101 protein-coding genes and 1 riboswitch are annotated in these 115,343 nt (G+C 68.0%); of the genes, 60 read left to right on the top strand and 41 right to left on the bottom strand.

The annotated features are described in order from the left end of the window. Positions 1–98: 98 nt before the first annotated feature. The 3 genes from O9271_RS00500 to O9271_RS00490 all read right to left on the bottom strand — a co-directional run bounded on the left by O9271_RS00500 (position 99) and on the right by O9271_RS00490 (position 3,026). On the bottom strand, positions 99–1,820 hold the full coding sequence (locus O9271_RS00500; protein WP_298265117.1) for a hypothetical protein: 1,722 nt from the start codon (positions 1,818–1,820) through the stop codon (positions 99–101). 49 nt (positions 1,821–1,869) lie between these two features. Next, positions 1,870–2,457, bottom strand: coding sequence for a DUF305 domain-containing protein (locus tag O9271_RS00495; RefSeq protein WP_298265115.1), 588 nt, complete (start codon positions 2,455–2,457; stop codon positions 1,870–1,872). A gap of 77 nt (positions 2,458–2,534) precedes the next feature. Beyond that, positions 2,535–3,026, bottom strand: coding sequence for a TonB-dependent receptor plug domain-containing protein (locus O9271_RS00490; protein ID WP_298265113.1), 492 nt, complete (start codon positions 3,024–3,026; stop codon positions 2,535–2,537). Between the two features lie 175 nt (positions 3,027–3,201). Here O9271_RS00490 and O9271_RS00485 point away from each other — a divergent pair, with 175 nt between their 5' ends. The 4 genes from O9271_RS00485 to O9271_RS00470 are packed head-to-tail and all read left to right on the top strand — an operon-like array spanning position 3,202 to position 7,280. Further along, positions 3,202–4,125 carry a VOC family protein gene (locus tag O9271_RS00485; RefSeq protein ID WP_298265110.1) on the top strand — a complete coding sequence of 308 codons (924 nt, stop codon included), beginning with the start codon at positions 3,202–3,204 and terminating at the stop codon, positions 4,123–4,125. A 58-nt stretch (positions 4,126–4,183) separates the two neighbouring features. After that, positions 4,184–4,393, top strand: coding sequence for a cation transporter (locus O9271_RS00480; RefSeq protein WP_298265108.1), 210 nt, complete (start codon positions 4,184–4,186; stop codon positions 4,391–4,393). Between the two features lie 43 nt (positions 4,394–4,436). After that, positions 4,437–6,818 carry a heavy metal translocating P-type ATPase gene (locus O9271_RS00475; protein WP_298265106.1) on the top strand — a complete coding sequence of 794 codons (2,382 nt, stop codon included), beginning with the start codon at positions 4,437–4,439 and terminating at the stop codon, positions 6,816–6,818. A gap of 21 nt (positions 6,819–6,839) precedes the next feature. Then, positions 6,840–7,280, top strand: coding sequence for a metal-sensitive transcriptional regulator (locus O9271_RS00470; protein ID WP_298265104.1), 441 nt, complete (start codon positions 6,840–6,842; stop codon positions 7,278–7,280). Between the two features lie 36 nt (positions 7,281–7,316). Here the strand turns inward: O9271_RS00470 and O9271_RS00465 are convergent, their stop codons facing one another. After that, positions 7,317–7,931, bottom strand: coding sequence for an ATP-binding protein (locus tag O9271_RS00465; protein ID WP_298265102.1), 615 nt, complete (start codon positions 7,929–7,931; stop codon positions 7,317–7,319). A 122-nt stretch (positions 7,932–8,053) separates the two neighbouring features. Between O9271_RS00465 and O9271_RS00460 the strand changes: the two genes are divergently transcribed. The 12 genes from O9271_RS00460 (at position 8,054) to O9271_RS00405 (ending at position 29,664) form a co-directional block, all read left to right on the top strand. Continuing rightward, on the top strand, positions 8,054–9,190 hold the full coding sequence (locus O9271_RS00460; protein WP_298265100.1) for a zinc-dependent alcohol dehydrogenase family protein: 1,137 nt from the start codon (positions 8,054–8,056) through the stop codon (positions 9,188–9,190). Between the two features lie 19 nt (positions 9,191–9,209). Next, the gene (locus O9271_RS00455) at positions 9,210–10,649 is read left to right on the top strand and encodes an NAD-dependent succinate-semialdehyde dehydrogenase (protein WP_298265098.1); all 1,440 of its coding nucleotides are present in this window, start codon (positions 9,210–9,212) and stop codon (positions 10,647–10,649) included. Continuing rightward, the gene (locus O9271_RS00450) at positions 10,650–11,879 is read left to right on the top strand and encodes a cytochrome P450 (protein WP_298265096.1); all 1,230 of its coding nucleotides are present in this window, start codon (positions 10,650–10,652) and stop codon (positions 11,877–11,879) included. Then, positions 11,876–13,111, top strand: coding sequence for a hypothetical protein (locus tag O9271_RS00445; protein WP_298265094.1), 1,236 nt, complete (start codon positions 11,876–11,878; stop codon positions 13,109–13,111). Before O9271_RS00450 ends, O9271_RS00445 begins: the two co-directional genes overlap by 4 nt. 139 nt (positions 13,112–13,250) lie before the next feature. Next, on the top strand, positions 13,251–15,767 hold the full coding sequence (locus tag O9271_RS00440) for an ATP-binding protein (RefSeq protein WP_298265092.1): 2,517 nt from the start codon (positions 13,251–13,253) through the stop codon (positions 15,765–15,767). After that, positions 15,736–17,154 (top strand): sigma-54 dependent transcriptional regulator, encoded by a 1,419-nt coding sequence (locus O9271_RS00435; RefSeq protein ID WP_298265090.1) that lies wholly within the window; start codon positions 15,736–15,738, stop codon positions 17,152–17,154. The genes O9271_RS00440 and O9271_RS00435 overlap by 32 nt, the downstream gene beginning before the upstream one ends. Before the next feature lie 239 nt (positions 17,155–17,393). Next, positions 17,394–19,391, top strand: a complete 1,998-nt coding sequence (locus O9271_RS00430; RefSeq protein WP_298265088.1) for a S9 family peptidase — start codon at positions 17,394–17,396, stop codon at positions 19,389–19,391. Positions 19,392–19,396: 5 nt separating this feature from the next. Next, positions 19,397–21,211, top strand: a complete 1,815-nt coding sequence (locus O9271_RS00425) for an alpha/beta hydrolase-fold protein (RefSeq protein ID WP_298265086.1) — start codon at positions 19,397–19,399, stop codon at positions 21,209–21,211. Between the two features lie 100 nt (positions 21,212–21,311). Next, complete coding sequence (locus O9271_RS00420) at positions 21,312–24,299, top strand: SusC/RagA family TonB-linked outer membrane protein (protein WP_298265084.1); 2,988 nt, start codon at positions 21,312–21,314, stop codon at positions 24,297–24,299. Between the two features lie 2 nt (positions 24,300–24,301). After that, the gene (locus O9271_RS00415; protein WP_298265082.1) at positions 24,302–25,693 is read left to right on the top strand and encodes a RagB/SusD family nutrient uptake outer membrane protein; all 1,392 of its coding nucleotides are present in this window, start codon (positions 24,302–24,304) and stop codon (positions 25,691–25,693) included. Between the two features lie 78 nt (positions 25,694–25,771). After that, complete coding sequence (locus O9271_RS00410; RefSeq protein WP_298265080.1) at positions 25,772–27,712, top strand: S9 family peptidase; 1,941 nt, start codon at positions 25,772–25,774, stop codon at positions 27,710–27,712. Beyond that, complete coding sequence (locus O9271_RS00405) at positions 27,709–29,664, top strand: S9 family peptidase (RefSeq protein ID WP_298265078.1); 1,956 nt, start codon at positions 27,709–27,711, stop codon at positions 29,662–29,664. The genes O9271_RS00410 and O9271_RS00405 overlap by 4 nt, the downstream gene beginning before the upstream one ends. A 67-nt stretch (positions 29,665–29,731) precedes the next feature. Here the strand turns inward: O9271_RS00405 and queG are convergent, their stop codons facing one another. Next, a complete protein-coding gene (gene queG, locus O9271_RS00400; protein WP_298265076.1) occupies positions 29,732–30,781 on the bottom strand; it encodes a tRNA epoxyqueuosine(34) reductase QueG in 1,050 nt (349 codons plus the stop codon). An 8-nt stretch (positions 30,782–30,789) separates the two neighbouring features. After that, positions 30,790–31,038: a hypothetical protein gene (locus tag O9271_RS00395; protein WP_298265074.1), complete on the bottom strand. Its 249-nt coding sequence runs from the start codon at positions 31,036–31,038 to the stop codon at positions 30,790–30,792. A 111-nt stretch (positions 31,039–31,149) separates the two neighbouring features. Between O9271_RS00395 and O9271_RS00390 the strand changes: the two genes are divergently transcribed. After that, a complete protein-coding gene (locus O9271_RS00390) occupies positions 31,150–31,476 on the top strand; it encodes a nucleoside triphosphate pyrophosphohydrolase family protein (protein ID WP_298265072.1) in 327 nt (108 codons plus the stop codon). A gap of 98 nt (positions 31,477–31,574) precedes the next feature. Here O9271_RS00390 and O9271_RS00385 read toward each other — a convergent pair whose 3' ends face one another. Next, the gene (locus O9271_RS00385; RefSeq protein WP_298265070.1) at positions 31,575–33,014 is read right to left on the bottom strand and encodes an alkaline phosphatase family protein; all 1,440 of its coding nucleotides are present in this window, start codon (positions 33,012–33,014) and stop codon (positions 31,575–31,577) included. A gap of 320 nt (positions 33,015–33,334) precedes the next feature. On the opposite strand from O9271_RS00385, the gene O9271_RS00380 reads away from it, so the two are divergent. The 3 genes from O9271_RS00380 to O9271_RS00370 all read left to right on the top strand — a co-directional run bounded on the left by O9271_RS00380 (position 33,335) and on the right by O9271_RS00370 (position 35,646). Then, positions 33,335–34,045, top strand: coding sequence for a TIGR00730 family Rossman fold protein (locus tag O9271_RS00380; protein ID WP_343213855.1), 711 nt, complete (start codon positions 33,335–33,337; stop codon positions 34,043–34,045). Between the two features lie 111 nt (positions 34,046–34,156). Next, a complete protein-coding gene (locus O9271_RS00375; RefSeq protein ID WP_298265066.1) occupies positions 34,157–34,642 on the top strand; it encodes a GreA/GreB family elongation factor in 486 nt (161 codons plus the stop codon). A gap of 23 nt (positions 34,643–34,665) precedes the next feature. Next, positions 34,666–35,646, top strand: a complete 981-nt coding sequence (locus tag O9271_RS00370; RefSeq protein ID WP_298265064.1) for a zinc-dependent alcohol dehydrogenase family protein — start codon at positions 34,666–34,668, stop codon at positions 35,644–35,646. Between the two features lie 5 nt (positions 35,647–35,651). Here O9271_RS00370 and O9271_RS00365 read toward each other — a convergent pair whose 3' ends face one another. After that, the gene (locus O9271_RS00365) at positions 35,652–37,322 is read right to left on the bottom strand and encodes a glycerol-3-phosphate dehydrogenase/oxidase (protein ID WP_298265062.1); all 1,671 of its coding nucleotides are present in this window, start codon (positions 37,320–37,322) and stop codon (positions 35,652–35,654) included. Positions 37,323–37,399: 77 nt separating this feature from the next. Between O9271_RS00365 and fadI the strand changes: the two genes are divergently transcribed. The 8 genes from fadI to O9271_RS00325 all read left to right on the top strand — a co-directional run bounded on the left by fadI (position 37,400) and on the right by O9271_RS00325 (position 46,241). Next, positions 37,400–38,695, top strand: a complete 1,296-nt coding sequence (fadI, locus tag O9271_RS00360; RefSeq protein ID WP_298265060.1) for an acetyl-CoA C-acyltransferase FadI — start codon at positions 37,400–37,402, stop codon at positions 38,693–38,695. After that, positions 38,695–40,878, top strand: a complete 2,184-nt coding sequence (gene fadJ, locus O9271_RS00355; protein WP_298265059.1) for a fatty acid oxidation complex subunit alpha FadJ — start codon at positions 38,695–38,697, stop codon at positions 40,876–40,878. Before fadI ends, fadJ begins: the two co-directional genes overlap by 1 nt. Positions 40,879–40,889: 11 nt before the next feature. Next, the gene (locus O9271_RS00350; protein WP_298265056.1) at positions 40,890–41,426 is read left to right on the top strand and encodes a DinB family protein; all 537 of its coding nucleotides are present in this window, start codon (positions 40,890–40,892) and stop codon (positions 41,424–41,426) included. 3 nt (positions 41,427–41,429) lie between these two features. Beyond that, positions 41,430–43,118 (top strand): M14 family zinc carboxypeptidase, encoded by a 1,689-nt coding sequence (locus tag O9271_RS00345; protein ID WP_298265054.1) that lies wholly within the window; start codon positions 41,430–41,432, stop codon positions 43,116–43,118. A 9-nt stretch (positions 43,119–43,127) separates the two neighbouring features. Next, positions 43,128–44,057, top strand: a complete 930-nt coding sequence (locus O9271_RS00340) for a proline dehydrogenase family protein (protein ID WP_298265052.1) — start codon at positions 43,128–43,130, stop codon at positions 44,055–44,057. Next, positions 44,047–44,430, top strand: a complete 384-nt coding sequence (locus tag O9271_RS00335; protein ID WP_298265050.1) for a hypothetical protein — start codon at positions 44,047–44,049, stop codon at positions 44,428–44,430. The genes O9271_RS00340 and O9271_RS00335 overlap by 11 nt, the downstream gene beginning before the upstream one ends. After that, positions 44,427–45,392 carry a ribosome small subunit-dependent GTPase A gene (rsgA, locus tag O9271_RS00330; protein WP_298265046.1) on the top strand — a complete coding sequence of 322 codons (966 nt, stop codon included), beginning with the start codon at positions 44,427–44,429 and terminating at the stop codon, positions 45,390–45,392. Before O9271_RS00335 ends, rsgA begins: the two co-directional genes overlap by 4 nt. Positions 45,393–45,497: 105 nt before the next feature. Beyond that, a complete protein-coding gene (locus tag O9271_RS00325) occupies positions 45,498–46,241 on the top strand; it encodes an SDR family oxidoreductase (protein ID WP_298265043.1) in 744 nt (247 codons plus the stop codon). 27 nt (positions 46,242–46,268) lie between these two features. Here O9271_RS00325 and O9271_RS00320 read toward each other — a convergent pair whose 3' ends face one another. The 11 genes from O9271_RS00320 to O9271_RS00270 all read right to left on the bottom strand — a co-directional run bounded on the left by O9271_RS00320 (position 46,269) and on the right by O9271_RS00270 (position 55,442). Further along, on the bottom strand, positions 46,269–47,165 hold the full coding sequence (locus O9271_RS00320; protein ID WP_298265040.1) for a hypothetical protein: 897 nt from the start codon (positions 47,163–47,165) through the stop codon (positions 46,269–46,271). A gap of 135 nt (positions 47,166–47,300) precedes the next feature. Beyond that, complete coding sequence (locus O9271_RS00315; RefSeq protein ID WP_298265037.1) at positions 47,301–48,245, bottom strand: phosphodiester glycosidase family protein; 945 nt, start codon at positions 48,243–48,245, stop codon at positions 47,301–47,303. 23 nt (positions 48,246–48,268) lie between these two features. Beyond that, the gene (gene pdxH / locus O9271_RS00310; protein WP_298265035.1) at positions 48,269–48,904 is read right to left on the bottom strand and encodes a pyridoxamine 5'-phosphate oxidase; all 636 of its coding nucleotides are present in this window, start codon (positions 48,902–48,904) and stop codon (positions 48,269–48,271) included. A 338-nt stretch (positions 48,905–49,242) separates the two neighbouring features. Continuing rightward, the gene (gene bioB, locus O9271_RS00305; RefSeq protein ID WP_298265033.1) at positions 49,243–50,307 is read right to left on the bottom strand and encodes a biotin synthase BioB; all 1,065 of its coding nucleotides are present in this window, start codon (positions 50,305–50,307) and stop codon (positions 49,243–49,245) included. A gap of 45 nt (positions 50,308–50,352) precedes the next feature. Next, complete coding sequence (bioD, locus tag O9271_RS00300; protein WP_298265030.1) at positions 50,353–51,105, bottom strand: dethiobiotin synthase; 753 nt, start codon at positions 51,103–51,105, stop codon at positions 50,353–50,355. Next, entirely contained in the window at positions 51,098–52,387 is a 1,290-nt protein-coding gene (locus tag O9271_RS00295; RefSeq protein ID WP_343213854.1) for an adenosylmethionine--8-amino-7-oxononanoate transaminase, read from the bottom strand. The genes bioD and O9271_RS00295 overlap by 8 nt, the downstream gene beginning before the upstream one ends. 55 nt (positions 52,388–52,442) lie before the next feature. Beyond that, complete coding sequence (gene bioF, locus O9271_RS00290; RefSeq protein WP_298265024.1) at positions 52,443–53,654, bottom strand: 8-amino-7-oxononanoate synthase; 1,212 nt, start codon at positions 53,652–53,654, stop codon at positions 52,443–52,445. Positions 53,655–53,661: 7 nt separating this feature from the next. After that, positions 53,662–54,012, bottom strand: coding sequence for a hypothetical protein (locus O9271_RS00285; protein WP_298265021.1), 351 nt, complete (start codon positions 54,010–54,012; stop codon positions 53,662–53,664). Positions 54,013–54,022: 10 nt separating this feature from the next. Further along, positions 54,023–54,514: a copper chaperone PCu(A)C gene (locus tag O9271_RS00280; protein WP_298265018.1), complete on the bottom strand. Its 492-nt coding sequence runs from the start codon at positions 54,512–54,514 to the stop codon at positions 54,023–54,025. Continuing rightward, complete coding sequence (locus O9271_RS00275; RefSeq protein ID WP_298265015.1) at positions 54,514–55,083, bottom strand: SCO family protein; 570 nt, start codon at positions 55,081–55,083, stop codon at positions 54,514–54,516. The genes O9271_RS00280 and O9271_RS00275 overlap by 1 nt, the downstream gene beginning before the upstream one ends. Further along, a complete protein-coding gene (locus O9271_RS00270; protein ID WP_291262815.1) occupies positions 55,071–55,442 on the bottom strand; it encodes a transcriptional repressor in 372 nt (123 codons plus the stop codon). The genes O9271_RS00275 and O9271_RS00270 overlap by 13 nt, the downstream gene beginning before the upstream one ends. Positions 55,443–55,542: 100 nt before the next feature. Here O9271_RS00270 and O9271_RS00265 point away from each other — a divergent pair, with 100 nt between their 5' ends. Continuing rightward, the gene (locus O9271_RS00265) at positions 55,543–56,193 is read left to right on the top strand and encodes a phosphatase PAP2 family protein (protein ID WP_298265010.1); all 651 of its coding nucleotides are present in this window, start codon (positions 55,543–55,545) and stop codon (positions 56,191–56,193) included. Between the two features lie 213 nt (positions 56,194–56,406). Here the strand turns inward: O9271_RS00265 and O9271_RS00260 are convergent, their stop codons facing one another. Next, on the bottom strand, positions 56,407–57,060 hold the full coding sequence (locus O9271_RS00260; RefSeq protein WP_298265008.1) for a hypothetical protein: 654 nt from the start codon (positions 57,058–57,060) through the stop codon (positions 56,407–56,409). Between the two features lie 54 nt (positions 57,061–57,114). Here O9271_RS00260 and rpmG point away from each other — a divergent pair, with 54 nt between their 5' ends. From rpmG to O9271_RS00245, 3 genes are read left to right on the top strand one after another with little or no spacing between them, the layout of a single operon-like run. Next, complete coding sequence (gene rpmG, locus O9271_RS00255) at positions 57,115–57,273, top strand: 50S ribosomal protein L33 (RefSeq protein WP_291268779.1); 159 nt, start codon at positions 57,115–57,117, stop codon at positions 57,271–57,273. Beyond that, the gene (gene zigA, locus O9271_RS00250; protein ID WP_298265006.1) at positions 57,270–58,514 is read left to right on the top strand and encodes a zinc metallochaperone GTPase ZigA; all 1,245 of its coding nucleotides are present in this window, start codon (positions 57,270–57,272) and stop codon (positions 58,512–58,514) included. The genes rpmG and zigA overlap by 4 nt, the downstream gene beginning before the upstream one ends. A gap of 60 nt (positions 58,515–58,574) precedes the next feature. Further along, positions 58,575–60,428 (top strand): permease, encoded by a 1,854-nt coding sequence (locus tag O9271_RS00245; protein WP_298265004.1) that lies wholly within the window; start codon positions 58,575–58,577, stop codon positions 60,426–60,428. 52 nt (positions 60,429–60,480) lie between these two features. Here the strand turns inward: O9271_RS00245 and O9271_RS00240 are convergent, their stop codons facing one another. Further along, complete coding sequence (locus tag O9271_RS00240; protein WP_298265002.1) at positions 60,481–60,966, bottom strand: DUF2796 domain-containing protein; 486 nt, start codon at positions 60,964–60,966, stop codon at positions 60,481–60,483. 17 nt (positions 60,967–60,983) lie between these two features. Next, a complete protein-coding gene (locus O9271_RS00235; protein WP_298264999.1) occupies positions 60,984–61,475 on the bottom strand; it encodes a DUF3299 domain-containing protein in 492 nt (163 codons plus the stop codon). 99 nt (positions 61,476–61,574) lie between these two features. On the opposite strand from O9271_RS00235, the gene O9271_RS00230 reads away from it, so the two are divergent. After that, the gene (locus tag O9271_RS00230) at positions 61,575–62,540 is read left to right on the top strand and encodes a GTP-binding protein (RefSeq protein WP_298264997.1); all 966 of its coding nucleotides are present in this window, start codon (positions 61,575–61,577) and stop codon (positions 62,538–62,540) included. On the opposite strand, the gene O9271_RS00225 is transcribed toward O9271_RS00230, so the two are convergent. Further along, positions 62,494–63,381 (bottom strand): hypothetical protein, encoded by an 888-nt coding sequence (locus O9271_RS00225; protein WP_298264994.1) that lies wholly within the window; start codon positions 63,379–63,381, stop codon positions 62,494–62,496. The two genes, O9271_RS00230 and O9271_RS00225, sit on opposite strands and share 47 nt — an antisense overlap. A gap of 82 nt (positions 63,382–63,463) precedes the next feature. Here O9271_RS00225 and O9271_RS00220 point away from each other — a divergent pair, with 82 nt between their 5' ends. From O9271_RS00220 to O9271_RS00210, 3 genes are read left to right on the top strand one after another with little or no spacing between them, the layout of a single operon-like run. After that, on the top strand, positions 63,464–64,234 hold the full coding sequence (locus tag O9271_RS00220) for an ABC transporter ATP-binding protein (RefSeq protein WP_298264992.1): 771 nt from the start codon (positions 63,464–63,466) through the stop codon (positions 64,232–64,234). 10 nt (positions 64,235–64,244) lie between these two features. After that, a complete protein-coding gene (locus O9271_RS00215) occupies positions 64,245–65,663 on the top strand; it encodes a DUF3526 domain-containing protein (protein ID WP_298264990.1) in 1,419 nt (472 codons plus the stop codon). Beyond that, positions 65,663–67,087, top strand: coding sequence for a DUF3526 domain-containing protein (locus tag O9271_RS00210; RefSeq protein ID WP_298264986.1), 1,425 nt, complete (start codon positions 65,663–65,665; stop codon positions 67,085–67,087). The genes O9271_RS00215 and O9271_RS00210 overlap by 1 nt, the downstream gene beginning before the upstream one ends. A gap of 29 nt (positions 67,088–67,116) precedes the next feature. Here O9271_RS00210 and O9271_RS00205 read toward each other — a convergent pair whose 3' ends face one another. The 5 genes from O9271_RS00205 to O9271_RS00185 form a co-directional block, all read right to left on the bottom strand. Beyond that, positions 67,117–67,986: a DJ-1/PfpI family protein gene (locus O9271_RS00205; RefSeq protein WP_298264983.1), complete on the bottom strand. Its 870-nt coding sequence runs from the start codon at positions 67,984–67,986 to the stop codon at positions 67,117–67,119. Positions 67,987–68,008: 22 nt separating this feature from the next. Next, on the bottom strand, positions 68,009–68,602 hold the full coding sequence (locus tag O9271_RS00200; RefSeq protein ID WP_298264981.1) for a hypothetical protein: 594 nt from the start codon (positions 68,600–68,602) through the stop codon (positions 68,009–68,011). Beyond that, positions 68,602–69,126, bottom strand: coding sequence for a cytochrome c (locus O9271_RS00195; protein ID WP_298264978.1), 525 nt, complete (start codon positions 69,124–69,126; stop codon positions 68,602–68,604). Before O9271_RS00195 ends, O9271_RS00200 begins: the two co-directional genes overlap by 1 nt. Positions 69,127–69,535: 409 nt before the next feature. Beyond that, positions 69,536–70,024, bottom strand: a complete 489-nt coding sequence (locus O9271_RS00190) for a hypothetical protein (protein WP_298264975.1) — start codon at positions 70,022–70,024, stop codon at positions 69,536–69,538. A 53-nt stretch (positions 70,025–70,077) separates the two neighbouring features. Beyond that, a complete protein-coding gene (locus O9271_RS00185; RefSeq protein ID WP_298264973.1) occupies positions 70,078–70,425 on the bottom strand; it encodes a cytochrome c-type biogenesis protein CcmH in 348 nt (115 codons plus the stop codon). A gap of 791 nt (positions 70,426–71,216) precedes the next feature. Between O9271_RS00185 and O9271_RS00180 the strand changes: the two genes are divergently transcribed. From O9271_RS00180 to O9271_RS00160, 5 genes are all read left to right on the top strand, one after another. Next, entirely contained in the window at positions 71,217–72,107 is an 891-nt protein-coding gene (locus O9271_RS00180) for an MbnP family copper-binding protein (RefSeq protein WP_298264971.1), read from the top strand. Between the two features lies 1 nt (position 72,108). Further along, a complete protein-coding gene (locus O9271_RS00175) occupies positions 72,109–73,278 on the top strand; it encodes a methanobactin export MATE transporter MbnM (RefSeq protein ID WP_298264969.1) in 1,170 nt (389 codons plus the stop codon). Then, on the top strand, positions 73,275–73,661 hold the full coding sequence (locus O9271_RS00170) for a copper resistance CopC family protein (protein ID WP_298264967.1): 387 nt from the start codon (positions 73,275–73,277) through the stop codon (positions 73,659–73,661). Before O9271_RS00175 ends, O9271_RS00170 begins: the two co-directional genes overlap by 4 nt. A gap of 11 nt (positions 73,662–73,672) precedes the next feature. Beyond that, the gene (locus O9271_RS00165) at positions 73,673–74,518 is read left to right on the top strand and encodes a CopD family protein (RefSeq protein WP_298264964.1); all 846 of its coding nucleotides are present in this window, start codon (positions 73,673–73,675) and stop codon (positions 74,516–74,518) included. A 132-nt stretch (positions 74,519–74,650) separates the two neighbouring features. Beyond that, positions 74,651–75,346 carry a fatty acid desaturase CarF family protein gene (locus O9271_RS00160; RefSeq protein ID WP_298264962.1) on the top strand — a complete coding sequence of 232 codons (696 nt, stop codon included), beginning with the start codon at positions 74,651–74,653 and terminating at the stop codon, positions 75,344–75,346. Between the two features lie 54 nt (positions 75,347–75,400). Here O9271_RS00160 and O9271_RS00155 read toward each other — a convergent pair whose 3' ends face one another. Next, positions 75,401–75,646, bottom strand: a complete 246-nt coding sequence (locus tag O9271_RS00155; RefSeq protein ID WP_291268415.1) for a type B 50S ribosomal protein L31 — start codon at positions 75,644–75,646, stop codon at positions 75,401–75,403. A gap of 198 nt (positions 75,647–75,844) precedes the next feature. Here O9271_RS00155 and O9271_RS00150 point away from each other — a divergent pair, with 198 nt between their 5' ends. The 7 genes from O9271_RS00150 (at position 75,845) to O9271_RS00120 (ending at position 85,596) form a co-directional block, all read left to right on the top strand. Beyond that, on the top strand, positions 75,845–76,267 hold the full coding sequence (locus O9271_RS00150) for a MerC domain-containing protein (protein ID WP_298264959.1): 423 nt from the start codon (positions 75,845–75,847) through the stop codon (positions 76,265–76,267). 12 nt (positions 76,268–76,279) lie between these two features. Next, positions 76,280–77,083, top strand: a complete 804-nt coding sequence (locus O9271_RS00145) for a hypothetical protein (protein WP_291262835.1) — start codon at positions 76,280–76,282, stop codon at positions 77,081–77,083. Positions 77,084–77,633: 550 nt separating this feature from the next. After that, complete coding sequence (locus O9271_RS00140; RefSeq protein WP_298264956.1) at positions 77,634–78,260, top strand: sigma-70 family RNA polymerase sigma factor; 627 nt, start codon at positions 77,634–77,636, stop codon at positions 78,258–78,260. After that, positions 78,257–78,994 carry a hypothetical protein gene (locus O9271_RS00135; RefSeq protein ID WP_298264953.1) on the top strand — a complete coding sequence of 246 codons (738 nt, stop codon included), beginning with the start codon at positions 78,257–78,259 and terminating at the stop codon, positions 78,992–78,994. Before O9271_RS00140 ends, O9271_RS00135 begins: the two co-directional genes overlap by 4 nt. After that, entirely contained in the window at positions 78,994–80,838 is a 1,845-nt protein-coding gene (locus tag O9271_RS00130) for a HEAT repeat domain-containing protein (RefSeq protein ID WP_298264950.1), read from the top strand. The genes O9271_RS00135 and O9271_RS00130 overlap by 1 nt, the downstream gene beginning before the upstream one ends. 225 nt (positions 80,839–81,063) lie before the next feature. Continuing rightward, positions 81,064–82,377 (top strand): M24 family metallopeptidase, encoded by a 1,314-nt coding sequence (locus O9271_RS00125; RefSeq protein ID WP_298264947.1) that lies wholly within the window; start codon positions 81,064–81,066, stop codon positions 82,375–82,377. 249 nt (positions 82,378–82,626) lie between these two features. Then, positions 82,627–85,596 carry an SUMF1/EgtB/PvdO family nonheme iron enzyme gene (locus O9271_RS00120; RefSeq protein ID WP_298264944.1) on the top strand — a complete coding sequence of 990 codons (2,970 nt, stop codon included), beginning with the start codon at positions 82,627–82,629 and terminating at the stop codon, positions 85,594–85,596. 105 nt (positions 85,597–85,701) lie between these two features. Here the strand turns inward: O9271_RS00120 and O9271_RS00115 are convergent, their stop codons facing one another. After that, positions 85,702–86,163, bottom strand: a complete 462-nt coding sequence (locus O9271_RS00115) for an OsmC family protein (protein WP_298264941.1) — start codon at positions 86,161–86,163, stop codon at positions 85,702–85,704. Beyond that, positions 86,160–87,065 (bottom strand): sulfurtransferase, encoded by a 906-nt coding sequence (locus O9271_RS00110; RefSeq protein ID WP_298264938.1) that lies wholly within the window; start codon positions 87,063–87,065, stop codon positions 86,160–86,162. The genes O9271_RS00115 and O9271_RS00110 overlap by 4 nt, the downstream gene beginning before the upstream one ends. Before the next feature lie 204 nt (positions 87,066–87,269). On the opposite strand from O9271_RS00110, the gene O9271_RS00105 reads away from it, so the two are divergent. From O9271_RS00105 to O9271_RS00095, 3 genes are all read left to right on the top strand, one after another. Beyond that, positions 87,270–88,397: a hypothetical protein gene (locus O9271_RS00105; protein ID WP_298264936.1), complete on the top strand. Its 1,128-nt coding sequence runs from the start codon at positions 87,270–87,272 to the stop codon at positions 88,395–88,397. 193 nt (positions 88,398–88,590) lie between these two features. Continuing rightward, positions 88,591–88,938, top strand: coding sequence for a hypothetical protein (locus O9271_RS00100; RefSeq protein WP_298264934.1), 348 nt, complete (start codon positions 88,591–88,593; stop codon positions 88,936–88,938). Positions 88,939–88,992: 54 nt separating this feature from the next. Further along, positions 88,993–89,391, top strand: coding sequence for a (2Fe-2S) ferredoxin domain-containing protein (locus tag O9271_RS00095; RefSeq protein ID WP_298264931.1), 399 nt, complete (start codon positions 88,993–88,995; stop codon positions 89,389–89,391). Positions 89,392–89,563: 172 nt separating this feature from the next. Here the strand turns inward: O9271_RS00095 and O9271_RS00090 are convergent, their stop codons facing one another. Both O9271_RS00090 and O9271_RS18420 read right to left on the bottom strand, forming a co-directional pair. After that, the gene (locus O9271_RS00090; RefSeq protein WP_298264929.1) at positions 89,564–90,409 is read right to left on the bottom strand and encodes a zinc metalloprotease HtpX; all 846 of its coding nucleotides are present in this window, start codon (positions 90,407–90,409) and stop codon (positions 89,564–89,566) included. Between the two features lie 234 nt (positions 90,410–90,643). Further along, complete coding sequence (locus O9271_RS18420; protein WP_343213851.1) at positions 90,644–91,060, bottom strand: HNH endonuclease signature motif containing protein; 417 nt, start codon at positions 91,058–91,060, stop codon at positions 90,644–90,646. 22 nt (positions 91,061–91,082) lie between these two features. Here O9271_RS18420 and O9271_RS00085 point away from each other — a divergent pair, with 22 nt between their 5' ends. Both O9271_RS00085 and O9271_RS00080 read left to right on the top strand, forming a co-directional pair. Next, positions 91,083–91,394 carry a hypothetical protein gene (locus tag O9271_RS00085; RefSeq protein WP_298264927.1) on the top strand — a complete coding sequence of 104 codons (312 nt, stop codon included), beginning with the start codon at positions 91,083–91,085 and terminating at the stop codon, positions 91,392–91,394. After that, positions 91,395–92,105, top strand: a complete 711-nt coding sequence (locus tag O9271_RS00080; RefSeq protein WP_298264924.1) for a GNAT family protein — start codon at positions 91,395–91,397, stop codon at positions 92,103–92,105. 18 nt (positions 92,106–92,123) lie between these two features. Here O9271_RS00080 and O9271_RS00075 read toward each other — a convergent pair whose 3' ends face one another. The 3 genes from O9271_RS00075 to O9271_RS00065 are packed head-to-tail and all read right to left on the bottom strand — an operon-like array spanning position 92,124 to position 96,207. After that, positions 92,124–93,848: an amidase family protein gene (locus tag O9271_RS00075; protein ID WP_298264921.1), complete on the bottom strand. Its 1,725-nt coding sequence runs from the start codon at positions 93,846–93,848 to the stop codon at positions 92,124–92,126. A 2-nt stretch (positions 93,849–93,850) separates the two neighbouring features. Continuing rightward, the gene (locus tag O9271_RS00070) at positions 93,851–94,885 is read right to left on the bottom strand and encodes a hypothetical protein (protein ID WP_298264919.1); all 1,035 of its coding nucleotides are present in this window, start codon (positions 94,883–94,885) and stop codon (positions 93,851–93,853) included. Then, positions 94,882–96,207: a Type 1 glutamine amidotransferase-like domain-containing protein gene (locus tag O9271_RS00065; protein WP_298264916.1), complete on the bottom strand. Its 1,326-nt coding sequence runs from the start codon at positions 96,205–96,207 to the stop codon at positions 94,882–94,884. Before O9271_RS00065 ends, O9271_RS00070 begins: the two co-directional genes overlap by 4 nt. A gap of 1,111 nt (positions 96,208–97,318) precedes the next feature. Between O9271_RS00065 and O9271_RS00060 the strand changes: the two genes are divergently transcribed. Further along, positions 97,319–97,762 (top strand): four helix bundle protein, encoded by a 444-nt coding sequence (locus tag O9271_RS00060; RefSeq protein WP_298264913.1) that lies wholly within the window; start codon positions 97,319–97,321, stop codon positions 97,760–97,762. A 182-nt stretch (positions 97,763–97,944) separates the two neighbouring features. Here O9271_RS00060 and O9271_RS00055 read toward each other — a convergent pair whose 3' ends face one another. Both O9271_RS00055 and O9271_RS00050 read right to left on the bottom strand, forming a co-directional pair. Further along, positions 97,945–98,670: a TVP38/TMEM64 family protein gene (locus tag O9271_RS00055; protein WP_298264911.1), complete on the bottom strand. Its 726-nt coding sequence runs from the start codon at positions 98,668–98,670 to the stop codon at positions 97,945–97,947. Positions 98,671–98,806: 136 nt separating this feature from the next. Further along, positions 98,807–101,587: a M14 metallopeptidase family protein gene (locus O9271_RS00050; protein ID WP_298264908.1), complete on the bottom strand. Its 2,781-nt coding sequence runs from the start codon at positions 101,585–101,587 to the stop codon at positions 98,807–98,809. 285 nt (positions 101,588–101,872) lie between these two features. Between O9271_RS00050 and O9271_RS00045 the strand changes: the two genes are divergently transcribed. After that, on the top strand, positions 101,873–102,355 hold the full coding sequence (locus O9271_RS00045; protein ID WP_298264906.1) for a hypothetical protein: 483 nt from the start codon (positions 101,873–101,875) through the stop codon (positions 102,353–102,355). A 111-nt stretch (positions 102,356–102,466) separates the two neighbouring features. Here O9271_RS00045 and O9271_RS00040 read toward each other — a convergent pair whose 3' ends face one another. Beyond that, complete coding sequence (locus tag O9271_RS00040) at positions 102,467–104,899, bottom strand: ATP cone domain-containing protein (RefSeq protein ID WP_298264903.1); 2,433 nt, start codon at positions 104,897–104,899, stop codon at positions 102,467–102,469. A gap of 205 nt (positions 104,900–105,104) precedes the next feature. Further along, positions 105,105–105,305, bottom strand: a riboswitch (cobalamin riboswitch). A 295-nt stretch (positions 105,306–105,600) separates the two neighbouring features. Here O9271_RS00040 and O9271_RS00035 point away from each other — a divergent pair. Next, the gene (locus O9271_RS00035) at positions 105,601–106,086 is read left to right on the top strand and encodes a hypothetical protein (protein WP_298264901.1); all 486 of its coding nucleotides are present in this window, start codon (positions 105,601–105,603) and stop codon (positions 106,084–106,086) included. Between the two features lie 18 nt (positions 106,087–106,104). Here O9271_RS00035 and O9271_RS00030 read toward each other — a convergent pair whose 3' ends face one another. Beyond that, positions 106,105–109,041, bottom strand: a complete 2,937-nt coding sequence (locus O9271_RS00030; RefSeq protein ID WP_298264898.1) for a prolyl oligopeptidase family serine peptidase — start codon at positions 109,039–109,041, stop codon at positions 106,105–106,107. Between the two features lie 186 nt (positions 109,042–109,227). Here O9271_RS00030 and O9271_RS00025 point away from each other — a divergent pair, with 186 nt between their 5' ends. Continuing rightward, a complete protein-coding gene (locus O9271_RS00025; protein WP_298264896.1) occupies positions 109,228–110,244 on the top strand; it encodes a hypothetical protein in 1,017 nt (338 codons plus the stop codon). Positions 110,245–110,353: 109 nt separating this feature from the next. On the opposite strand, the gene O9271_RS00020 is transcribed toward O9271_RS00025, so the two are convergent. Further along, positions 110,354–112,519: a dehydrogenase E1 component subunit alpha/beta gene (locus O9271_RS00020; protein ID WP_298264894.1), complete on the bottom strand. Its 2,166-nt coding sequence runs from the start codon at positions 112,517–112,519 to the stop codon at positions 110,354–110,356. Positions 112,520–112,781: 262 nt separating this feature from the next. On the opposite strand from O9271_RS00020, the gene O9271_RS00015 reads away from it, so the two are divergent. The 3 genes from O9271_RS00015 to O9271_RS00005 all read left to right on the top strand — a co-directional run bounded on the left by O9271_RS00015 (position 112,782) and on the right by O9271_RS00005 (position 115,145). Next, positions 112,782–113,246, top strand: a complete 465-nt coding sequence (locus O9271_RS00015; RefSeq protein WP_298264892.1) for an HIT family protein — start codon at positions 112,782–112,784, stop codon at positions 113,244–113,246. Positions 113,247–113,606: 360 nt separating this feature from the next. Beyond that, positions 113,607–114,068, top strand: coding sequence for an HNH endonuclease (locus tag O9271_RS00010; RefSeq protein ID WP_298264890.1), 462 nt, complete (start codon positions 113,607–113,609; stop codon positions 114,066–114,068). Between the two features lie 210 nt (positions 114,069–114,278). Then, entirely contained in the window at positions 114,279–115,145 is an 867-nt protein-coding gene (locus O9271_RS00005; RefSeq protein WP_298264888.1) for a neutral zinc metallopeptidase, read from the top strand. The last annotated feature ends 198 nt before the right edge of the window (positions 115,146–115,343 follow it).

Below are 115,343 nucleotides of genomic sequence, written 5' to 3'. Positions count from 1 at the left end.
CACGTGTTCCGTTCAATATGACGAGCCATGCAACAAGGCGACGCGCCGCCACCGGCAACCGGTGGCGGCGCGTCGTGTACCACGGAATGGGGAGCGATTTACTTGGCGAGCTGCCGCACGACGTCCTGCAACAGGCGGACTTTCGCGGCGTCACGCGACTGCGCCGCGTCCCCGGCGAGCTGCGATCCGAGCAGCGCGAGCGCCTGGCGCCGCGCTGCCGGCGTGGCCTTTTCGGCGGCGTCGAGCGCACGGGAGACCGCTGCGAGGCGGGCCGCTGGCAACCCGTTGGAACGCTGCAGCTGGTCGACATAGGCGCGGGCGACGGGAAAGGCCGCCGGCCACGTGATACGCGTCTGCAACTGTGGGTTGAGCTCGTCGGTGCGCACCAGCTTGGCCGCTTCGATCTCGTTCTTCGTGAGGAACTCACTGGGCTGCAATTCGAAGAGGTCGAGGCCACGACCGATTTCCGACCCCACGATGTAGCCGTTGTACCAGTACGTGCTCCAGAAGCCGGCCAGCGTCAGCTGATCGGCAATGGGCCCGCGATCGAAGAAGGCAATCTCCACCGGCTTGGCGGGATTGCTGAAGTCGAACACCGACAGGCCGCCCTGATACCACGCCTGCGCCATGATGTCGCGACCGGGCACGGGAATGAGCGAGCCGTTGTGGGCCACGCAATTCTCGTTGGCGCCCTGTGCGGCGGGGATCTTGAAGTATCCGGCGTGCTGCAGCGTGCGGTCGCCGCCAAGGGAGAAGAGCGCATTGGCGCCCCACGTTGGACGATCGGTCGCGCGGCAGCGCGGGGCGGTGCCGCCGCCCCACTCGTCGGTGAAGAGCACCGTCGTACCGGCGTTGTTGAACGTGGCCGAGTGCCAGTACGCGAAGTTCGGATCGATTACCTCGTCGATGCGCTTCGGCTTGGCCGGATCGCTGATGTCGAGCAGGATGCCGTTCCCCGAGCACGCGCCCGCGGCCAGACCGAGTTCAGGATAGGCGGTGATGTCGTGGCACTGGTCGGTGGTGCCGGTGTTCTGCGTCCCCTCGCCGTGGCTGCCGCCCTTCCACAGGCCGGCGATGTTGCCCTTGTCGTCGGCGAAGATGCGCGGGGCGTTCACCACGCGCGCGTCCTGCGGTGCCGCGAGTGGCACCTTGATCACTTCGATACGGAACAGCGCCGACGCCGTGTCCTGCGCGGAGCGCACGCACCCCGCCAATTCGTTGGGCGAACGCACCGGGCTCGTGCCCTGCACATACACGTACACGTTGGCCTTGTCGTTCCTGTCGGTGACCAGCGTGTGCGTGTGCGAGCCACGGCACGTCTGCACCGCCGCCACCTGCTTTGGGTTGTCGAGGTCGCTGATGTCGAAGATGCGCACACCGCGGAAGCGCTCGCTGCTTACCGTATCCCGGATGCCCTGCGTGCCGCAGTCCACGCGTCCCACGAAGTCCTCGACCGACATGAACAGCAGCGTCCCATGCACGGAGAGGTCCCCCTGGCCGCCCTGGCAGACGAACGCCTTGCGAAGTCGCGGGGCCTTGGGGTTGCTGATGTCCCAGGCCTGCCAGCCGTGCCAACCGCCCTGGAAGACGAGGTTTTTCTGGAAGGCGAGATCGGAGTTCGCGTAGTCGAAGCTGCCAATGTTCTTCGGGTCGAACCACCCGTCCGGCTTGGGGGTGTGCGACACGTGGGTGAGGTGGCGAATGGCTTCGCCGGCGTCGCGAAAGCCGGTCTTGAGCCCCACGCGGGGATCCTGGGCACCGACGGCAGTCGCCGTGCAGAGCAGGGCAGCGGCACCGAGCGCCCCAGCCAAGGCGCGCACGGACGGAAACGAAGGGAACGTCATTGTGGCGGGAAGGAGGAAGGAGGGATTACAGCGTGGTGAGCAGCGCGCGCATGCGGCGGATCTCGGCGCGCTGGTCGGTGTCCACATCGGAGGCGAACTGGAAGAGCATCGGGTCGCGCGCCGCGTTGGCCGCGGCGAGCAGCTGCGCCACCATGACCAGGGCGCCCTCGTGATGCTGGATCATGTACTGCAGGAACAGCCGGTCGAACGATGCGCCGCGCGCGCGCGACAGCGTGTCCATCTGGGCCGGCGACAGCATGCCGGGCATGGCATGCGCATGCTGGAGATGCTCCCCATGACCGTCCGGCGCCGACAGCCCGCGCTCTTCCAGCCACCGGCGCATGATGCCGATCTCGTCCTGCTGTGACACGGCGATGCGTTCGGCGAGCATGGCCACCTGGGGATGCGACGAGCGTTCCGTGACCAGGGTGCACATCACCAGCGCCTGGGCATGGTGGCCGATCATCCCCTGCATGAACGCCACATCGGCCGCCGTGTGGCGCGCGGGCGGCGGCGCGGCGGTCACGCTCTGCTGGGCGGCAACCGGTGCCGGCAACGCGACCAGCGTGACAGCGAGCAGGGGACGAACACGACGAAACGCAGTGCGAGACACGGTACGAAAGATGGTACGAAACACGGCAGCTCCTCCAAGTGTCCCGAAAGATATTCGCGACCCTCGTGGCGCGGCGATCAGTCGGGGCGCTTGGTGGTGATCTTGATGACGCCGTTGCTGCCGCGCACGCCGAATTCGGCGGTGGAAACCGCGTCCTTCAGCACTTCGATTTTTCGGATGTCCCGCGGATTCAGGCCAATCAACCCGCCCGATCCCGGCGTGAGCTGCTGCCCGTCCACGAGAATGAGCGGTTCGGTGTTGGCGTTGATCGAGGAAGCGCTCCGAATGCGCACCTGCACCTGACCATTCACGTTGTACACCTGCACTCCGGGAAAGCGCCCCACGAACAGCTCTTCCACGCGGTTGACCGGCTGTTGTCCGAACTGCGACTCGTCGAGCGTGTTGGCCGACTCCATGGTGGCGGCGGTGCGCACGGAATCCTTGCGGCCCCCCGCGGGGGCCGCGGCCGCCACCGGGCGGGAGCGCGCACAGGCCGACAAGACGGCAACGGCCAGCAGGGCGACGGGCAGAATGGTGAAGCGACGGCGGCTCGAGCTGGTATGGCGCATGGTTCCCCCGGTGTGATCGTGGGCTTCACCGCAAGAGTACTGCCGACCAACACCTGCCGTGGGTGCCGGGTGTCCGCCGCCGGCCGGGATTCATGAACACCTAATGCACGCTCCGACCGCTGGAATGGAAAGTGCTTAGCTTGCAAATGATCGTCAAAACATATAAAATGCAGACATGAGCGTTTCCACTCACGACATCTTCGGCCGTGCGCCCGTGGCACAGGCCGCATTGCCGGGCTCCTATGGGGCGCCCCCGCCGGGCTACCGCCTCCCGGCCAGTACCCGACTGGGCGCGGTGCGGCTGCAGGTGAGTCACCTCGACCGGTCGCTTGCCTGGTATCAGGAGGTGCTCGGCATGGAACTGCTCGACGCGCAGGGGGACGCGCGCAGCCTCGGCGTCCGCGGGGCTATCGAGCCGCTGGTCGAGCTCGAGTATCGCCCTGGCACGCGTCCGGTCCGTTCCGGTTCGCGCCTCGGGCTGTATCACGTGGCCATCCTGCTCCCCGATCGCCCGGCGCTGGGGCGCTTCGTGCAGCATCTCGTGCAGCGCGGCGTCCGTGCCGGCGCCAGCGACCACCTGGTGAGCGAAGCGCTGTATCTGCACGATCCCGACGGGTTGGGGATCGAGGTGTACCGCGACCGCCCCCGCTCCGAGTGGCAGCGCGTTGGCGCCGAACTCATGATGGCCACCGACCCGTTCGACGCAGCTGGTGTGGCAGAGGCAGCGGCCGACGCTCCGTGGCAGGGCATGCCCAGCGGCACGGTCGTGGGCCACGTGCACCTGAACGTCGGCAACCTTGCCCGTGCCTCCGCCTTCTACAGCGAGGCCGTGGGCTTCGACCGCATGGTATGGCGCTACCCGGGGGCCCTCTTCCTGGGCGCCGGTGGCTATCACCATCACCTCGGGGTCAACAGCTGGGCGCAGGGTGCTCCCGCCCCACACGCCGACGACGCGCGCCTGCTGGAATGGCGTCTCGTGGTCGACGAGCCCGCACGGGCGCTCGAGTCCGCAGGGGCTGCCGGGTTCGAGGTGAGCGGGGCACTCGCCGTCGATCCCTGGGGCACGGCGGTCCGGATCACCGCCACCGGGAACGGCTGACTTGATACCGGGAGGGGGTATCTGCTAACATACCCCCGCACCCTATCAGGAGCAGCCCATGCAGAAGGCCATATTCGAGATCGCGGGCATGTCCTGCGGCCATTGCGTCAAGGCGGTCGACCGGGCCCTGCAGCAGACGGCCGGCGTCACGGTGGAGCAGGTGGCCGTGGGGTCCGCCACGGTCGTATTCGACGAACAGCAGACGAGCGCGCCGGCCATCGCGCAGGCAATCGACGACGCGGGGTACCAGGTGCTCGCCACGCGCTGACGGCACGCCAGCCGCGTCGCCGGCCTGCCCCGGAGTTCACGTCATGAGTGCGCCGTCAGTCGACCACCCGCTCGCCACGCTGCGCATCCCAGTCACGGGGATGACCTGCGCCGCCTGTTCCTCCCGCGTGCAGCGCATGCTGCAGCGCGCACCGGGGGTGAGTGAGGCCGCGGTGAATCTCATGATGAAAAGCGCGACCGTCACCTTCGATCCGCAGGCCACGTCGCCACAGGCGCTGCTCACGGTCATCCACGAGACGGGCTACGGCGCGACGCTGGCGGACACCGGGGAGACGGCATTTCAGGAGCAGGAGGCGCGCGATCGCGCGCAAGTGGCCGAGTACCACGACCTACGCACGAAAGCCTGGGTAAGCGGCATCGTTGGCGTGGTGGCCATGGTCGTGAGCATGCCGCTCATGAGCATGCTCCCCGTGGGCGCGGATGGTGCGCATGCGCATGGCGTGGTCGCTGACCCGTTCATGCGCTGGAGCATGACGGCGCTCGACCCGCTGCTGCGCGGCGCACTGCCGCTGCTGTACGAGCTGCCGCCGCGCTTGCTCACCAGTGGCCTGCTGGCGGCGACGCTGCTGGTCATGGTGTGGGCCGGTCGGCACTTCTACACGCGCGCCTGGGCGGCGCTGCGTCACGGCACTGCCGACATGAACACGCTGGTGAGTGCTGGCACCCTCGCGGCCTTCGGCTACTCGCTGCTGGCCACGCTCGTGCCGGCGTTCTTCACCGCCCGCGGGGTGATGCCCGACGTGTACTACGAGGCGGTCATCATCATCATCGCCCTCATTCTCACCGGCAACGCCTTCGAGGCGCGTGCCAAGATGCGCACGTCGGTGGCGCTGCGCGCACTGGTGGCGCTGCAGCCCACCACAGCGCGCGTCGTGCGTTTCGGCGAGGAGGTGGACGCGCCCGTCGATACGGTGGAGCCCGATGAGATCATCGTCGTGCGTCCGGGCGAGCGCGTGCCGACCGATGGGGAGCTCGTCGAGGGCGCGAGTGCCGTGGACGAGAGCATGCTCACCGGCGAATCGCTGCCGGTGGAGAAGCAGGCGGGCGATCGCGTCATTGGTGGCACCATCAATCGCACGGGCGCCTTCCGCTATCGTGCCACGTCTCTGGGTGCCGCCAGCGTGCTCGCGCAGATCGTGCGGCTCATGCGCGATGCCCAGGGAAGTCGCGCGCCCATCCAGCACCTGGCCGACCGCATCAGCGCCGTGTTCGTGCCGGTGGTCATGGCGCTGGCCGTGCTCACCTTTGCGGTCTGGTATGTCGCCGCGAACGAGGCACCGCTGGTGCGCGCCTTTGCCGCCGCCGTGGCCGTGCTCATCATTGCCTGTCCGTGTGCCATGGGGCTGGCGGTACCCACCGCGGTCATGGTGGCCAGTGGCAAGGGCGCCGAGATGGGGATCCTCATCAAGGGCGGCGACATCCTGCAGCGGGCGGGTGACATTGGTACGGTGGTGCTGGACAAGACCGGTACCATCACCGAGGGGCGCCCGGCGGTGACCGATGTGCGGCTCCCCGCCGCGGTCGTGCTCGACGAGGCCACACTGCTGCAACGCGTCGCCAGCCTCGAGCGGCTCAGCGAGCATCCGCTGGCTGAGGCCATCGTACGGGAGGCGGCGGCGCGCGGTCTGGTACTCGTGACGCCCGATGCCTTTCAGTCCGTCACCGGGCGCGGCGCCCACGGCGTGGTGCAGGACACGGCGCTGGTGGTGGGGAATGCGGCGCTCCTCGCCGACTGGGGGGTCAGCACACACCCACTCGACGAGGCGGCTGCCGAGTTGGCGGCGGCCGGCAAGACGCCCATGTTCGTGGCCGCCAACGGTACGCTGGCCGGCATCATCGCCGTGGCCGATCCCATTCGTGACTCCTCGCGCGACGCCATCGCACAACTTCATGCCATGGGGCTGCGCGTGGTCATGCTGACCGGCGACAACGAACGTACCGCGCAAGCGATTGCTCGTGCCGCGGGCGTGGACGCCGTGGTGGCCGGCGTGCTTCCGGAGGGCAAGGTGGCCGAGGTCCAGCGCCTGCAGCAGACCGGTCAGGTGGTGGCCATGGTAGGTGACGGCATCAACGATGCGCCAGCGCTGGCGCAGGCCGATGTGGGCATGGCCATAGGGTCGGGCACCGATGTCGCCGTGGATGCGGGAGACATCGTGCTGATGCGCGGGGATCTGCACGGCGTGGTGCGCGCGATCGCGCTGTCGCGGCGCACCATGCGCACGATGAAGCAGAATCTCTTCTGGGCGTTCATCTACAACGTCATTGGCATTCCCGTCGCGGCGGGAGCGCTGTACCCCGCCTTCGGTTTGCAATTGAGTCCCATCCTGGCCAGCGCGGCCATGGCGTTCAGTTCCGTGAGCGTGGTGGCAAACTCGCTACGGCTGCGTCGCGCACGCTTCGACTGATCCCCCTTCCTCCCGTCGATCATGTCCAACGTCTCGTCGAAGCGCCGGTCTGCGCGCGGCACCACGCCTGTGCCGGACACGGTTTCCGTGGCGGTCTCGCTCGCGGTACCACCGGACGAACCGCTGGCCGGCTGTGGATGTGCCGCGTCGAACGCCGCGTCCGATGGCGCGCCCCGCAAGGCGGTGGCAGTGGATGCCGGGGCCAAGGAACGCAATCGCAAGCGCCTGCGGCGCATCGAGGGGCAGGTGCGCGGGCTGCAGAAGATGGTGGATGACGACCGGTACTGCGCCGACATTCTCACCCAGATCGCCAGTGTGCACGAAGCGCTGCGCGCCGTGGGGCGTGAGCTCATGCGCAATCACCTCAAGCACTGCGCCACTGCCGCCATCCGGCAGGGACCGAAAGAAGCGGAAGGGATGTACGACGAGCTGGTGGAGATGATCTATCGGACAGCGCGATAGCCCGCCGGACTGCCGCGCCGTGAGTCCTGATGCGCGTCAGTTCGTGCCGCGGAACAGATCGATCTGGGGCGGGGTGAGCGGCAACCGCAGCGCGCGCAGCGCCGCATTCGTCCAGTCGGCGCGGGCCTCGGGATCGAGCCGCACCGCCTCGATTCCGAACCGGTGCAGCAGCTCCTCGATGATCTCGTCGATCTGTCGCTGAAAGGCCGGGCTCACCGCCCGCTTACCATCGAACGTGGGTGCGGCGGTCACGGGGACCTTGAAGAGCGTGTGATAGCTCCGCACCCACTGCAGCACCAGCGGCTCCAGCTCCGGCTGCCGACCGGCGCGTGCCACGAGATATGCGTAGTTGTCGAGCACCGATCGGTCACACACCACCACCTCGTACTGCGCGACCGCTTCGATCTCCTCGGCGATCTGCGTGTGGAGAATCCACGCCTGGGCATCGAAGGTGGTGTCCTCGTTGATGGGCAACGGACACCGACGCGCCACTTCCTTCACGATGTCCACACCCAGGTCGAGCCGCTTGAGTTGCGCCGCCAGATCGAAGCAGAGCGTCGTCTTGCCCACGCCGTGGGTACCCACGAACGCGACCTTGAGCCGATGACGCCCGAGGGCGTCGGCAGGGAGCAGGAGGGCGGCACCGGTCATGTCTGCATCGTAACGGCACAGCGCGCCCGCGGGCATCCCTTGCCAATCGTGCGCCCGCTGCGCATTTGAGAGGCGTGGCCAACCCGCATCCCGTCGGTTTGCCGTTTCCCCTGGCGTCCACGATGAGCCGTCTGCACACCACCGGAGCCGTCCTGCGCAGCCGCGCGCCGGCACGCCCGTACGATGTGACCCGCCCGCTCGTGCTCGAGCGCCTCACGCTGGCCGCACCCGAGCCCGGCGAGGTGCTGGTGCGCGTCACGGCGGCGGGGTTGTGCCATTCCGACCTGTCGGTGATCGACGGCACCCGCGCGCGCCCGCTCCCCATGCTGCTGGGGCACGAGGCGGTGGGCGAGGTGCTCGAGCTGGGCAGCGCCGTCCGCGATCTCGCGGTGGGCGACCAGGTGGTCTGCACCTTCGTGCCCTCATGTGGCAGCTGCCTGTCCTGCGCCGTGGGGCGGCCGGCGCTGTGCGAGCAGGCCGCTGCCGCCAATGGCGCGGGCGAACTGCCCGAAGGTGGAAGCCGCTTGCGCGACGGCAACGGCGCACCCGTTCATCATCATCTCGGTGTCTCGGCGTTCAGCGAGTATGCCGTGGTCTCGCGACGGTCGCTGGTGCGCATCGACCACGCCGTCTCGCCGCAGATCGCCGCCCTCTTCGGCTGCGCCGTGATGACCGGGGTGGGCGCCATCGCCAATACCGCTGCGCTGCGTCTCGGCGAGACCGTGCTGGTGACGGGACTGGGCGGAATCGGTTTCGCCGCCGTGCTTGGCGCGCTGGCCGGCGGGGCCAGCACCGTGATCGCTGCCGATGTGAGCGAGGGCAAGCTGGCGCTCGCCCGCACGCTCGGTGCGCAGCACACGGTCAACGTCGCCAATCCGCAGGCAGTCGAGCATGTCCGTGACCTGACCCACGGCGGCGTGGACATTGGGCTCGAGGCGGCAGGCGCCGTGGCGGCGCTCGAGTTCACGTACCGGTGCACCCGACGTGGCGGGCGTACGGTCACCGCCGGGTTGCCCCACCCGGAGCAGCAGCTGGGGTTGGCCCCGGTGCAGCTGGTGGCCGAGGAGCGCACCCTGCGGGGAAGCTATCTGGGCGGCTGTGTCCCGCTGCGCGACATTCCGGCGTACATCCGCCTGTACCAGCGTGGCCGGCTTCCGGTGGATCGGCTGCTCACGCACGAGATGCCACTCGCGGACATCAATACCGGCTTCGAGCGCCTCGCGGCGGGTGAAGCCATACGACAGGTCGTGCGTTGCTGACGCCGGCGGGAGAGTGAAGATGACCGTGGCCCTGTGGCGCGAGCAGGCGTATGTGAACGGCGCGTGGATCGACGCCGCCACGTCGCGCACCTTTGGCGTGCACAATCCGTCCAGCGGCGAGCAGATCGCGCGGGTGGTTGATGCGGGGACGGCGGAGACCGAGCAGGCCATTGCCGCGGCGCACGCGGCTTGGCCCGCGTGGCGCGACCGCACCGCCAAGGAGCGCGCCGCGGTGTTGCGCCGGTGGCACGATCTCATGCTGGCGCATCAGGACGAGCTGGCCACGCTCATGTCCAGGGAGAGCGGTAAGGTCATTACGGAAAGCCGTGGCGAGGTGGCGTACGGCGCGGCGTTCGTGGAGTGGTTTGCCGAAGAGGGGAAGCGCGCCTACGGTGATGTGTTGCCGTCGTCGGCTCGCGATCGCCGTCTCGTGGTCATCAAGCAGGGCATCGGGGTCTCCGCCGCCATCACGCCGTGGAACTTCCCGTTGGCCATGATCACGCGCAAAGTGGCGCCGGCGCTGGCCGCGGGGTGTCCGGTGGTCATCAAGCCCGCGGCGGAAACACCGCTCACGGCGCTCGCGCTGGCGGCCCTGGCCGAGGCCGCGGGTTTTCCCGCCGGGGTGTACAACACGGTGCCCACGACCGAAAGCGACGCGGTGGGCAAGGTGCTGTGCGCGCATCCCCTGGTGCGGAAGCTGTCGTTCACCGGGTCCACCGCGGTAGGCCGGCAACTCATGGCACAGTGTGCGCCCACGCTCAAGAAGCTCTCACTCGAGCTGGGAGGAAACGCGCCGTTCATCGTGTTCGATGATGCCGACGTGGAGGCGGCGGTGCGTGGGGCCCTGCTCTCCAAGTACCGGCACAACGGGCAAACCTGCGTGTGCGTAAACCGCATTCTCGTGCAGCGTGGCGTGTACGATCAGTTCGTCGCCCGTTTCAGTGAGGCGGTCGCCGGGCTGCGCAGCGGTGATGTTTTCGATCCGGCGGTGCAGGTGGGGCCGCTCATCAGTGATCGTGCGGTTGCCAAGGTCAGCGCGTTCGTGGCCGATGCCATTGCGCACGGGGCACGGGTGGTGTGCGGCGGGCGCGTTCGCGGCGGGCGCTTCTTCGAGCCCACGGTGCTTGCCGATGCCACCCCCGCCATGCGCATCGCGCGCGAGGAGGTGTTCGGTCCCGTCGCGCCCATCTTTGCCTTCGATACGGAGGCCGATGCGGTGGCGATGGCCAACGACACGGCGTACGGACTCGCTGCCTACTTCTACAGCCGGGATGTGGGGCGTTGCTGGCGCGTGGCCGAAGCGCTGGAGTACGGCATGGTGGGCATCAACGAAGGGCTCATTTCCACCGAGCTTGCCCCGTTCGGCGGCGTGAAGGAATCGGGCATGGGACGCGAAGGATCGAAGTACGGGCTCGATGCCTACCTCGAGATCAAGTACCTCTGCTTTGGCGGCATCTGAATGACGGTCCGCTTCGATGCGAGTACGCGGCGGCTGTCGCTCGACCCGCGCAGTTCGGCGTTCTACAGCAATCCCTATGCGGCCTACGCGGAGATCCTCGCGCAGACACCGGTGGCCTTCTGGGAAGAGCTGGGGATGTGGTGCTTCTTCGGCTACGAGGAGGTGAACCGGCTGCTGCGTGATCGCCGCTTCGGCCGGGAGATCCTGCACGTGACCACGCGCGAAGCGCTCGGCTGGCCACCGCCCGCCGCTCACACGCGCGATTTCGACGCCATCGACGCCCACAGTCTGCTCGAGCGTGAGCCGCCGGCCCATACGCGACTGCGCGCCCTGGTGAGTCGCGCGTTCGTATCGCGGCGCGTGGAGTCGCTGCGCCCCATCATCGAAGGCATGGCGCACGAACTGGTGGACGGTTTCCCCGACGACCCGTTCGACCTCATCGCCCACTACGCCACCCCCATTCCGGTCCGCATCATTGCGCGCATGCTGGGGGTGCCCGAGTCCATGGCGCCGCAGCTGCTCAGCTGGTCGCACGACATGGTGGCGATGTACGGCGTGGGACGAAGCCACGCGGTCGAGGTGCAGGCCAACACGGCGGCGGCCGATTTCGCGGCCTTCGTGCGCGAGCTGGTCGCGGCGCGCCGTCACGCTCCGGGCGACGATCTGCTGTCGGTCCTCATTGCGGCCGAGGAAGACGGCGCGCGTCTGTCGGAGGCGGAGCTGGTGAGCACGGTGGTGCTGCTGCTCAACGCCGGGCACGAGGCCACGGTGCACGCGCTGGGGAACGCGGTGCGGGTCCTGCTCGAGCACGCGCCGCAACTCGTGGGCGCCATACGGGACGACGCGCTGGTGGCCCGCGTAGTGGAGGAGTCCCTGCGCTTCGCGCCGCCGCTGCATCTCTTCAAGCGCTTTGTGCTGCACGACACGCAGGAAAGCGAGATCACGTTGCGGCGCGGTGAGCAGATCGCGCTGGTGCTGGGCGCGACGGGGCGCGATCCGCGTCTCCAGGCGCACCCCAACGCGTATCGGCCCGGGCAGGCGGAGGCACGGCATACCAGCTTTGGCGCCGGCAACCATTTCTGTGTGGGCGCCCCGCTGGCGCGACTGGAACTGCAGTGCGCGTTGCAGGTGCTGTTTACCCGGTGCCCATCGCTGCGGCTGGTGGAGACACCGGTGGTGAAGGACAGTTGGCACTTTCACGGTCATGAGGCGCTCGTGGTGCGCAAATGAGACACAGCTCCCTTCGAATCCTGCTCACGGGCGGCCTCCTCATGCTGGCCGCGTGCGGCCGCGAGGTGCCACCCCCCTTCGTGCCGCCGCTGCTGACCCTCGTGGAGGCACCGGAGCTGCGCATTGTCAGCCCGGTTGGCAGCGACTGCAATCGCCCCTCGTTCTGGATTGGTGACCGCTTCTACCAGATCGTGAGCAACCAGCATGCGTGGCGCAGCAACGGCGCGGCCGACGCCGCCGGCGCGCAGCAGTTCACCCTCTCCCGCTTCGCCGACGACGATCCGGCGTTCGCGTGGGACGAGGCGAAACGCTGGTACGTGCACGACATCAACAGCGAGGTGGCACCCACGCGCACGCCCATGCGCTGGATCGAATCGGTGTACCGGCGCCCGGGCGATGGCGTGCTCTTCGGTCTCTATCACATGGAGGAGGGGCCGTACGTGCGCTGTGGTGCCCCCTTCGAACGGCCCTACCTCTCGGTGCCGCACATCGGCCTGGCCCGTTCCACCGACGACGGACAGAGCTGGAGCAATCTGGGGCTCATCCTCAGCGACGGCACGTTCCCCATCTCCTGCGATCTGCCCATCCGCTTCTTCGCCGGTGGCGTGGGCGACCCGAGCATGGCGGTGGGCCCGGACAGCGCGCACCTGTACATCGTCTTCACCGACTACTCGGGAGCCGACCCCCGCACGCAGGGAATCCAGCTGGCGCGTCTGGCCATGGAGCATCTGGATGCGCCGCTGGCCCCCGACGGGACCAGCCGGGCGTTCCGCTGGTTCAACGGCGGGTGGACCGGTCCTGGCCTGCAGGGAACGAGTGGCGAACGGGTGGGGCAGCAGTGGCCGTCGGGGCCGATCGGGCTGGCCACGCCGCTGCTGCCACCCACACGCTCCTGGCAGGACCCCGAGGGAGGCGGCTTCTGGGGGCCGTCGCTGTCGTGGAACACGCATCTGGGCGCCTTCGTGCTGCTGCTCAACAACGTGTCGGGGGCGCGCGCCTTCGACGCCGAGGGGAACTACATCACGTACATCCCCGACATCACTTCGCCGACGCCAACCCCGCGCGTGCCGCAGCGGTTGCAGGATCTCCCCGGTGCGCCGGCAGCCGGCTGGTATGTGCAGGGGCTTGGTGATCCCGCCATGCGCGGCACCAGCGCACTCACGGGGCAGGATGCGCGCCTGTTCGTGGGCGATCGGTCGACGCGGGTGCTGCACTTTGCGCCGAAGCGGTGAGGCGGGCGCGATAAGCCACACGCACAGTGGACGCCCCAAAACGCGCGTGACCCGACCCGTCGACTCTTGACGATACTCCCCGCGCGGCGCAAGCTCTGCCGCAGGACCTGCAGACCCTTCCTCGCCCGGAGAGGTACCGATGCCGCTGTCGCAGACCTCCTTGACGACGTGGTCGGTCTCAGCCGAACGCTGGAGTACGCTGGGCACGATTGCGGCCGAACATCGGCTGGTGCGCGTGCTGCTGCTGGTGCTCGGCCTGCTGGGTCCACTGAACCTGCCGTTTTCCGTCCCGCCGCTTGGCCGGGACGCAAGCCCGGGGTGGTTCGCCACCTCCGCCATGCCGAGTGCACACGCGTCGGAACTGGCGGCGGGGGCGAGTACGTCCCTGCGCATCACGCGTGTGTCCCGCCGCGCCCGCCAGGCCGGCGTGCTTCCTGGCGACGTGCTCGTGGCCGTCAATGGTGTGCCCGTCACGCTGGCCACACTCGCCGAACACCGAGCGCGCGCCGTCGGCAAGCTCGTCGCGCTCGATCTCCAGCGGCGCGGCGACAGCGTGCGCGTGCAGGTGCAGGTGGATGCCGCCACGATTGGTTACCGGGTCTATACGACGTATGTGCTCCTGCTTACCTGCCTCAGCTGGTTGGTCGGCATGGCGCTCATTGCTTCGCGAGGCTCCACCGCCTTTGGGTTGCTGACGGGGGCGGCGCTCCTCCTGATCCCGCCGATAGCATTCTCGAACGGCGTGCCCGGTACTGGGCTTCTGCTGACGTCCGTCCGCTGGTTGTGGCACATGGAGGCATCCGCCTTTCGCCTGTTTGTGCCTGCGCTGCTCCTGCACGCCTTGGCCATTGCCATACGCCGCCCGACCTGGCGTTCGCCTCGGCTGTGGCTGGGCGTGTACACGCTACTAGGTGCTCTGCTGTTGCTCGTGACGGATCTCGGGCGGGATCCTCTGGCGTGGGCCCGGCCGGGTCTCCTCCGGGAACTCCGCATGCTGGTGGGGTTCCTGCTGGAAACCGTGACGGCGCTCAGCGCCATATACATGCTTCTGCGGCCGGAGGTGTCGCAGGGGGTCACGATACGCATCGTGTATGGCGCCATTGCCGCCGTGATGCTCTCGGCATCGGTCTTTTCCTCCACGACGCTGGTGCTCGGCTCATGGTCGGGGGAAGAGTTCGTCTCGGGGGTCAATTCGGTCGCAACCCTGTTCTTGCCGCTGGCGCTCGCCCTCCATTTCTTTTCGCCCGAGCGCCTCGATGACCGCGTGCGGAACGCGCCTGCCCTTGCGACGTGGAGCTTTGCCATCATCCTGTCGGCCGTGCATGGCCTGGTCATTTTTGCGTCCGTTGCCGTCGTACTGAATGGCTCCGGCCAAGATCTTGGCGGCAATGAATGGTTGCTGTTCTCGACCGTGGTCGCCGCCACCCTGCTCCCGGCCCCAGCGTTCCGATGGCTTCGCGCCACTGTCGACCGGCGGCTGATGTCGCGCTGGGTCCGGGCCGAGTCCAATGCGCAGGAGTTCGTGTACGAACTCAGCCAGGAACTCGATTCCACGCGCATCGCCCGGCGCATCGCCGCGGAGATTCCCGCACTGCTCGATGTCTCGTCGGCCGAGCTGTTCCTGGTCGGCGAACCGGTTCATTCCGCCTCCGCGAGCGGGGCCATCGGCGCCGCGACCGACGTTCGCTTCGTTTCCGCCACCGAACTCGAAGCAATGCGTGCGGCCGACACCCAGGAGGGCGTCACGGTGTTCCCGGTCTGGGGGTTGGACGGCGTGCCGATCGCCGTTCTGCGCATTGGCGCCCGAACGGACGGCCGCCCCATCGATCTTCCGGCACGAGTGCTCATTACCACCATTCGTCAGGGGGTAGGCGCTGCCCTGGCGGCTGCCAAGGCGCATATCGATTTGCGTCGCGCGGGGCAGGAGCTCGCGACGGCTGAACGCATCGCCGCCGTCGGTTCGCTTTCAGGTGGCCTCGCGCACGAAATCAAGAATCCGCTGGCGGGTCTCAAGATGGGCGTGTACGTGCTGCGTCGGGACGGTGTCGATCCCGTGAAGCTGCAGCGGCTCGAACGTGACGTGGGTCGCATCGATGACCTCGTCTCCGGCCTACTGCGTTTCACCAGTGACCGGGCCGATCAGGCGGACGAGGTCCGACTTGTCGATCTGCGCCTGGTGGCCGCGGCATGTGTCCGTGACCTGCGGATCGGTGCCGAGGACCGCGGCATCGAGATCGTGGAGGAGTACCCCAACGACGTCGTGCTCCAGCGGGGATCGCTCCTGCAGTTCCGCTTGATCCTCACCAATCTTGTGTCCAACGCCGTTGAGAGCATCGGGGGGGCTGGCCGCGTGGTACTGACCCTTCGCGATACGTATGATCGCATAACGCTGACCGTGGGTGATACGGGAGCAGGCATTCCGCCGGACATTGTGCCGCGCGTGTTCGACCTGCATTTCACCACGAAGCAGAGCGGCACAGGCATTGGCCTGGCGCTCGTGCGCCGCGAGGTGGAACGGCTCGGTGGATACATCGAGGTTGTCGAGACATCCACCCGCGGAACGATGATGTGCGTTTCACTGCCTCGCTGTCCGGAGGCGCTGGTCTACGAGGAAACGGTTCCCCATGACGAAGCCGCTGTTCCTGATCATCGATGATGAGCGCAACTTCAGTGAATTCCTGAGGGAGGCGCTCGAAGGGGAAGGGTACGAGGTGGCGCTGGCTGGCACGGCCCGGGCGGGCCTGGAGCTGGCGCGGAAATCCCTCCCTCGTGTCGTGCTGCTCGACCAGAACCTCCCGGATCAGCAGGGGTTGGCGCTGTTGCCCGAGCTCCAGCGTCTGGCGTCCGTTCCGGTCGTGATCGTGATTACGGCGCATGCGGAGGTCGGCTATGCCGTGAGTGCGCTCAAGGCTGGCGCATTTCATTATCTGCCGAAGCCGTTCGCTTTCGATGATCTGCTGGCCGTGCTGGCGCAGGCCGCGATCACGAACGACCTGCAGGCGTCGACCCCGAGCAGTGCGGCCATGCAGTCGATCATCGGCACATCGACTGCTGTGCACGAACTCCGGCGCCAGCTGGCGCGCATTGCGGCCAGCCCCGTTCCCGCGGTCCTGCTCCAGGGCGAATCCGGCACGGGCAAGGAGTTGGCCGCGCGGGCCATCCACGATGCCAGTGCGCGTCGGAGCGCGCCCTTCGTGGCGGTCAACTGCGCGGCACTTTCCGAAACGTTGCTCATGAGCGAGCTGTTCGGGCACGAGCGCGGGTCGTTCACGGACGCCCGCCAGCAAAAGAAGGGCGTCTTCGAGCTTGCCCACGGCGGGACGCTACTCCTCGACGAGGTGAGCGAGATGGGCGTGCGTGCGCAGGCGGCGCTGCTGCGCGCGCTGGAGCAGCGCTGCTTCACGCGCGTGGGCGGGCAAAGTGAGATCAAGGTCGATGTGCGGGTCATCGCCGCTTCCAATCGCGACATGCAGCAATTGGTCTCCACGGGGCTATTCCGCATCGACCTGTATCATCGCCTGAACGTGGTGCGCGTGGTGCTACCGTCGCTCCGTGAGCGTGCGGGGGACATCTCGTCAATCGGGGAGCATCTCTCGCGTTCCATTGCGCTGCATTACGGCGAAGCGGTTCGTCCGGTCACCCCCGCTGCCGTCGCTGCCCTCGAGAGCTACGACTGGCCGGGAAACATCCGGGAGCTTCGCAATGTGATCGAGCGCGCCTACGTCATCGGCGGTGGTCCGCAGGTGGAGCTGCAGGACTTGCCGGACGAAGTGCGCCGTGCGTGCGCTGTCATCACGACCGGCGATGTGCCCCTACGCAGCGCGGAGCCGGGGCGCTTTCAGGACGCCAAGCGCGAGGTTGTGGAGCACTTCGAACGCGGCTACCTGCTCGAGGCACTGCGGAATGCTGGCGGGAACGTGACGATTGCCGCCGAGCGCGCCGGGGTACTCCGTCAGGTCTTCCAGCGCATGTTGCTGCGGCATGGCATTACCTCCACGGATTTCCGCGACTCCGCAGTCACGCGCGCGCGTCACTCACAGTGACCTCGCACCACTGCATCCAAAAAGGTGCGGTGACTGGCGCACATAAGGTGCGATCCGCGCCGATACATGATGGGTAGCGCCGGAGGCCAGCCAGCCCGCCGGGCACCATCAACTCTCGGCGGATCAACGGCTTGAGCGGCTGACACGCAGGAGGCGTGAGCGGCGGACGGGACTGGCACGTCATGTGCCATGGAGGCTTGTGCACGCTTCTGCCAACCGCCATCCCCGCGAGGTTCCCCGTGCGACTCCTGCGCGCGTTCGCTGCAACCCTGTGCCTGACGGTCTGGCAGGCCAGGCCCACGCTCGGTGCGCAGGAACCGGGGCGCGCCGCCGCGACACGTACGCCGTTGACGGCGGATCAGATCCTCTCGGTCACCTCCATGATCGGCGGTCGCGACGCGCCGGTGTGGCACCCCGACGGAACGCGACTGGCGTTCCTCGGCAGCATGGGCGGGCCGATCGGCCTCTGGGAGGTGGATCGCGACGGGGGGCTGCCACGTCAGCTCATCCCCGACCTGTCGCTCACCGGCGTCGGGTCGACGGCCTCGCAGAATCCGCGCTGGTCACCCGCGGGTGACGCCGTGGCGTACGTCTCGAGCAAGGGTGGGGCACCGGAGATCTGGCTCTGGTCGGCACAGAGCCGTCGGGACCTCCCGCTGACGTCGCTCGGCGGTCGGATCAACTCGATGAACTGGTCGCCGGATGGACGCCGAATTGCGTTCGCTGCGGATCGCTATGGTAGCGAGGACATCTACGTCGTGGAGATCACATCGGGTGCCGTCACGCGCCTGACGAGTCATCCTGGGTACGAGGTGTTTCCCACCTGGACGCCCGACGGACGCTTCGTGCTGTTCGATCGTCTGGACGATCGCTGGCTCGATCACGACGTCATGGCCGTGCCGGTGGATGGTTCCTCGGCACCCCGGGTGGTCGTTCGCGACACGGGCTTCTTCGACTATCGGGGCGGAGTGGCGTTCGGATACGCCGAGGTGGCTCCGGACGGCAAGCGGGTCCTGTTTCGGTCGCAGCGCAGTGGTTGGCTGAACTACTGGACGGTTCCGCTGGCGGGAGGCACGCCGACGCCGATTGCCCCCGAGCAGGCCGAGCAGAGCGACGCGGCCTGGTCTCCCGATGGGCGCCAGATCGCCTTCGTGTCCAACAGAAACGGCACGCTGCACTTGTTCGTGGTGGGCAGCGACGGCGGCCCTTCGCGCGCATTGGTGTCGCCCAAGGATGGAGTGGTGTCGAAGCCCGTGTGGTCGCCCGACGGCGCCCGCATCAGTTACACGATGGGAACCACGACCGCAGCGGCCGATCTCTACATCGTCGATGTGGCATCGGGGCGGAGCACCCAAGTCACCCAGTCGATGCCGGCAGCGATTCCTCAAGGCGCGCTGATCACGCCGCGCAAGATCACGTATCCGAGCAGCGACGGATTCACCATCAGCGCGTACCTCTACGAACCGCGCGGGGTGCGTCCAGGCGAGCGCGTCCCCGCAATCGTGTGGGTGCATGGTGGACCCACGTCGCAGTTCATGGACACGTTCCAGGCGCAGGTGCAGTTCTTCGCACAACGCGGGTACGCCGTTCTTCTTCCCAATATCCGGGGAAGTTCGGGATACGGACGGGCTTTCGAGGATGCCAACAACGGCTGCTGGGGGCACTGTGACTTGAAGGATATCGCGGCGGGCGCCGAGTATCTCAAGTCGCTGCCGTATGTGAACGGCGCCAAGCTTGGCATTCATGGCGTCAGCTACGGTGGATGCATGACCATGTCGGCCATCGTGAACGCGCCGGGCCTGTTCCAGGCGGCGATTCCGGAGTCCGGCTATGGCGACTGGGTGAAGTTCCATGAGTGGAACGACGAGCTGCAGCACACCAAGCTGCTGGCATACGAGTTTGGCGCGTTTCCCGACAGCGCCGCGGTGTACCGACGCAACTCGCCCATCTACAACGTGAAGCGGGTGACCACGCCCGCGTTCCTCGTACACGGTGAGGGGGCACGTACGCCTTGGCGGCCAGGGCAGGCCAGCGTGCCAGCCTCACTGGACTTCGCGCGTGCACTCGACGCGGAGTACAAGATCTTCCGCTACAAGGCGTACGCCGGAGAGACGTACTACGTCACGTCTCGGGCCAATGTGCGAGAGAAGCTGGGCGACATGCTCGGCTTCTTCGATCAGTTCCTCAAGGACCGCGTCTCTGACGCGCCATCGGCGTCTTCACGCTCACGGGAGTGACAGGAATGCACACCATCAGTACAGCTGACCTGGCACGGCGGCGGCCAGTGCAGACGCCGCGCCGAGTCGTGCTGGGGGTGCTTGCGGCCCTCATGACGGTGACGAGCGTGACGCCGGAGGTGGTAAAGGCCCAGGTCCAAGGGCGCTTCGCCGTGCGCTTCCCCGCGTCACTCAACGCGTCCCCCATTACGGGTCGTCTGTTCGTGGCGCTCTATCAGCGAAACGACGTCGAGCCTCGCATCGCGGCCTATCAGTCTGCACGTACGCGTATCGGCCGTGTTCCGTTCTTCGCCGTCGATGTGGAACAGCAAGCGCCAGGTACGTGGGCCATGCTGAACGAGAATGCCGCGGGATACCCGTACGGGAGCATCCGCGACATTCCGCCCGGCGAGTATTACGCACAGGCGGTCCTCAACGTCTACACGCGGTTTGCGCGTGCCGACGGACACACCATTTGGGCGCATCAGGATCAGTGGGAAGGACAGCGGTGGGCCTTCTCCCCGGGGAACCTCATCAGCACACCGGTGAAGGTGCGCGTGGATCCGGCGCGCGGTTTCCTCATCCGCCTCGACCTCGACCGGAAGATCCCCCCGATCGAAGTCGAACCGGACACCCGCTGGGTGAAGCGCATCAAGTTCGAGAGCCCGCTACTCACCAAGTGGTGGGGGCATCCGCAGTACCTCGGCGCCACCGTGCTGCTTCCGCGGGACTACGACCAACACCCGGAGACGCGCTACCCCGTGGTGTTCGTGCAGGACCACTTCACCCTGGCCGCACCGTTCAACTTCACGACCGCGGACACCCCGGCGACTCCGGGGCTCAATCTGGCCGCGCCCGGGATGTGGTCTGCCGCGGATATTGGAAGGCCGGTCGGCGGCGCCGGCAAGCGGGAGTCCGGGTTCGAGTTCTACACGCAGTGGATCCGCGACGACATGCCGCGAATGATCGTCGTCAAGTTTCAGCACCCGACGCCCTTCTTCGACGATTCGTACGCTGTCAACTCGGCCAACAATGGGCCGTACGGTGACGCCATCCTGAAGGAGCTGATCCCTGAGCTGGAGAAGCGCTTTCGCATGATCGCGCAGCCCTACGCCCGGGTGCTCACCGGCGGTTCGACCGGCGGATGGGAATCGCTGGCTCTGCAGGTGTACCACCCCGACTTTTTCGGCGGGACGTGGACCATGTATCCCGACCCCGTCGATTTCCGGCGCTATCAGCTGGTGGACATTTATCGCGACACGAGTGCCTTCCTCGTGCCGAACGCCGCGCCAGGCGCCCCCGAGCGCATGATGCAGATGAGCCCCGAGGGACAGCCTGTGGCCACCATGCGGCAAATCTCCCAGATGGAACTCGCGTCGGGAACGCGTGGCCGCTCTGCCGCGCAGATCGACATCTGGAACGCCACCTACGGCCCGGTGGGGTCGGATGGGTACCCGCGCCAGCTCTGGGACCTGCGCACCGGCAAGATCGATCACGAGGTGGCCAACTACATGCGGGAGCACGGATACGACCTGCGCCACTACCTGGAGACCAACTGGTCGCGCATCGGGCCATCACTCGTGGGGAAGCTGCACCTGCTCACGGGTGACATGGACGATTTCTATCTGGGACCTGCGGTCTACCTCCTGGAAGACTTTCTGGAATCCACCAAGACCCCGTACTACGGCGGGAGCTTCCGCTACGGTCGTCCCATGAAGGGCCATGGCTGGCAACCCATGACCAACGCCGACCTGCTGCGCGAGATGGCCGCCCACATCGCCCGCAACGCACCGGCTGGGGCGCCGGTGCAAAGCTGGCGCGATCCACGCCCCACCCCCTGAGCGAACGCCCATGCTGCCGCCCTCGTGCGCGGCACGACGACCGCGGGCGCACTGAAGATGTACACGCCGGACGACCTCTCCATTCACATTTGAGGACCCCATGGACCTCCCCTGGCTGGCTCGAGCAGCCGTCATCGTGCTCCTGGCACATGCGGTGCCATTCACCCCCTCCCACGCACAGGACGCGCGAGCAACCCGCCCGCTCAGCGGTCGCGTCACTGAGGAGGGGTCCGGTGCGCCGGCAACCCAAGTGCAGATCGTCCTTGGCGCCGTCGCCCTCGGTACCACCCGCGACGACGGGACGTACAGCGTTCGTATACCGACGGGAGCGGTGACCGTCACGTTCCGGCGTATCGGGTTCGCCCGCAGCGACCAGGCCGTCGGCGCGAACGTATCGACGCTCGACGTGATCCTCCGCCGCGACCTGTTGCGACTCAGTGAAATGGTGGTGACCGGCCAGGCCACCGGCATCGAGCGACGCAACGCCGCCACGGCCATTGCGTCGGTAAGCGCCGCGGAACTCAATCGCGTCCCGGCACCAAGCGTGGAAACCATGCTTTCGGGGCGCGTGCCCGGTGCCGAGATATCGAGCAACTCCGGCGCCCCTGGCGGCGGCAATCAGGTGCGATTGCGCGGCATCTCGACCGTGATCGGCGCGGCGACTCCCCTGTATGTGGTGGATGGTGTCATCATCAGCGATGCCACCATCGCGCCGGGCGTCTTTGCGGTGACGGGTTCGTCGGCCAATCCCGTCGTCGGCGGTCGACAGGACAACGCCTCGAATCGTGTAGCGGACCTCGATCCGAACAGTATCGAACGCATCGAAGTCCTCAAAGGCGCCACAGCCGCATCGATCTACGGCTCCCGTGCCAACAATGGGGTCGTGCTGATCACCACCAAGCGCGGTCTCCTTGGAAAGCCGGCATACACCTTTACGCAGCGCGTCGGGCGCCCGGAGGTCGCACGCACCATCGGGCTGCGTCGCTTCAACTCCCAGGCGGATGCCATTGCCACCTTCGGCCCAGCCGTGGGTGCCCTATGGAAGGAAGGGGCGTTCTTCGATCATGAGCGCGAGGTGTACGGGGAGACGCCCACCTCCTGGGAAAGCATCATGAGCGTCAGTGGCGGCAGCAACGACACGCGCTACTTCGCTTCAGGCCTGCTCAAGGAGGACGGTGGCATCATCGCGAACACGGGATACCGCAAGCAGTCTCTCACGGTTGGTCTCGATCAGAACATCAGCAGCAAGCTGACGGCGCGCGTCACCACCAATCTGCTCGGCACAAAGACCGGTCGAGGACTGACCAACAACGACAACCGTGGCGTCGCGTTGGGCCAGGCGCTGGCGCGGAGTCCGTCCTTCATCGACCTCCGGCGCAATCCCGACGGATCGTTCCCGCGCAACCCCGCGGCTCAGAGCAACCCCCTGCAGACCGCCGCCCTCAGCAAGAATGACGAAGTCGTATACCGCGCCATCACCTCGGGCAACCTGACCTACAACGCCTTCACACGATCCCGACAGGATCTGCGGTTCATCGCCAGTGGCGGTGTCGACTTCTTCAATCAGCGGAGCAACATCCTCACGCCCCCGGATCTGCAGTTCGAGCCCCTCGATGGACTCCCGGGAACGGCGGTACGCTCCAACGCGCAAAGCCTCAACATGAACCTCAATGTAAGTGCGGTGCACACCTACCGCTCTTCGGGGGGAGGGCTGCAGGCGACGACCTCGATCGGTCATCAGTACGAGCAGCGGGGATTGAGCAATTCACGGGTGGTGGCCCAGAACCTGATCGGTGGGCTCAACAATATCGGTCGGGCCACGGCGGTAAGTGTGGCCGAGGATGACTCGCGCACGAACGATATCGGCATCAATGCCCAGGAAGAGCTGCTGCTGTTCGATCAGAAGCTGTTCCTCGCTGCCGGATTCCGTGCCGACCGAAGCTCGAACAACAGCGACGCGAGCAAGTACTATTTCTTCCCGCGCGCGCAGGCCTCGTATCGCTTCGTGTCCCTGCCGTCGATCTTCGACGAACTCAAGGTCCGCCTCGCCACGGGACGTTCGGGCAATCAGCCCCAGTTCGGACAGAAGTTCACGGAGTTCTTCGGCGGGAACATCGCGGGATTGCCCACGATCGAGATCGGCAGCGGTGCACAGACTGCCGATGCGAACCTCCGTCCGGAGATTCAGCGGGAAGTCGAAACCGGCATCGATCTCTCGATGCTGAAAGGACGCGCCGCCCTGGAATTCTCGTATTTCGACAAGCAAACCGATGATCTGCTCGTCACGGCGACGCTGCCGAACTCGACCGGGTACGGACTGCGGATCTTCAACGGGGGATCCATCCAGACGCGCGGGTACGAGGCGGCGCTGAAGGGCTTCCCCATCGTGACCAAGTCGTTCGAATGGAACTCCACCACAACGTTCTCCACCATCAACGCGCGCGTACGCTCGCTCCCGGTACCGCCGTTCCAGGCGCCAGGCTTCGGCACTACGTTCGGTGTCTTCCAGGTCGAAGCGGGCAAGTCGCTCACGCAGATCGTCGGGAATGACTCGCTCCCGAACGGGCAGGGGATCGTAACGCAGGTCGGCGATGCCAATCCCGATTTCCGGATGGGCTTCAGCAACTCGTTGCGGATGGGCGCCTTCAGCGTCACGTCGCTGTTCGATTGGCAAAAGGGCGGCGAGGTCATCAACCTGACACGCTACCTCTGGGATGCATCGCGAAACGGCGCCGATTGCAACGATATCGCCCCATTGCCCAACGCCACTAACGAAACGATCTGTGCGCGGCGTCTCCGGACCTTCCCGCGCCAGACACGCAACTACATCGAGGACGCGAGCTTCATCAAACTGCGCGAGGTAACGCTCACGTACGAGATGCCCTCCAAGCTGGTCCGCCGCGCCATGAGCCGGGCCGAGTCGGCGCGCCTGACCTTGTCGGGCCGGAACCTGCTGATCATCACGGACTACACCGGCCTCGATCCCGAGGTCTCAAACTTCGGCACGCAGGCGGTGTCCCGCGGCTTCGATGTGTCGCCCTATCCGCCAAGTCGCAGCTTCTGGCTCTCCATCGACGTGAGGTTCTGACCATGACCATTCTCCGGCACTCCCGTCGTGGTCGGCTGTCGACTGCGCTCGCCATATCGCTCGTGCTCGTCTCCCTCGGCTGTGGAGACATCGATGTTGCGAACCCGAACAATCCGAGTGTGGATGGGCTGGTGCAGTCGCCGACCGCCACCAGCGCGTCGGCACTCGCCACCGGCTTGCTGCGCGGTACCCGCGCCAACGTGGCCGAGGGGATACGCTGGCTGGGCGCATTCGGGCGCGAAGGATATCCCATGTCCGTCACCGGTGCCTCGTTGCCAGGTAGCGTGCGTGATCCACTCAACGGCAATGGGTTCCCCGGCAACGTGCTCTATGCCGATCCGTACCGGAACATCCGTTCCGCCAACCTGCTGCTGGCTGCGATCAATGACGTGACCGCGTGGAGCGACGCTCAGAAGGAAGCGGCACGGGGTTTCGCCAAAACGATCCAGGCCTATGACTTCCTCCAAGTCATCGTGACCCGCGATGTGTACGGGGCGCCGCTCGATGTCGGGATCGATCCGACGGCACCGCCGGCGCCGATCGCCACGAAAGCGCAGGTCTACGCGCGCATCGCTACGCTGCTCGACGAGGCCCGGGTCCATCTGCTGGCGGGGGGCACGGCGTTCCCGTTTCCCCTTACCACCGGATTCACGGGCTTCAACACCCCCGCCACGTTCCTGCGGGTCAACCGGGCGCTTCGTGCGCGCGCGGCCGTCTACACGGACAACTGGCAGGTGGCCCTCACGGCCCTTGGTGAATCGTTCATCAGCACCACGGCGCCCTTCAGCCTCGGGGCGTACCACGTCTTCTCGACGAACTCCGGCGACATCACGAACCCCAACTTCCGTCCGGACCTCCTGTTCGCTCACCCACGACTGCGAACGGAAGCCAAGCTCCGGGCCGATGGCTCGCTCGACCTGCGCGCGCAGACCAAGCTCGTGACCGTACCGACGTTCACCGTGCAGGGCATCAGCTCCAACGTGCAGTTCACGATGTACAACTCGGCCACCGCCTCCATCCCGCTGATTCGCAACGAGGAACTGCTGCTCCTTCGTGCTGAGGCCAATCTCGGGCTGGGGAACACGGCACTGGCCATTCAGGATATCAACCTGGTGCGCACAACGGCTGGCGGTCTACCGCCGCTCCCCAGCAGCTTCTCCGGTGATCTCCTGACCGAGCTGTTGTATGACAAGCGGTACTCGCTCGTCTGGGAGGGAGGCCATACGTGGATCGATATGCGGCACTATGGCCGCCTCGCGCAGATCCCCGTGCGGGCGGCGGATCCCCGCCTCTTCCCGGCGATGCCCATTCCCGTGGCCGAGTGCCAGCCGCGTACGCCGCAGCCAACGGGATGTGGAATCGTCGACGGCATCACTCCTCCCCCGCAGCCGTAAGTCCGGGACGCGCCGGCCACGCCCGTGAGGGGTGGCCGGCGCGCTTCACCGTTCCCCATCGATACGAGGCGCATCAGGATGCGACACCCCCTAGCTTCGCTCGCCGCCCTTGTCGTTCTGCTGAGTCCTCACCTGAACGCCGGGATCGGCGCGCAGGGACAACCGTTGAGCGCCAGTGACGTCACATCGGTCCGCTCCATTGTCGGGGGTGTTGCACCGCAGTGGTCGCCAGACGGCACGCGTCTGCTCATTGGCGGTGCCCTGGGAGGTTCGGATCTGTGGACCATCCCGGCGGCTGGCGGTCTGCCAGCCTCGCTCGATATCCAACTCGGAGAGATCGCCTTTCTGCAGTCGCATCAACCCAAGTACGCGCCGAATGGTCAATGGCTGTCGTACATCTCGAATCGCAACGGACCGGCCGAGCTCTTCGTGCGCTCGCTGCGCGATGGGACGGAGCTCCAGCTCACGAACCTCGGCGGACGGATCAATTCCTATTCGTGGTCGCCGGATGGCAATTCCATCGCGTTTGCCGGGGACAAGTTCGGACACTTCGATGTCTTCACCGTGTCGGTGCCCGGCAAGGCGGTTGTCCGACTGACCAACGATACCCGGTACGAGGTCTTCCCCACCTGGACCCCTGACGGGAAGCGGGTGGTGTACGCCCGAATGGATGATCGCTGGTTGGAGCACGAGGTGCTCGAACTGTCCGCCGTTGGCGACGGACAACCGCGAACGATCGTGAAGGATGTCGACTTCTTCGATTATCAGGCCGGAGGCAACTTCGGCTATTCGCTGGTTTCGCCGGATGGCAGCACGTTGCTCTTTCGCTCGCACCGCAGCGGCTGGATCAACTATTGGGTCGTACCTATGGCCGGCGGCGTCCCGCGACCGATCGCCGCTGAGGCGGCCAACCAGTCCGGAGCCCGATGGTCACCCGATGGCAAGTCGATCCTGTATCAGGCGCTGTGGAATGGGACGCAGGATCTGCGGGTCGTCGCCGCAACCGGCGGAGCGCCTCGCGTGCTGGCCAAGCCCGATGGCATGGGGGTGATCAGCAACGCGGAATGGTCACCCGATGGACGGCAGGTCAGCTTCACCAGCGAAAGCCCGACTGAAGCGGCCGACCTGTTCGTCGTGAACGCCGCGGGCGGGGCTCCCCGTCGACTCACGACGTCGTCCACCGCCACTCACGTCGCGAGCCGCCTCATCACGCCGAAGAAAGTGTCGTACAAGTCCCCGGACGGCCTGACGATCCAGGCGTACCTCTACGAACCCACGCTGGCGCCCGGCGGCAAGGCGCCAGGCATCCTGTTCATTCACGGTGGGCCGACCTCGTCATTCAACGATACGTATCAGGCGCAGGTGCAGTACCTGACCATGCGAGGGTACGCCGTCCTCCTGCCGAACATTCGCGGCAGTTCCGGATACGGCAAGGTTTTCGAAGACGCCAACAACGGTTGTTGGGGTCGCTGCGACCTGCTCGATGTCACCGCCGGCGTGGAGTTCCTGAAGACGCTGCCATACATCGAGCCAACGCGGATGGGCATCACCGGCACAAGCTACGGGGGATGCATGAGCCTTGCGGCTGCGGCGTTTGCCCCCGGTGTCTTTCAGGCGGCAATCGCCGCGTCCGGCTACGGTGACTGGCTGCACTTCCACGCGGAGCAGGAGCTCCGCCACGTGAAGCTCGTGGAGTACGAGTTCGGCGACTTGCCGCAGGCCACGGACAAGTACCGCATGGCCTCACCGATCTTCTTCATGAAGGACATCCAGACGCCAATCATGCTCATTCACGGCGTGGGGGCGCAGCTGCCGCGCTCGGTGGCCTCCGCACTCTTTGCCGATCGCCTGGAGATGAACTACAAGCCCTTCACCTACAAGACCTATCCGAACGAGAACTACTACATTCGGCGACGTGACAACATTCAAGTCATGCTCGGGGACATGGTCGCCTACTTCGATCAGCACCTCAAGGATGGCATGAGGGAGCCCGCCCGCGCCCGCGGTGGCGCCCGATGAGTCGAGCCACCGTGCGCCTGCTGATCGCCGGCGCGCCGTTCGGCATGCTGCTGGGTGCGCCGCTCGGCACGTCACTCGGTGCACAGTCGGCAGCACCGCGCGCGCTGTCGGCGCGTGAACTCACGGCAATTCGGTCTGCAGTCTCGAGCGAGCCGCAGTGGTCCCCCGATGGCACCATGCTCATGTTCACTTCGCCGCTGGGTGAGGGGGGGGTGTGGGCGGTCCCCTCCAGCGGCGGTTTCCCCAGGTCTCTCAACGTGAGGACCGGGGGCACCACCTTTCTGGGGTCGGCGCAGCCGGAATGGTCACCAGACGGCAAGTGGCTCTCGTATGTGTCGACGAAATCCGGAAGCCCGGAGCTGTGGCTCAGTTCCGTGGTCGATGGCCAGGACCGTCAGCTGACGCACCTTGGTGGGCGCATCGGTTCGTACGCGTGGGCGCCCGATGGATCTGCCATCGCCTTCTCGGACGACAAGCTGGGCAACCACGACATCTGGACCGTCCGGATCGCCGATGGGCAGTTGCGGCGCCTGACGACTGGGCCGCTCCTCGAGGTTTCCCCTGGCTGGACACCAGACGGGCGTCAGGTGGTCTACGTCCGACTCGACTCCACGTGGCGCCACCATGACGTCATGACGATGGCGCCCGATGGGAGCGGCTCGCGCGTCATCGTGAAGGACACCGGCCTTTTCGACTACCAGGCGGGAGGGGCCTTCGGCCCGGCGCTGGTCTCCCCCGATGGCACGCACCTGCTCTTTCGTTCGCAGCGATCGGGGTGGATGAACTACTGGGTGGCGCCGATGAAGGGCGGCGAGGCACGGCAGATCGCCGCGGAGCCAGCCAATCAGAGTGGCGCCCGCTGGTCGCCTGATGGCCGCCACATTCTGTATCTCTCGTTGCAGAATGGCACGCAGCACGTGCGGGCGGTGGCCCTGTCCGGCGGCGCATCGCGCTCATTGGCTTCGCCGTCCGGAATGGGGATGGTGTCGGCGGCCAACTGGTCACCCGATGGACGTCGGGTGAGCTATGTCCTCGCCTCACCGACGACCCCAGGCGATCTCTACGTCGTCCCGTTCGCTGGGGGGCAGGCCACGCGGCTGACGAATTCGGACCCTCCGGCGCACGTGGCGCAATCGCTCATCGTGCCGGAGAAGCTCACTTACCGATCGGAGGACGGCCTCGAGATTTCCGCGTATCTGTACCGGCCACGCGGGCTCGCCATCAACGAGAAGGCACCAGGGTTGCTGTGGATTCATGGAGGACCCACGGCGCAGTTCAGCGATGCGCTGCAGCGCGACGTGCAGTTCTTCGCGATGCGTGGATATGCCGTCCTGCTGCCGAATATTCGCGGCAGCTCAGGCTATGGCCGTGCCTTCGAGGAAGCCAACAACGGCTGCTGGGGGCGCTGCGATCTGCTGGATGTTCTGGCGGGAGTCGCCGTGCTGAAGAAGCTGCCCGAGGTGCGCCAGGACAGGATGGGGATTACCGGCACGAGCTACGGCGGGTACATGAGCATGGCGGCGCCCGTCTTTGCGCCCTCGGTGTTCCAGGCCGCCATTGCCGCGTCCGGCTACGGCGACTGGGTGCACACGGTGGCCGAGCAGGAAACGCGACACGTGAAGCTGCTGGAACACGAGTTCGGTCCGCTCAAAGACAATTTGGAGAAGTATCGCCGCAGTTCACCGATCTACGAGCTGGACAAGCTCCAGACGCCGATCATGGTGGTGCACGGCGCTGCCACCGCCATTCCGCGATCCGATGCATCGCGGTTGTTCGCCGACCGCCTCGAGATGCTCTACAAGCCGTTCGTCTATCGCACGTATCCCAACGAGAACTATTACATCTCAAGCCGGGAGAACACGGTCGCCCTGCTCCACGACATGCTGGGGTTCTTTCACCAGCATCTGAAAGACGGTGCGGTGCACGGTGAAGAGCGCGCCCCTCCGCGCTAGGGGCGCGCTCCGCTGCTGAGCGGCACCGCCGGGGTCACTGCTCTGTGTGAACGCCGGTGGGCACTGATTACGACCCGTACTCCCTATGGGCGAGACGTTCGATGCTCCACGCCGCCTGCTCCCGCACCACCTCGTGCTCGTGCTCGCGCATCCCCTCCAGCACCGCCAGATCCTCGTCGGTGCCCACGTTCCCCAGCACCACGCACGCGTTGCGCTGCAGCATCCACAGCTTGGCCCGCTTGATCGCACTCCCCTTGAACGCCGCGGCATAATCGGCCGCATCCATCATGCAGATCGAGCGCGCCAACGCGCGCGTGCCGTCGCGATCGTGTGACTCCGCGAACAGCGCTCGCGGTGCGAACTCGGGCGCCATCGCCTCCCGCGCGAACTTCACGGTCCATGGACACACGTCATTGCAGATGTCGCAGCCGTACAGCAGCCCACCCACACCCTCGCGCAGTGCCGGCGGGATCGGCCCGCGGTGCTCGATGGTGAGGTAGCTGATGCAGCGGGTCGCGTCGAGCACCCGCGGCGACGGGAGCGCCCCCGTGGGACAGGCGTCCAGGCAGCGGGTGCACGTGCCGCAACGATCGGCCTCGAACGGTGCATCCTCCTCGAGCGCCACATCCACGAACAGCGACGCCAGGAACAGGTGTGAGCCGGCCCCCGGCACGATGAGCATGGTGTTCTTCCCCACCCACCCGAGCCCCGCGCGCTGCGCCAGATCCCGCTCGAGAATGGGGCCGCTGTCCACGTACGGGCGCGCGTTCACCGGGCGCCCCACTTCGCGCTCCAGCCAGCCGTGCAGCTCCCGCACCCGCTCGCGCAGCACCACGTGGTAGTCGTCGCCGCGTGCGTAGCGCGCCACCGGCCCCGCCGGTGCCCGCCCGCCATACGAAGCCGCCACGACCAGCGCGTGGGTGGCACCGGGGTGGGGCAGGCGGCTGTCGCGCCGCAACGCCGCCCCCTCCCCCTCCAGATACGCCATGGAGCCCTGATGCCCGGCCGCCAGCCAGGCCTCGAAGGCCGCGCGCGTGGCCGGTTCGCCAAGCCGCGCCACGCCAGCCGCATCAAAGCCGAGCCCGTACGCCTCGGCCTTGAGCCGCTCGGTCAGCAAGCGAGCCGTCAGGGCTGCCGCCCCACCCACCGGGCAAAGGCAATCACGTCGTCGGCCGGCGGAATCGCGTCCTCGTCACCGTACGCCGTGTACATGCGCCAGCGCACGTACGTCGTGGCCGGCAGTGGCAGGAACGGGAAGCGCCGGTACCAGTGACGGTGCCGGAACCGCCACGCCACGCGCAGCAGGTCCACCGCCAGCGTTGGGGCCAGCAGGGCGCGCCAGGTGAGCTGCAGGGAGAGGGTCAACCACGCCATCCCCCAAAGTAGCGGAATCTGTCGCCCTGAACGATGGCCATGATCGGGAACAGGCGGGCGGCTGTTCCACCCGGCACCAGGGTTATGCCGCCGGCATTAGATTGCCCGGTCATGACGTTCGATGACTATCAGCAGCTGGCGGCCCGCACACTGGGACGCGATCGCACCTACGAGCAGCAGCTCGCCAACGCGGCGCTCGGGCTTACCGGTGAAGCGGGCGAGACCGCCGAGATCATCAAGAAGCATCTCTTCCATGCCACGCCACTGGATCGCGATGCGCTGGTGAAGGAGCTCGGTGATTGCCTCTGGTATATCGGCGCATTCGCGAGCGTGCTGGATATCCCACTCGAGGAAATCGCCCAGCGCAACATCGACAAGTTGCGAAGGCGCTATCCGGACGGCTTTGATCCCGAGCGCAGTCGCACGCGAGCCGAGTAGCGGCCTGGGGTGCAGCGCGGCGGCGGCTCACACCGCTTGGAGCCGGGCGGCGCCGCGATACGGACCACGACACCGCGTTGACAGGGGGCAGCGGCGTACTACCGCAGGAAGGATCGCCCATCGAATTCGGCATGGGCGCGAATCGCCAGCAAATCCAACGCCGACGGTACGATGTCGGCCGTGCGTTGCGGCACACGCGTAGTGGCACAATCCACAATGAGCGGTACCAGCATCTGCTCGCGCAGCAGGGCGCCGTGGGTGGAAACGTGCGGCACCGGTTCGAAGCGCGCGCGCAGATCCCACCCGCTGGCCGCCGACACGATCACGTCCCCCGACCGTGAGGAGGCGCCAAGCCACGACAGCTGCACCAGGGCATCCGGGTAGGCCGAGGCCTGCGTGGCGTGCCAGGCCGCATCGGCGTCGAGGTCCCGCAGGGTTCCCCCGAGCCCCAGCGGGTCGCCGTCGTTGCACACGTACGACCAGCGCGACCCCTGCGGGCCATCGTGGCGCCGCACTTCGGCCGCGCCGTGGGCGGCGTGGCGCACCTGCACCGTGTGCGCATCACGGTTCACGGCGAGCAGGTCGATGGCCGGGCGTTCCACCAGCCTGTCGAGCAGGCGATTCCAGGTGGCGGCGTGGGCGTGCCACCAGCGCCGCTCCCGTTCTCCCGGGGCAAAATAGAGATGCGCCATGGCATTCCCGCCCACCATGAGCACGACGTCGGGATTGCTCACGCGCAATTGCGGGTGCGCCCGCACGCGCAACCCTTCGCCCTGCAGCCAGCCGTGGAGGTCCTCGTGGTTGGTCACCTCGTCGTGGCCATGGTCCCCCGTGACCCACACGTGGAGCGACTCACGCCAGCCGTCGCGACTGGCGATAGCCAGCGCCTGAGCCACGGCGGCATCGACATCGGCAATGGCGGTGCGCACCACCGCGGAGCGTGCGCCATGCTTGTGGGCGAACTTGTCGGCACTCAGGATGGCCAGCACGGCCATCCGGGGGCGCACCGTCCTGAAGCGGGAGAGAAAGGCCGCCGTGGCCTGTCGCTCCACCCGTCGCCACCCCTGGAGATCGCCCCGAAAGTGCGCCGGCGCGGCCCGCAGCATCCATCCCACGCCGCGGCCGATGCGCCCGTGCGTGGCACCGCGACCAATCATGCTCATGGCGGCGAGCGACGGCTGCGCGTACTCGAGCAGCGTGGGTACGTGCGCGGCGACATCGCCGTCCACATGCCAGATGTCGATGCCCGCGTAACTGCGCGACTGCCCCGGCGCCCAGCGCAGCGTGCGGCTGCGATCGTACCAGCGGAGGCCGGGCAGTCCCACGCGGGCCGGATGCTGTCCCATGAGGAACGGCACGTACGCCGGCCCGGTGACGGACGGGAACGACGTGGTGACCGTGTGCGCGCTCCCGCGCGCCCGCAACGCCGCCAAGGTGGGCGCGCGCCCGGCGTCCATCTCCTCGGCGAGCACATCGGGGCGCACGCCGTCGGCCACCACAAGGAGCAAGCGCCGTGCCGCGGTGGTATCATGCGTCACGGCGGCCCGACTCGTACCATGCGGTTTGGTCGTGCGTCTTCGCAATGGTGTTCTGTCACCGACCCACTGTCTCCACTCCTGTGCCCATGGCGAAATCCCGGCGTTCGTCTCCCCGTACCGCAACCGGCAAGCAGGCGTCCCCCGTCACGCGTGCCACGGCGGAACAGCAGTCCGTGGCGGCCTATCGGGAGCGTACGGAGGCCGGCCACCGCGCCGCCGGCCGAGAGCCCGCCGGCCTGGCGAACCTGGTATCCAAGGGCGCACGCGCCGTGCGACGCGCCGATCCGCGCCTCGTGGATCAGTCGTTGCGTGACCGGCCAATGCTTACGGAGGACGAAAAGTTGCTGCAGGCGCCACGGGAGGAGGCGACGGCCTTCACCCGCTCCGACCCGTGGCGCGTCATGCGTATCACGTCCGAGTTCGTCGAGGGGTTCGACGCGCTCTCCGACGTGCAGAAGGGCGTGACGATTTTCGGGTCTGCCCGTACCGGTCCGGACGACCCCATGTACGAGGCGGCGCGGGAAACGGCGCGGCTCCTCGCGAGTCAGGGGTTCTCCATCCTCACCGGCGCCGGACCAGGCATCATGGAGGCGGCCAATCGCGGGGCCAAGGACGTGGATGGGCACTCGGTAGGATGCAACATCGAGCTCCCGTTCGAACAGGGTGCCAACCCCTACGTCGATACGCTGGTGAACTTTCGTTACTTCTTCGTGCGCAAGACGATGTTCATCAAGTACTCCAATGCCTTCATCATTTTCCCGGGCGGCTTCGGGACGCTCGATGAACTGTTCGAGGCGCTCACGCTCATCCAGACGGGGAAGATCTATCAGTTCCCCGTGGTCCTCTTCGGCACACACTACTGGGCGGGGCTCGTCCGCTGGATCACCTCGCGCATGGCTGCCGAAGGCAAGATCTCGCCGGGGGATCTCGATCTGCTGCTCCTGACCGATGACCCGCGGGAAGCGGCGCAGGCAGTCATCGACGCGCATGATGCGCAAACGGCCGGCCGTCTGCGAAAGGACGAGGGTTGAACGCCCCGAGACTTGAACCATTCGCCGGACACCGCATATTTCGGCACTTCCCGTGCGCCCGGCCACCATGGTCGGGCGCTCGCCTTTTATCCGGCCCCAGCTGGCACGCGCATGTTCCAGGAACTGATCGCCCAGATGGCACGCGAAGTCGAGAAGCTGCAGTTCGAGCTGAACGTCACGCTGCCCGCGGAAATTCGCAAAGCCGTCGAACTCGGCGACCTCAAGGAAAACAGCGAGTACAAGGCGGCGCTGGAGCGGCAGCAATTCGTGCAGGCGCGACTGGGGCAGCTCACGCAGCGCGTAACCAAGCTGGCCAACATCGACATCACGCAGATTCCCGCCGACAAGGTGGGGCTCGGGTCGAAGGTGGTCGTGACCGACGAAGTCACGACACAGCTGGAGACCTATGAGCTCGTCTTCGGCGATGCCGGCGAGCTGCACGACGGCCATGTGACCATGGGCTCTCCCATTGGCCGCGCGCTGCAGGGCAAGGCCGTCGGCGATATGTGCATTCTCAAGCTGCCCACCAAGGTGCGACGGCTGCTCATTGTCGAGCTGTACACGATTCACGATCGCAACGCCGCCGACCTCGTCTGATTTCCGCCCCAACCGGAGCGCTCATGTGGCAGGCCATCTACGATACGCGTGGTGACGCTCCGCACTCCCGGATCCGGTGTGTGGAGCGCGAGACGCCAACGCCCGGGGCCGGTGAGGTGCTGCTGGAAATGCTCGCGGCGCCCATCAACCCGTCCGATGTTCTCACCATCACCGGACAGTACGGCGCGCTGCCGCCGCTGCCGGCGGTAGGCGGCAACGAGGGTGTTGCGCGCGTCGCACAACTGGGAGCCGATGTTCAGCGGCTGGCCGTCGGTGATCTGGTCCTCATGCCGGTGGGCGCCGGGAGCTGGAGCACGCATGCCGTCGCCAGGGCCGACACGCTGCTGCCACTCCCTGCCGGCGGCGATCTGCTCCAGCTGGCCATGCTCACGGTCAACCCGCCCACCGCGTCGCTCCTGCTGTCGGAATTCGTCACCCTCGCTCCCGGCGACTGGGTCGTGCAGAACGCGGCGAACAGCGCCGTGGGCGAGTATCTCATTCAGCTGGCGCGTGCGCGCGGCCTTCGCACCGTGAGTGTGGTGCGCCGCGACGCCATGGTGCCCGTGCTGGAAGCGCTCGGTGGCGACGTTGTGCTGGTTGACGGTCCCGATCTGCCCGAGCGGGTGGCGGCTGCCACCCAGGGCGCCAAGGTGCGCGTTGCCTTCGATGCCGTGGGGGGCACCGCCACCGATCGGCTGGCGCGCTCCGTGGCCATTGGCGGCACCGTGGTGAATTACGGCGCCATGAGCGGCGACGCCTGCAAGGTGGCCCCCGGGTCGTTCGTCTTTCGCGACGTCACACTGCGCGGTTTCTGGCTGGCCTTCTGGTTCCGGCGTGCCACGGGCGAGCAGCAGCGCGCCCTGTATGGGGAGCTCGCGCAACGTGTCGCCGAGGGGACGCTGGCGGCGCGCGTCGATCGCACCTTCCGGCTGGCGCAGATCCAGGATGCCGTGGCCTATGCTGCCGCCGGCGGACGCAACGGCAAGGTGCTGCTGGTGCCCTGAGCCGGCTACACGGCATCCACCGCGAACAGCCGCGTCACCTCGGCGTCGTACGCTGCCAGCGCTGCCGCGGTGGTGGTTTCGTTCCACTGGAGCGCGGCGGCCATGTGCGGTGCAATGTGTCGTGCCGCCGCGCGACCGTGATCGCGCGTTTCGAAGGCAATGTGCGTGCGACGCACCAGGACATCCGCAAGCGTGCACGCCAGCTCGTGTGTCACCGCATGCGGCACCTCGGCCAGCACATACGGCAGCTGCTCCACGATGCGCGTACCAAGCAGCGCGTCGGCCTCCGCGTACTGCCAGACCCGCCGCCAGTGGGCGCCGTACGACTGCGCCAGCTGCTCGCCCACCGCGGCGTCCCGTGTCGTCGCGCGCGCTTCGGCCAGCAGGGTTTCGCGGTGCGGGAACGCGCCGCCGGGCAGTGGGGTGCTGGCACTGTCCTGCGGGGGACGACGCGAGACGAGGCCGGCACCGGTGGCCGCCACCCCGCGGGTGGCATGGGACAGCACATCGGCGGCCATGGCGCGGTAGGTGGTGAGCTTGCCCCCGGTCACACTGACCAGCCCATCGGCACGGTGTATCACGGCATGTTCGCGTGACGCCGATCCCGCGTTCCCGGTGCCGGCCCGCGCCGCGGCCAGAGGGCGAATACCGCACCACGCGCTGATCACGTCGTCGCGCGACAGGCGGGCATCGCCGAACTGTCCGTTGACGCTCTGGAGCAGGTAGGTGATCTCGGCTTCCGTGGCGCGGATCTCGTCGGGGCCGCTGCGCGCGGCCCGCTCGGTGGTGCCAATGATGGTGTGCGCCCCCGCCGGCAGCACGAACATGACGCGCCCGTCGAGCGGCGAGACCATCGTCACCGCCTCGTGGTTCCCCACGCGGTTCCGCGGCACGGCAATGTGCGAGCCCGCAGAACCGAGCAGTTGCGTGCCCTGGCTCTCGCCGGTGAGTGCCGCGGTGGCATCGCTCCATGGCCCGGTGGCGTTCACCACCACATGCGCCTGCACCGACAGCTGCTGATTACCGAGCCGATCGTGCACGAGCACCCCGGCAAGCCGGCCGCCGCTGCGCACGCCACCCACCACGGCCGCATGGTTCACGATCACCGCCCCGGCGTCATGCGCGGCCAGGGCCGTGGCCAGCGTGAGGCGCGTGTCATTGGTTGCCGCGTCCCAGTACCGGGCGCCCCCCTTGAGCCCATGCGTGGTGAGTGCAGGCTCCTGCGCATGCACCTCGGCCGCCGAGAGTCCCTGGTGCGGGTGCACGTTGCGAAAGAGCGACAGGGCATCGTACAGCGCCAGTCCGGCGCGCACCTTCCAGAGCGGCACCCGCGCCCCTTCGTAGACGGGCCACGTGAAGGCCAGCGGGCGCACCAGATGCGGCGCGAGCTGCAGGAGCAGCCGACGTTCGCGGCTCGACTCGAAGACGAGCCCGAGATGTCCATGCTCGAGGTAGCGCACCCCGCCGTGCACCAGCCGCGAGGAACGACTGGAGGTGCCGGCCGCAAAATCGTCACGCTCGAGCAGTGCGGTGCGGTACCCGGCAAGCGCCGCCTCGCGCGCCACGCCGGCGCCCGTAATGCCGCCGCCGATCACGACCAGATCGAAGGGCTCACTGCCAAGCGCGGCCAGTGCCGCGGTGCGGTGCGGTGGCGATGGTGGTGCGCTGCTCCCCATGCCGCATCATCGCGACCGGACCGGCACCCGGCAAGCGCAGGCCGTCGGCCCCGTGGCACACCGGTTATCTTTGCCCCATGCCCACCTTTGGTAACGGCCGACGTATCGCCATCATCGCCGGCGTCCGCACGCCGTTTGCGCGCTCCGGCACAGCGCTCAAGGACCTCACCGCCATCGACCTCGGTCGCGCCGCCGTCGGGGAGCTGGTGCAGCGCACCAGCCTCGACACCGGCACGGTGGACCTGCTGGTGTACGGGACGGTCATCCCGTCGGTCATCGCCCCCAACATCGCGCGCGAACTCGCGCTCATGCCGCACTTTCCGCGTACCGTGCAGGCCTACACCGTGGGACGCGCCTGCGCGTCGTCCAATCAGGCCATCACCGACGCGGCCGACCAGATTGCGCTGGGGCACGCCGACGTGGCCATCGCCGGGGGAAGCGAGAGTCTCACGCAGGTCCCCATTCTGCATTCCCGCGGCATGAGCGACATCCTCGTGGCCGCCTCGAAGGCCAAGAGCATGAGCCAGCGCGTGGCCACACTCGCGCGCGTGCGACCGAGCGACTTCGTGCCCATCACGCCGGCCATCGCGGAGCCCAGCACCGGCGAGACCATGGGGCAGAGCGCCGACAAGATGGCCAAGCTGAACGGCATCAGTCGCGAGGCGCAGGATCGTTTCGCCGTGCGCTCCCATGAGCTGGCGGCGCGCGGCCTCGACGACGGCCGGCTTGCAGCCGAGATCGTCCCCCTGCCCGTGCCCCCCGCCTACGACAGCATGCTCACCACCGACAACGGGGTGCGGCGCGACAGCCGCTACGAGCAGCTGGCGCAGCTCAAGCCCGTGTTCGATCGGCAGTACGGCACCGTCACGGCAGGCAATGCCTCGCCGCTCACCGACGGCGCGAGTGCCGTGCTCCTCATGAGCGAGGAGCGAGCACGGAGTCTGGGCTACACCCCGTTGGCGTTCATTCGGTCATATGCCTACGCGGCCGTGGATCCGGGGGAGCAGCTGCTCCAGGCGCCGGTGCTGGCCGCGCCCCTCGCGCTCCAGCGCGCCGGCCTGTCGCTGGCCGACATCGATCTCGTGGAAATGCACGAAGCCTTCGCGGCGCAGGTGTTGAGCAACCTGCAGGGGCTCGCGTCGAAAGCATGGGCGGCCCGCGCCGGACTGGCCGCCCCCGTGGGCGAGGTGAACCCCGACCGGCTCAACGTCATGGGTGGCTCACTCTCCATTGGCCACCCCTTCGGGGCGACCGGCGCGCGCGTACTCACCACGCTGTGCAACGAACTGCAGCGGCGCGGCGGGCAGTTCGGCCTGTTGACCGTGTGTGCCGCCGGCGGACTCGGCCACGCGATGATCGTGGAGCGCGCGTGATGCCCGCATCGCAGAGCAGCGGAGTCGAGGAGGGTCTCGTGGCCGACGCGGAGACGGGGGTGACGTGCACGGTGGAGCAGGGCGTGGCCGTGATCTGCTACGACCAGCCGGGCTCGCCGGTGAACACGCTCAACTCCCGGGTGGCGCCGGTGTTCGACGGCCTCTTCCGGCGTATCGCGGAGGACGAGGCGATCGTGGGTGCCGTCCTGCTGAGCGGGAAGCCCGACAGCTGGATTGCCGGTGCCGATATCGACGAGCTCACGCGCATCGACACGGCGGCAGAGGCCGAGGCGCTCTCGCGCGCCGGTCAGGCGGTGCTCGATCGACTGGCGGCCATGCGCAAGCCGGTGGTGGCGGCGGTGCATGGCGCGGCGCTGGGCGGCGGGCTGGAAGTGGCGCTGGCGTGCCGGCATCGTGTGGCCACGGACCACGCCAAGACGGTACTTGCCCTCCCCGAGGTGCAGCTGGGGCTCATTCCCGGCGCCGGCGGAACCCAGCGCCTGCCGCGCACGGTGGGGTTGCAGGCCGCGCTCGACATGATCCTGACCGGGCGCAACATCAGGGCCCGCAAGGCGTGGCAGATGGGGTTGGTGCACGAGCTGGTGCATCCCGCCATCCTGCGCGAGGTGGCGGTGCGTCGTGTGCACGACCTCGCCGCAGGGCGCCCCACTCCGACGCGCCGTCGCGCCAGCGGCGCCGCAGCGGTGCTGCTCGAAGACAATGCGTTGGGGCGCATGATCGTCTTCCGCAAGGCGCGCGAAGGGGTGATGGCCAAGACACGGGGCAAATACCCCGCGCCGCTCGCCGCCATCGACGTGATCCAGCAGGGGTACGCGGAAGGCATGGAAGCCGGGCTGAAGGAAGAGGCGCGACGGTTCGGGGAGCTCGCCATGTCACCGGTGTGCCGACAGCTCACGTATCTCTTCTTTGCCACCACGGCGCTCAAGAAGGACAGCGGGCTGCCCGACGGCGTGGAGGCCACGCCCGCCGCGGTGCGCAAGGTGGGGGTGCTCGGGGCCGGCTTCATGGGTGCCGGCATCGCCGGCGTGGCCGTGCAGGCGGGCACGCAGGTGCGGCTCAAGGATGCGTCGGTGGAGCGATTGGCCACGGGATGGCGCGCGGTGCGCGACGTGCTGCGTGAACGGCTGCGCAAGAAGCAGCTGACCCGCACGCAGTTCGACGACACGCTGGCGCTGGTTGGCAGCACCACCGATTACCGTGGCTTTGCCAACGCCGACCTCGTGATCGAAGCGGTCTTCGAGGATCTTGCGGTGAAGCATCAGGTGCTGCGCGAAACGCAGGAGGCGGCGCCCCGTGCCATCTTCGCCTCGAACACCAGCACGATTCCCATTCGCGACATTGCCGAGGCGTCGGCGCGTCCCGAGCAGGTGGTGGGGATGCACTTCTTCTCGCCGGTGCACAAGATGCCGCTGCTCGAAGTGATCGTGACGCCACGCACGAGTGCCGCCACGACCGCCACGGCCGTGCACTACGGCCGGCAGCTGGGCAAGACGGTCATCGTGGTGCAGGATGGCGCGGGGTTCTACGTCAATCGCATCCTCGCGCCCTATCTCAACGAGGCGGGACGCCTGCTGGACGAGGGCGCGCGCATCGAGGAACTCGACGCGGCGCTGGTGGACTTCGGTTTCCCGGTCGGTCCCATCACCCTGCTCGATGAAGTGGGGCTCGACATTGCCGGCAAGTCGGGGCCGATCATGGTGGCGGCGTACGGCGATCGCATGCTCCCATCGGACACGCTGCGACGCGTCGTGGAGAGCGGTCGGCTGGGACGCAAGGCACGGAACGGCTTCTATCGGTACGACGAGCACGGCAAGCGCGACGGGGTGGACGAGAGCGTCTACGCGCTAACGCCCGCCGGTGCGTCACGGCAGGCGATGGGGGCCGGCGAGATGCAGACCCGCTGCGTCCTCCCCCTGCTCAACGAGGCGGTGCGCTGTCTGCAGCACGGCATCATCCGCAGCGCGCGTGACGGTGACATCGGCGCCGTGTTCGGCATTGGCTTTCCGCCCTTCCTTGGCGGTCCGTTCCGCTACCTCGACACACTGGGCCTCCCCGCCGTGGTGGCGCAGCTGGACACGTTCAACGCCCGCTTCCCCGGCCGCTTCGAACCGGCGGCCCTGCTCCGGGAAATGGCGGCAAGCGGGCGCCGCTTCCACCCCTGATCCCCTGCCATATGTCGACCCCCGCACTGCATCCGCGCATTCACGAGGTGATCGCCGCGCTGGAGGACGCCCAGCGTGAAACCGAGGCACTGCTGGCCATGCTCACCCCCGCGGATGAAGCGCGACGTTTGGGTGACGGCTGGACGGTGGCACAGGTGCTCGAACACATGGCCATCGTGGAGAGCGGCGCGGGACGTGTGGTGAGTACCATCGCCAAGCAGGTGGCCGACCAGCCCGAAGTGAGCGACGAGCCGGTCGCACCGTCGGTGCTGCGCTTCAAGGTGGCCGACCCGACCGTGCGCAAGGTGACCGCCCCGGACATGGTGCAGCCGGTTCAGGGATCACCGGTGGCTGAATCGGCCGAGCAGATGCGCACGGCGCGCGCTCGACTCATTGCGGCGTTCGTCGCCGCGTCGGGACGCGCCCTCGGACAGGCGCACTTTCCGCACCCGCTGTTCGGCCCACTCGACGGCTATCAGTGGGGACACCTCGCCGCACAGCATCAGCTCCGCCATCTGGTGCAGATCCGCACCATCCTGGCCTCCTGACTCATGTCGCTGCCCATGCCACGCTTCGCGTTCTCCCGTCGCGCCGTGCTTCCGGGTGCGGCACTCGCCGTCACCGTCCTTGCTGGCTGTGCCGCGGCCCCGGGCACGGCGCAACCCGCCGCGTCCGCAGTCGCGCTGCCGCGCACCCGCGCCGAACGCACCGACTATCGCGAAACGTCGTCGTACGCCGACGTTATGCATTTCCTCGATTCGCTGCGCGCGCTGGGCGCCCCCATCAGCGTCAGCGAGCTGGCGCGCTCCCCCATGGGCAAGGCGGTGCCCCTCGTGGTGGCCTCGCGCCCGGTCGTGCGCACGCCGGCCGAGGCGCGGCGGCTGGGACGGCCGGTGGTGTACGTGCAGGCCAACATTCACGCCGGCGAGGTGGAGGGAAAGGAGGCCGTGCTGGCGCTGCTGCGCGACTGGTCCTTCGGGGCCCGCCCCAACGTGCTCGATTCGCTGGTGCTGGTGGTGGTTCCCATCTACAACAGCGACGGCAACGACAAGCTCGCGCCACAGGCTCGCAACCGCGGGGCGCAGAACGGCCCGGAGATGATCGGCGAACGACCGAACGGCGCCGGACTCGATCTCAATCGTGATTACGTGAAGGCCGAAGCCCCTGAGACGGTGGGGGCACTCGCGGCGTTCGCTGCCTGGACACCCGACGTGTTCATGGATCTGCACACGACCAACGGCAGCTACCATGGCTACGCGCTCACCTACTCGCCGTCGCTGCATCCGGCGGCGCCGCTGGCGCCCTTCACCGCCGACACGCTGCTTCCGGAGATCCGTCGCCGCATGAAGGCGAAGCACGGCTTCGAGGTGTTTCCCTACGGCAACTTCACCGGGGCCAACGGGCGCGAGAGCCTCGCCGCCGACGTCAAGTCGGGGTGGGCCACCTACGAGCACAAGCAGCGGTACGGCACCAACTACGTGGGATTGCGTGGCGCCGTGAGCATCCTCAGCGAAGCCTACTCGCACGATCCATTCGCGCGCCGCGTGGCGAGCACGCGGGCGTTCGTGCAGGAGATCCTGAGCTACGTGGCGGAAGACCGGCCGCGCATCCTGCGCCGGGTGGCAACCGGTGTGGCGGCGGCCACCTTCACCGGCGCCCGGCGCGCCGACATTCCCATTCGTGGCCGCTTTACGAGCCGGCCCGATACCCAACCCGTGCTGGTCGAGCGCCTCGACCGCGTGGCCGACACGACCCAGCTCACCGAGCCAGGGGTGCCGCGCGGCCTCCGGCGGTCGGGGGTGATCACGGCGCAGCGCATGCCGGTGGTCGACCGTTTTGAGGCCGCGCTCACCCGTACCGCCTCGCCGTATGGCTACGCCATTGAGGGCGACTGGCCGCGCGCGCGCGAACTGCTCACGGCGCACGGCGTGGCCTTCCGCACCCTCACCGCCCCGGCCTCCGTGACGCTGCGGGAGTTCGTCGTCGACTCGGTGGTGGCCAGCGGACGCCCCTTCCAGGGACACCGGGAAATGTCCGTGCAGGGCCGGTGGCGTGACACCACCCGCACGCTCGCCATCGGCACCATCATTGTGGCGGCCGGGACGCCGCAGGATCTGGTGGCACTGCTGCTGCTCGACCCGGAGAGCGACGACGGTCTGCTCACGTGGAACGTCTTCGATGCCGCGCTCGCCAAGGGCGCGGTGGCGCCGGTTGTGCGCCTGGCCGCGCCCATCCGCTAGTTTTCTGCCATGCTCAGGACGTCCCTCCTCTATCTCTCGCGCCAGCAGCGCGTCTTCGACTTCGTCAAGAACGTCGGGTTCGCACGCAAGATGGCGTCGCGCTTCGTGGCTGGCGAAACGATCAGCACCGCCGTCGAGGCGGTGGCGCAACTGAACGCCAAAGGCATTTCCGCGTCACTCGACCTGCTCGGCGAAAGTGTGCACAGCGAGGCGGAGGCGCGAGCGACCGGGCGACACTACCTCGAAATCCTCGATCGCATTCACGAGCGCCAGCTCAACGCGAACGTGTCGGTCAAGCTCACGGCGCTTGGGCAGGACATCTCCGATGACCTCGGGGTCGAGGTGGTGCGCGAAGTGATCGCGCGCGCGCGGCAGTACGACAGCTTCGTGCGGCTCGACATGGAGTCCAGCGCCTACACCGATCGCACGCTCGATACCTTCGAGCGGCACCTGTTCCCGGGCTTCGAGAACAACGTGGGCATCGTGCTGCAGAGCTCCCTGCGCCGCACGCTCGACGACGTGGCGCGCGCAAACCGCCTCTCGGCGCGCGTGCGCATCTGCAAGGGCGCCTACCTCGAGCCCCCCGAGGTGGCGTTCCCCGACAAGGCCGACGTGGACAGGAACTACGTGGCCGCGATGCACAAGCTGATGACCGAGGGGCGCTACCCCGGCATCGCCACGCACGACGAGGCCATCATTGCCGAAGCCAAGCGGTTCGCCAAGGCGCAGGGAATCGCCCCCGACCGCTTCGAGTTCCAGATGCTCTACGGCGTGCGTCGTGACCTGCAGGAGCAGATCGTGAAGGAAGGGTACCGCATGCGCGTCTATGTGCCCTTCGGCAGCCAGTGGTATCCCTATCTCATGCGCCGCCTGGCCGAACGTCCGGCCAACATTGCGTTCATGGCCGGCAACATCGTGAAGGAGTCGCTTGGCCGCTGAGCAGGGCGATGCGTCGCCGACGGTACACCACGGCCATCATCAGCCGCCCGATCACGCAGCCGGCGATGAGCGGACGCTGGGCGGCTACATGGCGGTGCACAAGCGGCCGGCTGCCTTCGAGGGCGCCGACGGGTTCTCCTACTCGGTGGACATCCTCACGGATACCACGGGTGTGCCGGAGGCGCCGTGGGGCGCGTACCTGTTCTTCGTGCGCTGGAGCCACGGGGAACCCGAGGTACAGGGGCATCGCGAAACCGATTTCCTTGTCACAGGGGCGAGTGAAGCGGTGGTGCGGCACCAGGTTGGCGCCATGCAACTCGCCACCGTAAAGGCCACACTGGATGGGCTCATTCGCACCCGGTCCGCACCGTGACGCGCGACGCGAGCCTGTTCGTGCAGCAGGGGCCTATGCCACCGCCTGATCACGCCGTGGAAGGCGTCGTTGTGCAGGGCACGGGCGGGGTCTGGGATGTGCGGCTCGCGAGCGGGTCCGTGGTGTCGGCGTCCCTGCGTGGGCGCCTCAAGCACGAGGCGCACGGGGCACTCAAGCTGGCCGTGGGCGACCGCGTGCGGTTGAGTTGGGACAACGGCGACCCGGGCGCGTGGTTCATCACCGACATTCATGAGCGCACCAGCAAGCTGGCGCGACGCGCGCCCGGCGGAGCGCGCGGCGAACGTGTGGTGGTGGCCAATCTCGACCAGGTGCTCGTGGTCTTTGCCGCCGCGCGTCCGGAGCCACACCCGCGCATGCTCGACCGGTTCCTGGTCATTGCGGAGGCCAACGGACTGCACGCGCGCATCGTGGTGAACAAGTGCGATCTCGTGCCCCCCGAGGCGGCGCGCGCCCTCTTCGCCGAACACGTGGCGGCGGGATACCCGGTGCACTACACGAGTGTGAAGACCGGCGAAGGGCTCGAGGCGCTGCGGGCGGAGCTGGCGGGCCGGAGCTCGGCGCTCTCCGGCCCTTCGGGGGTGGGGAAGTCGTCGCTCATGAACGAGCTGTTCCCGGGGCTCAAGCTGCGGACGGCAGCGATCAGCGACAGCGTGAACAAGGGGCGCCACACCACGGTCGGTGCCGTGCTGCATCCGTTGCCGGGCGGTGGGTTTCTGGCCGATACCCCCGGTCTGCGCGAGGTGGGGCTCTGGGGGATCGATCCCGCGGAGCTGCCGCACTGTTTCCCGGAGTTCGTCCCCCTGCTCGGTTCCTGCCGGTTTGCCGATTGCCTGCATACCGTGGAGCCGGCGTGCGCGATCCGTGATGCCGTCGAGCGCGGCACGATCGCCCGCGGTCGCTACGAAAGCTACGTGAAGCTGCGCGAGGAGTTGGCGGCGTAGGGCGTTGTCCACGGCGCGGCGCCGCGGTCCCGGACGTCCAGGCGACTCCGGAGGTTCCGGAGGTTCCGGCAGGAACCGCAGACCGCGGCTGGGGATTGGCCCGATATGACGTCTTCCCTTGTTCTCATCGTCGGTGCCACTGGTGGCATTGGCCAGGCGCTCGCCCACCGGCTGCACGCCGCCGGCGTGCCCCTCCTGCTCGCGGCGCGGCGCGCCGAACCGCTGGCGGCCCTTGGCGCCGCGGTGGAGGCGCCCACCCAGGTGACGGATGCGACCGACTGGAACCAGCTTGACGCCCTCGTCGACGCGGCGGCTGCGCACGCGGCGTCGCGTGGCACCACGCTGGGCGGGGTGGTGAACACGGCCGGCTCCCTGCTCCTCAAGCCGGCCCATCTGACCCGCGCGGATGAATACCAGCAGGTGATCGCGCAGAACCTTACGACGGCGTTCGGAGTCATGCGCGCGGCCGCCCGCGTGCTGACCGGCGGCGGGAGCGTCGTGCTGTGCAGCACGGCGGCGGTGCGGATCGGCCTGGCCAACCACGAGGCCATCGCGGCGGCCAAGGGAGGCGTGGAGGGACTCGTGCGCTCGGCGGCGGCCACCTACGCGGCGCGCGGACTTCGCGTGAACGCGGTGGCCCCCGGGCTCGTGGCGTCGCCCCTCACGGCGCGCATCACCGGGTCGGCGCCGGCGCTCGCCGCCTCACAGGCCATGCACGCGCTCGGCCGCATCGGGACGCCGGACGAGGTGGCGTCCCTCATCGCCTGGCTCACCGGCCCCGACGCCGGCTGGGTGACCGGCCAGGTGTTCGGTATCGATGGCGGGCTGGGGAGCGTGCGGACGCGTTAGCGCCGGACGCTCCGCCTGCCGCCGCGCTCACCACTCGCTGACGTCGCCCCACGCAACCCAACCCAGCGCTCCTCCCTTGAACAAGGGACCGAGCCGGCCGAGCTCCGCCGACTTCGCCGTCAGGGCCGCGATCTCCTCGGCGGTGAACTTGCCCTCGAGGGCCTTCTTCAACTCCGGGTCCGACTGTGCCATGGCCCACAGCGCCATGCGCTCCCGCAGCAGGCCAAATTCCTCGCGCGTCATGGCCTTCCGCGCCTCAGGCGTTGGCTCCAGCGGCTTTGCGTACTTGCCGTTCAACCACGGCTGCTCGGAGCCGTCCACGTACGCCTGCCCGCGGATTGAGGCTTCCAGGGCAATCAGCTCGGGGGGCTGGTGCGGATACGCGCAGCGGCCACCCATGGCGATGACCTGTGTGGTGGCCGAGAGCACCAGTATCGAGTCACGGAGCGCAATGACCGCCTTGGCGTCCTTGCGGGCCATCGCAGCCTGCACACGCTTCTCCATCGCCTCGCCCTGCTTCTGCATCCCCTCGAGCCGGGCAATGCTCTTCTCGTCCATCGACATCATGGCGGCCGGGCTCACCGACTTCTGCGCCGCCGACACGCACTCTTCGGCCGCCTTCCGCTTCGCCTCGTAGGCGGCTCTCGGCGTTACGGCAGCGAGCGTGAGTTCAGCGGTGGCGACGAGCGGTTGAAGGCTGGTCAGCACCAGATCCAGCCGCTCGGGGGTGATGGTCGTGTTCGCCTTCTTCGCGCTGCTGTTCGCACTCGGCTCCGCCAGACCAGCCTTCGTCTTCGCGGCGTCCTTGATCGCGTCAGCGCCCATCTTCTTGAGTCGGCCGAGCTGAGCGGAGGCCGGCGTGGACAGGGGGCCGAGGGCGGCGGCGCCGAGCAGGACGACGGTGATCCAACGGAGACGGCGCATGGCGCAACTCCCGAGGGGATGATGTGAGTGAAAGCCTGTCGGATAATCTCGGCAATTGGCCGTCGACGGCAAGTCGGCGGTCGGTATGGGGGGCCCCGGGCCACGGCGTGGCGCCGGGCGGGTCCAGTGCGGGTCTCAGCGCGGGCGCGCGACGATCGCCAGCGGTACGGCCCGCAGGCCGGGCCAGCGGGACGTCTCCTCGCCGCGGCCGATCCGCAATTGCGCCGACAAGCCGCCGTCGAGCATCAGGGCCTCGGTGGCCCCGAGTCGCAAGGCGATCTCGGCCATTTCGGGGGTCGTGGGACCGATCGGCACCCGTTCGACGGCCCGTGTGAGGCCGCTCCCGGCGTCGGCGTAGCGCGACAGGAGGACCAGCAGCATCCCATCGCGCCGCAGGCCGATTACGAGACGCGCGTCCCGATGGGTACGATCAAGGTCGCTGCCCTCGCACAGGGCTGGAACCGGAAGGCCATTCATGAGAAGCTGCGGATATGACTGCACCGCCTCCTCCCAGCGCGCGTCGAGGGTCGCGGCCGGCAGGGTGTGTGCCGGCAAGATGGCCGGCTTGCCAGCAGTGTCCACCGCGAATGCCCCCGCCAGGGCGCCGGCACCCGGTGCGGCCCGGTCACGGCCGCGATGGCGCACCCAGCCCCACGGGCCGGTATCCGTGAACTGGCCGGCGTTGAACGCGAGAATGGCCTCCGGGGGCGCCTCATCGATCGTCCATGGGCCCAGCGCATTCCCCTGCCGGGCGATTTCCAGCGTGAGCGTTAGGCGGGCGGGATCGACCACCGCCACGATGATCCGGTTGCGTACCCCCTCGGTGCCCAACCGGACCGGCCACTCGGCCCAGCGCACGATGCTGCCGTGCCAGCGCAAGTTCGGCTGGAGCGCGGGTGTTGCCTCGCGCGGCTGACAGCGGACAGCGTCGATGCGGGTCGCGTCGAGGTGCGCGGTGCCGCTGGCAACTGCCGTCGACCCACCGGAACGGACCGGCGCACGCGGTCGCGACTGGGTGCCCATCGGCGTCACGCTCGCCGTGGCGAGACTTGCAAAGACGAGGCCGGTGGTGGCGCGCACCAGCCGCCACCGGCGCCCGCAGCTCACGGGGAGAGGCGCCGCTTCACCCAGCGCCCGGCTTCCTTCCGGAATTGAATGCGATCGTGCAGGCGGCTGGGGCGCCCTTGCCAGAATTCAATTTCCTCGGGCACCACCCGGAACCCGCCCCAGTGCTCGGGCAAGGGCACGGCGCCGCCGGCGAAGCGCTGCTCATTCGCGGCCAGCTGCGCTTCCAGCGTCTCGCGCGACGGCAGCACGCTGCTCTGCGACGACGTCCACGCGCCAATGCGACTGGGCAGGGGGCGCGTCTGGAAGTAAGCGTCGGACTCGGCACGACTCACCCGCTGCACCGCGCCGTTGATGCGTACCTGCCGCTCCAGCTCGGGCCAGAAGAAGCAAAGCGATGCGCACGGATTGTCGGCCAGCTCCGTGCCCTTGCGACTGCGGTAGTCGGTGTAGAACACGAAGCCGCGGTCATCCACCCCCTTGAGCAGCACGATGCGCGCCGAGGGATAGGCATCGGGGGTGGCCGTTGCCAGGCACATGGCGTTGGGTTCGAGGACCTCGGCCTTGACCGCCTCGTTGAACCAAACGGAGAACTGCGCGATGGGATCAGTCGCCACGTCGGCTTCGGAGAGCGCGTGACGTTGGTATTCCTTGCGGATGTCGGCGATGGACATGGCAGGAAGGCTAACCTACCCTCCGTGTCATGTCATCCACGAAGACAACCCCGCTCGAGCTCTACGCCGACAGGGTGTCCGTGGTGCTGGAAAGGCGATCGCCGACTGGCCGCTGCCATCGAACAACTGCGCCAGACCTACCCCGAGGTGGTCGAGCACAAGTTCGGCGGTCGCTACGGGGTGAGCGGCGCTCAGCCCACCGAGGTCTTCGTGGAGGCGCTGCAGCGGGTGGCCAGCGAGTAGGCGGAAGGAACTCAGTACCAGGAACTCGAACTCACGACTCACCACTCGAGTTTTGGGTGGTGAGTTCGAGTAGTGGGTATTGAGTCTCCCCTTGCCTACACCTCCACCAGCGGCAGTGCCGCGCGCGGATACGACTCCGGTACGCCCTCGAATGGATCGCCAACGAGTGGCTCGCCATCGGGCGTTTCCAGCACGAAGCCGGCGTCCTCGATCATGCGCAGGTCCTCGCGCGCCGTTTGCCCCTGCGTGGTGAGGTAGTCGCCCACGAAGATGGAGTTGGCGGGGTACAGCCCCATGACCTGCATGCTGCGCAGGTGCACCTCGCGGCCCCCGCTGATGCGGATCTCCTGCGTGGGCAGCAGCAGGCGATACAGCGAAAGGATGCGCAGGCACTGGCGCGGGTCGAGCTGACGCACCCCTTCGAGCTTCGTGCCCGGTACCGGGATGAGGAAGTTCACCGGCACGCTCTTCACCTCGAGTTCACGCAGGGAAAGCGCCAGGTCGATGACGTCGTCGTGGCTTTCGCCCATGCCGAGGATGCCGCCGCTGCAGGTCTTCATACCGGCCTTCTTCACCGCTTCCACCGTGTTCACGCGATCCTCGAACGTGTGCGTGTTCACGATCTCCGGTGTGTAATTGGCCGACGTGTTGAGGTTGTGGTTCACCGTCTCCACGCCGGCCTCCTTGAGGCGCAGGACCTGCTCCTCGTTGAGCAGCCCGAGGCAGGCGCAGATCTTGAGGTCGTGCTTGGCGCGCACCGCCTTCACGGCGTCCAGCACCTTGCCGAAGACCGTCTCGCCCGGGGAGCGACCGGAGATCACCATGCACAGCGTACCGGCCTTGAGCTGCGCGGCACGGTCGGCGGCCTCCATGATGCGATCCTGCGCCAGCATGGGGTACTTCTCGATCTCGGCGGCGGAAATCTTGGACTGCGAGCAGTAGCCGCAGTCCTCCGGGCACAGCCCGCTCTGCGCGTTGAGCAGGAAGTGCAGGCGCACGCGATTGCCCCACGTGGCGCGCCGCACACGGTAGGCGGCGGCCAACTGGTCGAGTAGCTGATCGTCGGGCGCGGTGAGCACGGCGCGGGCTTCATCGCGGGACAGCAGGTCACCGGCGAGTGCCTTGTCGGCGAGCGACTGCCAGATGGGGAGCACGGTCATGGGACGAAAGGCAAGAGTGAATGGGCGCGACGCGCCGGAGCTGCGCTAAGTGTAAAGGGTTGTCACGCGCGACGCGGCGCCCAGCAGTGCGTCCAGCCCCGAGGCGTGCGCCGCATCGGCGAGCGCGTCGAAATCATCCACGCGATCGACCCACGGAAAGCGCAGCAGACGCTGCGTGGGCAGCAGCTCGCGCAGCACATCGAAGTTGGTGGCTTCCGCCACCGTCGCGTCATGGTCGGTGAGCGAGGTGAGCACGATTCCCAGCAGCGGCAGCCGCGCGCGCTCGAGCGCCTGAACGGTGAGCAGCACGTGGTTGAGTACTCCGAGGCGGTTCCCCGCCACCAGGACCATGTCGCACTGCCAGCTGGCGAACAGATCGGCGTACGACAGCGAGGCAGTGAGCGGCACCAGCAGGCCCCCGGCGCCTTCCACGAGCAGCAGCTCCTGACCGCGCTCCAGCGCCGTGCGCGCCTCCACCAGGCGATCGAGCGCAATCGTCACGCCGGCGCGTCTGGCCGCCACCATGGGGGCCAGCGGCTCGCGCAGGACGTAGGGACGGACCAGCGACAGCGGGTGCACGTTGCCGCACGCCGCGCGCAGGCGGTCGGCATCGGACAGCAGGCCGCTCTCCGACACCGGCCGCTCGTCGATCCCCGACTCCGCCGGCTTCATGGCCGCCACGCGCATCCCCAACTGCCGCGCGCGTGCCGCCAGGGCACAGCTCACCACCGTCTTGCCGATACCGGTGTCGGTGCCGGTAATCCCCAGCCGGCGTACCTGAGGGAGCGCATCAGTCATCGATCGGACCTCCGGTGGGCAGTGGGGCTGCGCGCTCCCCGTCGAGAAAGCGGTGCAGCACGGAGTACACGCGATCGAGCTCGTCGTCGCGAGTGCAGTAGGGCGGTAGACAATAGGCCACGTTCCCCAGCGGACGAATGAGGACGCCCTGCTGCAGCGAGAACGCCGCCAGCTCGCGGCCAATCTCACTGAGATATCCGGACGGCGCCTCCAGCTCCACGGCCGCCACGGTGCCGAGCTGTCGCACGGCCTTCACTCCCGGTACATCGCGCAGGGCGGCAAGATGCCGCGTATGGCAGTCGGCAATGCGCCGGCGGGCTCCGTCGCACGCCTCGTCGAACAGTGCCAGCGATGCGAGCGCGGCCGCGCAGGCAATCGGATTGGCCGTGTACGAGTGGCCGTGAAAGAACGTCTTGCGACGGTCACTGCTGGAGAAGGTCTCGAAGATCGCCTCGGTGGCCACGGTGGCGCCCAGTGGCAGGACGCCGCCCGTGATCCCCTTGGACAGGCAGATGAGATCGGGGCGTACGTTGGCCAGCGTGCAGGCGAACATGGGCCCTGTACGCCCGAACCCCGTCATCACCTCGTCGGCAATGAGATGCACGCCCGCTGCCGACGTGCGCTCCCGCAGCGCCTGCAGCACGCGCGTGTCCCACACGCGCATGCCGCTGGCGCCCAGCACCAGCGGCTCCACGATGACCGCGGCCAGCTCCGGGCCGCGCGCGTCCAGCAGCGCGTCGAGCGCGCGCACCGTGTCGCCCTCGGAGGGGTCGGGGAGTCGCGCCACCTCGAAGAGCAGTGGCTCGTACATGTGCGTGAAGACCCCGCGCGCGCCGGCCGCCATGGCGCCAAAGGTGTCGCCATGATACGCATTGTCGAGAGCGGCAATGAGCCGACGGGGCGTCCCCTGGTTGGCGAATGACTGCAGCGACAGCTTGATCGCCACCTCCACTGCCGTGGATCCATCGTCACTGAAGAACACGCGCGACAAGCCTGCGGGGAGCCGCTCGACCAGCGCGGCCGCCAGCCGTGCCGCCGGTTCGTGCGTGAAACCGGCAAAGATCACCTGATCGAGCGTGCGCGCCTGATCGGCGATCGCCTGCACCAGCGCCGGGTGGCAGTGACCGTGTGTCGTGACCCACCACGACGAAATGGCATCGAGCACGGCCTGGCCGTTTGTATCGAACAGCCAGCTGCCCGCCGCGCGCGCGATGGGCCGTGGGAGCGGCGCCTGATGATGCTGGGTGTAGGGATGCCACACGTGGGCGGCATCGAGCGACAGAAAGGAAGGGGCCATGCAGCGCCTGCGCGCGAAGGAAGAAACGGTGCCGCGCGAGTCAGACTCGGCGCAGCACGTCGATGAGCGTGGCGCCGAGGGCGTCCACCAGCTCCACGGGATGCACCGCGGACATGGAGATGCGCAGACGCGACGTTCCGGCCGGCACGGTGGGCGGGCGCACGCCCCCCACGAGGAATCCGCGGCGTCGCAGATCGGCCACCGTGGCCATCGTGCGCACGGCGTCACCGATCAGCAGCGGGATGATGTGCCCATCCTCCGGGCCGGTGACCTGCAGTCCGGCCGCAAGGAGGCGCCGGCGCAGCCGCCGGGCGCGGTCACGCACCGCATCGCGGCGCCACCCTTCCACCTCGGCAATGCGCAACGCCTCGAGCGTGGCGGCGGCCATCGCCGGCGGCGATCCGGTGGTGAAGATGAACGAGCGCGCGCGGCTCACGAGGAACTCCACGAGCTCCTGTGAGCCACCCACGTAGGCGCCGGCCGTGCCAAGCGCCTTGCCGAGCGTACCCACCACCACGTCGACATCGCGGGAGACGCCGAAGTGTTCGAGGCTGCCGGCGCCGGTGGCGCCCAGGACGCCGGTGCCATGGGCATCGTCCACGTAGGTCCACGCCTCATGGTGCCGGGCAATGGGCACGAGCCGGTCGAGCGGACAGTAGTCGCCGTCCATGGAGAATACGCCCTCCACCACGATGAGTGCCCGACGGAACTGCGAACGCTCGGCGGCCAGCATGCGTTCGAGCGCATCGAGGTCGTTGTGCGGAAAGACGCGCACCGTGGCGCGCGACAGTCGGCAGCCATCGATGAGCGACGCGTGATTGAGCGCGTCGGAGTAGATCACGTCGCCACGGTCGGCCAGCGCCGGAATGGCGCCCACGTTGACCATGTATCCGGACGGAAAGAGCAGCGTGTAGTCGCACCCCTTGAGCCGGGCGAGTGTGTGCTCGAGCGCCTCGTGTATGGGATGGTTGCCGGAGATGAGCCGGGCGGCCGCCGCGCCCGTGCCCTCCGCCTGCAGCACGGCATGGGCCGCGCGCGCCACGCGCGGATCGCTCGCCAACCCCAGGTAATCGTTGGAGGCGAAGTCGGCCACCCGGTCGCCGCCCAGCAGCACGGTGCCCGCACGCCGCTGCTGCACCTGACGCAGCGCGCGCTTGAGCCCCTGCGCTTCCAACGCGCGCAACGCGTCGTCGAGCGCCGCGTTCATGGTGGAGGGGGGCAGCAGCGGGTGATCGGAAAACGGCGAACTCACGGCCTCCTCACTGGATCACGAAGGTGAGCTGTGTCTTCGTGGGATGCGCCGAGCAGACGCCACCGAAGGTGCCAGGCGGCACCGTATAGTCGGTCTGTTGGCCGGCCGGCACGGTGAACATGGCGAGGCGATGCTGCACCGTATCCTCGTTGACCACGCGAATCTTCCGCTTGGGGCCACGGCCGCCCACGAAGACCGTGTCGGGCAACGGGGTGTCGCGGCCAAGGGCATCGGTCACCACGGCCACGCCACCGCGCTGCACGCGAATGAGCGTGTCGGGGCGCGGCCAGCTCCACCACACCACCGCGGCGGTGCCACTGATGATCGCCACGAGCGTGGCGACACGGTGCAGGGTCATGAGGCGAGGATCAGGGGGCGCGCACCGGAACTCGCACCACGAGCGAGTCGCCAGCGGCAAAGCGCAACGTGAGCGGCACGGTATCGCCCACGGCGAGCGCTCGCGTGAGCTGCAGCAGCATGACGTGGACGCCGCCGGGCAGCATGACGAGGGAGTCGCGCGGCGCAATGGGAACGGCGGCGCGGGCCATCATGTGGGCCATGCCGTCGTGCTGCATTGACTCGTGCACTTCGGCGGCCGCGGCTGCCGTGCTGGTTACCGCCACGAGTGCCGTGGCCACGGAGTCGGCGTTGACGATGGTGAAGTACGCGCCGCCGGTGGCGCCGGAATCGGCCGGCCGTGCCCAGGCGGCCGACACGACGCGGCCCGTGCGCGGCGTGTCGCCGCTGGCGGCCTCGCCACCGGCGCACCCCACGCACACCGGCAGCACGGCCGCGATGGCCACGTGCACGGTCTTGCGCACGGCCTTGCGCGCGACCTGGTGAAGGCGACGATGGATCATCACAGCAATCGATCCAGGTCGGCCGCGAGTGCCTCCCAGCGGGTTCCGAAGGGGTAGAGCGCCACGAGGGCACCGCGCTCATCGAGCAGGAACTGCTGCGACGAGTGACTGACCAGGTAGCCGCTTGCGGGCGTGCCCGCCTCGCGCGCCGCGGCCACGCCGAACAGTTCCAGCACGCGCGCCGTGGTGGGGGCGTCGCCGGAGAGCCCCACGAAGCTGCTGTCGAACTGCCGTGCATAGCGCAGCGCCACGGCCGGCGTATCGCGTTCGGGATCGACGGTCACGAACACGAAGCGCACGCGTGCCGCGGTGGGCCCGAGCTGCGCCTTGACGCGCTTCCAGTCGGCGAGCGTGGTGGGGCACACGTCGGGACAGTGCGTGTACCCGAAGAACACCACCGTGGCGCCGCCGGGGGTGCCCCCAAGCGTGTACGCGGTGCTGTCGGGGAGCGTGAACGCCACCGGAGTCATCGCCCGGGGCGGATCCACGGCCACACCCTCGAAGCGGCCGCGGGAATCACAGGAGACGAGCAGCAGCCCCGCGGCGATGCCTGCGATCAGGCCGCGCACTTGTCACACAGCCCGTACAGCACCACCTCATGCGACTCGAGGTGGAACCCCTGCGGCGTGAGATCCCGCAGGTCACCCGGGCACCCGTGAATCTCGAACACGCGGGTGCACTGCCGGCAGCGGAAATGATGATGATGGGCCGAGCCGGCGCGCTCGTAGCGCGGCGGCTCGCCCGGCAGCTCCACCGGCACCAGCCAGCCGCTATCCACGAGGGAGTTGATGGTGCGATAGACCGTGGCGATGCCCAGCTTCGAGACGTGGCTCCGCCCGTACTCGAGGACCTCGGTGGGGCCAAGGGGCCGGGGAATCTCCTCGAACACCAGTCGGATGGCATCGCGCTGCCGCGTATTGCGTTCCATGGCGTCAAATATGGCATGGTGCACTGGCCCGGGGCATCCGGCCGCCGCGATGGTGGCGCCCAGAGTGGCGGGCATGGGAGCGCCCCGATTGATTTGCCGCATGCCCGACCCGACCCCACACCCTGCGCCCACCGGGGCGCCACCGGTTTCCCGCCCCGCGTGGGGGCGCTGGCTGCTCGTGAGCGGCGCCGCCATTGTGGCGGCCCACCTGCTCGACGAAGTCGCCTGGCGCATGGTACGGGTACCGGGGGTGTACGAGAAGGACTGGGGGCGCCTGCTGCGCAGCATGGGGTTTCTCCCCACCTGGCTGCTGCTGGCGCTCGCGTGGTGGCTGCAACAGGAAGAACCGCGGGCGCGCAGGACCGGCACCACGCTCCTCGTGCTTGGCCCGCTGCTGGGCGGTCTCGCGGCCGAGCTGCTCAAGCTGCTGGTGCGACGGCTGCGCCCGGACCCGGAGCTGTTCGGCTACGCCTTTCGCGCCTATGCCGATGGGCCGTGGTCGAACCGCGGCATGGGGATGCCCAGCTCCCACACCCTGGTGGCCTTCGCCGGCGCCTTTGCGCTGGCCCGACTGTTCCCGCGCGCGCGATGGGTGTTCTACCTCCTCGCGGCGGGGTGCGGGCTGTCGCGCGTCATGGCCACCGCACACTACCTGAGCGACACCGTCGTGGCGGCGTGCGTGGCGTGGGGGGTGGTGGCGGCCGTTGAAGGGCGCATGCGGTCGACAGTCCCGGCAACTCAACACCCATGACTCGAACTCACGGCTCACGACTCGAGTTGTGAGTCGTGAGTTGGAGTTCTGAGTTTCGAGTTGCGCGATGCGACTCGCAGTGCGCGCGCCCAGCGCTCCCACTCAACACCCATGACTCGAACTCACGGCTCACCACGCGAGTTGTGAGTCGTGAGTTGGAGTTTTGAGTTCCGAGTTGCGCAACGCGAGTCGCGCGGGGCGGACCGAGTACCGCTACTGCCGCCATGACTCCCAGTGCGCGCGCAGGTCGGCCGAGCGGTCGAACCGCTTGCGCTTGTGCCGCGGCAACTCGGCGAGGGTCTGCAGCCGATACTGCTGCCCGAGCACCGACGGGGCCCACGCCTCGTAGCGGGCAAAGAGCTCCGCAACCGCGGCAATCCCGTGGTGCACCCGCTCCTGCTCGGCGCTGGTCCGTGCCGAGTGTCCACGGGGGAGCTGACCCAGCTGGTGCAGGGGAAGCGCCAGCGGCCGGTCCGTGAGGCGGGCACTGCTGGCGTGGCGAGGCAGCAGGACACCGCCGGCCGGGCGATACGCCTGGCCATTGGACGAATCGGGAAAGGCCGACGCGGGGTGCCCCGGCTCGTCGTTCCTCGAGCCGCGGTCCCCAGTGTCAATGAGCGCTGAGAAATGGACCGGCCCGCAATACGCCCCGAAGCCCCAGCACACCACGGCCTCGCACGGCGCCTCGGCATTGAGCGCGTACACGTAGCAGCTCGTCCCCCCCGGAGCTGGCGAGCGCCAACGCACGAAGCCGAACCGCTGCAGCGCGTTGCCGTCGGCGTGCCGGATATCGTGCCCGAGAAACCAGAACTGCTGGTCGAGCAGCACGGGGAAGCGCAGCGGTCGGGGAGGGGCTTGCGCGGGCATTTAGTGATACTAGGATCTCAATACTGTGTAGTCAACACCTCTGCGGGAGATCCCATGGCCAAGAGCGGCCGCGTGAACGTCAAGCTGCGCTCCACCGAGAGCCACCACATGTACGTCACCACCAAGAATCCGCGCACGACGCCGCAACGGCTCGAGCAACGCAAGTACGATCCATTCGTGAAGAAGCACGTGCTCTACCGGGAGTCCAAGTGAGCGCGCCCGCCGTGCCGACCAGCGACCGCCGGTTGCCGGTTACCGTGCTCTCGGGGTTCCTGGGTGCCGGCAAGACCACGCTGCTCAATCACGTGCTCGCCAATCGCGAAGGCCTGCGCGTGGCGGTGATCGTGAACGACATGAGCGAGGTGAACATCGACGCGCAGCTGGTGCGCGGCGGCGATGCGGCGCTCTCGCGTACGCAGGAAACGCTGGTGGAAATGACCAACGGGTGTATCTGCTGCACGCTGCGCGACGATCTGCTGCAGGAGGTTGCGCGGCTCGCCGCCGAAGGGCGCTTCGACTATCTGCTCATCGAAAGCACCGGGATTGGCGAACCGTTGCCGGTTGCCGCCACCTTCACCTTCGAAACTGAAGACGGGGTATCACTCGCGCAGGTGGCCCGGCTCGACACCATGGTCACCGTCGTCGACGCGTACCGCTTTCTCGCCGACCTCGGATCGCTCGACGATCTCAAGGCGCGCCAGCTCGCGCTCGGCGACGACGACGAACGCACCATTCCCGATCTGCTCATCGACCAGGTGGAGTTCGCCAATGTCCTCGTCATCAACAAGGCCGATCTGGTGGGCGACGACGAACTGGGGCGGCTGGTGGCCATTGTGCGCCACCTCAATCCGGAGGCCGAGCTGGTGACGGCGACGCGGGGCGTGGTGCCGCCCTCCGCCCTGCTTGGCCGGGGACTCTTTGATTTCGCGCAGGCCGAGGCGGCACCGGGGTGGCAGAAGGAGCTCGCCGGGGAGCATGTCCCCGAGACCGAGGAATACGGCATTTCGAGCTTCGTGTATCGCGCGCGGCGTCCGTTTCATCCGCAGCGGCTGTGGGAACAGGTGGATCGTGGCCTCCCCGGGGTGCTGCGCGCCAAGGGGTTCTTCTGGATTGCCACCCGCCCCGACCTGGTGGGCAGCTGGGCGCAGGCGGGCCAACTGCTCGAGGTGAACCCGGCGGGCTACTGGTACGCGGCCAGCCCGGCTGAGACCTGGGAGGTGGACGACGAGGAGCGCGCGATCATCGAAGGCCACTGGGACCCCGAGGTGGGGGACCGACGTCAGGAGATCGCCATCATCGGGCAGCAGCTCGACCAGGCGGCATTGACCGCCGCGCTCGACGCGTGTCTCGTGACGCCGGAAGAGTTTGCCGCCGGTCCGGCGCTGTGGTCGGCGTTCGCCGATCCCTTCCCGGAGTGGGCCGAGGCAGAGGGGGATGACGACGGCGTCGCCTGAGGATCCGCAATACCGCCTTCGCCGCACGCATCGGCCGCGCTACTCTTGAGTATGTCCGGCATGACATTGCTTCTCGCCACCCTGGCGGCGCTCGCCCTCGGTCCGGTGGTGGCCCAACTCGCGCGCCGGCAGGCCGCGTTGCTCACCTTCGTGGATGGCTTCGTGCTCATCTGCATTGGCGGGCTGGTGCTCCTCGATGTCGTGCCGCACGCCATCGAGCATGGCGATCTGCTGGCGCTGGTGTGCATCGCGGCCGGTTTCGTGCTGCCGGGGCTCGCCGAGCGACTGCTCACCTTCGGTGTGCGACAGACACACCTGATCGTGACGGTGCTCGCGATGGTGGGGATCGCCATGCACTCGCTGCTCGATGGCAGCGCACTGGCGCAGAGCATGGGTGGCGGCAGTCTGCTGGGCTACGGGGTGCTGCTGCATCAGCTGCCGGTCAGCCTCATGGTGTGGTGGGTGTTGAGCGATCGGCATCCGGTGGTCCCGTGGACGGTGCTGCTGTTCATGGGCGTCGCGATCGTGGTGGGCTACCAGACGGAGGCGGCGCTGTTCGCCGCCTTGCCGGAGCGCGCCGGGCAACTCTTCGAGGCGCTGGTGGGAGGGTCGCTGCTGCATGTGATCGCCCATCCGGCGCACGACCATGATCCCGCGCACGAGCACGAGCCCGGGCACCCGCATCTGCATGGTACGGAGGCGACCGGGCACGCGCATGCGCACACACATGCGCACGATCACGCTCAAGATCACGCGCATGCATCTGGTCACGTGCACGATCACCCTTCGCCATGGGTCCGCTGGGCGAACGGGCTGGGGGCCCTGAGCGGCGCGGCGATGCTGGGGCTGCTGCTCCTGTTGCGCCGCGATGCCCTGGAACTCTCCACCTTCACTGCCATCCGTGACGCGTTCTGGGCGCTCTGTCTCGACAGCGCGCCAGCCGTCCTGCTGGCCTATATCACCGCGGGCTTCGTGTACGCCTATCTCCCCACCGGCGGGCTGGCGTGGATGAGCAAGGGATCACGGGTACGGCAGGGGCTTGCCGGAATGGCTGTGGGATTGCCGCTGCCGATCTGTTCGTGCGGCGTGGTGCCGCTGTATCAGCAGCTGGTGCAGCGGGGCGCTTCGACCACGGCGGCCGTGGCGTTTCTCATTGCCACGCCGGAGTTGGGGATCGACGCCATTCTGCTGTCCGTGCCGCTGCTGGGCACCCAGTACACCGTCATTCGTGTCGCGGCGGCGGCGCTGGCCGCCCTGACCGTTGCCCTTCTGGTGGGGGCCCTCGTTCCGCGCAAGCGCGCATCGCTCCCGCTCCTGGGCGACGCCGGTAGTGCAAACACGACCACCCGCGACAAGCTGGCGCAGGCCGCGCAGTCGGGGCTCGCCGACATGGTCGACCATACGGCGCCGTGGATTCTGGCGGGCATCGTGGTAGCGGCGTTCGCCACGCCCCTGCTGGAAGGATCGTGGCTCACGCAGCTGCCCACGGGCGTCGATGTGCTTGTCTTCGCTGCGGTGGGGATGCCGCTCTACATCTGCGCGTCCGCGTCGACACCGCTGGTAGCGGTGCTCGTGGCGGCCGGCGTGAGCCCCGGCGCCGGCCTGGCGCTGTTGCTCACCGGTCCCGCCACCAACATCGCCACGCTGGGCATTCTCACGCGCCTGCACGGACGTCGCTTCGCCTGGCTCTTCTCGAGCGCCATGGTGGGTGTGGCGGTCGCCCTCGGTCTGCTGGTGAACCTGCTGTGGCCCACCCTGACCGCGTCGCAGCCGGCCCTCGTTGGCGAAGAGCAGGGCACGTGGTGGCAACTCACCGCCGTGGCGCTCGTGGCGGTGCTGTACGCGGCTTCCGTACTGCGTCGCGGCGCGCGCGGGTTCCTCGGTGAGCTGCGCTTCGAGCTGTCGCCCACGTAAGCCACGTACGACACCCCGCCCGGCGCTAAACGCGAGCGGGGCGTGCGGGTCATCAGGGCACAACCACGCCGCGATCGCGGACGATGGTGCGCCCGGTCTGCGCACTGTCGGAGAGCAGTTGCACGCTCACCCGTTCGACATTGGGAAACGCGCGGCTGATGGCAAAGCCGATCGGACGCCCTGCCACCGGCCGCGCGCACTGCACCTGCCAGCGCGCATACACCTCGGCATGCGTACCGCGCCCCTGGAGCACCCCTACGGAGTCTGCGACCACGCGACAGCCCAGCGCCGCGTCGAACTTCACCAACGTCGCCCCGCCGGTACGCAGCTGCGTCAGGGCCGCGTTCTGGCGGGTCCGCTCGGCCGCCGTGCGTGGCGCCCGTTCAAAGCCGTACATGTCGTCCGCCGGCGCGCGCAGTTCGATGCGCCCCGTTGCCCCTTCGAGACCGATCAGCAGCGTCGCCTGTCCGTGCGTGTGCTGGGCGTTGGCAACGTGTACGCCAAGCGCGCCAACGAGCAACGCGGAAGCGAGGCACACACGATTCGATATCCGGTTCATCGCGACATATCCTCGTACTTCGAAAACTTCTCGGCCTCGATGCGATACCCCGCCACACCGTAGGGGGACGTGTAGTTCTCGACGCGCAGTGTCCCGATCACCCACACCGGATCGAAGAGGGCGAGCGTCGCCATGCTGCGCAGGGTGGCGTACACGATCTGGTTTGGCGGCGGCGGCGGCAGATGCACGCAGGCGCCGAAGTACGGCACGAGCAGGAACTCCTTGGCCCGGTCCTGCAGGTCGTCGAGCGGCACGATGAAGCCCGGCACGCGAACGCGCTTGCCATCGAGCGCCTTGAGCGTGTCGCTCATCTTGCCGGAGCGGTAATCGAGCCCGCGGAGCAGCTTCCAGTCTACGGTGACGACCCCCTGTTCGGAGATCGTCCCGGCACCAGGCAGCGCATCGGGAATCGGCCGCGGCCGCACGCCACCGCACATGGCGGCGACGAGCAGCATGAGTCCCCAGGAAGCGAGCTGTCGTGGACGCACGGCGGCACAGGATGATGTGGTTATGATAGAAGCTTCTCAATAATGACTCGCCCCGCGGCGATCGTCCATCCCCCTCGGTGTGTCTGGTAGCTTCCCCTCATGATCCCGCTCGTGCTCATGGCCGGCTTCCTTGGCGCCGGCAAGACCCGGTTTCTCTCGGAGCTCGTGCCGCAGCTGGCGGCGCGGGGCACGCGGGTGCGCATCATCCTCAACGACTTTCAGAACGCCCGCGTCGACGCCGCGCGGCTGGGGGCGCTCGAGGCGCTCGTCACGCCGCTCAACGGCGAGTGCGTGTGCTGCGGCTCCCTGCGGGAGCTGCTGCAGACCTTGTACGACGTGCCGCCCGATCCCGGCAGCGTGATGATCATCGAAGCGAACGGTGCCACGGAAACCGACGAACTGCTGGGCCACCTCACCACCGACACGCGGCTCGCGCACTTCACTCTGCCGCTGCAACTCACCGTGGTGGACGCGGCGCGGTGGCAGAAGCGCTGGTGGCACAATGCGCTCGAACGCGCGCAGGTGAACACCGCCACGCACCTGCTGCTCAACTGGACGCACAAGCTGGATGCCGCGCGGCGTGTGGCGGTGCAGGGCGCGGTGCGCACGGAGAACCCACGCGCCCCCTTCGTGGAGACCGCATCGTTCGCCGAGTGGCTGCACGCCCTGGCCGCGCACGTCCAGCACGATGCGCAGCAGGTGGGACGTGGCACGGGGCTGCAGGCCGCGGCGCCGCGGTCACGCGCCGAACGGGCGCCGCATGAACATCCCTTCGGCAGTATCGCGCTGCCCCTGCCGTCGCTGGTGTCGCGCCGCGCCTTCGAACAGTTCGTGGCCGATCTCCCCGAGCAGGTGGTACGAGCCAAGGGGCTCGTGCGCTTTGCCGACGAGCCTGGGCCCATGTACGTATGGAACCGACTCCCCGGGAGTTCGCGGGTACGTCTCGATGCGTCGTGGCCACACGCCGACGCGATGCCCACGGCGCTGTTCATCGGCGTGGCGCTGCCGATCGACGCGCTTACCGACGCGATAACGCGGCTCGGCGACATGGCGCCGCCAGCCTGAGCGAGTCGGCGAGCGCTGCGGGGGCGAAACCGCCGACGCCGCCCCCGAGGACCAGCCGCCAGGCATAGTGGCAACGAGCGGTCTCGGTGAGCACACCGCCGGCGCTTCCTGGTGTGCGCAGCACGAGATACGGCAGGTCGTGGTACTGGCGGAGTGCGGCAAGCTGTCGGCGAATGGCGCGCGCCTGGCCGCGTGCCGTGAGGACGCCGAAGTCACTGTCCGTGGCGATCTCGTTCTCTCGCGTGAGGCCACCAATGGGTTGCCCGTTGGCATGAGCCTGCGCCGTGGCGCTGGCGACCACGTCGAACGCCTGACGTTCCGCGTCATCCCAGTTCACGAAGTACCAGAGGTCGGGGGCGAGGAGTTCGTCGAGCAGACGCAGATGCGCCACCACCTCCGGACCGGAGCCGTACGAGAGCGCGTCGAGCGCCACATCGAAGCGCACGTCGGGCTGTGCGCGCGCCACCAGCTCCCGGGCGCGCTGCCATACGGTGAGATGGCGCGGCGTGGGCCGCTCGCCGGCAGCAAAGCGGAAGAGCGACGAGACGTGCGTGGGGGCGAGCATGACAAGCGCCATGATGACGGAATCGGTCGCGGCCGAATCGTGCAGCCACTGGCCGTCACGATAGACCGTGCTGACCACCGATCGCCCGAACACGGGGCCAAGCCGTTCACCGCGCACTTCTCCGGGAACGTGCACGTGCCGGTGCGCTCCGCGTGCGGCGGCGGTACGAGGGGCGGGCACGCCGGTGTCGGGTGGCATGGCCATGGACCAGCGTCCATTGCATGCGCCGGCCACCGCGAAGGTGCCCAGCAGGAAAACTCTTGCCGAAACGCGCATCAGCGATAATGATAAGGCTCTATCAGCATAGCAATGCCGCCGATTCTTTCGGGTCGGTCGGCTCACCAACGCCGGTCGCGCCATGCATTCCACGGATCTCGCGGTATCGGCCTCTGCCACCACATTGGCGGCCACGCCCGCTGTTCCCCGCCTCGCTGCCCGTGGCCTCACCAAGCGCTACGGCGATGTGGTGGCGCTCAACGCCCTCGACCTCACCATCAACGCGGGCGAGGTCTACTGCCTGTTGGGGGCCAACGGGGCCGGGAAGAGCACGACCATCAATCTCTTCCTCAACTTCGTCGCGCCTTCCGCGGGGACAGCGGAAGTGTGCGGCATCGACGTCACGCGCGACCCGCTGCAGGCCAAGCGACACCTCGCGTACATCCCGGAAACGGTGATGCTCTACAAGCAGCTCACGGCGCTCGAGAATCTCGACTACTTCGCCGGGCTTGCCGCAGCGGCGCCGTTGCCGACGGAGGAGCTCATCGCGCACCTGCGCGACGTGGGGCTTCGCGACGAACAGATCAAGCAGCGCGTGGGCGGATTCTCCAAGGGGATGCGACAGAAGGTGGGCATTGCCATTGCCGTCGCGCGCCAGGCCGACGTGCTGCTGCTCGACGAACCCACCTCGGGGCTCGATCCCAAGGCGTCCAACGAATTCTCCGAACTCATCGGGAAGCTTCGGGAGCGCGGCGCGGCGGTGCTCATGGCCACCCACGATCTCTTTCGCGCCAAGGAGTCAGGGACGCGCGTGGGCATCATGAAGCGTGGCACGCTCGTGGCCGAACTGGCGACCGCCGACATCGGACATACCGATCTCGAACAGCTGTATCTCACCCACATGCACGACTGAGGGGCCACCCATGATTGCGCATATCGCCCGCAAGGAACGCATGGAGATGTGGCGCGACGGTCGTTTCCGCGTGGCCGCCGTGGCCCTGCTGCTGCTGCTCGCGGTGGCGTTGCTCACCGGGCTCACCACCTCGCGCGGCACCGCACGCGACCATGAGGCCGCGCAGGAAGCCATGCGCGGGTTCTGGGTCAACCAGGGCGCCAAGAATCCGCACTCGGCGGCGCACTACGGCCTCTGGGTGTTCAAGCCGTCGCTGCCGCTGTCGTTCGTCGATCACGGCGTCGATGCATACACCGGCGTGACGACATGGCTCGAGGCGCACAAGCAGAACGAGTTCACGCGCCGGCCGGCAATGGACCGCCCCAACGTGGCCCGCTTCGGCGAATGGACCGCCGCCGCGGTGCTGCAGCTGCTGGTGCCGCTGCTCATCGTGATGCTGGCGTTTCCGGCCTTCGCGGGTGAGCGGGAAACCGGCACGCTGCGGCAGTTGGCGGCCATTGGCGTACCCATGCGCACCCTCATGCTGGGCAAGGCGGCCGGCATCGCCTCGGCGCTCGCGGTCGTGCTGGTACCGGCCACGCTGCTTGGCGTGGCCACGCTCTGGCTTGGCGCCGGCGGCGGGCGCGGAGCCGATGACCTGGTGCGGTTCGCGCTCCTCATGCTGACGTATCTGGCGTATTTCGCCGTGCTGCTGGCGCTGGCCCTGGTGGTTTCCGCACGCGCCCGTAACGTGCGTGTGGCGCTGGTGCTGCTGCTGGGCTTCTGGACGATGAATTCGCTCGTGGCCCCGCGGGCAGTGGCCGATCTCGCGCGGCAGCTGCACCCCACGACGTCGGCGGTGGCGTTCCAGGCGGCGATGCAGCGCGATATCGAGCAGGGACTCGACGGTCACAACCCCGCCGATGCGCGGCGCAAGGCGGTCGAGGCGCAGGCGCTGCGTGAGTACCGGGCGGTGTCGCTGGAGGCGCTCCCGGTGAACTTCGATGCCATTGCCATGCAGGCCTCGGAAGAATACGCCAACACGGTGTTCGACCGGCACTTCGGCGATCTGTACGATCGCTACCGCGCGCAAAATACGCTCACGCAGTGGATGGGGCTCGTGTCCCCGTTGCTGGCGGTGCGCTCGCTCTCCATGGGGCTCGCCGGGACGGACGTGGAACAGCACCGGCACTTTGCCGTGCAGGCCGAGCTCTATCGTCGCGGGCTCATTCGCTGGACCAACAATTACTTCCGCGACAACACGCTCACCGGCGAATGGGACTGGAAGGCGCCGCCCGAGCTGTGGGCCAAGTATCCCCCGTTCGAATACGATGCGCCGCCGGTGCGTCAGTCGGTCGCGACACAGGCGGCGGCGTTGCTCGTGCTGGCCGGGTGGCTGGTGCTGGCTCTCGCTCTGGTGTGGCGCGCCCCCGCCGCCCCGGTCGTCTGATGCGATGGCCCACCGTGTGGCGCAACGAATGGCGCCTGCTGCTGGCTGATCGTGCGCCGTGGGTGCTGGCGGTCCTGTTCACCGCCGTCGCGCTGTATGGCGCCTGGAACGGCCGACAGTGGAGCAGCTTCCAGCGAGCGGCGGTCGCCGATATCCGCCGTGCCGACAGCGAGCGTTTGGCCAAGCTCGATTCGTTGCTGCAGCGCGCCGAGGGGGACAGTACCGTGAGCGTGCCACCGGCGGGCGTACTCGGGGCGTCGGGGGCCACCACTCATGCCATTCTCGATGTGCCGCCTCTGGGGGGGCTGGCCGTGGGCGCGAGCGACCTGCACCCGTACTACGCGCGTGTCTCGGTGCGCAGCAAGGCCAGCTTCATGGCCACCGACGAAGTGGAGAATCCGCACAACCTGCTGGCGGGACGGTTCGACCTGGTGTTCGTGGTGGTGTGGGTGCTGCCGCTGCTGCTCATTGCCCTGACCTACAACACCATCACCGGTGAACGCGACCAGGGTACCATGGCGCTGTGGCGCGCGCAGCCGGTGCCGGCCAGTCGCGTGTTGCTGGCCAAGCTGGGGGTGCGCGCCGGGTTCGTGCTGGGCGTGGCGTGCGTGTTGCTCGGTCTCATGGCGTGGCTCGTGGGCGTGCCACTCGGTGACCCGGCAGTCCTGCTGCGCCTGCTGCTCTGGCTGGGGGTCGTGCTGCTGTACGCCGCCTTCTGGGTGGGGGTGATCGCGGTGGTCAACGCCACGGCCCGGTCGTCGGCGGCAAGTGCCGTCCTGCTGCTGGGGAGCTGGCTCGTGGTGGTGGTGGTCATTCCCGCGACCGTCAGCGCCGTGGTGTCGGCGGTGTATCCATCGCCATCGCGGGTGGCGCTCACCACGGCACTGCGCGCCGCCAGCGACGAGGCCGCCGCGCAGGGCGATACCGCCGTGAACCAGTTCCTCGCCGATCACCCCGAGATGCTGCAGACCGGGGTACTGGCGGCGAGCAATGCGTGGGGACGCACGCTGGCGCAACAGGAGCGGGCCAACGACGCCATGCGCCCCGTGTACGCCGCGTTCGACTCGGCGTTGGCCGCGCAGCATCGCGCCGCGGCGCTGGCCAGCATGGCGAGTCCCGCCGTGATGGCGCAGGAGCTGCTGCACGATCTCGCCGATCGTAGCCTGGCGCGATTCCGCCGGTTCGACGCCGCCATCGACCGCCACCACGAAGCGTGGCAGACCTTCTTCTTTCAGCGCGTGTTCGGCGAGCGCAAGGTGCGTCACGCCGAGCTCGCGTCGCTCCCCCGCTTTGCCTACGACGATAGATCGGTTGGCGAGGTGCTGGCGGGGCAGGGTGGCACCCTGCTGGCGCTGTTGTTGCCCACCGCGCTGCTATGGTGGGTGGGGTGGCGACGGCTGAAGCGGGTGGCGGTGCACGAGTAGCGCACGGCCACCTGCTGCCGTATCCGTCATCACCCCCGCGCCCGCGCCTTGGCGACGGCCGTGGCCGATGACACGATACCGGCGTACATGCCGGACAGCGCGTTGGTGATCTTTCGGCCTGCTCGCTTCGGCGAGCCAGCGCGGAACGGCGGGTCGGGGTCGTACTCGATGTTGAGCATCTCGGCCCGCGCGTAGTTCTCTCCGGCCAGGCGCGCCGTGAGCGTGAACGCCATGTCGAGCCCCGCCGTGACGCCCGCCGAGGTGATGCGGTTGCGATCTTCGACCACCCGCTCGTGCACCGGCGTGGCGCCCAGGAGGCGCAACACGTCGTGCGTGACCCAGTGCGTGGTGGCGCGGTAGCCATCGAGCAGGCCCGCCGCGCCCAGCACGAGTGAGCCGGTACATACGCTCGTGACCCAACGGGCCGACTCGGCCTGTGTGCGCAGGAACTGCAATGTGGGCGTGTGCTGCATGAGCCGCACGGTGCCGTCACCACCGCCGGGTACGAAGATCACATCGAGCCCCGTTGGACAACTGTCGTATGTCACATCGGGCGTAATGCTCACCCCGTTCCCTGCCGGCACCGGGGAGAGCGTCGGGGCGATGAGGTGGACCCGCGTGTTCAGCAGATCGTTGAACACCGTCTTCGGTCCAAGGAGGTCGAGCGGATACATCCCCGGGTACACCAGCATGCCGATGCGTCGCGGGGTTGCCGGAAGAATGAGCGCACGCTGTGCGGCATCGCCATCGGCCAGCTCGTCGATGAGGTGCACCATCGCATTCTCGTGTTGGGCCGCGGCAACCGCTGTGGCGGGGCGTGTGCGGCACGCGGACAGCGCACCGGTGGCGATCGCCGTGGCCGCCGCCAGGGTCTGCGTACTGAACGTCCGACGATTCATGCTGTACCTCCAGAGTGAAAGATCAGTCGACGGGCGTGCGCACTACGAGATCCCCACCCAGCGCGAAGCGCACGAGCGATTCGCTGCGCTGGCCGGCCGACACCGGGCGGAGGCCGAATACCCGAATGCGCTGCTGGTCGGTCGCAGAAAACGAGAGCAGTTGCCCCGGCGCCAGGATGATCCGGGTGGAGAGCGCATAGCCTTTGCGGTTGAGAACCAGCAGCGAGTCGGCGTTGCAATTCATGAGCAACTTGACCGTGTCGGTCTGCCGGGCGAAGGCCCCGTCCAGTCGACGACGCAGTGTGAACGACAGCCATGCGTCCTTGGTACCGGGAATACGCTCGAGGCGTGTGGCGAACGCCTCGGCCGACTGCGAGCGCGGAATCTCCGCCGCCGGTCGCTCCACCGCCGCATGCTTCGCGTGGTGAATGGCTTCCGGCATGGTGTCGTGCATGGTGGCATAGCCCGCCTGCCGGGGCGTTGCCGAAGATGCGCGCGTGGACCCGCGAGCTGCCTGGGGAGTGTCACGAGGAGCGGTATCGGGAGCGCACGCACTCCCGATACCACCACCAAGGAGCGCCACCCCGAGCACGAAGGCCGGGTGACGCGACCGCATTACTGCAGCGCCTCGAGGTCCTTCTGGGACATGGGCGCGGAGCGGCCAGCGGTGGCCGTGCGCACCTTCGCCACATCCTCGACAGTGACAGCCGAGGCCGTGTTGCCGAAGCTGCCGCGCACATAGGTGAGCACCGACGCGACTTCCTCGTCGGTCATCGGAGCCCCTGTGCCATAGGCCAGCATCATGCTGTTGTACTTGGTCCCCTTGACCGTGATTTCTCCCTGAAGACCATGCAGCAGGATGGCGATGGGGCGAGCGACTGGGCCGGTCACCCATTCCGAGCCGGCGAGCGGCGGGAATGCGCCCAGCACGCCGTCGCCGTTCTGCTGATGGCAGGTGACGCAGCGGGCGTAGATCTCCTGCCCCTTTTCCATGGAGACGTTGCCCGCGGCGGCGACCGGCGCCGCGGAATCGGTGGGAGCGGGCGTGGCTGCGGGCGCGGGGGCGGCGCTGTCGGCGGGGGGCGTATCGGCTGGCTTGTCGCCGCCGCACGCCGCGAGCGCGACAACGGCAGCAGCCATCGACGCGGTAGCGATAGAGAAACGCATGAGACGAATGGGAAGAAGTGAGTACCGCACAGGCCCCACCTGGGACCTGCTCCCCCCCACCCGGCGGGCCCGCCGGATGGGGGGACACACCAGGACTGGAGACCTTGGCTAGAGGGTTCCTGGCGTGTGCGCAGACTCCGGCCACGAGGCCACCTGCGGGATGCCGGCGCGCGGCAACGGCGCGGGCGACCTGCATGGGGCGTACGCGGGGCGTACGGAGTCGAATTGTCGGAAGGGCTCGCGGAGTCTCCTGCCGGTGCACGACATCGCACCAGAGCGGAGAGAGCGACGCGCCGCTACAGACGCGCGTGACCGCGGGAGTTCAGCGCGGGGCCAGGCCGCGCGGGGCACGCCCGTTCGTCCGGGCGGGCAACCCCGAACGTCAGGCGTTCAGGGCGGTGGGTGGTGCGGTGGCCGGCGGCCGGCGACGCGCGCCGTCGGCAAAGACCACGCGGGCGGCACCGACCAGCGGACGCTGGCGGGCCGCGGGCACATCGCGCGTGGCAATGGCCCGGATTTGCCCGTGCGGCATCACGGGAGCACAGCAGGGCGCGCCATGGCATCCGGCATCGTGATGCGACGAATGCTCGGAGGCGGGGGCACCATCGGGTGCAGATCCTTCGGCGTCGACCCGATGACACGGCGGGTCGTTCGCTGCGTGCGCCTGAGCAGCGTCGTCGGACGACGGTGCCCCGTGGATGCCGTGGGCGCCGTGATCGGCCTGTTGGCCGGCTGCCGTCGCCAAGGCCACTACGGGCTGCATCGGGTAGGGCGAATGCTGCATCGCCGCCGACGGCACGGCCGGCCGCATGCCCACCACGAGGTGGAGCATGAGGAACAGCGCGGCGGGCAGGCGGCGAAAATCACCCATGAAGTGATCCTAACCTCGGCGAGGGCCGGCGCAATCCCCATGCCCATCCATCGTCACGGTTCAGTGCGCCGCACCTGCCCGCGCAGCCACCGCGTCACGATGAACGCCCCCACGAGCACGACGAGCCCCGGCACGGCCCAGCCGACCAGCCCGAACCCCTCGGCCTTGGGCATCGACCGGATCTCGGCGCCGAAGTCGCGCTCGAGGTCGGCCTCGATCATCGTTCGCGTATCGCCCCGCTGTACTCGCGCGATGATGACGCGCCGCAGGCTATCCGCTTGGGGGCTGGGGCACACCTCAAGCGTGAGCCCCGGGCAATACGGGCTCATCGCGGTCGTGATGATGGTGCGTGCCACCGCTGGGGTTTCCGTACCGGAAACGAGAAGCGAATCCGTCTGCATGGTGTGAAATGTGGTAGGGTGACGGAAGCTGATGAACGGAGGGGGGCACTGACAACGTGGCGTTCGCACGCTCGGGGCCTGGGCAGCGCCAGCGCTGCGGCGGCGGACGGTGCCGAGCCCTTCGCGTCCCACAGCCCGGGTGGGCCATGATTTGACAGACAGGCGGGGATCGCCCTAGCGTTACGATATGCGGCGTGTATGCAGAGACTGGTCAGGGATGTTCCTGACACTGGTGTGGATGACAGCACGTCTGGTGCTGCCGCTTCAGCCGCAGTGCCCGCACCATGCGTCCGCCCAACTTGCGGAGCTGCACAGTGCCGCGGGGGAAGCGGTGCTGTCCGTGCCGACCACGGCGTCTCACGCGCATCACGCGGCGATGGCTGGGCCGCTCACGCCAGGCGCGCCGGCGGACGACGGACCCTCGCGTACCACCCCCTGCGACTGCGTCAGCGATTGCTGTGCGGCCACTGTGGTTGCCATGCCGGCGTCGGAGCCGCCAACGGCCGGCGTGCTGAATGTCGCGTTGGGTGGGGACGTGCCGCCGCGCCACGCTGCGGTGCGCCTCGATACACGCGCTACGCACCGTCACCCGCCGGCCACGGCGCCTCCGGGGTTCTCCGCGACCGCGTAACGTTGCTGCCCAGAGGGCGGCGACGACGCCTGCGCCGTCATCGCCAGCGGGGACCCGGGTCACCGGTGCCCCATCGGCGAGCGGCTGCTCACACCGCGCGCGTCCCGCGCGCTCCGATTCGCGGAGTGCGGAGGCGACGTGCCTCGCCCGGAGAATCATCATGTTGACTGTGCTTGCCGCGCTCGCCGCTGCCAGCGTGGCGCCCGCGCCGCTGTTCCCCGCCGTAGCCGATTCGCTTGTCCCGGTGACCATCCGCGTACAGGCGATGGTTGGCAGCGAACCGTTCGTGTGCGGACGTAGCTACAGCGGTATCGGCACCACCGGTGCCACCATTACGGCCAGCGAGTTCCGCTTCTACGTGCACAACGTGCGGTTGGTGAATGCGCGTGGTGATACGATAGCGGCTGCCATCCAGCCGCGGGCGCCATGGCAGGACCGTGATGTCGCGCTCGTGGATGTCGAGAACGGCACCGGCCCCTGCAGTGGTGGGACGCCCGAGATGCACCCGGAGATCACCGTGCTCGCGCCTGCCGGTAGCTATCGCGGCGTGGCGTTCACCCTCGGTGTGCCGTTTGCGCGCAACCACGGCGATCTCGCGGCGCAGCCTGCGCCGCTCTCGCTGTCGCGCCTCTTCTGGTCGTGGAACGGTGGCTACAAGTTCCTGCGTGTCGACCTGCGGGCTGCACAAGGCGATTCGGCTGCAACCGGCTGGGTCATTCATCTGGGCAGCACCGGGTGCACCGGCGAGGCGGGGGCCAAGTCCCCCACGTCGTGCGCGCAGCCCAACCGTGCCGATGTGGCACTGGCCGGCTTCGACCCGTCACGTGACGTAATCGTCGCCGACCTCGGCGCGCTGCTCGCACGCAGCGACGTGCGGCGCAACCAGCCGCAGACGGCACTGGGGTGCATGTCTGCCCCCGGCGACAGCGACTGCGGCGGGCTCTTCGCCTCGCTCGGGTTGGCACACCCTGCAGCGACCGGTGCCGACACGCCGCGCTTCTTCCGGGTGGCGCGCGCAAGCGCCACCGTGGGGCAGGGTGAGGCGCGCTGAGGTGCGTCGTCGCACGCTGTGGGGGGTAGCGGGCGGGCTGGGCCTGGTCTCGGTGGTGGTCGGCAGTCACTGGCCGGTCGTCACCGCGGCGGCACAGCCACCGAGCGCGGCGTTTCGCTGGCAGCTGCCACCAGGTTTCCCTGAACCGGTGGTGCCGGCGGACAACCCCATGAGCACCGCCAAGGTCGCGCTTGGTCGGCACCTGTTCTACGACACACGGCTGTCAGGCACCGGCACCTTCAGTTGCGCCAGTTGCCACGAGCAGGCGCGAGCGTTCGCGGATGCGTTGCCGCGGGCGGTGGGATCCACCGGCGAGGTGCATCCGCGCGGCAGCATGTCGCTGGCCAACGTGGCCTACAGTCCGGCGCTCACGTGGGCCAACCCGCTCATGACGTCGCTCGAAAAGCAGGCGTTGGTGCCCATGTTCGGCGAGGATCCGGTCGAGTTGGGGCTGTCGGGAGCGGAACAGGCGTTGCTCGAGCGGGTGCGAGGCGAGCCACGCTATCGCACGCTCTTCGCGGCGGCGTTCCCGGGGCAGCGTGAGCCCGTGTCGCTGGATCACATCGTGAAGGCCATCGCCAGCTTCCAGCGCACGCTCATCAGCGGCCGCTCGCCGTACGACGCATACAAGCAGGGGCAACGCTCGGCCATCAGCGCATCGGCACGCCGCGGCGAGGCGCTGTTCTTCAGCGAGAAGACCGAGTGCTTCCACTGTCACGGTGGCTTCAACTTCACGGGCACCGTGAACTACGTGGGCAAGGGGTTCGTGGAGGTGGAGTTCCACAACACCGGCCTGTACAACATCGATGGCCAGGGCGCCTATCCAGCGCCCAATACCGGCGTGCACGCCGTGTCGAACGACCCGCTGGACATGGGCAAGTTCAAGGCCCCGACGCTGCGGAACGTCGCGGTGACGGCGCCGTACATGCACGACGGCAGTGTGGCCACGCTCGAGGCGGCGATCGAGCACTACAACGCTGGCGGTCGCACGCTTCGTGGAGGGCCGCATGCGGGGGTGGGCGCCGACAGCCCGCTCAAGAGTGAGTTTCTCAAGCCCATGGAGCTCACCGCGCAGGAGAAGCGTGATCTCGTGGCCTTTCTTCGCAGTCTCACCGATAGCACGTTTCTGCGCGATCCGCGCTTCTCGAACCCATGGAGAGCCTCCAAATGATGCGTCCCCGTCTGCTGCTGCCCGCGCTCGTGCTGGCCGTTGTCACTCCTGCTCTGGTCAGTGCGGCGCGCCTGCCGCATCTCAAGTTGCGGGCGATCTTTCCCGGGAAGGACACGACGGTGACCACGTCCCCCGAGGCCGTGAAGCTGTGGTTGAGTGAACTCGCCGATCTGCCAGCCACGAAGGTGGCGGTCACCAACGCGACGGGCGCTGCCGTACCCACCGCCAAACTGACACGCGGTGCCACCAAGGACGAACCGGTGGTGGCGAAGTTCAGTACGCCGTTGACCGATGGCAAGTACACGATCACGTGGAAGGCCATGTCGAAGGATGGTCATGTCGTTGACGGCGTTTCCGCGTTCACCGTGAAGCTCGCGAAGTAGTGAATGAAGGGGTGACGTGGGCAGGAGCAGCGCGCCTGCTGCTGTACGTGGGCGCGCTGCTGGCCATGGGACGCGCCAGCGTGGCATTTCTCGATCCCGAGTGGAAGGCCGGCGCACGCAGCGTGCACGAATCGCGCGCCCCGCGCGTGCTGGCGTGGGGCGGGGCGGCCGCGCTGGTGACGGCGCCGCTGCTGCTGCTGGTGCTGCAATTGAGCGCGCTCGAGATGACCAGCGCCGACGTGCCCACGCTGCTCACCGACACCGGGTGGGGGCAGGGGTGGAGTCAATTGATGGGGGCGTGCGTTCTGGCCGGTGTGGCCCTGCTGCTGCCGGTGGGACGTACGACCTCGCTGCTGCTGCTCATGGCCTCGCTGGGCGTGGCGGCGGCAATGGGCGGGCTGGGGCACGCCGCCGCCGATGAGCGCTGGCCGCTGGGGGCGCGGCTGCTCGACGCCATGCATGTGGCGGCGATGGGCGCCTGGATTGGCGGTCTGGTGGTGACGCTGCTCATTACTCGCGTACCGGCCTTTGCCCTGCGCGACGCCGCGTGGCGCACCTTCAGCCGCACGGCCACGATCATGGCCCCGGTGACCGTACTCACCGGCGTGGGGAGTGGCGCGCGTCTCCTGCTGGGCACGCCCCCCGCCGCCATTCTTGCCAGCGACTACGGCCGTCTGCTCCTGCTCAAGTCGGCGCTGGTGCTCATCGTGCTGACCGTCGGGGCCCGTCAACGAAAGCGCATCACGCGGGGGGAAAATCCCGCCGTGCGCGCTGTGCGCGTCGAGTGTGCGGTTGCCGCCGTCGTGCTGTTGATTACGGCGGCGCTCACCGGCAGCGAGCCGCCCGCCGCCGACTGACGCCGCCTGACGCCGCCTGACGCCAGAGTCGCAGGTGTCAGGCAAACGGGGGATGCGCCGGCGGACGGTGGAGCACATCATGCAGCACGGTGTTGCCGTTGCATCTCACGTTCACGATGCGGGAGGTCGTACATGTCCGTACTGCTCGTGCTGTTGCAGATCGTCGCTGTCTGGCTCATTACCGACTTGCTGTCGGGCGTCTTTCACTGGATTGAAGACGCGTACGGGGACCCGTCGTGGCCCATCGTTGGTCGCCACGTCACGAAGCCCAATATCCTGCATCATTACGCCCCGCGGGCGTTCGTGACGAACTCGTGGTTCCTCAGTTCACGGCTGTTGCTCGCCATTTGCGCCGGCATCACCGCCCTGACGCTGGCGCTCGGCGTGTTCAACTGGATGATTGCGCTGTCCATGGTGCTCGGGCTCAATGCCAACCAGGTGCACAAGTGGAGCCATCGCTCCCGCCGGGAGAACGGCCCGATCGTGCGGCTCCTGCAGCGGCTGCACCTCATCCAATCACCGTCGCATCACCACCGCCACCATGTGCTGGGGAAAGACTCGCACTACTGCGTGCTCACCGACTTCCTCAATCCCATCCTCGACGGCGTGGGTTTCTGGCGCGGACTGGAGCGGCTGATTGCGCGGGTGTTCGGCGTCACGCGCCGCGACGATGAAGCCATGGCGCGCGCGGTGCTCGCCGATGATCCGGCCATCTTCGGTCCGCATCTCGAGGCCGTCCGGCAGCAGGTGGCGCGACAGGGGCGCGCCCGCGCTCAGGCGCACCCTCGCGCATCGTCGGGGCGCACCACCGCCCACGCCGCAACCTGAAAAGCAAACCGCCCCGGATGCGATCCGGGGCGGTTTGGCGTTCGGTCATCAGGCTCAGCGGCCGTAGCGCTTCTTGAACTTGTCGACGCGACCCTGCGTGTCGATGAGGCGCTGGGTGCCCGTGTAGAACGGGTGCGAGTCGCTCGTGATTTCGAGGAGGATGAGCGGGTACTCGTTGCCGTCGTCGAGCTTGATCTTCTGCTCGCTCGTCATCGTCGAACGGGTGAGGACCAGCGCGCCGGTCGACGCATCCTTGAAAACGACCGAGTGGTACGGCGGATGAATGCCTTCTTTGGCCATGCGAACTCCAGCATGCGCCACCATTGCCGGCGGTGTGCGCGTTCTTGAATGGATGCCCCGGGAGCCGGGGCGGAGTGGGGGCATTGCCCCCGGGTCGAAACACAGCCTTGATATCTGGCCGAGTTGGTCGGCGGATTCAAGGGACCGACTGGGCGCGGCGCCCTTGATAGAGTATGAGAACGCGCTATCATTACTGACATGCGCGTCCCCGTCGCCACTCATGAACGCCCTGACCGGCCCTGGCTCGACCGCCTTGGCATCGCCACCAGCACGCTGTGCGCGGTGCACTGCGCGGCCACGGCGCTGTTTGCGGGGCTGCTGTCGACCCTCGGGGCCAGCCGACTTGGCGACCCGCAGGTGGAGACCGTGTTTCTTGCGGCGTCGCTCGGCGTGGGGGCCGTCAGTCTGGGGCCGTCGTACCCGCGCCACCGCTCGCCGCGCCCCGCGCTGTGGTTGGCCGCAGGGTTCGTCCTGCTGCTGGTGGTGCGTCCCGCTACGGAAATGCCCGTGGCGGAGGTGCTGGCGGGGGTAGCTGGTGCGCTGTGCATCGTGCGCGCGCACTGGTTGAACGCCCGCCTGGTCACCACCTGTCGCCGTACGGCACCGGTAGTGGCGGGGTAACATCGTGGGGGCGTGAGCGGTGCGGACGATGGCATTGCCGAAACCGTGTCCGTTCCCGAACGTACGGCACACAGGCCGCCAGCAATCGACGCGGCCAATCGCGACCGTCCGTTCCCTCGAGTCACCCGCGCCCGCGACATGCAGCCCACCCCACCGCCGCCGCCGACCGCCACCTCCGTTCCGGACGGTGCCTTCCCGGTCACCATGACCCCCGATGGGGCCTCGCCCTCGGCGGTGCTCAAGGCCATGGAAGCACAGCGCAGCGAGCTGCGCGACCAGCTGGAGCGGGTACAGGACCAGCGCAATGACATCGCCAGCGACCTTCGCGCGGACGAGATCTCCCCGGCTGATCAGCAGGGCCTCGAGGCGAGGCTGAAGGAAACCGATGCCCGCATCTCCAGCCTCGAGCAGCAGATCGCCCAAGCCGATCTGGCCGTGGCCAAGGCATCGGCGGTGCCGGGAGCGGTCGTGGAAACGCCGCCGCCGGACACGTCCGACCGCGACGTGCTCGAGACGATCACGACCGTCTCGGTCGTCTTCACGCTGTTCGTGCTCTTTCCTCTCGCCTTCGCGCGCGCTCGGCGGCTGTGGAAACAGGGCGCGACCGTTATCGCCCCCGTCCCGCGCGAAGTCACCGACCGCCTGGAGCAGCTGGGCCAGAGCGTGGAGAGCATCGCCATTGAGGTGGAGCGCATTGGGGAAGGGCAGCGCTTCCTGACCCGGGTCATGAGCGACCAGAACAGGCAGCTTGGCGCTGGCGCGGCCCAACCCATTGTGGTGAATCAGGAGCAGAGGGCGGCGGAACCGCTGCGCTGAAGGAGATCGGGCTTCCGACCCCCGCACGCTGTCTCGGGGCTCCGACTTCGGGCATTCGTCCGACCTCCGACCTCCGACTTCCGATCGTCGGATCGATCGGATATCCCGATGTCGGACAGCGGATGAGCGCCGGAGGTCCGATGCCGGAAAGGGCGTTCGGAAATCGGAGTTCGGAGGCGTGTGCGGCCGGTACTGCGGGCACCACGCATCCGACCTCCGACCTCCGAACGCCGTTTCTGGGCTCCGAATTCGGGCATTCGTCTGACCTCCGAGCTCCGATGGTCGGATCGATCGGAGCTCCGGATGTCGGACCTCGGATGAATGCCGGAGGTCCGATGTCGGAAAGGGCGTTCGGAAATCGGAGTTCGGAGGAGCGTGCGGCCGTTACTGCGGGTACACCCCATCCGACCTCCGATTTCCGAACGCCGTTTCTGGGCTCCGATTTCGGGCATTCGTCCGACCTCCGACGTCCGATCATCCGGACCAATCCGAGCATTCCCGAACCGCGGCGTGCAACCCTTTCCCTTCCGGCGCTGTCTTTCTCGCGCACATGCATGCGCACCGACATGACGACAGCACGGAAACCGGCGACCCCGTGACCTTCGAGACGCCCTCCGATGCCGCGTTGCTGGCCCGACTCCGGGCCGGCGACCCGGCGGCGGAACGGCAGTTCTACGACCGGCACGTGGACCGGGTGTACCGCCTCATCCTCCGGATGAGCGGACGCCCGGAGCTGGCCCAGGAGTGGACGCAGGACACTTTCCTGCGGGCCTTCGACCGGCTCGGACAGTTCCGCGGGGACGCGGCGCTGAGCAGTTGGCTGCATGCAATTGCCGTGTCGGTCACGCTCAACGGGCTGCGCACGCTCAAACGCCGCGAGGCGTTTGCCGCGCCGCTCGAGGAGGCCACGACGGTGGCTGCCCGCAGCACCGACGTTGGCGACCCGGACCTTCGGACCCGTCTCAAGGCCGCGATCGCCGCGCTTCCGGAGGGCACCCGCCGCGTGTTTCTCATGCACGATGTGGAAGGATTCACGCACGAGGAGATCAGCGACGCGCTCGGCTGCGCCATTGGCACGAGCAAGTCACAGCTCTCCCGGGCGCGCGAAAAGCTGCGACACGCGCTCGCCGCGTTCGCCCCACACGCGCCACTGCAGCTCGGCAAGGAGTCGGCATGACCAGGCATCACCACCAGCAGGATCCACACGAGGAACCGTCGCACGAGTCGTCGGCGCTCCCCGCATCCGACGCACCGCTCGAGCCGTGGATGCTCGATCTCGTGCGCGAAGCCACGGCGGAGCTCGACGAGGCCGTCGAGGTGCCGCGCGAGATGATGTGGGCGCGCATCCGGCGGGACCGTGTGACCACCGCACCGGTGCCTGCCGCGCGCCCCGCGTCAGTGCGACGCCTGCGCCAGCTGATGGCGGCTGCGGCCGTGCTGGTGTGCGGTGTGGCGATTGGTCGCTACCTGCTCCCCCGCTCCTCCCCCACGTCGCCGGTCGTGTCCGTGGCTCAGGGCGCCGCCGCCGACGGGGCGGATCCGGCGCTCGCGAACGATCCGTCGCATATAGCCATGCAGGAGCATCTCGCACGCACCGTGTCGCTGCTCACCACGGTGAGTGACAACACGCAGTCCACAGGAGCCGATGCCGCACTGGCGCCGCCGGCGCGGGAGCTGCTCACCACCACGCGGCTGCTGCTCGATCAGCCCCAACTGCGCGACGAGCGCACGCGCCGGCTGCTGCAAGACCTCGAACTCGTGCTCGTGCAGGTCATCCAGGCGCGCTCCACCGCGCCGGAAACCCAGCGCGCCCCGCGAGAAACTCTACGCGAAACCAACCTGCTGACGCGTGTGAACGCGTTGGTCACGGCCGCCTCGCTGAGCGATGCGGTCATCTACGGAGGAGACTGATGATCGTGCGACCCCTGATGTCCCGACTGACGGCGATCGGTGGAGCGTGCGCCGTGCTGTGCGGCATGTTGCCGACCGCCATTGCCGCGCAACAGCCGCCGCGTCCGCGTCCGGCCCCGGCGCCTGCTCCGGCCGATCGCCCCGCGCCGGCCGCACCCCTCGCGCCTCCGGCGCCACGCGCTGGCCTCGATGTGCTCGCCCGTCTCGATGCCCTCGACCCGTACATCGCGGAAACCGTCGGTCACGCCCTGGCCTCGGTCGATGCGCGCGGCATTGCCGAACTGGCGCGACTGTCCAGCACCGACATGGTGGCCATGGCCGCCGAAGGTGCACGCTTGGGCATGGAGAGCGCCGCGATGGCGATGCGCATGGTGCCCTTCGCCGCGGAGGGTGGCGTGTGGACCGCCACAACCGAGCGGGCCCGAGGCTATCGCACGATGGCCCCCGAGCCGTGGGATGCGCAGGACCTCGCCGACTCGCTCTACCGTGAAGCGCGCAAGGCGCTCAGCGGCGATTCCTACCAGCGCGCGGCGGAGCTGTTCAAGCAGATCCGGCAGAAGTACCCCAAGAGCAGCTACGCCCCCGATGCGCCGTACTGGGAAGCGTTCGCGCTGCAGCGTCTTGGCGGGCAGCAGAATCTGCATCTCGCGCAGGATGCGTTGGGACTGCAGCAGCGTGACTACCCGCGCGCAGCCACGCGCGGTGATGCCGCCGCACTCAGCGCGCGCATCGAAGGCATGTTGGGGCGGCGTGGCAATGTTGCGGCCGCGCAGAGTGTGCTGGGCCGCGCGGAACGTGCCGCAAACGATGGCTGCCCGCGGGCCGAAGATGACGAACGGGTGGACGCGCTGAACGCGGTGACGCAGATGGACGCCGAGCGCGCGATGCCCATTCTCAAGAAGGTCCTGGCGCGTCGTGAACCGTGCACGCAGCAGCTGCGCCGTACCGCGGTGTGGCTGATCGCGCGGCAGAAGAGCCCCGAGGCGGCCTCGCTGCTCATGAACGCCGCCAAGTCCGATCCCGATCGTGAGGTGCGTGAACAAGCGGTGTTCTGGCTGGCGAACGTGCCGAGTGAGGAGGCGGTGAACATGCTGGTGGACCTCGCGCGCAACGGCGAGGAGCTCGACATGCGCAAGCGTGCCGTATACGCATTGTCTCGGGCGGGCGTGGGGACGGGCGGGCGGTCCGGCTCAGACCGTGCGCTGGCCACCCTTCGCGACATCACCGCCGACGTGAAGGCACCGGAGGAGCTGCGCGTCGAAGCGCTCCACTGGTATCTCGGACGCAAGCCCCCCGAGGTCGCTGAGCCGCTTGCGTATCTCGCGGACGTCTACGCGAAGTCCAACGGGCAGATGCTCAAGGAAACGGTTTTGCGGTACATCGCGTCGCTCCGCAGCGACGAGTCGCGCGCGTACCTCGTGGCACTGGCGGTGCATGGGCATGAACCGATGGAAGTTCGCCGCACTGCCGTGGCCTATCTCGGTACGGGCGGTGGCTATTCCAGCTGGACGCCGCGTGTGGTGGGGCAAACCGCGCGCCGCGCTGGGGGCACGGTACTGACCGCAACGCCTGGCAGCGCGCAGGCCGACGCGGTGAGCCGGCCCGCGGGCAGCGTGATCGTATCATCGCTGGTGCAGGTCTACGACACGAGCCGCGAAATGGAGATCCGGCGCCAGGTACTGGCCTTGCTCGCCAGTGTTCGCGACAACGCCGGCACCGACAAGCTCATCAGCGTGGCGCGCACCGAAAAGAACCCCGAGTTGCGTCGCGCTGCCATCACGTATCTCACCCGCAGCAAGGATCCGCGCGCCCTCGAGCTGCTGCAGGAGATCATCAACAAGTGACCACACACCGCATGGGCCGGTGTGGGGTCTCCGGGAAGCAGGGGCGCAGCGTATCGAGGAGCGCGTGATGGGGCGAGACATGCGTAACGCCGTGACTGGAGGGGTACCTCAACTCTCGCTGCTGGCCAGCGCAGTTCTCACCGCTATCTGAGCTCAATTCTCCCCCTCAAGTCTGGCGACTCACCTCTCAAGAGTACACTTTCGGGGGACCCTCACCCCTCCCTCATGCGCCGCGCCCTTCTCTCCGCCCTCCTTCTCGCCCTCCCCACTGTCGCCAGCGCCCAGCCAGCTGCCGAGCCGGCCAAGGTTCGCTGGGAGCGCCTCTGTCAGATCCGCCGCGACAAGTTCGACAAGATTCTCCCCGGTGCCCTCCGCGACAACGGCGTGGACATGTGGATCACCATGCAGAAGGAGAATCAGTTCGACCCCATGTACGAGGATTTCGGGCGCGGGTACGTGGGCAGCGTAGGCTACTATATCTTCACCGACCGGGGTGGCGACCGCATCGAGCGCGTGGCCATTGGCGCCAGCGGCGGCATGCTGGAAGGGTGCAAGGTGTACGACCGCATCCTCGGCCTGGCGAACCTCAAGGCCTTCATCGCCGAGCGCAATCCCAAGCGCATCGCCATCAACATGTCGGAGGAAGTGGGCGCCGCCGACGGGCTCTCCAAGACCAGCTACGATCGCCTCGTGAAGGAGATTGGCCCCGAGTGGGCGGCCAAGCTGGTGAGCAGCGAGAAGGTGGTGAGCGACTTCCGCAGCGGCTTCCCCATTTCGCAGGTGGTGGCCCTCGGTGAAGCGGGAGAGATCTCGCGGCGCATTGCCGAACGCGCGCTCAGCAACGAGATCATCACGCCGGGTGTCACCACGCTCGAGGACGTGGCGTGGTGGATGATGGACCAGCTGCAGCAGCGGGCGCTGGGCTCGAGCTTCGACATGCCGAGCGTGTACATCACCGGCCCCAAGGGGATCGAGGCCACGAGCAATGGCCGCATCATCCAGCGCGGCGACCTGGTCATCATCGACTGGGGCGTGGGCTATCTCAACACGTGGACCGACGTGAAGCGCATGGCGTACGTGCTCAAGCCGGGGGAGACGGCGGCGCCCAAGGGCATTCAGACCGCCTTCGACAACGCGCTCAAGGTGCGGGAGATCATCCATCGCACCATCAGGCCGGGCCCCACGGCGGGCGCCATGGTGGAGCAGCTCAAGGCGGAGATCACCAAGGGCGGCTTCCGCATGCAGGGCACCTTCAACGAGGTGGGCACCGACAGCGCGATCGAGGTGAACATTGGCTGCCACAGCGTGGGCGACCGCGGGCACGGCAGCGGCCCGAGCATCGCCTGGTTCAACCCGCGGCAGATGACCTTCAACATCAAGCCGTTCAACCCGTTCAGCATCGAGCTGTTCGCCTGGACTCCCAACCCCGAATGGGGCGGAGCGAAGGTGCGCATTCCGCTGGAGGACGACGCGATGGTGACCGACCGTGGGGTGGAGTGGCTGTACCCAGTGAATCAGCGCATCTGGCTCATCAAGTGATGGCGTAGGGAGGGCAGGGGGTGCGGAGGCATCCACCCCACCCACCCAATGCCCGGCCCGCTCCCGTCGATTCTGACAGTCATGGCGCCCACGGTGACGATACGGCCACCCTGGGCGCTCCCTCCAGCAGCACCATCGACGGCTAGACTTCGGGGGCCGCTACCGGAGTCCTCTTTGCGCGAGTCAGTGTCCACGAATCCACGACGTCCGATCGCCCGGGGTCTTCACTCCGCGGCGATCGCATGCGCTGTGGCGTTTGCTTTCGGTGCCTGTGGCGGCGGCGACGGCAGCCCCCCCACGGCCCCGCAGCCCGGGGGGCCCGCGGTGCGGGAAGTGATCGTGACCCCGGACTCGCTGCGCCTGGCTCCCGGACAGACAGCCACACTGCGTGCGGAGGCGAGGGGCGCCGCGGGCACCGTTGTATCGTCTGCCATCGAGTGGGCCTCCGAGACGCCAACGGTGGCCAGCGTAAGCCCGGCCGGTGTGGTCACCGCAGTGAGCCCCGGTCGTGTGCGGGTTTCCGCGCGCGCCGGCAGCATCATGGGGACCGCCTGGGTGTCCGTCGTACGCCCCGATACTGCCTCGGCGGTCGTACGGGCCACCGATACCACCCGCGTCATTGCCGGCAACGGCAGTGGGGTCTTCATTCCGCCGGGTGCGCTGCCGGCCGGGGTGCGCGTGTCGGCCGAGGAGCGTCAGGAGGGCGCCGGAAGACTCAGCGTGCGGATCACCGTGACGGCGCTGGCGTCGGTCGCCAGACTGCGCGCACAACAGAGCACGAGCACCGCGGCACCCACTCGCGTGTTGGTGATGACCGCGGCGCCAATTCCCTCCACGCCACTCCCACGGCTGCGCGTGACGGCCGTGCTGCCGAACAACCGACGCGTGGTCACGGCCCCGGTGGCCGATGCGGTCTCACCGGCGGTCGATCAGGCGGGCCGCACGGTCACGCGCATCGAAACCACGTTGCTGCTGTCGAACGCGGCCGCGCAGGGGGGGCGCACCGTCGTCGATCTCGAATACCTCCCCGATCCCACGCCGGAGGCGGTGGGGTACGCACTCTATGCGGCGGGCAGTCGCGGGGTGACCACGCGCTTCAGCGGTACGCGTATCCCGGTGGTGTTCATGCATGGACTCCAGCCGGGCAGGCTGACCGCAGAGGACTTCTCCGCCTGGTTCCCCGACGATGCGGGCGACATGTGGGAGTCGCTCCTGAGCGGCATCGCTGCGGATGCCGAACTGCGCACTGCCGTGGAGCCGTGGGTGTTTCGCTACCCGACGTACAATGGCATGGCATTCAGCGCGCGCCGTTTTCGCGAACTGCTCACCGAACGCTTCGGCACCCAGCCGGTGATGGTGGTGGCCCACTCCACGGGCGGGCTCGTGGCAACGGTCGGCATGCTCGACGAGGCCTCGTCGCCGCGGATTGCGCGACTCATCTCGCTCGGCACGCCCTATCTTGGCTCGCCACTGGCGCGCGATGACCTCAGCACCGATCTCGTCGCCTCGGAGGTGGCCGCTGGTCGCTGTGCCGGCGCGGCCCTGCCGGTCGCGAACCGGTCGGGAGTGCTTACGGAACTCCTCGCGGACAGGAGCGACGGCTATCGCGATCTGAGTGACCGCAGCAGCATCATTGAGCGCGTGCGGCAAGGGGTACGATCGCTCGATGGGCGCATCCGCGCGGTGGCCGGCGCACAACTGTCGGGCACCGGCGCAGCGGCCGGCAACGCACTGGTGCTGCCCGGTTGCGCCATGCGGGCCCTCGATGCGGGAGACAACGATGGCGTGGTGGCCGCCGCGAGCGCGACGCCCCCGCTCGTGGCAAGCAGCGCGCGGGTTGCGGCAGACCACCTGAGTCTCACCACCAACGCCACCGCACGCGCCGACGTGCTGCAAACGCTCCGCACGTTCGTGCGTGCGCAGCCGCGGTTGGTGTTTGCGACGGAGCCACCCGCTCGCGCCATAGCCACGGCGCCCCTGCCGGCGGTGCGGGTGGCCATTCGAGACGGGTCAGGACAAACGCTGACCGGGGCCGCCCATGTCGTCACGCTGGCCTTGGCCCCCAACTCGCAGGGAGCCGTGCTGGGAGGAGCAGGCACGCGTCCTGCCGTGCAGGGCGTGGCCACCTTCGAGGGGCTTACCATCGATCGGCCCGGCACGTACACCCTCGTGGCGCAGAGTCCCTCGCTGCCGTCGGTCGGCAGCACAACCATCACGGTGGATTCGGCGCGGGCCATTACCTCGCTCGCGGTGTCCCCCACGTCGCTGTCGCTTGGCGTTGGGGCCACCGGCACCATCACCGCCACGATCACGCAGCCATCTGGCGTGGCGGCCGCGGTGGTGAGCTACGCGTCGCTCAACAGCGCCGTGGCTACCGTCACCGGCACGGGCAACAGCGCGACCGTGCGCAGTGTGGCGCTGGGCAGCACCACGATTCGCGTGACGGCCACCGCGACCGGCACGGCCGCCTTTCCGGCGACGACCGTGACCGCGGATGTCGCCGTCACGGTCGCTTTCGGCGGCGGCGGCACCGGGCTTGGCGCCAACTTCGGCACCGAGCAGTTCGCGCTCATTCCCGCCGGCTCCTTCCGCATGGGAACCGCAACGGGAGGCTTCAGCGATGAGCGACCCGTGCGCCAGGTCACCATCAGCCGCGCGTTCCTCCTGCAGCGAACCGAGGTGACGCAGTGGCAGTGGCGCGCGGTCATGGGCACCAATCCCAGCGCCTTTCCCACGTGCGGCGACACGTGCCCGGTCGAGAATGTCAGCTGGCTCGACATCCAGACCTTCCTGCAACGCCTCAACACGGCGGATCCGGGGAAGAACTATCGCCTGCCCACGGAGGCCGAGTGGGAGTACGCGGCGCGCGCCGGCACGACCGGCGACTACGGCATTGCCGGCAATATCTGCACCTTCGCCTGGGTGTTCGACTCCGGGTGCGATGCCGATGCCACGCGGCGCGTAGCGCAGGGGCTGGCCAACGCGTGGGGGCTGTTCGACATGCACGGCAACGTGTGGGAGTGGGTGCAGGATTGGTACGGCCCCTATCCCAGCGCCGCGCAGACCGACCCCACGGGCCCCACGACAGGCTCGAGCCGGGTGTTGCGTGGCGGGTCGTGGTTCGGCGACGCGATCATCGCGCGCTCAGCCTACCGCGGCGAAAGCGCACCCTCGGCTCGGCTCTCCTACGACGGGTTCCGGCTGGTCAGGAATCCGTAGTCGGTGCCCGTGGCCGCTTCATCGCCCGTCACCACCGCGCAACAGAAAGGCCCATCGTGCGTCGATGGGCCTTTCGTCAACCATGGCTCTCCGTGCCCCCCACGCTCACCCGCCGTTGAGCTCCAACGTCCAGGTCACCGGCATGTGCGGATCGAGGCTGTCGCGCACGCTGCAGTACTTGGTGACCGCCAGCTCGATCGCGCGCTCGGCGTGCTGACGCTCCACCTCGGCGCCAATGATGCGGTAGTGCAGCTTGATGGCCGTGACACGCCCCGGCACACCGGCAAAGCGCTCCCCCTCCACATCCACGCTCAGCGCCTGCACCGGCGTGCGACGCTTGGCGAGAATGTCCACCACGTCGACGCCCGTGCACCCCGCCAACGCGCACAGCAGCGTGTCCACGGGCGAGGGGCCGGTTTCGCCACCCGCGTCCATGCGAATGGCCGGCCCACCACTCTGACGCTGGCCGTCGAAGCGATGCTCACCCGCCCACGTGACCGTGACCTTGGCGGGCGGCTTGCCTACCACCGGCATGGCGGTGGTGTCCTTGAGACTCTCATTGCTCATGGCTGTTCTCCCTTGCGAATAGGCGCCCGCACCGCGTTCCCCCACTCGGTCCACGACCCGTCGTAGTTGCGCACGTTCGTGTACCCCAGCAGGTACGTGAGCACGAACCACGTGTGGCTCGAACGCTCACCGATACGGCAATACGTTACCACCGAATCGGTCGAGCGCAGCCCCAACTCTTCTTCATACAGCCCCCGCAACGCCTCAGCACGCTTGAAGGAGCCGTCGGACTCGGCCGCCTTGGCCCACGGCATGCTGCGGGCGCCGGGAATGTGCCCGCCCCGCAACGTGCCCTCCTGCGGGTAATCGGGCATGTGCAGCTTCTCCCCCGTGTACTCCTGCGGCGACCGCACATCCACCATGGGCAATCCCGCCTGCATGTGCGCTTTCGTGTCGGCGAAGTACGCGCGAATGCGCGTGTCATCGCGCTCGCGCGCCACGTAGGCCGACGACGCGACACTCGGGCGCGCCTCGGTGGTTTCGCGCCCCTCGGCCAGCCACTTCGCGCGGCCACCGTCGAGCACGACGGTGTTGTCGAAGCCGAACAGCTCGAAGACCCAGAAGGCGTAGGTGGCCCACCAGTTGTTCTTGTCACCGTAGAACACCACGGTGGTACCGTCGTCCACGCCCAACCGGCGCAGCAGCGCCTCGAAGCCGTCGCGCTGCAGGTAGTCGCGCTCAATCTGGTCGTTGAGGTCCACATGCCAGTCGAGCTTCTGCGCCCCGGGTATGTGCTCCACGTCGTAGAGCAGCACGTCCTCGTTGCACTCCAGCAGGCGCAGCGACGGGTTGGACCGGTTGGCCGCCAGCCAGTCGGTGCTGACGAGCCGCGACGGATGAGCGTAGCCCTTGGAAACGATGGCCGGGTCGGGGAGACCGGGCAGTGCGGAGATGGGAGACATCCTCCAACGCTAAGGTATGCGGTGGGAAAAACCAGCGCGGGGGGAGGAACGCCTGCGGCGGGCATGACAAGGCAGGGAGCAGGGGGCAGGGGGTAGGGGGCACGGGGCAGAGAGGATCCCCTTCCCCCTGATCCCTGCCCCCTGCTCCCTCCCTTGTAACAAGAGCGGCACGCCGAAGGCGCGCCGCACACCTTACCTTCCAGCATGGACCCGATCGACCCGATCAGCGACCCGCTCGTGAATACCGGCGCCGCCATCGCGTACCGGCTCTTCGATGTGGGCTACTCCATCGACCTCGAGCGTGCCCTCGACCTGCTCGCCACCAGTGGTCCGGAACGGGTACGTCCGGTGCGCGGTGAGGGACAGGCACTGCAGATCTCCAACCCGCCCATCACCGTGCTGCTGGGCGCGGAATCGCTGCTGGTAGGCGATGCGGCACACGAGGTGGAGCTCTCGGCGCGCATCTTCGATTTCGGCGTGGTGTCGCTGCGCGTGAAGGTCCGGGCGCCGCAGGGGAGTTCCTGGGAGGCGTTCACGCACTTCGGGCGTCAGCTGCATCACCACCCCGCCATCACGGCCATTACGGGGCATCACCTGCGCCTCCTCACCGATCGCATCAAGCCGGCGGTGGAGCGCCCGCAGCTCGCCGACGTGCACGAGGACTACACGGTGTTCCGCGTGGCGCGGGTCACCGGCTCCGACGGCGTCGCGTACAGCGCGGAATCGCTGCTGCAGCTCGATGTGGTGCCGCTGCTCCTCAACGAATCGCGCCCCCTCAGTGCCGACGCGCGGCGCGAACTGCTGCCGCACCGTTTCAGCTACTACGGCGACGACCTCGCCATCGTCACCTGGGACAGCGCGCTGGTGGTGGAACCGGGCGATCAGGACACCGACCTCCAGTACATCCTGGAGTTCGCCAACGCGCAGCTGCTCGAGCTGCGCTATTACGACGCCCTGCTCGACGCCGAGTTGCCGAAGTTGTACGACGACATTGAAGCGGCGCGCGCGCGGCACGCGGTGTTTCCCGGGCGGCGCTTCGCGGCGCTGCTGCAGCGGCTGCAGGCGCAGGTGGCCGACAGCACCGAGCTGGTGGAGCGGGTGGAGAATGCGCTCAAGGTGACGGACGACGTGTACCTCGCCCGCGTGTACTCGGCGGCGCTCGAACTCTTCCGCGGGCGCACGTGGCGCGCGGGGATCGACCGCAAGCTGGCCATTCTGCGCGACACCTACGCCATGCTGAACGGAGAGGCGCAGGCGGCGCGCAGCGAAACGCTGGAAATCGCGATCGTGCTGCTGATTGTTCTCGAAGTCATCATGGGGCTGGCGCGGTAAGGTACGCCTGCGGCGGGCATGACAAGGGAGGGAGCAGGGGGCAGGGAGCAGGGGGCAGGAGGCAGAACAGGACCGCCTGCTCCCTGCGGCCTTCCCCCTGCACCCTCCCTTGTCAACAAAAGCGGCGCGCCAACGGCGCGCCGCGCACCTCACCCACTAGACTTCACCCGCCGGTTCCTCTCACCCCCGTACCATGGATTTCGACCGCGATACACTGGCCACTGCCATTGTGGGAACGGGCGGCGCCTGGCTGCTGGGGTCGGCGCTGTACCAGTTGCGCGCCGGACGCCTGAACGCCACCCAGATCCGTGGGCTGGTGCTGGCGGGGCTCGGGTTCCTCATGAGCGCCGGCGCCGCACGCTGGCTGCAGCATACCGGCCCCCGGGGCGTCGCGGTGTCGCTGCTGGGAACCATCTTCGCCATGCGCGGCATGTATCTGCTGGTACGGGAACGGGCGGCCGGCCAAGGCGCGCACCCCGCCGCGCCGCCGCCGCCGCCGCGAGGGGCGGCCTGCCCGCCCGAGCCTCCCACGTCAGACTAGCTCCGCGCCACGCGCCGAATTGAGAGGAATTGCAGGTTGGCTGTCTTGCCGGTGATGGAGCCCTATTCCCGCCACGTGCTGGTATGCACTGGCGGCTACTGCACGGAGAACCGTGCGGGACGCGCCGTATACTCCCGGTTGGCGTCGCTGCTGCAGCAGCATGGCCTGCTCTTCGGCCCCCAGCGCATCAAGCGCAGCGAGGCCCCCTGTTTGGGTGTCTGCAGCGGCGGGACGATCGTGGCGGTCTACCCGGAGGGCGTCTGGTACCACGGTGTCACCCCCGAGCTCATGGAACGCATCGTCGTGGAGCACCTCAAGGGCGGGCAGGTGGTTGAGGAGCACGTGTTCCATCGCCTGGCGTCGCCGGCCGGTGCGTCCCGGGGAACAGGCAACGAAGCCGGAGCCCAGGGGACGCGCGTCCTCACGAAGCTCACCGAGGTGGAAACGCGTTGACACGGAGATCACAGAGGATGGTGAGGGCATGGAGAACTGCAAAATGAAAAAAGGGGACCGATGCCTCGCGGCGCCGGTCCCCTCTCCCATTTCAGTGGCTTTGCTGTTCTCCGTGCCCTCACGGCCCTCGGCGATCTCCGTGTGGACGCGTCTCCCTCAGCCCTGACCTCTCTCAGTGCGCCCCGGCAATCTGCTGCAGCGCCGCGATCCGTTCCTCCGTGGGCGGATGCGTGCTGAACCACTTGCTCACCCCGCGCACGCTGAACGCGGCCAGCGGGTTCACGATCGCCAGCGGCGCGGCATTCGGGCTCACCTGCATCGGGATACGACGGGCACCCATTTCCAGGCGACCCAGCGCACTCGCCAGCGCCAGCGGCCGGCCGCAGATCTCCGCGCCCACCGCGTCGGCCTTGAACTCGCGCTGTCGGCTGATGGCGAACTGGATGACCATGGCGATCATCGGACCGATGATCATGATGGCGATTGCCACGACCGGATTGGCACTCTCCTCATCGTCACGCCCGCCGCCGAAGAACATGGCGAACTGCGCGATGTTGCCGATGGCACCGGCCATGGTGGCCGCGATCGTCTGCAGCAGCATGTCGCGGTTCTTGATGTGCGCCAGCTCGTGCGCAATGACCCCCTCGAGCTCCTCGCGGTTCATCATGCGCATGAGCCCCTCGGTCACGCACACGACCGAGTTCTCCGGGTTGCGCCCGGTGGCGAAGGCGTTGGGCTGGTCGTGCGGCGCGATGGCCACGATGGGCATGGGCAGCCCCGCACGCTGACGCAGCCGGTCGACCATGGCATACAGCTCCGGCGCCTGCTGCGCGTCCACGATCTGCGCGTTGTACGAGCGCAGGACCATCTTGGACGAGCCCCAGTACATGAACAGGTTCATGCCCGCGGCCATGACCAGCCCCATGATGGCGCCGGTTCCGCCGCCCAGCATCTGGCCGATCAGCATGACAAGGCCGGTCAGGCCGGCCATGAGAACGAAAACCTTGATGTTGTTCATCGGTGTGGATGGTTGCTGCGGTGATGGAGATTCGAACACGACCAGACCGGTGCCCACGAAAAAGGCGAGCCTTCGCACGAACGACCACGGCCGCCCGTGGCGGTCATGGTGTCACGTGTGAAGGTCTCGCCTGGTACACTCGACCCGACCGGACCGTGCCGCCCGCACCCGATGGTGCCGGCGACAGTCTTGACGACCCGGCCGCACGAACGGCGTTACGGCCCGCCCGCGTGGCTACTCCCCTTCCAACTCTGAATTGTCGGTCCCGCCGTCCTGCATCTGCAGAAATTTAGCGATGGCCTCGGAGCTGCGCAGCCCCCGGACCCCCTCCACGAGCTCCGTTGAGGCCTCTCCCACGCCCCGGCGCGCAAGCTCCTCGGCCACCGCTTTCAGATGTCGTGGCCATACATACCGCGCCAGGGCGAAGAAGTTCCGGCGGGCCTCCGGCTCCTCGGCCAGGAACTGCGCCAGCGGGCGCCCCCCCTTGCGAGCGTTGCAGCCCCTGCAGGCCGTTACTAGGTTGCCCGGGGATCCATCGCCCCCCCGCATCCGCGGCTGGACGTGGTCCACGCTCAGGGCGTCCGGCTCGAAGACGAGGCCGCAGTACACGCAGCGGCCCCCGTCGCGGGCAAACAGTGCTGAGCGATTCATTGCCGTCCTTCCCCCGTCTCCCGTGAACCTGCCCGACCGCGGCCGGCGCCTCGTGCTCGAGCGCCTGACCAAGTTCTTCGACACGGAAGAGAGTATCGAGACGGTGGACGATCTGCCGCCCCGCCTGACCTTCACAGCCCTCGAGGCCTTTCGTATGTCGCGTTCCCGTGAACGAATCCTGACCAACTTGGAAGAGATGTACCGCGAAGCCTTCGAACGCGCCAAGGAAACGGGTGATCCGGCGCAGATGGCCGCGCTCGACTTCTCGTACCGCCGCGAGCAGCTCTACTTCGAGATCCTGCTCGACGTCCGCGACGCGATGGAGAAGCGGTAAATGTCGGGGGGCCCCGGGGGGGGCGGCGACGGCGAGTCATTCGCCCACTGGACGCCCCGCCCGCACCCCGCGCGCGTGGTGCTTGCGGGACGCTACACCACGCTCGAGCCACTCGACCCGGTGCGGCATGGCGATGCGCTCTTCGCCGCGGCCATCGCGCCTGGCGCCGACGACCGTTTCCGCTACCTCTGGGATACGCCGCCGACGGATCGGGCCACCTTCGATGCCTGGACCCAGCGCGCGGGGCAGACTGATGACCCGCTCTTCTTCGCGGTCATCGACCATCGCACGGGTCGAGCCGAAGGGCGGCAGTCGCTCATGCGCATCGACGCGGCCAATGGCGTGGCCGAGATCGGCCATATTCTCTGGGGGCCGGCCATTTCGCGCACACGCGTCACCACGGAAGCCTTCGCCCTCATGGCCGCCTACGTCTTCGAGACGCTGGGATACCGCCGTTTCGAGTGGAAGTGCGACAACCGCAACGCCCCGTCCAAGCGGGCGGCATTGCGCTTCGGCTTCGCCGCCGAAGGGCTCTTCCGCAAGCACATGATCATCAAGGGGTACAGCCGCGACACGGCATGGTTCGCCATGACCGACGACGACTGGTCCGTACGTCGCGCGGCCTTTGCCGAGTGGTTGGCGCCGGAGAACTTCGACGAAACGGGCGCGCAGCGCCGAGGGCTCGCGGCTATGCGCGCCGCGGCGCCGTAGACCGCGTCGTCGAGCGTCTCACGGAAACCCCGCTGGGGTCTGCCGCTTCTTCGTGGCCTGCTCGAAGGCGTAGGCCAGCGCCACAAGCCGCGGTTCGGCACACGCCCCCGCCGTGAAGGTCACCCCGAACGGCGCGGGCTTGGGGTCGAACCCGGCAGGGTAGGGGGCCGATGTTGGCGCCGTTACCGGCAGCAGCGCATACGGCACCGTGATGCTGGGATAGCCGGGACGCGCCGCGATGTTGGCGCTGCTGGCGCCGGGGAAGAGCAGCGCATCGAGCTTTTCGCCCTGCAACACTACATCCAGCCCCTGCGTGGCGGTGAGCCGCAGATCCTTGCGACGATCGGCCTCGTACTTCTCGCGGTCGAGGCGCACATCGAGCTCATCCGACACGTCGAGATTGGCCTGCCCGTACTTGATGGCGCCGGCGCGCTGATGCGCGATGTTCCACTGCCGCAGCGCCGTGAGCGACGCCACCGGGGCCTTGTCGCCGAGCGTGGCGAGGAAGGCATTGAAGTCGCGCTTCATGCCGTACTTGAGCACACTCGAGCAGTTCGCATCCTGCCCGCGCGCGTTGTCGAGACCACTGCACGGATTCCAGTCGAGCAGGTTGTCGTCGGCCTTGGGGGCCACGATGCTGGGAATGGTGACCGGATCGACAATGACGGCGCCCTGCGCACGCAGCACCGCGATGACCTCGGTCATCACCACCCGCTGCGCCGGCGTGAGGCCGCCGCGCGGACGGGTGCTGCCTCCCGACACCACGCTGTCGTAAAAGAAGGCGCGTGGAATACCGATGCGCGCGCCCTTGAGCGCGGCGGCGTCCAGGAACTTCGTGTAGTCGCGGTTTGCGGGCGGCGTGCACGTCTTCGTGGCGGCGTCGTTGGGATCGGGCGACGCGCCCTCCATGGCGCCCAGCATGATGGCGGCATCGGCCACCGTACGCGTCATGGGGCCGGGGGTGTCCTGATCGGCGGTGATGGGAATGACGCCGTGCCGGCTGATGCGCCCCACGGTGGGCTTGATCCCCACGAGCATGTTGGCGTGCGCGGGAGAGAGGATGGAGCCCGAGGTTTCCGTGCCCACGTTGCCTGCCCAGAAGCTCACGTTGGTGCCGATGCCGCTCGAGGAGCCGCCGGTGCCCATCACGGCACGGCCGTCGTCGAACCCCGGGCGCGGATCGGGGCGCGGATCCCACGGGTTGAGCCCCTGACCGTTCACCGCGTTGTAGTTGCCTGGCATGCCGCTGGCCACCCAGTTGGCCAGTTCGGTGAGTTGCGCCTTGGCGATGATGATGGCCCCGGCGTCACGCAGATTCTGCGTGAGGGTCGCGTCGTAGGGCGGTACGAGGTCGGCGAAGGCGAGGGCCCCACCCGTAGTGCGCAAATCGCGGGTGAGGATGTTGTCCTTGAGTGCCACGGGGATGCCGTGCAGGGGGCCACGCACTGTGCCCTGCGCGCGTTCCCGATCGCGCGCGTCGGCGTCGGCGAGCGCGCGCGGATTCACCGTGATGGTGGCGCGCAGGCGCTGGTCGTAGGTGGCGATACGCACGAGATACTGCTCCACGAGCTGGCGCGACGTGACGCGCTTCGCGCGCAGCGCGGCCTGCAGGTCGGCAATGCTCGCTTCGACGACCGACGGCGGCGTAGCGGCTCGTGGCTGCGCGCCCAGCACGCGACCCGATATCGTGAGCGCACCCAGCAGCAGGGCCTGTCCAGCACCGGCGAAACGGATTCGATGCACGGCTACTTCCTCGGGGTTCGGGAGGGGGGGAGGGAGCCGACATACGCCGCGAGGGCGACCATGTCGTGTATCGTGAGCGAATCCACCACCGGGTACATGGATGCCGCGGTGGAATCGCGACGCGCGCGGGTGCGGAAGTTGATGAGCTGCCGCAGGATGTTGCTGGGCGCGCGCCCGGCGATTGGAGGGACGTCACCAGTACCGAGCAGCTGCGGGCCATGGCAGGCCCCGCAGCTCGTGGTGGGTCCCGCGGGTCCCTGGGTGGCCAGGCGCCGGCCGCGGGTGAGGCTCCCGGTCGGCACGTAGGTCGTGTAGCGCACCCACGGATCGCGCAAATCATGGCGCTCGATCGACTCGGGCACCTCGAGGAGTCGGCCGTCGATGGGCTCCCGGCCGGTACCATCGAGCGCATAGAGCAGTCCGGCGACGCGTGTGGTGGGCACCTGCGCCACTTCGCGAACGATGTTGCGGCGGGTAAGCTGCAGGCGCGCATAGTAGCGCGCCGCGATACGCACCTCGTCGTCGCTGAAGCCTCTGGCCACCGCGATCATGGGGTTGGGTGAGGCGGCGGGATTGGCACTTCCGCGCGTGCCCTCGCGCATGGCGCGCAGCTGGCGCACGGTGTACTCCACGGGCAGGCCGGCCAGCGTGCCGTTCTCCGGCCGTCCCTGCCCGTCGGGGAGATGGCAGAAGCCGCAGGCGCGTCCCTCCGGGCGCACGCCGTATTGCACCGGCGCCGGCATGGGGGGATGCTGCCGCGGAAACCAGTCGGGGATGTCGAAGGCGTTGCCGACCTGCTTCCTGGTGTAATGCCGTGTGGAGTTGGGGACCGTGTGGCGTGTGACGCTGTCGGGCACGACCGGCACGGTTCCCGGCCGCGGCGGCGGTGCCGTGGGGAAGGCCCACGCCGGCACGTCGAAAGGCGGTGCGCCCCCCTGTGCCCGAAGCGGCGCCGCGCCGGCGATCGACAGCAGCACGGTCGCCAGCGTGGCCAGTGGCGCGATCAGGCGAGCACTGGCATTACCACGGTCGTTCACCGGCGCGGCTCGAGCACGCGCTCGCTCAGCTGCGCGGCCATGGCGCGGGCGTCGGCGGTGCTGTCGTTGCTCAGCACCATGATCACCAGCCGCTCGGCGGGATAGCGCACCCACGCGCCACGCATGCCATCCTCGGTGCCATAGACCGCATGACGCACCCGACCGTTCACCGTGTCGATGCTGAACGGCGCGGGCGGCGTGTAGCTGTCGCGCGCCCCCGGCCGCACCGGGAAGCGTCCCAGTTCGAAGCGATAGAGATCGTCCACGTTCGCGGTCCAGTCGCCGCTCACGCTGTCGTACCGGGTACGCTGCATGCCGCCCGTGCTCAGCACGCGCCGGATCACCGCGGGGGTGATGCGGCCGGTGCTGTCGGGGGTGAGCGAGGCGCTGAGCACACCGCCCATACGCCCCAGGCGAAAGACCGGGACCGCCGTTTCGGGCGTGAAGCGCGGGGGCAGGGCAACGCCATATGCGCGGTTGAGCAGCACCTTGCCGTCGCGCGCCACCAGCACCGCCAGCCCGCCGCGAACGCCGTTGCCATAACTGCCGAAGAGTGCGTCCAGAAAGGTGCCGTCGAGTCGTGTGGCCGACGCCGCACGCGAGAGCACACGCCGCGCACCGAGGTCGAAGCGGTCGCCCGGCAGCAGAGTAAGGAACGGGCGTCCGGGATCGGTGAGCTCGCGCGCGTTGTACACGAAGCCCTTGCCGCGCCCGATGAGTTCGGCGGTATCGCCGCGCACCACCCACGCCGTGCCTTCATCTTCGGAGATGGCCAGCAAGTCACGACGACGCACAATGAGCGAATCATGCAAATCGGGGAGCCGTTCGCGCGCCACCACGTGCTGGTCGATGGCGGTGTTGCGCAGATAGCCGAAGCCCGTGAGATACTGCGGGTGATTCATGATGCGGTTGTCGTTCGACGGCGCCCCGCGCACGAGGTAGCTGGCGAGAATGCTGGCCCCTGCCGAGGAGCCGCCCACGACGCCACCGCGCGCGAGCACCGCTTCGAAGGCGCGCTGGCTCTTCGTGCCGCTGTACGAATTCACCAGGCGGTAGTGGCGCCCACCCCCAAACCACACGCCGCGCGCATTGGCGATCTTCGCCACGAAGCTGTCGGCGTCGGCCACGGTGCGGTCGGTGGTGTGGTAGGCCACTACGTTCTTCGCCCCGGCCGCGCGCAGGCCGCGCCCCACGGTGGTGATGTCGATGGAGTCGCTGCCAGCGGTGGGGACTTCCACGATGAGCGCATCGGGGCCGCCGGCGAGTTCGATGAACGTGGCGAAGATCTCGGGCCCCTGTTGTCCACCGCCAACGACGAGCACGGAACCGTTCTCCGGCCCCACGCGGGGAGCCGCCGATGGACGGGGGGACGGCGAAGGCTTCTGGCAGGCGGCGAGAGCCGCCAGGGAGACAAGGAGAGCGTTGCGCATACAAGGCCGGAAAGAGGGGATCCCGGGATTCTACGTGCCGATTTCTCCGGCCGCTGGCCACGGCGCCCAAGGAACGAGTTCCCACCCAACAGTTACCACCCATGACCCTCCACCCATGACTCCCAACCTTGAACGGGCGTGCCGGCAGTCGTACGCGCTTCTCGGCGAGCAAACGACGCACCGCCGACAATCGGCCCTGCACGACTGGCCGCAGCCCCGTTCAGGGTACAGGGTCGTGCGCTGAGGATATGGAGTTCGTGCACTCCCACCCACGACCCTCCACCCACGACCCTCCACCCACGACCCCCAACCCTGAACGGGCGTGCCGGCAGTCGTACGCGCTTCTCGGCGAGCAAACGACGCACCGCCGACAATCGGCCCTGCACGGCTGACCGCAGCCCCGTTCAGGGTAAAGGGTCGTGCGCTGAGGGTATGGAGTTCGTGCACTCCCACCCATCACCCTCCACCCACGACTCCCAACCCTGAACGGGCGTGCCGGCAGTCGTACGCGCTTCTCGGCGAGCAAACGACGCACCACCGACTATCGGCCCTGCACGACTGACCGCAGCCCCGTTCAGGGTAAAGGGTCGTGCGCTGAGGGTATGGAGTTCGTGCACTCCCACCCACGACCCTCCACCCACGCCCCCCAACCCTGAACGGGCGTGCCGGCAGTCGTACGCGCTTATCGGCGAGCAAACGACGCACCACCGACAATCGGCCCTGCACGGCTGGCCGCAGCCCCGTTCAGGGTAAAGGGTCGTGCGCTGAGGGTATGGGGTTCGTGCACTCCCACCCACGACCCTCCACCCACGACCCCCAACCCTGAACAGGCGTGCCGGCAGTCGTACGCGCTTCTCGGCGAGCAAACGACGCACCACCGACAATCGGCCCTGCACGGCTGGCCGCAGCCCCGTTCAGGGTATGGGGTCGTGCGTTCAGGGTGGTGGGTGTGTGGGGCGTCGGAAGAGCACAATGGACGCATCCGTGGTGTCACGTTGACGGCTTGCTGCTGCCATTGTGGGGAATGCAGGATTTCCGAAGGCTCCTCGTATGGCGGCAGGCGCACGATCTGGCGGTGGCCACGATCCGCATTACGGCGCGCGTTCCCAGAGGCAACGCGGAGTTGGTATCGCAAGTGCGCCGGGCTACCGCGTCGATTGGTGCGAACATCGCCGAAGGCGCGCAGCGCACGACCAGTGCGCAGTTCGCACATTTCCTCGGCATTGCCCTCGCGTCATTGGCCGAGGCCCACAATCACCTGCTGCTGCTGCGTGACGCGCAATTGATGAATTCCGCGCACGCGCAGGATCTGCTTGCGAAGATCGATCGGCTGCGCCCCATGCTGCTCAACCTTCAAGCAAGGGTCCGCGCAGCAGCCACCGTCACCGCAGCATCCCCCCGCCCCCATACACACCCATCACCCTCCACCCACGACCCCCAACCCTGAACGGGCGTGCCGGCAGTCGTACGCGCTTCTCCGCGAGCAAACGACGCACCGCCGACAATCGGCCCTGCACGACTGGCCGCAGCCCCGTTCAGGGTACAGGGTCGTGCGCTGAGGATATGGAGTTCGTGCACTCCCACCCATCACCCTCCACCCACGACCCCCAACCCTGAACGGGTCAGCCGTCAGTCGGCAACGCGCTCGTCTTGCGCCATCGCCGCCATATTCTCCCGCATCTGCGCCTCCCGCAGCGCCTTCTGCACAATGCGGGTCACCAGCACCGCTAGCACGATCGCCGCGCTCACGCCCATCCAGAGCATCCACGACGGAATCGCGCCCGCCCCCGGCGTCTGCGCGCCGGCCTGCCCCACGGCGGTATACGTGGCGATCGTGGGAATCATCCCCAGCATGGCCAGCATGAAGTGGGGCAGCGACACCGACGTAACGCCCATGGCGTAATTGGTGAGCACGAACGGCGCGATCCCTGATAGGCGCAACAGGAACATGAGCTTGAGCCCTTCCTGACCGATCACGCGATCGACGATCTGCAGCGTCTGATGCTTCGCAATCTGCGCCGACACCCAACCGCGCAGCACCGTGCGCCCCAGCGTGAAGGCAATCGCGGCGCCGATCGTGGACCCCACGAACACCAGCATCGAGCCGCGCGCCAGCCCGAAGACCGCGCCGCCGGCAATGGTGAGCAGAAACGCCGGCATCATGCACACCGTGGCCAGCACATAGCCCGCCACGAACGCCGCCGGCGCCCACGCACCCAGCGAATTCACCCACTCCGTGAACGCCGGCATGTACGGCGACGCCAGTTTGCTGGCGCCAAGGCCGAGGCCGATCGGCACCATCATGCCGGCCAGTTTCGTGGCCCGGGAGCCGACGTCGCGGAGCGTGAGTGGCATGCCGGAATATAGTGGAGCAATGAAAGAAGCCGCGGAGAACGCTGATGCAGTTCTCCGCGGCCTCCGCTCCTGCGTGCCCTCCGTGCCCTCCGCAAGAGCGGTTCAACTTCACCGCCCGCTCACACGGAGTCAGGGCTTACTGCATTGCTTTCGCTGGCCGCTTGAAGCCGCCGTCGAGGGCGTTGAGGAACAGCTTGTACGTGCCGTGCGCCTGCGAACGGAACAGGATCTCGGGGCCATACAGCCAGATCGACCCCTTGCCCATGGTGGCTTCCGCCATCGCCACGCCGTCCTTGAGCAGCTCCTGCCCCCACGCCCAGCCGGAGAGCAGCGGCGCGGTGTTGTCGAAGGTCGCGAGCACCTTCACGCCCTTGGCCGCCGCATCGGCGCCCAGCTTCATCACCGGGCTGTTGTCGAACATCACCGCCGGCCGGGGCGCCATGCCGGCGGAAATCGTGGCGCTGGTGTCGAGCTTCACCTCGAGCACCGAGCCGGGGATGTAGTACTTCTCCCCCGGATACTGACGGCCATTGGCGTCGGCGAGGTGATTCTCGATGGGGAGCCCCATCGCCTTGCCGAGGCCGATCGACGAGCCAATGGCCACGATGCGGCCGCCCGCTTCCACGAACGCCTTGAGCGCCGGCACCGACTTATCGCCGGAAATGCGCCCCAGCTCCTTGCGATACTCCGCCGGGATGAGCGTCGTGTCGGGCGAGCCCCCGAAGCCGCGGCCGGCGCCGGCTTCGCTGAACATGCCATCGGTGAACACCAGCACATCGTACTTGGCCTTGAGGTTCCCCGCGTCGACCTCCTGCGGATACACCGTGGTGTAGCCGAACTCGAACTTCTCGAGAATGAGACGCGTCCAGCCGCTGGGCATGTTGCCGCCGTAGCGATCGATGAGGCCGATGCGCAGCGGCTGCACCGCCTGCGCGCCGCTGGGCTTCGCGTTGGCCGCGGCGAAGTTCACACCGAGGTCCCTGGCCGCCTGCGCCACGACCTTGTCGGCTGCACCACCGGCGGGGATGAACCACGAGCCGGCCGGCCAGGTGGCGCTGCCGTCCTTGAACTCCGTGGGCAGCCGCTGTGCCTTGACCTTCACGCGCGCGAGGCGGTTGGCCACCGTGTTGCCATCGTTCACGCCGGCGTGAATGAAGTAGCCGGCCTTCCCCTTCGCCACCGTGCCTGCAGGCATGGCGGTGATGCCGTTCACCTTCTCGAACTGCCCCGTGAGACCACCATCGAGCACGCGCTCGAAGTCGACGCCCATCTGGAAGGCGAGTGTCCAGCCGGCGTTGTCGTACGGCGGAATCGGCGGGCCGCCCGGATAGCGGAAGTCGTTCGGATGATCCTGCGGCTCGAACATGTCGAGCACGTGCGAGCGGAACGCCTGATCGGTCTTGATGACCCAGGAGCCGGCGGGGAACGACTTGCCGTTGGCGCTGAAGGGCGCCGTAGCCTTGTGCACATCGATGCCCGAGAACTGCAGAGCGCGCACGAATTTGGTGGCGGTCGGGAAGTCCTTCTGCGCCGCGCTCAACACGTACGCGCGCGGATCACGATTCTCCGGCTTCTTGAGCTCCGCCATGTAGCGATCGTTGGCGACCGCGTTCATGACGTTCGACGCCACACCGCCGCCGCGCGGGCCGCCGGCGCGATTCTCCGCCGCCACCGTACCGCGGTCCGCCTGGATCTTGGCGGCCATGGCGGCCACGCGCTTGGGCGAGATCGTCCAGGTGTCCTTCTGCCCCGCCTTGATCTGGTCCGTGCCCATGACCCAGCGGTTGAAGAGGAACGTTTCGCGGTAGCGCGACGCCATGTCGAGGAAGGCGTAGTTGGCCGACACCGAGTAGTCGATGGACTGGCGGAACTTCCACTCCTGCGGCTCAATGGGCATGGGGAGCCCGGCCGAACGCACCTGACGCTCCGGCACCAGCGCGATGCGCATGGGGGTGGGATTACCGATGGTTTCGGTGAGGATGCCGATCTGGTTGTGGTAGTAGCCCGTGGTGCGCAGGCCGCCATTCCACCACGTGCTGTAGTTTGAGCCGGCACGGAAGGTGAGTCCCGGCTTGTGCTCGAGCACGAAACGGTGGTTGAGCGCCGCACCCACGAGATCGAGCCCGGTGATCATCGCCGGGTGGAACCAGAAGTTGGCCGGGTCCCGGTATGGCGGTGCCGCCATGACGGTGCCCGTGGGGCCCGTCTGGTGGTGGTTGTACATGATCTGCGGGTGCCACTCGATGAACAGCTGCGTGGACATATTGCGCGTTTCGGCCAGCGCATTCATGTAGGAGTCACGGTTGTTGTCGTGACCCGCGTACTTCTCGTACAGGCGCGGAATGGTGGCCGTGGTGCGCTTGAGCTTGTCGCTCTCCTTCATGTACCAGTTGGTGACGAGCTCCATGCCATCGGGATTGGCGTGCGTCATGAGGATGACCACGTCGTTCAGGATGCGCAGGGTTTCGTCGTCGGTACGGCTGGAGAGCTGCCAGAGCGTTTCCATGAGCTGCTGCGCGCCCAGCACCTCGGTGGCGTGCAGGCCACCGTCGATCCAGAAGATCACCTTGCCTTCCCTGGCCATCGCCGCGGCGGCCGCGGAGTCCACGCCGTCGGCCTTGGCGAGCTTCGTGGAGATCTCCTTGTAGCGGGCGAGCTTCCGGTGATTCTCGGGGCTCGTCACGATGGCCATGATCTGCGGACGGCCCTCTTCCGTGAGGCCGATCGTGTCGAGCGTGACGCGGTCGCTTTCCTTCGCGACGGTCATGAACCACTGGTGCAGCTTCGTGTAGTTGGGCAGCTCGTAGTCGGCACCGATGCGGTGCCCGAAGAACTGCTCCGGTGTCGTGCGCTGCTGCGCGTGGGCGGTGAGCGGCAGCACCGCGGCCATGAGCAGCGCGGCGGACCAGGGGCTCACGCGCCGGCGATGCGAACGGGGCATCAGAGACATGCGGGGGCGGGTGGAGGGAGGGGACAACGGCCCCGGCCTGAGAGGGGGCGGGACGCCGTTAAGCTACGAGTCGGGAGGGGAAGACGTTGGTCGCGGTGGCACCCATGACCCTGAACGCACGACCCTGAACCCTGAACGGCTCAGCCGTCAGTCGTCCGCCGCGGCTCCCGGCCCGCGCCGTGCCTGGGGATCCACCCCGGCCTCGACCGGGTATAGCTTTGCCAGATTCCTCACACTCAACCAGACCTCACCATGCGCCTTCGCTTCGCCCTCGCGGCCCTAGCCGCCTGCTCCATATCCGCCCCTGCCTTCGCCCAGCCCACCCAGCCGCCCGCCAAGAAGGACGACCACGCGGCGATGCACGCCGAGCACATGAAGCAGATGCAGCACGGCAAGGACGCCAAGGCCAACGCGTGGAAGGAGTTGGATGCCTATCACGGCCTCATGATGGCCACTTGGCACCCGGCCAAGGACAAGAACGACATGGCGCCCACGCGCGGCATGATCGGCAACATGGTCACGTCGGCGAAGGCCGTGGCGACGTCCAAGGCACCGACAGCGTGCCAGAAGCCGGAGCTGCAGAAGGCGCAGGCGGGGCTCGTAGGCGAGACCGAGAAGGTGGCCGCACTCGTGGCGTCGAAGGCCGACGATACGGCGCTCAAGACCGCCATGAAGGCGCTGCACGACGCCTTCGAAGTGCTCGAGGAAGGGTGCAACACCGGTATGAAGCACTGACCTGGCCCGACCCAGAACTCAGAACCCGAACCCAAGACTCGAGACTGATGCGTTTCGAGTGCTGAGTTCGGGTTTTGAGTTACTGGTCGCGCCGAGAGCGGCGCGCCGATGTTACACGATCTCGCACGCCCCACCGGCGCAGGCCACCGTGTCGGCCAGCGTGGTCATGTCGGTGCCTTCCCAGAGCGCGGTGTAGTCCACCGGGCTGTAGACGAGCGCGTTCCACTTGGCCATGTCCATGTCGGTGGTCACCTCTTCGCGCGGTGCCTGCGCGTACACCTTGTCGCCGGTTTCGCGCAGCAGCGAAATGCCGGTGAAGTAGCCGCGGTTCTCGAAGATGAACTGCTGCACCGCGTCCCACTCGTCGTCGCGCACGGTGACCGTGTTGGAGACGTTGTGGTGCAGGCCGGGGTTGTGCGACTCATGGCGACGGCCGGCCACTACCCAGTGCTGCTGCACGAGGCGCACGTACTCGAGGAACTGCACCGCGCCCACGTCCTTGCGCAGGATGGCATCGGTCGGCGCGGTCACGGGGAAGGTGATCACGTCGGTCGTGTCGGGATCCCACGCCGAGGCCTCGGTCATGTGCGGGTTGTTGAGCTTGAACCACTGATACAGCGGCTCGGTGCGCGCCGTCTGCACGCGGCGGAAGTAGTGACGCGCATGATGCGGGTGGATACCCGACCCGGCGCCCAGCACCAGGCTGGCGGTGCCCTCGGGCTTCACGCAGGTGATGCGCGCCGCGGCGGGAATGCCCAGGTGTTCGGCAATCGCCGCGTTGGTGTCGAGGCACTCCTTGGCGCCGCGCTCCAGCACGGCCGGGTTGAGCAGCAGCGACGGGCGGTCGAGGATGCCGCAGATGGACACGCCGAGCAGCGACTCCCGCTCGTTGATGTAGCGCGTGGCGGCGCCGAGGTAGCCGATGTTGGTGTAGGCGGCCTGCAGGGTGCCCAGTAGCGCCGCCGCGCGGCAGCACGCCAGGAAGCCGGCCTCGTCGTCGCAGGCGTTGGCATTGATGGTGGTGAGGTTGCACATCTGCCAGCCGCTCACCTTGCTCCCCACCGGCACATCGGGCATGCCGTATTCGGCGAGCTTCGCCTGCGCGGCGTCGTCGACGATGGCGAAGGGCGCGAGGCCGATCTCCACGCACGGGTTGGCGCCGTACTCCACGTCGTCTACGAAGTAGAAGCCCGGCTCGCCGAACTCCTTCTGCAGCTCGAAGAGGCGCTGGAACTCCTGCTCGGTGTGCTGGTGGCGCACGAGCACGGCCGAGTTGTTGGACTTGCCGCGCTGCGGGTTGGTCTCGAACCAGTTGCCGGTCTTGGCGGCCGCCATCTCATCGTCGTCGGCCGAGAAGAGGCAGATGGTGGCCGAGCGACGGATGCCGCCCGAGAGCACCGCCACGGCGACGTGCATGAGGATGTCGTACACTTCGATGGGGCGCAGCGCGCGCCCGGAGACCTGGTCGAGCATGCGCTCGACGGCCGACAGCGCCTTCTTGAGCGGGATGTGCCCGGGGGCGCGACCCCCCGAGGTCTTCAGCGGCGAGCCGCGACGACGGATGCTGGAGTAGTTGAACTCGATCTTTTTGTTGTCGAGGTAGCTGCGCATGAGCGCATCGAGCGCATCCGCCCACCCCTCGAGGGTGTCGCCCACCGTGTAGTGCACTACCTCGAGGTCGTTCTCGGCGCCGCGCACGGGGAAGTGCGGCAGCTGCGCCACGTGATGCTTCTGCACCGAGAAGCCCACGCCGGTGCCCGACATGAGGAGGAAGAACGATTCCTTGAACGCGTCGAGGCGATTCATGTGCGTGAACGCGCAGTTGAACATGCGCGCGTTGTTGGCCTCGATGGCCTGCCCGCCGAACTGCAGCGAGCGCATGGAGGGGAGGATGGCGCGCCGCTGCAGCGCCGCCTCCGTTTCGTCGATGAGCTCGCGCAGCGGACGGCCGCCGAAGCCGGCCACGGGCAGGTCGAGCTTGTCGGCGAAGTGCGCGCGGTGCATGTCCATGACGCGCGTGAACGCCTCGGCGGGCGTTTCGCGGCGGCCGAGCTCTTCCCGATAGCGCGAGTAGCGCGAGAGGAAGATGTAGTCCTGGAGTCCGTTTTCGCCGTGCGCGGCGAGGCGCACCTGCGCCCGGGCGGCGCGGTAGATGACGTAGCGCTTGGCCACGTCCCAGTGCCCGCGCGCGGCGATCATCATTTCCACGATGTCCTGTACTTCCTCGACCGTGGGGGTGCGCTCGAGGGCCTTGCGCTCGACGGTGTTGACGACGAGCTGGGTGATTTCACAGACATCGGCGAACTCGGTGAAGCCGAGGCCGAAGCGGTGCGCCGCGTCGTTGGCGTGCGGGTTGGGAGCGTCGTCGTGGCGCGAGGCCCAGAAGGCCAGGGCGATGGCGCGCGTGATGCGCTCCGGGTCCCACGGCGCCCGGCGGCCATCGCGCTTGATGACCTCCGTGATGACGCGCACCCCGGCGGCATCATAGCCCCCAAAGGTCGAACGGACTTCGGATGCGGCGCGCGGCGCGACGGACGTGCTCATTCAGTGTCTCCAGAGGGGAAGTAGCCGGACAGTTGCACACCCCCCGAGGACGCTCCCGTGGCCCGAGGTGCCCGCGACGTCGCGGGCACTTCGAGGGCTCCCGGCGATGTCTTGCAGGGCGCCCGGACGGGGCTGCGCGCACACGGCGGCAGGGAGCCCGACGGTGCGGCGCAGCAATCCCCGGCGAACCCTCCCTCGAGGGGGCGCGCGGACTCGTGGCGATGGCAGGTCTTCTGGCTTGGGATTCGTCCTCGGAAACGGCCTTCCCGCGCCGGACATGGCGCAGTGGCGGAAAGCTTCCTCGTCGTCCCTTACAGCGGCGGGGCCACCCCGGAATTGCACCGGGTTCCCTCTTAGCCACGGCTCCTGGGGAAGGAAGCCGGGGACCAGCGCCTATGTGGTACAGCTCGTGCAATAACCATGGGGCTCCCTTGCCCGGCCGCACACGTGCGGGCGAGCAAGGAACGCGCAACTTCCGGCATTTGCGGCGGGGAGTCAAGAGACAGTTTGACCGCTGGCACCTGTACGCAGCGCGGCGGAGGCGGGGGCGTCACACGTTACGGCTGAGCTCGCGGGGAACCTCCCATCGAGACCGGGAGCTTGATCTCATGCTACCAACCCGCAATCCGTCACCATGACGGCGCGACCCGGGATGGGCCCAGGTCGCGCGCCACCGACGCAGGACTCGAGAGGGATGCCCCATGCGCAGCACACACCGGAAGGATCTGGTTGGCTTCAAGGCGCTGGTGCTGATGCTGGCGCTGGTGGCACCTGTCCCCCCCGTCGAAGGGCAGGGCGCGGTGGCCACACGCCCGCCGGCGGCCACCCGGGTGGAATACGTCCTGGTGGAAGGCGCCGACTACGCCTTCCGCAACCCGCCCACGGTCGCCAACGGTGTGGTGACCTTCAATCTGGTGAACGTCGGGCAGGACCTGCACGCCATGGCGCTGCTCGAGCTGCCCAGCAACCACACCCTGCGCGAGTTCCTCGACATGTATCAGAAGAAGGGCATCATCCCCCCGTGGATGCCCACGCTGGGCCAGACCGCCACCATCGCGCCCCGGCAGGAGACGTTCCTGACGGCCCGCCTCAAGCCTGGGCGGTACATCCTGGCCTGTCTCATCCCGGGGCGCGATGGCCGCGCCCACACCGAGAAGGGGATGGTGCAGCTGATCACGGTCAAGTGACCCGCTGCACCGCCCGCCTCACATCGCGATCTTCTTCCCCTCGAGCTTCTTCTTCTGCTCCCGCAGGTGCTCCTCGGTCTTGAGGCGAGGGATGCCGTTCTTGAGCCACTCCGGCGCGGGTTGCCCCTTGAGGTAGCTGTCCCAGTACTCCATGAGCCGCTGCGAGTAGTCCTTGCGGTTCTTGAGCTGCGCCAGGCCGTGATTCTCGCCCACGTACTCGAGCAGGATCACGTCCTTGTTCATCTGCCGGAGCGTGTTGTAGTACGTGATCCCCTGGTTGAAGTCCACCGCGCCATCCTTGTCGTTGTGCAGGATGATGAGCGGCGTCTTCACCCGATCGGCGAAACGGTTGGGGGAGTTGCGCTCGTAGGCGTCACGGTGCTCGATGAAGTTGCCCTTGAAGCGCCCCTGCGAGCTCTGGAAGATCCCCTGATTGGCGCTGCCGGTGTTCCAGTACACCGAGCTGTACATGCTGATCATGTCGGTGAGCGGCGCCCCGGCCACCGCGCTCTTGAAGAGGTCGGACTGCGTGATCAGGAACGATGTCTGGTAGCCGCCCCACGAATGCCCGTGCAGCCCCACGTTCGCGCTGTCGACCACGCCCGTCCGGATGGCGGCCTTCACCGCCGGGATCACGCTCCACACGGCGCTCATCCCCGGATCGTTGAGCTTGTACACGATGTCGGGGAGGAACACCGCATAGCCGCGTGACGTGTGCGCACCAATGAGCGCGTTGGGGGAGCTGCTGAAGTTGGGCGAGGAGAAGCTGTGCAGGTTGTCCGACTGCAGCTCGTAGATGAAGGTGAGGGTGGGATACGCCTTGCCTTCCTGATAGCCGGCCGGCAGCACCAGCACGCCCTGCAGCGAGTCGCCCTTGTCGGTCACGTAGTCCACGAGCCGCGCACCGGCGCTCCAGGCCACCCCGTTCATGCGCGGGTTGGCGTCGGACAGCTGCACCGAATCGGCGATTGCGCCACCCGCGAACGACACGCGCCAGTAGTCGGGGAAGCGCGTCGCGGTCTGGATGCTGGCCACCCACACGTCGGCATTCTTGGCCTTCATGGGCGCATGGCGCGCGTCACGCCACCCGGTGAGCGCCACCGCGCCGGGCTTGGCGGCGTCGATGCGCACGATGGCTTCCTTCTTGGTGCGCGCCTGCAGCGCCGCCATGAAGATCGGCTTCGACAGGTCGATGCCACGCTCGCGCGCGTCGGTCACGATGCGCCGCGCATACCGGATGCGCTGCGCGCGCCCGTTGACCGTGAGGTTGGTGAACGCCGTCCCCGTGAGCGCCACGCGCCACACATCGTAGTTGTCCTGCAGCAGCACGAAGCGGCCGTCGCGGCTGAAGCCCAGGAACTGCGTGGGGGGACGGTCCACGTTGTGGTCGTCCTCCGTGTCCACGAAGGTGACGGGAGCATTCTTCGTGATCGTGGTGGTCGCCTTGGTGGCCACATCATACGCCTGCCAGTGGCCATCATCCCAGTACACCACGGTGCGGCCATCGGGAGACAGCTGGGCTTGGGCGCGCGCCTCCTTCTTGACCAGCGTCTTCTCGCCGGTGCGCGCGTTCACCAGCCACACGTCACGGCGCTGAATGCCGTCCACGCTGCTCTGGCGCTCGTAGGCGCTGTTGTCGCTCCCCAGCAGCCAACCGTCGCGCGCGCCCAGCGCGCCCGTGCGCACGCGCTCGTCGGTGAGCTGCACCAGCGCGTTGGTGGCCGGCGTGTAGATGCCCACGAAGGAGAAGCCCTTGTCCGCCTGCTCCTGCACCAGCTGCATGCTCTGCAGCCGCGGGTCCTTGTGGTGCCAGAGAATCACCGACGGCCGCTCGTCATCCTCGAGCTGTTCCGTCTTGGGGACCGGCGGGGTGGCCACGCGCAGCCCCACCACGAGCCCGTCACCGTTCTCGGTCCACCGTGGCGTGCGATCGGGGGAGATCTCCATGCCGGTGGCCGTGCTGCCGGTGCCGCCCCCGCCCACCGAGGCGCGTCGCAGCGCCGGCGTGCCCACGGCGGCCACGCCGAAGGCGCCCCACGTGGTGTCGGTGGCGGCGCTGTCCACCGTGCCCTTGAGATACGCCAGCGCCGGCAGCGAGTCGCTCCACGCGAGCCGGCGGAAGAGCGCCTTGCCGGCGTCGAGCGCCTGCACCACGCCGGTGCGCAGATCGCGCAACTGCACGCCATTGCCCGCCTGGTCACGCGCGTCGATCGCGTAGGCCAGCCAGCGACCACTGTCATCGAAGGCGAAGTCGGCGACGTTGCCCACGTTGTACACCATCTTGCTGGCCAGCTCGTACAGCAGGAGGTCGGTGCCTTCCACACGTCCGCCGCCGCCGCCGAAGAGGTTGCCTCCCATCCCCGGCGCGCCGGGCGCCGGGCCACCACCCGCGCCCCCGGCGCCGCCGGCCGGCGCGTCGGGGCCGTACTGATGCATGGCCATGGCCAGCGGCGCCTCACCGCCAAAGGCGAAGCGGCGCACCCGCTCGAACTCGCGCGTCTGGCCGGTGGCCAGCTCCACGAGGCGCAGCTTGCTTTGCACGGGACGGCGCTGCGAGCGCAGCCGCTTCTGTTCGGCCGCGGTGGGATAGACCAGCATGGCCGCCCACTTGCCGTCGGCGGAGAGCTGCAGCCCCGCCGAGCCGCCACCGCCGGGGCCTCCAGCCGCCGCGGGCGCTTCGCCGATGGGGAAGCGATGCACCTTCCCGCCGGCTGTGGTCTGGCGCACGACCACCTCGGCGTCGCCCTCGTTGGGGGCCACGATGTAGGCGAACCAGCCCCCGTCGTTGGACAGGGCGGCGCCGCGCAGCGACTTCCAGGCGGAAATGTCGGCGGCGGTCATGGGCCGGGGCGCCGAGGGCGCCGACTGCGCGGGCAGGGCACCGGCAGCCGCGAGGGCCGCGGTGAGCGTGAGTCCACAGGACAGCGCGCGTGGGCGCCAGGCGGACACGGGCATGAACACTCCGGGTAGGGGACGCCGGAAGATACGATGCGGAGCGCGGGTGTGTTCAGGGGTATGCGGTGCCCTACCGTGGGACGGTACGGTCGAGCTTGCGCGCGAATTCTCGACTCCTAGCTTCTCGCTCTCCCGTTCCGGTCTTCGACAATGAAGTCCCGGTCGTCACGTCATTCCGGAGTGCTCGTGCGCATCACGCATCCATCCCGCCGTCCCCTGCGTCCCTTGGCTGGCGTCACCGTGCTGGGCTGCGGGGTGCTGCTGCTCACGGCCGCCAAACCGGGGCATCCGCGCGCCACGGCCACCGGCGCCACCGCCCGTGCCGCCGGCGCCACCTTCAAGTACCGCATCACGTCCAGCAGTAGCGACAAGCGCACGCGGGAATCGCGCGCCATGTACGCCGATGTGCGCATGCAGGACGGCAACATTCGTATGGACTATCTCGAAGGGATGACGCCCATGGGCCAGAAGAACGGCTATGTCATCGTGCAGGGCGAGACGGGCAAGTTCATCGTCGTGAGCCCCAAGGACAAACAGGCCATGGTCATGACGGCCGACGGCTTCGGCAGCGGCTTCGGGGCGCTCATGAACAACCCCATGCTGAAGATGACGGTGAGCAACACGTCCTTCCGCTTCAAGGACATGGGGGCGGGCGAGCCGATGCTGGGGTACAAGACGCGCCGCGTGCGCACGTGGTACTCGAGCACGATGGAGCTCAAGGCCACCATGATGCCGGATCAGAAGATGGTGACCACCGATTCGAGCGATCAGTGGATTGCCACCGGTGTGGATCTGGGGAGCCCGAAGAACATGGAGCGGTGGGCCAGGTCGTTCGCGTCGGGGGTGAAGAGCACCAACCCGGAACTCGAGGCGGAGCTGCGCAAGTACACCAACGAATACGGCAGCACTGGGCTCGCCCTCAAGACCATCACGTGGTCCACGCAAACCGACAAGAACGGCAAGGTCATGGCCGACACCATCACCATGGAAGTGACCGAGCTCAAGACCGGCGACATCGACCCGACGGTGTTCGAGATCCCCAAGAACTATCAGGTCACGGACCTGAGCCAGATGATGGCGGGAATCAGCGCGTCCATGGACAGCGCCCGCGCGGCTTCAGGGGGCAAGGAAGAGAAGCCCAGCGGGAAGGATGCGCTCAAGAAGGGGCTGGGCGGGCTGCTGAAGAAGAAGCCGCCGGTGTGAGGCTCGACTGACCACTGAAAACTCGGACTACGAACTACAAACTCCCCGCGGTCTGCGAGGAGTTTGTAGTACCGAGTCGAAGTTGTCAGTGGTCAGTCCAACCGCAACCTCAGAACGCCACGATATCCAGATACGCCTGGCGGAACGTTTCCACCTGCGGCAGCGTGGCGTCCTCGAGGCTGGGGGCGTAGCCCACGAACACATCCTGGCTGGCCACGCGCTTCACGGGCGCGTCGAGCCACGCGAAGCATTCGTCGGCAATGGCGGCGGCGATTTCCGCCCCGTAGCCCCACGACAGCGCGTCCTCGGTGGCGACGATCACGCGGCCGGTCTTCTTCACCGACGTGAACACGGCCTCCTTGTCCCACGGCGAGAGGGTGCGCAGGTCGATGACCTCCACGCTCGGTCCGCCTTCTTCGGCGAGCTGCTTGGCGGCCACGAGCGCGCGTTGCACGGTGGCGCCGTAGGTCACCAGCGTCACGTCGGTGCCTTCACGCAGGGTGTTGGCCTTGCCGAAGGGGATCATGAAGTTGGGACCCGGATACTGCCCCTTGTTGTACGTCTGGCGGTACAGGTGCTTGTGCTCGAGGAAGATCACCGGGTCGTCGCACCGGATGGCGGTGCGCAGCAGACCGTTGGCATCGAGCGCATTGCTGGGGCACACCACGCGCAGGCCGGGGTTGGCGGTGAACAGCGACGCGCCGGTCTGCGAATGATAGATGGCGCCGCGGATGTAGCCGCCGTAGGTGGTGCGCACCACCATGGGCGCGCTGAACGCGTTGTTGGAGCGCCAGCGCATGGTGGCCACCTCGTCACGCAGCTGCATGAAGGCGGGCCAGATGTAGTCGAAGAACTGGATTTCGACCACCGGCTTGAAGCCGCGGTGCGCCAGGCCGACGGCGCGCCCCACGATGTTGGCCTCGGCGAGCGGTGAGTTGTACACGCGCGCGCTGCCGAACTTGCTCTGCAGACCGTGCGTGACCTTGAAGACGCCGCCCTTGCCCTTGACCTTGCCGAGGTACTGGTCGCGCGACACGTCGGCCACGTCTTCGCCGAAGACGAGGATGCGTTCGTCGCGGGCCATTTCGTCGCGCATGCAGGCGTTGAGCAGGTCCACCATGGTGGTGGCACCACCCTCGAACTGCGGATCGTCTTCCGTGTCGAAGCGCTCCGACGTGGGATCGACGTCGGGGGAGTACACGGCGTACGGCACCGACTCTGCCGTCGGCATGGGCTGCTCGAGGGCGTCGTCGGTGGCGGCCAGCACCTCGGCGTCCACGGTGTCGCGCAGCGCCTGCAGCTCATCGGCGGTGGCGTGCCCCTGGGCAATGAGCCACGCCGGGAAGGTGGTGAGCGGATCACGCGCGGCGTCGGCGTCGCGCTCCTCGGGGGGACGATAGAAGACCTCGTCGTCGGAGAGCGAGTGCGAATACGGCCGAATGACCTTGGCGTGCACCAGCGCGGGCCCCTGACGCTCGCGCGCATACTGCACGGCGCGCTGCATCACCTCGTACGACGCGAGCAGGTCGCAGCCGTCCACTTCCTGGATGTAGAGCCCGGGGAACGACGCGACGAGCTTGGAGATGGAGCCGCCGGCGGTGTTCACCTCGACGGGGACCGAGATGGCGTAGCCGTTGTCCTCGACGATGTAGACGATGGGCAGCTTGAGGTTGGACGCCGTGTTGAGCGACTCCCAGAACTCACCTTCGCTGGTGGTGCCGTCGCCGGTGGTGACCAGCGTGACGTCGTCACCGGGGAAGGCGGGGTCGTTCAGCTCGAGCTGGCGGGCGCGCAGCGTGGACTCGGCGCACCCTACGGCCTGCAGGAACTGGGTGCCGGTGGGCGAAGAGACCGTGGTGATGTTGAGCGCCTTGTGTCCCCAGTGGCTGGGCATCTGCCGCCCACCCGAGTTGGGGTCGATGGCGGCGCCGACGCTGCTGTACAGCATCTCCGCGGGGGTCATGCCGAGCTGCAGGCAGAGGGCGCGATCGCGGTAGTAGAGGTAGAACCAGTCGTAGCCGGGGCGCAGGACGAGGCCCGCGGCAACGCCGATGGCTTCATGGCCGGCCCCGGAGATCTGGAAGAAGATCCGGTTCTGGCGCTTGAGCTGGATTTCCTTGTCGTCGAGCTTTCGCGACGTGTACATCACGCGATATGCGTGAACGAGCTGGTCGCGGGTGAGCGCGGCAGCGGACGCGTCCGCCGAGGCGGGCGATCCAGTCGTGTCGCTGGCCTCGCCCTTTCGGGCGCGGCTCGGACGGGTCGAAGTGGCCATCGTGTAAGTCAGGAGAGAACGGGAAACCCTGCAGCCCGTGGAAAAATAGCGGGGTGCACCCGCCGGTGGGGGACCGACGGGGCGGAGAATCGCCCGTGTGACACCAGCGGACGCCGCCTGACGCCCGGGAGGGGTGAACGGTACGTCGGGTGGGACGGGATCGGAAAACGGTTTCGCTTGCCGGATATTGGTCCGGAGCACAGGTTGCGAAGGTCAGTCTGGACTCCCCCGTTGCCCCGCCATGCAAGCCCCAACCGCTCCGATGAAGCCGTCGACCGGACACTGCATTTTCTGCGATCTCATCCGTGGTGCCGCCGAGGTATCGATCTGCTACGAAGACTCCACGGCCATTGCCTTCATGGACATCCAACCGGTCAACGCCGGGCACGTGCTGGTGGTCCCACGGGAGCACTACGAAGTGCTGCAGGACATTCCGAAGGCGGTGGGGATGCACCTCTACACCGTGGCGGCGAAGCTCATTCCGGTGGTGCAGACGGCGTCGGGGGCGAGCGACATGAACATCGTGGTGAACTCCGGACAGGCGGCGGGGCAGAACGTGATGCACTACCACATTCACCTGATTCCGCGGCGTGAGGGTGACGGCTTCGATGTGCCGCTGCCCTTTCCGGGGTCGGCCATGCCCAACCGTCAGCAGCTGGACGCCATGGCCGCGCGCATCGGCAGCATGCTGCGCGATCCACTGCGCAACAGCGGCATGAAGGACTGAGCGCCGGCGCGCGTCGCGGTGTGGTCACGAAGGGGCGGGGGAGTCACTCCCTCGCCCCTTGGCTATTGACGGCAGCAGATACGTGATCGCATAATCGCGCCGTGGTCGCGAATGCAGGCAAGTGCGCCGTGTCGCGGTCATTCACGGTGGCGGTCGAGGGTCCGGCGGTTTGCGTGTCCACTTGGTGTTCCAGGAGGATGATGCGCTCCACTCGCGGTGTCTCCCATGCGCAGCGCCTGCTCGAGGCGAATGCCTTCCCGTCGTCGGCTCCGTTCGGGCGCCGGCACCTTCTCGTCCCCCGCCGCCCTGGCCAGAGGTTCACCGCCTCCGCTGGGGCGTTGTCGTGGCGGGAGGGCTGAGATGCCCAAGCGACCAGCCCTCCGACTCAGTCGCGGCGCCGCGTACGACGCTGGCCGCGGCGCCCGCCCCTCCAAGCGCGGCGCCGTGCGTACCCGTGGCAGCGTGCGCCCGACCGTCAAGACGGTCGTGCACGTCGCGCTCAAGCGGGCCCTGCGCAAAGGCGCGCTCCGTGACTGCAACCAGCGGTGCGTGTACTGCGCCACGCGGCTCGATCAGCGCACGGCGACGCTCGACCATGTGGTGCCGCTGGCGCGCGGCGGGGCGCACGACCCCGGGAACCTCGTGGTGGCGTGCGCGCCGTGCAATCGCCTCAAGAGCGACCTGCTCCCCTTCGAGTTCTTCGCCCGTCACCCGTGGGCAGGGGCCAACTTCGTGCGCTACGCCCGCAACGTGACGCGTGCGCTTAAACGCGGCGCGCGGCGCGCGGTCAGTCTGGCGTTTGCGGCGGAGATGGCGGCGTAACGGCGGGTCAACAGCGTAACGGCGTCATGGGAACGGCGTCATGGGTCATGGAAGACGGCGTGATCGCAACGGCGGAAGCGTTCCTGCGCTGTCGCGCTCCCGCGGTTATGCTCATGTGGTAATTCATGACGCGGTTCCCATGACGCGGTTTCCATGACGCCGTCTCCGTGACGCCGTCTCCGCGCGCCTTCCCCTCTCACGTACCGAGCCATGCGTTGGTCTCCTGGTGGCCGCAGTCGTAATCTCGAAGACCGTCGCGGCGGTGGCGGTGCGGGTGGCATGGGCGGCGGTGGCTTCCGCGGTGGCGGCATGAAGCTCGGTGTGGGCGGCATGCTCGTGCTCATCGTGCTGAGCTATGTGTTCAAGACCGACCTCGTCACCCCGATCACTGGCGGAATTGGGTTGGGCGCACCGGTGCCCACGGCCGAGCAGGCGCCGCTCAACGACCCGGCGGAAGAGCGCATGGTGCAGTTCGTTTCGGTGGTGCTCGATAGCGCCCAGGCCACGTGGGCCCGACAGATGTCGCGCTACCGTCCGGCGCGGCTGGTGCTCTTCCGCGATGCCACGCCCACGGCCTGCGGCACGGGGCAGTCGGCCAGCGGGCCGTTCTACTGCCCGGGTGACGAGAAGGTGTACATCGACCTGTCGTTCTTCGACCAGCTGCACCGGCAGTTCGGCGCGCCCGGCGACTTCGCGCAGGCGTACGTCGTTGCGCACGAGATCGGCCATCACGTGCAGAACGTGTTGGGGACCGAACAGCAGGTGCGGCGCCTGCAACAGGAGAATCCGCGCGCGAAGAACGCGCTGTCGGTGGCGATGGAGCTACAGGCCGACTGCTACGCCGGCGTATGGGCGCACGATGCGGCGCGGGCGCGCATGCTGGAGCCGGGTGACCTCGAGGAAGGGCTCGGTGCCGCCGCTGCCGTGGGTGACGATCGCCTGCAACAGATGGCCGGTGGCCGCGTACAACGCGAATCGTTCACGCACGGGTCGTCGGCCGATCGGCAGCAGTGGTTCCGGCGCGGTTTCGAACAGGGCGACGCGGGCGCTTGCGACACGTTTGCGGCGATGCGTTGATCCTCTCGGGCTCGGTCGTTGCTGGTCGGGGTCGTGGTCTTGGGTGTGGTCGCGGCCCTGCCACGACGGTCGGGGTACGGCCACAGCGGTCGGGGCACCGCCACCACGGTCGGGGTCTTCCTCCAGTCGGGGTTTGGGCCCGGGTCGGGGTCTTTAGGGCAGTCGGGGTCGGGGCTCCGGTCTGGCCGACGCTGCGCT

This window comes from Gemmatimonas sp. (genome assembly GCF_027531815.1).
Taxonomy (GTDB): Bacteria; Gemmatimonadota; Gemmatimonadetes; order Gemmatimonadales; family Gemmatimonadaceae; genus Gemmatimonas.
The sequence above is the reverse complement of the archived record's forward strand: the minus strand, read 5'-3'. Positions and strand labels throughout refer to the sequence as shown.

Coding starts and splice junctions, on each gene's coding strand:
- O9271_RS00490 (WP_298265113.1), bottom strand. CDS start 3,026: ATGCGCCATACCAGCTCGAGCCGCCGTCGCTTCACCATTCTGCCCGTC.
- O9271_RS00485 (WP_298265110.1), top strand. CDS start 3,202: ATGAGCGTTTCCACTCACGACATCTTCGGCCGTGCGCCCGTGGCACAG.
- O9271_RS00480 (WP_298265108.1), top strand. CDS start 4,184: ATGCAGAAGGCCATATTCGAGATCGCGGGCATGTCCTGCGGCCATTGC.
- O9271_RS00475 (WP_298265106.1), top strand. CDS start 4,437: ATGAGTGCGCCGTCAGTCGACCACCCGCTCGCCACGCTGCGCATCCCA.
- O9271_RS00470 (WP_298265104.1), top strand. CDS start 6,840: ATGTCCAACGTCTCGTCGAAGCGCCGGTCTGCGCGCGGCACCACGCCT.
- O9271_RS00465 (WP_298265102.1), bottom strand. CDS start 7,931: ATGACCGGTGCCGCCCTCCTGCTCCCTGCCGACGCCCTCGGGCGTCAT.
- O9271_RS00460 (WP_298265100.1), top strand. CDS start 8,054: ATGAGCCGTCTGCACACCACCGGAGCCGTCCTGCGCAGCCGCGCGCCG.
- O9271_RS00455 (WP_298265098.1), top strand. CDS start 9,210: ATGACCGTGGCCCTGTGGCGCGAGCAGGCGTATGTGAACGGCGCGTGG.
- O9271_RS00450 (WP_298265096.1), top strand. CDS start 10,650: ATGACGGTCCGCTTCGATGCGAGTACGCGGCGGCTGTCGCTCGACCCG.
- O9271_RS00445 (WP_298265094.1), top strand. CDS start 11,876: ATGAGACACAGCTCCCTTCGAATCCTGCTCACGGGCGGCCTCCTCATG.
- O9271_RS00440 (WP_298265092.1), top strand. CDS start 13,251: ATGCCGCTGTCGCAGACCTCCTTGACGACGTGGTCGGTCTCAGCCGAA.
- O9271_RS00435 (WP_298265090.1), top strand. CDS start 15,736: ATGACGAAGCCGCTGTTCCTGATCATCGATGATGAGCGCAACTTCAGT.
- O9271_RS00425 (WP_298265086.1), top strand. CDS start 19,397: ATGCACACCATCAGTACAGCTGACCTGGCACGGCGGCGGCCAGTGCAG.
- O9271_RS00420 (WP_298265084.1), top strand. CDS start 21,312: ATGGACCTCCCCTGGCTGGCTCGAGCAGCCGTCATCGTGCTCCTGGCA.
- O9271_RS00415 (WP_298265082.1), top strand. CDS start 24,302: ATGACCATTCTCCGGCACTCCCGTCGTGGTCGGCTGTCGACTGCGCTC.
- O9271_RS00410 (WP_298265080.1), top strand. CDS start 25,772: ATGCGACACCCCCTAGCTTCGCTCGCCGCCCTTGTCGTTCTGCTGAGT.
- O9271_RS00405 (WP_298265078.1), top strand. CDS start 27,709: ATGAGTCGAGCCACCGTGCGCCTGCTGATCGCCGGCGCGCCGTTCGGC.
- O9271_RS00395 (WP_298265074.1), bottom strand. CDS start 31,038: ATGGCGTGGTTGACCCTCTCCCTGCAGCTCACCTGGCGCGCCCTGCTG.
- O9271_RS00390 (WP_298265072.1), top strand. CDS start 31,150: ATGACGTTCGATGACTATCAGCAGCTGGCGGCCCGCACACTGGGACGC.
- O9271_RS00380 (WP_343213855.1), top strand. CDS start 33,335: ATGCTTACGGAGGACGAAAAGTTGCTGCAGGCGCCACGGGAGGAGGCG.
- O9271_RS00375 (WP_298265066.1), top strand. CDS start 34,157: ATGTTCCAGGAACTGATCGCCCAGATGGCACGCGAAGTCGAGAAGCTG.
- O9271_RS00370 (WP_298265064.1), top strand. CDS start 34,666: ATGTGGCAGGCCATCTACGATACGCGTGGTGACGCTCCGCACTCCCGG.
- O9271_RS00365 (WP_298265062.1), bottom strand. CDS start 37,322: ATGGGGAGCAGCGCACCACCATCGCCACCGCACCGCACCGCGGCACTG.
- fadI (WP_298265060.1), top strand. CDS start 37,400: ATGCCCACCTTTGGTAACGGCCGACGTATCGCCATCATCGCCGGCGTC.
- fadJ (WP_298265059.1), top strand. CDS start 38,695: ATGCCCGCATCGCAGAGCAGCGGAGTCGAGGAGGGTCTCGTGGCCGAC.
- O9271_RS00350 (WP_298265056.1), top strand. CDS start 40,890: ATGTCGACCCCCGCACTGCATCCGCGCATTCACGAGGTGATCGCCGCG.
- O9271_RS00345 (WP_298265054.1), top strand. CDS start 41,430: ATGTCGCTGCCCATGCCACGCTTCGCGTTCTCCCGTCGCGCCGTGCTT.
- O9271_RS00340 (WP_298265052.1), top strand. CDS start 43,128: ATGCTCAGGACGTCCCTCCTCTATCTCTCGCGCCAGCAGCGCGTCTTC.
- O9271_RS00325 (WP_298265043.1), top strand. CDS start 45,498: ATGACGTCTTCCCTTGTTCTCATCGTCGGTGCCACTGGTGGCATTGGC.
- O9271_RS00320 (WP_298265040.1), bottom strand. CDS start 47,165: ATGCGCCGTCTCCGTTGGATCACCGTCGTCCTGCTCGGCGCCGCCGCC.
- pdxH (WP_298265035.1), bottom strand. CDS start 48,904: ATGTCCATCGCCGACATCCGCAAGGAATACCAACGTCACGCGCTCTCC.
- bioB (WP_298265033.1), bottom strand. CDS start 50,307: ATGACCGTGCTCCCCATCTGGCAGTCGCTCGCCGACAAGGCACTCGCC.
- bioD (WP_298265030.1), bottom strand. CDS start 51,105: ATGACTGATGCGCTCCCTCAGGTACGCCGGCTGGGGATTACCGGCACC.
- O9271_RS00285 (WP_298265021.1), bottom strand. CDS start 54,012: ATGACCCTGCACCGTGTCGCCACGCTCGTGGCGATCATCAGTGGCACC.
- O9271_RS00280 (WP_298265018.1), bottom strand. CDS start 54,514: ATGATCCATCGTCGCCTTCACCAGGTCGCGCGCAAGGCCGTGCGCAAG.
- O9271_RS00270 (WP_291262815.1), bottom strand. CDS start 55,442: ATGGAACGCAATACGCGGCAGCGCGATGCCATCCGACTGGTGTTCGAG.
- O9271_RS00265 (WP_298265010.1), top strand. CDS start 55,543: ATGCCCGACCCGACCCCACACCCTGCGCCCACCGGGGCGCCACCGGTT.
- O9271_RS00260 (WP_298265008.1), bottom strand. CDS start 57,060: ATGCCCGCGCAAGCCCCTCCCCGACCGCTGCGCTTCCCCGTGCTGCTC.
- rpmG (WP_291268779.1), top strand. CDS start 57,115: ATGGCCAAGAGCGGCCGCGTGAACGTCAAGCTGCGCTCCACCGAGAGC.
- O9271_RS00245 (WP_298265004.1), top strand. CDS start 58,575: ATGACATTGCTTCTCGCCACCCTGGCGGCGCTCGCCCTCGGTCCGGTG.
- O9271_RS00230 (WP_298264997.1), top strand. CDS start 61,575: ATGATCCCGCTCGTGCTCATGGCCGGCTTCCTTGGCGCCGGCAAGACC.
- O9271_RS00225 (WP_298264994.1), bottom strand. CDS start 63,381: ATGCGCGTTTCGGCAAGAGTTTTCCTGCTGGGCACCTTCGCGGTGGCC.
- O9271_RS00220 (WP_298264992.1), top strand. CDS start 63,464: ATGCATTCCACGGATCTCGCGGTATCGGCCTCTGCCACCACATTGGCG.
- O9271_RS00215 (WP_298264990.1), top strand. CDS start 64,245: ATGATTGCGCATATCGCCCGCAAGGAACGCATGGAGATGTGGCGCGAC.
- O9271_RS00210 (WP_298264986.1), top strand. CDS start 65,663: ATGCGATGGCCCACCGTGTGGCGCAACGAATGGCGCCTGCTGCTGGCT.
- O9271_RS00205 (WP_298264983.1), bottom strand. CDS start 67,986: ATGAATCGTCGGACGTTCAGTACGCAGACCCTGGCGGCGGCCACGGCG.
- O9271_RS00200 (WP_298264981.1), bottom strand. CDS start 68,602: ATGCGGTCGCGTCACCCGGCCTTCGTGCTCGGGGTGGCGCTCCTTGGT.
- O9271_RS00195 (WP_298264978.1), bottom strand. CDS start 69,126: ATGGCTGCTGCCGTTGTCGCGCTCGCGGCGTGCGGCGGCGACAAGCCA.
- O9271_RS00190 (WP_298264975.1), bottom strand. CDS start 70,024: ATGGGTGATTTTCGCCGCCTGCCCGCCGCGCTGTTCCTCATGCTCCAC.
- O9271_RS00185 (WP_298264973.1), bottom strand. CDS start 70,425: ATGCAGACGGATTCGCTTCTCGTTTCCGGTACGGAAACCCCAGCGGTG.
- O9271_RS00180 (WP_298264971.1), top strand. CDS start 71,217: ATGTTGACTGTGCTTGCCGCGCTCGCCGCTGCCAGCGTGGCGCCCGCG.
- O9271_RS00170 (WP_298264967.1), top strand. CDS start 73,275: ATGATGCGTCCCCGTCTGCTGCTGCCCGCGCTCGTGCTGGCCGTTGTC.
- O9271_RS00160 (WP_298264962.1), top strand. CDS start 74,651: ATGTCCGTACTGCTCGTGCTGTTGCAGATCGTCGCTGTCTGGCTCATT.
- O9271_RS00155 (WP_291268415.1), bottom strand. CDS start 75,646: ATGGCCAAAGAAGGCATTCATCCGCCGTACCACTCGGTCGTTTTCAAG.
- O9271_RS00150 (WP_298264959.1), top strand. CDS start 75,845: ATGCGCGTCCCCGTCGCCACTCATGAACGCCCTGACCGGCCCTGGCTC.
- O9271_RS00140 (WP_298264956.1), top strand. CDS start 77,634: ATGCATGCGCACCGACATGACGACAGCACGGAAACCGGCGACCCCGTG.
- O9271_RS00135 (WP_298264953.1), top strand. CDS start 78,257: ATGACCAGGCATCACCACCAGCAGGATCCACACGAGGAACCGTCGCAC.
- O9271_RS00130 (WP_298264950.1), top strand. CDS start 78,994: ATGATCGTGCGACCCCTGATGTCCCGACTGACGGCGATCGGTGGAGCG.
- O9271_RS00125 (WP_298264947.1), top strand. CDS start 81,064: ATGCGCCGCGCCCTTCTCTCCGCCCTCCTTCTCGCCCTCCCCACTGTC.
- O9271_RS00115 (WP_298264941.1), bottom strand. CDS start 86,163: ATGAGCAATGAGAGTCTCAAGGACACCACCGCCATGCCGGTGGTAGGC.
- O9271_RS00110 (WP_298264938.1), bottom strand. CDS start 87,065: ATGTCTCCCATCTCCGCACTGCCCGGTCTCCCCGACCCGGCCATCGTT.
- O9271_RS00105 (WP_298264936.1), top strand. CDS start 87,270: ATGGACCCGATCGACCCGATCAGCGACCCGCTCGTGAATACCGGCGCC.
- O9271_RS00100 (WP_298264934.1), top strand. CDS start 88,591: ATGGATTTCGACCGCGATACACTGGCCACTGCCATTGTGGGAACGGGC.
- O9271_RS00095 (WP_298264931.1), top strand. CDS start 88,993: ATGGAGCCCTATTCCCGCCACGTGCTGGTATGCACTGGCGGCTACTGC.
- O9271_RS00090 (WP_298264929.1), bottom strand. CDS start 90,409: ATGAACAACATCAAGGTTTTCGTTCTCATGGCCGGCCTGACCGGCCTT.
- O9271_RS18420 (WP_343213851.1), bottom strand. CDS start 91,060: ATGAATCGCTCAGCACTGTTTGCCCGCGACGGGGGCCGCTGCGTGTAC.
- O9271_RS00080 (WP_298264924.1), top strand. CDS start 91,395: ATGTCGGGGGGCCCCGGGGGGGGCGGCGACGGCGAGTCATTCGCCCAC.
- O9271_RS00055 (WP_298264911.1), bottom strand. CDS start 98,670: ATGCCACTCACGCTCCGCGACGTCGGCTCCCGGGCCACGAAACTGGCC.
- O9271_RS00045 (WP_298264906.1), top strand. CDS start 101,873: ATGCGCCTTCGCTTCGCCCTCGCGGCCCTAGCCGCCTGCTCCATATCC.
- O9271_RS00040 (WP_298264903.1), bottom strand. CDS start 104,899: ATGAGCACGTCCGTCGCGCCGCGCGCCGCATCCGAAGTCCGTTCGACC.
- O9271_RS00035 (WP_298264901.1), top strand. CDS start 105,601: ATGCGCAGCACACACCGGAAGGATCTGGTTGGCTTCAAGGCGCTGGTG.
- O9271_RS00030 (WP_298264898.1), bottom strand. CDS start 109,041: ATGCCCGTGTCCGCCTGGCGCCCACGCGCGCTGTCCTGTGGACTCACG.
- O9271_RS00020 (WP_298264894.1), bottom strand. CDS start 112,519: ATGGCCACTTCGACCCGTCCGAGCCGCGCCCGAAAGGGCGAGGCCAGC.
- O9271_RS00015 (WP_298264892.1), top strand. CDS start 112,782: ATGAAGCCGTCGACCGGACACTGCATTTTCTGCGATCTCATCCGTGGT.
- O9271_RS00010 (WP_298264890.1), top strand. CDS start 113,607: ATGCCCAAGCGACCAGCCCTCCGACTCAGTCGCGGCGCCGCGTACGAC.
- O9271_RS00005 (WP_298264888.1), top strand. CDS start 114,279: ATGCGTTGGTCTCCTGGTGGCCGCAGTCGTAATCTCGAAGACCGTCGC.